The 115,343-nt window shown below is 45.1% G+C and carries 88 protein-coding genes, 1 tRNA gene and 1 pseudogene (2 of these 90 running past the window's edge); 73 read left to right on the top strand and 17 right to left on the bottom strand.

The features are described from left to right. The 5 genes from CWB99_RS04370 to CWB99_RS04350 all read left to right on the top strand — a co-directional run. Positions 1–547: the final stretch of an alkaline phosphatase gene (locus CWB99_RS04370; protein ID WP_138550766.1), read on the top strand. 1,157 nt of this gene lie to the left of the window's left edge; the window shows 547 of its 1,704 coding nt (coding positions 1,158–1,704); its start codon lies beyond the left edge, outside the window; the stop codon is at positions 545–547. Between the two features lie 334 nt (positions 548–881). After that, positions 882–2,369 (top strand): hypothetical protein, encoded by a 1,488-nt coding sequence (locus tag CWB99_RS04365; protein WP_138550765.1) that lies wholly within the window; start codon positions 882–884, stop codon positions 2,367–2,369. 1 nt (position 2,370) lies between these two features. Then, positions 2,371–13,611 (top strand): RHS repeat-associated core domain-containing protein, encoded by an 11,241-nt coding sequence (locus CWB99_RS04360; protein WP_138550764.1) that lies wholly within the window; start codon positions 2,371–2,373, stop codon positions 13,609–13,611. Positions 13,612–13,620: 9 nt separating this feature from the next. Continuing rightward, positions 13,621–14,115 (top strand): hypothetical protein, encoded by a 495-nt coding sequence (locus tag CWB99_RS04355; RefSeq protein WP_138550763.1) that lies wholly within the window; start codon positions 13,621–13,623, stop codon positions 14,113–14,115. 88 nt (positions 14,116–14,203) lie between these two features. Next, positions 14,204–14,905, top strand: a complete 702-nt coding sequence (locus tag CWB99_RS04350) for a hypothetical protein (RefSeq protein ID WP_138550762.1) — start codon at positions 14,204–14,206, stop codon at positions 14,903–14,905. A 267-nt stretch (positions 14,906–15,172) separates the two neighbouring features. Here CWB99_RS04350 and CWB99_RS04345 read toward each other — a convergent pair whose 3' ends face one another. Beyond that, positions 15,173–18,166, bottom strand: a complete 2,994-nt coding sequence (locus CWB99_RS04345) for an EAL domain-containing protein (RefSeq protein WP_138550761.1) — start codon at positions 18,164–18,166, stop codon at positions 15,173–15,175. 444 nt (positions 18,167–18,610) lie between these two features. Between CWB99_RS04345 and mraZ the strand changes: the two genes are divergently transcribed. The 16 genes from mraZ (at position 18,611) to lpxC (ending at position 36,299) form a co-directional block, all read left to right on the top strand. Then, positions 18,611–19,069, top strand: a complete 459-nt coding sequence (gene mraZ, locus CWB99_RS04340; RefSeq protein ID WP_046004813.1) for a division/cell wall cluster transcriptional repressor MraZ — start codon at positions 18,611–18,613, stop codon at positions 19,067–19,069. Between the two features lie 21 nt (positions 19,070–19,090). Continuing rightward, on the top strand, positions 19,091–20,026 hold the full coding sequence (rsmH, locus tag CWB99_RS04335; protein ID WP_138550760.1) for a 16S rRNA (cytosine(1402)-N(4))-methyltransferase RsmH: 936 nt from the start codon (positions 19,091–19,093) through the stop codon (positions 20,024–20,026). Continuing rightward, positions 20,026–20,346, top strand: a complete 321-nt coding sequence (gene ftsL / locus CWB99_RS04330) for a cell division protein FtsL (protein WP_138550759.1) — start codon at positions 20,026–20,028, stop codon at positions 20,344–20,346. Before rsmH ends, ftsL begins: the two co-directional genes overlap by 1 nt. Next, positions 20,343–22,157, top strand: a complete 1,815-nt coding sequence (locus CWB99_RS04325; RefSeq protein ID WP_138550758.1) for a penicillin-binding transpeptidase domain-containing protein — start codon at positions 20,343–20,345, stop codon at positions 22,155–22,157. Before ftsL ends, CWB99_RS04325 begins: the two co-directional genes overlap by 4 nt. After that, positions 22,150–23,625 carry a UDP-N-acetylmuramoyl-L-alanyl-D-glutamate--2,6-diaminopimelate ligase gene (locus tag CWB99_RS04320; RefSeq protein ID WP_432760821.1) on the top strand — a complete coding sequence of 492 codons (1,476 nt, stop codon included), beginning with the start codon at positions 22,150–22,152 and terminating at the stop codon, positions 23,623–23,625. The genes CWB99_RS04325 and CWB99_RS04320 overlap by 8 nt, the downstream gene beginning before the upstream one ends. After that, positions 23,622–25,025 carry a UDP-N-acetylmuramoyl-tripeptide--D-alanyl-D-alanine ligase gene (locus tag CWB99_RS04315; RefSeq protein ID WP_138550756.1) on the top strand — a complete coding sequence of 468 codons (1,404 nt, stop codon included), beginning with the start codon at positions 23,622–23,624 and terminating at the stop codon, positions 25,023–25,025. The genes CWB99_RS04320 and CWB99_RS04315 overlap by 4 nt, the downstream gene beginning before the upstream one ends. Then, positions 25,019–26,101 carry a phospho-N-acetylmuramoyl-pentapeptide-transferase gene (gene mraY / locus CWB99_RS04310; protein WP_138550755.1) on the top strand — a complete coding sequence of 361 codons (1,083 nt, stop codon included), beginning with the start codon at positions 25,019–25,021 and terminating at the stop codon, positions 26,099–26,101. Before CWB99_RS04315 ends, mraY begins: the two co-directional genes overlap by 7 nt. 22 nt (positions 26,102–26,123) lie before the next feature. Next, positions 26,124–27,449 (top strand): UDP-N-acetylmuramoyl-L-alanine--D-glutamate ligase, encoded by a 1,326-nt coding sequence (gene murD / locus CWB99_RS04305; protein WP_138550754.1) that lies wholly within the window; start codon positions 26,124–26,126, stop codon positions 27,447–27,449. Beyond that, positions 27,443–28,618, top strand: coding sequence for a cell division protein FtsW (gene ftsW, locus CWB99_RS04300; protein ID WP_138550753.1), 1,176 nt, complete (start codon positions 27,443–27,445; stop codon positions 28,616–28,618). Before murD ends, ftsW begins: the two co-directional genes overlap by 7 nt. Next, the gene (gene murG / locus CWB99_RS04295; RefSeq protein WP_138550752.1) at positions 28,615–29,679 is read left to right on the top strand and encodes an undecaprenyldiphospho-muramoylpentapeptide beta-N-acetylglucosaminyltransferase; all 1,065 of its coding nucleotides are present in this window, start codon (positions 28,615–28,617) and stop codon (positions 29,677–29,679) included. The genes ftsW and murG overlap by 4 nt, the downstream gene beginning before the upstream one ends. Before the next feature lie 38 nt (positions 29,680–29,717). Beyond that, complete coding sequence (murC, locus tag CWB99_RS04290) at positions 29,718–31,127, top strand: UDP-N-acetylmuramate--L-alanine ligase (protein ID WP_249331707.1); 1,410 nt, start codon at positions 29,718–29,720, stop codon at positions 31,125–31,127. Then, positions 31,124–32,032 carry a D-alanine--D-alanine ligase gene (locus CWB99_RS04285; protein WP_138550750.1) on the top strand — a complete coding sequence of 303 codons (909 nt, stop codon included), beginning with the start codon at positions 31,124–31,126 and terminating at the stop codon, positions 32,030–32,032. The genes murC and CWB99_RS04285 overlap by 4 nt, the downstream gene beginning before the upstream one ends. Position 32,033: 1 nt before the next feature. Further along, a complete protein-coding gene (locus CWB99_RS04280) occupies positions 32,034–32,813 on the top strand; it encodes a cell division protein FtsQ/DivIB (RefSeq protein ID WP_138550749.1) in 780 nt (259 codons plus the stop codon). Then, on the top strand, positions 32,810–34,045 hold the full coding sequence (gene ftsA / locus CWB99_RS04275; protein ID WP_138550748.1) for a cell division protein FtsA: 1,236 nt from the start codon (positions 32,810–32,812) through the stop codon (positions 34,043–34,045). Before CWB99_RS04280 ends, ftsA begins: the two co-directional genes overlap by 4 nt. A gap of 20 nt (positions 34,046–34,065) precedes the next feature. Next, on the top strand, positions 34,066–35,280 hold the full coding sequence (gene ftsZ / locus CWB99_RS04270) for a cell division protein FtsZ (protein WP_138550747.1): 1,215 nt from the start codon (positions 34,066–34,068) through the stop codon (positions 35,278–35,280). A 95-nt stretch (positions 35,281–35,375) separates the two neighbouring features. Next, positions 35,376–36,299: a UDP-3-O-acyl-N-acetylglucosamine deacetylase gene (lpxC, locus tag CWB99_RS04265; RefSeq protein WP_138550746.1), complete on the top strand. Its 924-nt coding sequence runs from the start codon at positions 35,376–35,378 to the stop codon at positions 36,297–36,299. Positions 36,300–36,331: 32 nt separating this feature from the next. Here the strand turns inward: lpxC and CWB99_RS04260 are convergent, their stop codons facing one another. After that, positions 36,332–36,817 carry a DUF721 domain-containing protein gene (locus CWB99_RS04260; protein WP_138550745.1) on the bottom strand — a complete coding sequence of 162 codons (486 nt, stop codon included), beginning with the start codon at positions 36,815–36,817 and terminating at the stop codon, positions 36,332–36,334. A gap of 417 nt (positions 36,818–37,234) precedes the next feature. On the opposite strand from CWB99_RS04260, the gene secA reads away from it, so the two are divergent. The 5 genes from secA to nagP all read left to right on the top strand — a co-directional run bounded on the left by secA (position 37,235) and on the right by nagP (position 46,857). Beyond that, positions 37,235–39,943 carry a preprotein translocase subunit SecA gene (gene secA, locus CWB99_RS04255; RefSeq protein WP_138550744.1) on the top strand — a complete coding sequence of 903 codons (2,709 nt, stop codon included), beginning with the start codon at positions 37,235–37,237 and terminating at the stop codon, positions 39,941–39,943. 74 nt (positions 39,944–40,017) lie between these two features. Further along, positions 40,018–40,425: an 8-oxo-dGTP diphosphatase MutT gene (mutT, locus tag CWB99_RS04250; RefSeq protein WP_138550743.1), complete on the top strand. Its 408-nt coding sequence runs from the start codon at positions 40,018–40,020 to the stop codon at positions 40,423–40,425. A gap of 40 nt (positions 40,426–40,465) precedes the next feature. Continuing rightward, positions 40,466–42,535, top strand: a complete 2,070-nt coding sequence (locus CWB99_RS04245; RefSeq protein WP_138550742.1) for a M13 family metallopeptidase — start codon at positions 40,466–40,468, stop codon at positions 42,533–42,535. Between the two features lie 175 nt (positions 42,536–42,710). Beyond that, positions 42,711–45,296, top strand: coding sequence for a family 20 glycosylhydrolase (locus tag CWB99_RS04240; protein WP_171045256.1), 2,586 nt, complete (start codon positions 42,711–42,713; stop codon positions 45,294–45,296). Between the two features lie 259 nt (positions 45,297–45,555). Continuing rightward, on the top strand, positions 45,556–46,857 hold the full coding sequence (gene nagP / locus CWB99_RS04235) for an N-acetylglucosamine MFS transporter NagP (RefSeq protein WP_125717044.1): 1,302 nt from the start codon (positions 45,556–45,558) through the stop codon (positions 46,855–46,857). Between the two features lie 377 nt (positions 46,858–47,234). On the opposite strand, the gene CWB99_RS04230 is transcribed toward nagP, so the two are convergent. After that, positions 47,235–47,310: transfer RNA gene (locus tag CWB99_RS04230), tRNA-His, on the bottom strand. Between the two features lie 187 nt (positions 47,311–47,497). Between CWB99_RS04230 and CWB99_RS04225 the strand changes: the two genes are divergently transcribed. The 40 genes from CWB99_RS04225 to hpf all read left to right on the top strand — a co-directional run bounded on the left by CWB99_RS04225 (position 47,498) and on the right by hpf (position 94,787). Beyond that, positions 47,498–48,313: a mechanosensitive ion channel family protein gene (locus CWB99_RS04225; RefSeq protein WP_054014800.1), complete on the top strand. Its 816-nt coding sequence runs from the start codon at positions 47,498–47,500 to the stop codon at positions 48,311–48,313. A 21-nt stretch (positions 48,314–48,334) separates the two neighbouring features. Next, positions 48,335–49,135 carry a DUF481 domain-containing protein gene (locus CWB99_RS04220; RefSeq protein WP_138550741.1) on the top strand — a complete coding sequence of 267 codons (801 nt, stop codon included), beginning with the start codon at positions 48,335–48,337 and terminating at the stop codon, positions 49,133–49,135. A gap of 115 nt (positions 49,136–49,250) precedes the next feature. Then, positions 49,251–51,914, top strand: a complete 2,664-nt coding sequence (locus CWB99_RS04215; protein WP_138550740.1) for a polysaccharide biosynthesis/export family protein — start codon at positions 49,251–49,253, stop codon at positions 51,912–51,914. Positions 51,915–52,037: 123 nt separating this feature from the next. Continuing rightward, positions 52,038–52,979 (top strand): Wzz/FepE/Etk N-terminal domain-containing protein, encoded by a 942-nt coding sequence (locus CWB99_RS04210; RefSeq protein WP_138550739.1) that lies wholly within the window; start codon positions 52,038–52,040, stop codon positions 52,977–52,979. A 70-nt stretch (positions 52,980–53,049) separates the two neighbouring features. Further along, positions 53,050–54,093 carry a UDP-N-acetylglucosamine--undecaprenyl-phosphate N-acetylglucosaminephosphotransferase gene (gene wecA, locus CWB99_RS04205; RefSeq protein ID WP_138550738.1) on the top strand — a complete coding sequence of 348 codons (1,044 nt, stop codon included), beginning with the start codon at positions 53,050–53,052 and terminating at the stop codon, positions 54,091–54,093. 30 nt (positions 54,094–54,123) lie between these two features. Then, entirely contained in the window at positions 54,124–55,257 is a 1,134-nt protein-coding gene (wecB, locus tag CWB99_RS04200) for a non-hydrolyzing UDP-N-acetylglucosamine 2-epimerase (protein WP_171045255.1), read from the top strand. Between the two features lie 13 nt (positions 55,258–55,270). After that, entirely contained in the window at positions 55,271–56,539 is a 1,269-nt protein-coding gene (wecC, locus tag CWB99_RS04195; RefSeq protein WP_138550736.1) for a UDP-N-acetyl-D-mannosamine dehydrogenase, read from the top strand. Further along, positions 56,536–57,600 (top strand): dTDP-glucose 4,6-dehydratase, encoded by a 1,065-nt coding sequence (rfbB, locus tag CWB99_RS04190; protein WP_138550735.1) that lies wholly within the window; start codon positions 56,536–56,538, stop codon positions 57,598–57,600. Before wecC ends, rfbB begins: the two co-directional genes overlap by 4 nt. Next, entirely contained in the window at positions 57,597–58,472 is an 876-nt protein-coding gene (gene rfbA / locus CWB99_RS04185) for a glucose-1-phosphate thymidylyltransferase RfbA (protein ID WP_138550734.1), read from the top strand. Before rfbB ends, rfbA begins: the two co-directional genes overlap by 4 nt. After that, positions 58,469–59,509, top strand: coding sequence for a TDP-N-acetylfucosamine:lipid II N-acetylfucosaminyltransferase (locus tag CWB99_RS04180; RefSeq protein ID WP_138550733.1), 1,041 nt, complete (start codon positions 58,469–58,471; stop codon positions 59,507–59,509). Before rfbA ends, CWB99_RS04180 begins: the two co-directional genes overlap by 4 nt. After that, entirely contained in the window at positions 59,502–60,689 is a 1,188-nt protein-coding gene (locus CWB99_RS04175) for an ATP-grasp domain-containing protein (protein WP_138550732.1), read from the top strand. Before CWB99_RS04180 ends, CWB99_RS04175 begins: the two co-directional genes overlap by 8 nt. Positions 60,690–60,694: 5 nt before the next feature. Further along, positions 60,695–61,366, top strand: coding sequence for a formyltransferase family protein (locus CWB99_RS04170; protein WP_138550731.1), 672 nt, complete (start codon positions 60,695–60,697; stop codon positions 61,364–61,366). A 35-nt stretch (positions 61,367–61,401) separates the two neighbouring features. Further along, positions 61,402–62,550, top strand: a complete 1,149-nt coding sequence (rffA, locus tag CWB99_RS04165) for a dTDP-4-amino-4,6-dideoxygalactose transaminase (protein WP_138550730.1) — start codon at positions 61,402–61,404, stop codon at positions 62,548–62,550. 269 nt (positions 62,551–62,819) lie between these two features. Then, positions 62,820–64,223: a lipopolysaccharide biosynthesis protein gene (locus tag CWB99_RS04160; RefSeq protein WP_138550729.1), complete on the top strand. Its 1,404-nt coding sequence runs from the start codon at positions 62,820–62,822 to the stop codon at positions 64,221–64,223. Next, entirely contained in the window at positions 64,220–65,653 is a 1,434-nt protein-coding gene (locus CWB99_RS04155) for a hypothetical protein (protein WP_138550728.1), read from the top strand. The genes CWB99_RS04160 and CWB99_RS04155 overlap by 4 nt, the downstream gene beginning before the upstream one ends. Then, entirely contained in the window at positions 65,643–66,362 is a 720-nt protein-coding gene (locus tag CWB99_RS04150) for a WecB/TagA/CpsF family glycosyltransferase (RefSeq protein WP_138550727.1), read from the top strand. The genes CWB99_RS04155 and CWB99_RS04150 overlap by 11 nt, the downstream gene beginning before the upstream one ends. Positions 66,363–66,939: 577 nt before the next feature. Continuing rightward, complete coding sequence (locus CWB99_RS04145) at positions 66,940–68,109, top strand: nucleotide sugar dehydrogenase (protein WP_138550726.1); 1,170 nt, start codon at positions 66,940–66,942, stop codon at positions 68,107–68,109. Positions 68,110–68,949: 840 nt separating this feature from the next. After that, positions 68,950–70,071: a polysaccharide export protein gene (locus CWB99_RS04140; protein WP_138550878.1), complete on the top strand. Its 1,122-nt coding sequence runs from the start codon at positions 68,950–68,952 to the stop codon at positions 70,069–70,071. Positions 70,072–70,082: 11 nt separating this feature from the next. Continuing rightward, complete coding sequence (locus CWB99_RS04135) at positions 70,083–70,517, top strand: low molecular weight protein-tyrosine-phosphatase (RefSeq protein WP_138550725.1); 435 nt, start codon at positions 70,083–70,085, stop codon at positions 70,515–70,517. A gap of 14 nt (positions 70,518–70,531) precedes the next feature. Then, positions 70,532–72,769 carry a polysaccharide biosynthesis tyrosine autokinase gene (locus tag CWB99_RS04130; protein ID WP_138550724.1) on the top strand — a complete coding sequence of 746 codons (2,238 nt, stop codon included), beginning with the start codon at positions 70,532–70,534 and terminating at the stop codon, positions 72,767–72,769. A gap of 23 nt (positions 72,770–72,792) precedes the next feature. Further along, positions 72,793–74,070 (top strand): Vi polysaccharide biosynthesis UDP-N-acetylglucosamine C-6 dehydrogenase TviB, encoded by a 1,278-nt coding sequence (gene tviB / locus CWB99_RS04125; protein WP_138550723.1) that lies wholly within the window; start codon positions 72,793–72,795, stop codon positions 74,068–74,070. A gap of 14 nt (positions 74,071–74,084) precedes the next feature. Continuing rightward, on the top strand, positions 74,085–75,041 hold the full coding sequence (locus CWB99_RS04120) for a Gfo/Idh/MocA family oxidoreductase (protein ID WP_138550722.1): 957 nt from the start codon (positions 74,085–74,087) through the stop codon (positions 75,039–75,041). A 3-nt stretch (positions 75,042–75,044) separates the two neighbouring features. Beyond that, positions 75,045–75,620: an acyltransferase gene (locus CWB99_RS04115; protein ID WP_138550721.1), complete on the top strand. Its 576-nt coding sequence runs from the start codon at positions 75,045–75,047 to the stop codon at positions 75,618–75,620. A gap of 20 nt (positions 75,621–75,640) precedes the next feature. Next, complete coding sequence (locus CWB99_RS04110) at positions 75,641–76,708, top strand: DegT/DnrJ/EryC1/StrS family aminotransferase (protein WP_138550720.1); 1,068 nt, start codon at positions 75,641–75,643, stop codon at positions 76,706–76,708. A gap of 5 nt (positions 76,709–76,713) precedes the next feature. Further along, positions 76,714–77,967 carry an oligosaccharide flippase family protein gene (locus CWB99_RS04105; protein ID WP_138550719.1) on the top strand — a complete coding sequence of 418 codons (1,254 nt, stop codon included), beginning with the start codon at positions 76,714–76,716 and terminating at the stop codon, positions 77,965–77,967. 45 nt (positions 77,968–78,012) lie between these two features. Further along, positions 78,013–79,122: an N-acetyl sugar amidotransferase gene (locus tag CWB99_RS04100; protein WP_138550718.1), complete on the top strand. Its 1,110-nt coding sequence runs from the start codon at positions 78,013–78,015 to the stop codon at positions 79,120–79,122. A gap of 8 nt (positions 79,123–79,130) precedes the next feature. Further along, positions 79,131–80,447, top strand: a complete 1,317-nt coding sequence (locus tag CWB99_RS04095; RefSeq protein WP_138550717.1) for an O-antigen polymerase — start codon at positions 79,131–79,133, stop codon at positions 80,445–80,447. Positions 80,448–80,458: 11 nt separating this feature from the next. Then, the gene (locus CWB99_RS04090) at positions 80,459–81,607 is read left to right on the top strand and encodes a glycosyltransferase (protein ID WP_138550716.1); all 1,149 of its coding nucleotides are present in this window, start codon (positions 80,459–80,461) and stop codon (positions 81,605–81,607) included. Next, on the top strand, positions 81,604–82,236 hold the full coding sequence (hisH, locus tag CWB99_RS04085) for an imidazole glycerol phosphate synthase subunit HisH (protein ID WP_138550715.1): 633 nt from the start codon (positions 81,604–81,606) through the stop codon (positions 82,234–82,236). Before CWB99_RS04090 ends, hisH begins: the two co-directional genes overlap by 4 nt. Continuing rightward, positions 82,223–82,984 (top strand): AglZ/HisF2 family acetamidino modification protein, encoded by a 762-nt coding sequence (locus tag CWB99_RS04080; RefSeq protein WP_138550714.1) that lies wholly within the window; start codon positions 82,223–82,225, stop codon positions 82,982–82,984. The genes hisH and CWB99_RS04080 overlap by 14 nt, the downstream gene beginning before the upstream one ends. 3 nt (positions 82,985–82,987) lie before the next feature. Continuing rightward, complete coding sequence (locus tag CWB99_RS04075) at positions 82,988–84,124, top strand: N-acetyl sugar amidotransferase (protein WP_138550713.1); 1,137 nt, start codon at positions 82,988–82,990, stop codon at positions 84,122–84,124. Next, positions 84,105–85,223 carry a glycosyltransferase family 4 protein gene (locus CWB99_RS04070; RefSeq protein WP_138550712.1) on the top strand — a complete coding sequence of 373 codons (1,119 nt, stop codon included), beginning with the start codon at positions 84,105–84,107 and terminating at the stop codon, positions 85,221–85,223. The genes CWB99_RS04075 and CWB99_RS04070 overlap by 20 nt, the downstream gene beginning before the upstream one ends. Continuing rightward, positions 85,220–86,296 carry a non-hydrolyzing UDP-N-acetylglucosamine 2-epimerase gene (wecB, locus tag CWB99_RS04065; protein ID WP_138550711.1) on the top strand — a complete coding sequence of 359 codons (1,077 nt, stop codon included), beginning with the start codon at positions 85,220–85,222 and terminating at the stop codon, positions 86,294–86,296. The genes CWB99_RS04070 and wecB (CWB99_RS04065) overlap by 4 nt, the downstream gene beginning before the upstream one ends. Position 86,297: 1 nt before the next feature. Beyond that, positions 86,298–87,518, top strand: a complete 1,221-nt coding sequence (locus CWB99_RS04060) for a glycosyltransferase (RefSeq protein ID WP_138550710.1) — start codon at positions 86,298–86,300, stop codon at positions 87,516–87,518. Further along, positions 87,511–88,113: a sugar transferase gene (locus CWB99_RS04055; RefSeq protein WP_138550709.1), complete on the top strand. Its 603-nt coding sequence runs from the start codon at positions 87,511–87,513 to the stop codon at positions 88,111–88,113. Before CWB99_RS04060 ends, CWB99_RS04055 begins: the two co-directional genes overlap by 8 nt. After that, positions 88,110–89,033: a branched-chain amino acid transaminase gene (locus tag CWB99_RS04050; RefSeq protein WP_138550708.1), complete on the top strand. Its 924-nt coding sequence runs from the start codon at positions 88,110–88,112 to the stop codon at positions 89,031–89,033. Before CWB99_RS04055 ends, CWB99_RS04050 begins: the two co-directional genes overlap by 4 nt. Further along, positions 89,033–89,854, top strand: a complete 822-nt coding sequence (locus tag CWB99_RS04045) for an aldolase/citrate lyase family protein (protein ID WP_138550707.1) — start codon at positions 89,033–89,035, stop codon at positions 89,852–89,854. The genes CWB99_RS04050 and CWB99_RS04045 overlap by 1 nt, the downstream gene beginning before the upstream one ends. A 39-nt stretch (positions 89,855–89,893) precedes the next feature. Further along, positions 89,894–91,843, top strand: a complete 1,950-nt coding sequence (locus CWB99_RS04040) for a polysaccharide biosynthesis protein (protein ID WP_138550706.1) — start codon at positions 89,894–89,896, stop codon at positions 91,841–91,843. Positions 91,844–92,080: 237 nt separating this feature from the next. Then, entirely contained in the window at positions 92,081–94,216 is a 2,136-nt protein-coding gene (locus tag CWB99_RS04035) for a YjbH domain-containing protein (protein ID WP_138550705.1), read from the top strand. 214 nt (positions 94,217–94,430) lie between these two features. Beyond that, a complete protein-coding gene (hpf, locus tag CWB99_RS04030; protein WP_054014760.1) occupies positions 94,431–94,787 on the top strand; it encodes a ribosome hibernation-promoting factor, HPF/YfiA family in 357 nt (118 codons plus the stop codon). Between the two features lie 49 nt (positions 94,788–94,836). On the opposite strand, the gene trmL is transcribed toward hpf, so the two are convergent. After that, positions 94,837–95,301: a tRNA (uridine(34)/cytosine(34)/5-carboxymethylaminomethyluridine(34)-2'-O)-methyltransferase TrmL gene (gene trmL, locus CWB99_RS04025; RefSeq protein ID WP_054014986.1), complete on the bottom strand. Its 465-nt coding sequence runs from the start codon at positions 95,299–95,301 to the stop codon at positions 94,837–94,839. 234 nt (positions 95,302–95,535) lie between these two features. Between trmL and CWB99_RS04020 the strand changes: the two genes are divergently transcribed. Further along, positions 95,536–96,396: a cation diffusion facilitator family transporter gene (locus CWB99_RS04020; protein ID WP_283236582.1), complete on the top strand. Its 861-nt coding sequence runs from the start codon at positions 95,536–95,538 to the stop codon at positions 96,394–96,396. Here CWB99_RS04020 and CWB99_RS04015 read toward each other — a convergent pair. From CWB99_RS04015 to CWB99_RS04005, 3 genes are read right to left on the bottom strand one after another with little or no spacing between them, the layout of a single operon-like run. Continuing rightward, complete coding sequence (locus tag CWB99_RS04015; RefSeq protein ID WP_138550704.1) at positions 96,348–97,364, bottom strand: alpha/beta fold hydrolase; 1,017 nt, start codon at positions 97,362–97,364, stop codon at positions 96,348–96,350. The two genes, CWB99_RS04020 and CWB99_RS04015, sit on opposite strands and share 49 nt — an antisense overlap. After that, complete coding sequence (locus CWB99_RS04010) at positions 97,354–98,733, bottom strand: ATP-binding protein (protein WP_138550703.1); 1,380 nt, start codon at positions 98,731–98,733, stop codon at positions 97,354–97,356. The genes CWB99_RS04015 and CWB99_RS04010 overlap by 11 nt, the downstream gene beginning before the upstream one ends. 1 nt (position 98,734) lies before the next feature. Continuing rightward, a complete protein-coding gene (locus CWB99_RS04005) occupies positions 98,735–99,421 on the bottom strand; it encodes a response regulator transcription factor (protein WP_138550702.1) in 687 nt (228 codons plus the stop codon). Between the two features lie 208 nt (positions 99,422–99,629). On the opposite strand from CWB99_RS04005, the gene CWB99_RS04000 reads away from it, so the two are divergent. Then, complete coding sequence (locus CWB99_RS04000; RefSeq protein WP_138550701.1) at positions 99,630–100,139, top strand: Spy/CpxP family protein refolding chaperone; 510 nt, start codon at positions 99,630–99,632, stop codon at positions 100,137–100,139. 50 nt (positions 100,140–100,189) lie between these two features. Here the strand turns inward: CWB99_RS04000 and yacG are convergent, their stop codons facing one another. The 8 genes and pseudogenes from yacG to nadC form a co-directional block, all read right to left on the bottom strand. Beyond that, complete coding sequence (yacG, locus tag CWB99_RS03995; protein ID WP_054014754.1) at positions 100,190–100,432, bottom strand: DNA gyrase inhibitor YacG; 243 nt, start codon at positions 100,430–100,432, stop codon at positions 100,190–100,192. A 71-nt stretch (positions 100,433–100,503) separates the two neighbouring features. Continuing rightward, complete coding sequence (gene pilB, locus CWB99_RS03990; protein WP_138550700.1) at positions 100,504–102,180, bottom strand: type IV-A pilus assembly ATPase PilB; 1,677 nt, start codon at positions 102,178–102,180, stop codon at positions 100,504–100,506. Positions 102,181–102,287: 107 nt separating this feature from the next. Then, entirely contained in the window at positions 102,288–102,899 is a 612-nt protein-coding gene (gene coaE / locus CWB99_RS03985; RefSeq protein WP_138550699.1) for a dephospho-CoA kinase, read from the bottom strand. A gap of 4 nt (positions 102,900–102,903) precedes the next feature. Continuing rightward, positions 102,904–103,779 (bottom strand): prepilin peptidase, encoded by an 876-nt coding sequence (locus CWB99_RS03980; protein WP_138550698.1) that lies wholly within the window; start codon positions 103,777–103,779, stop codon positions 102,904–102,906. A gap of 23 nt (positions 103,780–103,802) precedes the next feature. Further along, positions 103,803–105,035, bottom strand: a complete 1,233-nt coding sequence (locus CWB99_RS03975) for a type II secretion system F family protein (protein ID WP_138550697.1) — start codon at positions 105,033–105,035, stop codon at positions 103,803–103,805. Positions 105,036–105,089: 54 nt separating this feature from the next. Next, on the bottom strand, positions 105,090–105,398 hold the full coding sequence (locus CWB99_RS24765) for a hypothetical protein (RefSeq protein ID WP_432760820.1): 309 nt from the start codon (positions 105,396–105,398) through the stop codon (positions 105,090–105,092). A 32-nt stretch (positions 105,399–105,430) separates the two neighbouring features. Beyond that, a pseudogene (locus CWB99_RS24865) lies at positions 105,431–105,545 on the bottom strand (pilin); the annotation flags it as partial. A 400-nt stretch (positions 105,546–105,945) separates the two neighbouring features. Then, the gene (nadC, locus tag CWB99_RS03965; RefSeq protein ID WP_138550695.1) at positions 105,946–106,785 is read right to left on the bottom strand and encodes a carboxylating nicotinate-nucleotide diphosphorylase; all 840 of its coding nucleotides are present in this window, start codon (positions 106,783–106,785) and stop codon (positions 105,946–105,948) included. Between the two features lie 179 nt (positions 106,786–106,964). On the opposite strand from nadC, the gene ampD reads away from it, so the two are divergent. Then, positions 106,965–107,501 carry a 1,6-anhydro-N-acetylmuramyl-L-alanine amidase AmpD gene (gene ampD, locus CWB99_RS03960; protein WP_138550694.1) on the top strand — a complete coding sequence of 179 codons (537 nt, stop codon included), beginning with the start codon at positions 106,965–106,967 and terminating at the stop codon, positions 107,499–107,501. A gap of 11 nt (positions 107,502–107,512) precedes the next feature. Further along, on the top strand, positions 107,513–108,397 hold the full coding sequence (gene ampE, locus CWB99_RS03955; RefSeq protein WP_138550693.1) for a beta-lactamase regulator AmpE: 885 nt from the start codon (positions 107,513–107,515) through the stop codon (positions 108,395–108,397). A gap of 34 nt (positions 108,398–108,431) precedes the next feature. Here the strand turns inward: ampE and CWB99_RS03950 are convergent, their stop codons facing one another. Beyond that, positions 108,432–110,936 carry a PilZ domain-containing protein gene (locus CWB99_RS03950; RefSeq protein ID WP_138550692.1) on the bottom strand — a complete coding sequence of 835 codons (2,505 nt, stop codon included), beginning with the start codon at positions 110,934–110,936 and terminating at the stop codon, positions 108,432–108,434. 136 nt (positions 110,937–111,072) lie between these two features. Here CWB99_RS03950 and radA point away from each other — a divergent pair, with 136 nt between their 5' ends. Continuing rightward, positions 111,073–112,443 carry a DNA repair protein RadA gene (gene radA, locus CWB99_RS03945; RefSeq protein WP_054014744.1) on the top strand — a complete coding sequence of 457 codons (1,371 nt, stop codon included), beginning with the start codon at positions 111,073–111,075 and terminating at the stop codon, positions 112,441–112,443. Between the two features lie 15 nt (positions 112,444–112,458). Further along, positions 112,459–113,376, top strand: a complete 918-nt coding sequence (locus CWB99_RS03940; RefSeq protein ID WP_138550691.1) for a hypothetical protein — start codon at positions 112,459–112,461, stop codon at positions 113,374–113,376. A gap of 80 nt (positions 113,377–113,456) precedes the next feature. On the opposite strand, the gene CWB99_RS03935 is transcribed toward CWB99_RS03940, so the two are convergent. Beyond that, positions 113,457–114,794, bottom strand: coding sequence for a peptidoglycan DD-metalloendopeptidase family protein (locus tag CWB99_RS03935; RefSeq protein ID WP_138550690.1), 1,338 nt, complete (start codon positions 114,792–114,794; stop codon positions 113,457–113,459). A 162-nt stretch (positions 114,795–114,956) separates the two neighbouring features. Here CWB99_RS03935 and tyrS point away from each other — a divergent pair, with 162 nt between their 5' ends. Continuing rightward, positions 114,957–115,343: the start of a tyrosine--tRNA ligase gene (gene tyrS / locus CWB99_RS03930; RefSeq protein ID WP_054014985.1), read on the top strand. The gene runs 813 nt beyond the window's last position; only the first 387 of its 1,200 coding nucleotides appear in the window; its start codon is at positions 114,957–114,959; its stop codon lies beyond the right edge, outside the window.

The raw sequence follows: 115,343 nt of genomic DNA, 5'->3' as shown, positions 1-115,343 counted from the left end.
TGGTTTTAGTTACTCAAGCCATAACAAGCCAGAAGGCGTGTTGTTGCCAGGTGATGGCATGAAGGGCGCCGAATATAAGCCGAAGTTTAACTTTGGTGGGCTGGGCATTCTGGATACTTTATATGGACAAGTAGGCACCTTCTACGACGTGCTGGGTGAAGTGAATGGTGATTACAACTACACAGATGCGACAGATCAGCAATGGAAAGAGGCTATTGAGAAATACACGCCATACACAGTGACATTAGAAGAAGCTGCAAAAGTGAATGCCTCAGATGCTCTGAATAGTAGCAACTATCCACTGCCTAAATTTGAAGATTTCTCAGACTTCTATGTATATGACACAGAAGACTTTACTGCAAAAATCGGTCGTGTAGTGGCGAAGCAACAAAACGTAGTTTGGGGTACTGGCACGCATACAGCGGCACCAGTACCTGTCTATGCCTTTGGTCCGGCGGGCGTGACTGAGCAGTTTTCTACGCTGCAACACCATGTCGACATCGGTACTAAGATGATCAAAGCTCTGGGCCTGCAAGACGCAGAGTAAGTACTGACTTTTAAGGATAATCCATAATAACAAACATGTAAGATCTGGAGATCTTGTTAGGCCACTGCATTGCAGTGGCCTTTTTTGTTTTACCCAAATAAACGTTAATAAGCGAAAAAGAGCACTTTAACTGTGTGGTGAAGGTGAGTCTGTGTGCATGAGAAATGCTTACTTACACTTGTAATATTGTTAGATCTTCGAGTATTGAGAGATATAGTTTGCGCTTTGAGAATAATTATTGGTTTATGAATCCAGGGTGGATATTATATGTGAATAAAGTAGTCATTATGGTATTATGCGCGCCGATTTCCCGTTTAAGAAACATAGGTTAACGATGAACTTTAAAGGACTATTTTGTTGTGTAGTGTTCTTTTCGCCACTGCTAAACGCATTTGAGCAGGCTTATGCCCCTATTCGAGCTGGCAAAATCATAACCGTCATTCCCATTGAATTGATGCCTGAGAACATCGTTCGGCTATCTACTAAACGAACGGGTGATGCCTCTCAACTGGCTTGGACACCTGTTTCGGATGCAGACTACTACGTAGTTGAGTACTATCAGGATGGCCAATGGAGAACGGTGAATGACAAGGTCCTGACGCCTTTTACCAGCACAGCTCAATCTGGTCCTTTTCGAATAAAGTCATGTCATCGCTATGGTTGTTCACAGTGGCAGCAAAATGCAGTGACGATCGATGCAGATCTGGAAGTTCAGGCATTTTACGCCAGTAACAGTCAGGTTGAATCCGGAGAGGTGTTTCAGTTGCACTGGTCGCTATCAGGTGCAACTGCGATTTCAGTTACCAAATCTGTTGACCAATACACAACACCTGCACTGACAATGAAGTCACCGTCATTAAGGTCGCTGTCGCAAAGTACCAATCATGTTACTAAATATAAATTAACAGCCTATGGTTTTGGTGGGCAAAGCATTCAGCGCGAGCTTGTCGTTTCTCCGCTCGCTGAGGCCCGCATTATTGAGCAAGCATTGCCATCCAGTTATCCCCAACCATTACGGGAGCTGGGCCTGGATGTGATAGAGCGAACTATTATTGAACACAATGGTAGCCTGTATTTTGCAACCCACGACGAAAGGTTGTTCAAATATAAAAGTCAGGTTATACATCTAGAGCATGGCGAAAGAGATATTACCTGGCAAAAAGAATGGGAGCTCAATACTGCTGGGGTTGTAGCCAATGCGCCTGTGTTTAATGACGGTTTTGCTTACTTCACTGTGAGTATGATGGGAGAGAAAGGTAAGGCCTGCAAGGTTGATATAAATAATTCCGATGTAAGGTGCTCGAGGCAATTTAACAGTAATACCATCGCTGCACCGGTATTAGTCAATAAGACTCTACTCAACAGTGCAGCGTCTTCGTTTGGCAAATCTAGTTTATTCAGCTCAGCACCTGAGCCAAATGCGGTGCTGACCAGTGGTCTGTATATTTTCCAACGCGATGGCACCATCAAAGTGCTGGACACCAAAGATCTCACATCAGAGCTTAAAACCTACACTATGCCATCACAAGTAAAAAACGTTATCACAACACCTTTGCTCGTTGGGTCTGTTGAGCTTGTTCATGCTGCGCAGCAATCCTCTCGGTTTGCTCAGAAGGTGGAAGAAGTGATGAATTCCTCTGTTTCTGAACCTCAGCTTATTTACCGTGAAGGCAATAGATTGCTGGGGATCACTTTCCCAAAAAATGCACCTCAGAGTGCTTCCGCTACAGAGTTGATGTCACGTATGTTAGGCCTGGAAACGCCACAACCGGCGTCTCAGGATAGCGAGTCAATGCAAGTGGTATGGGAAGCGGAGTTATAATATGAGATATAATAAGCAATTACTGATTACTTTCTTTGCTTTGCTGACATCGCTTTTTTCACTGGAAGCGCGTGCTACTCCGGTATTTAACAACTGTTTCTTAAAAAATTCTTATGAATTACCTTACCGCCCTGGTCTTAAGATCACACTAACTGGTAACTATGAGGAATATCACTTCCCTGAAACGGGGAGTCAATATACCAGTTTTCAAGGTATTCACTCTTTGTACATAGGGAATAATAAGCTTCATGGATGGACTACGAGGATCTTGAGAGAAAGTGAATTACCGGCCGGTCTGAAGTATGCTAAAAAAGATTACTATGTACCCTTATTGGTTACTTCTAATATGACTGTTGGGAAGTATGATCTCTTAGTACGTATGACAACAGCAGATCATGAAGAAGTGGACGATCCATATAGCCAGGTACCTTCTTATATACCGTATGATCATGACTGTGTGGTCAAATTTGATATCTTCAATTTAACTAAACCGGAAATCAGAAGCACAAGCCCATCTGGCGATACCACAATAGTACAGGATCAGCCTTTAACTGTGAGTTTTACCGCTTTTGATGCAGGTGCAGACTATGCGTCATTCAATATCTACCGCGGTACAACGCGCCTATCGCCCAGCTGTTCCAGTTCAAATGGCAACAAGTCAAAAACTTGTAAGGTGAGTTATGGAAAAAATGGTTTGGGTCTTGGTGAGCATACTTTTAAAGCCATTGTGATGGATAGCAGGGGCTATGATGTCACCGCAACCCGCAAGGTTACAGTGAAGGAGAAAAATACAGCTCCCATCATCAGTAATTTTTCTGTCTCTCCAGACATTGGTGCAGCCGGGCAAGCGATATCTGTTAGCTTTACCGTAAAAGATAATGATACACAAAGCTATAATAAACTATCACATGTAACGTTGCAGCGGGATAGTCAGGATCCTGTCGCAGTTTCGCAACAAGACTGTGCTCTTTTGGGGGGAGGTTACAAAAGCTGTACGCTGAATTTTGGCACTATCAGCGCAGATAATGCACAAACCAGTATTACCCTGACAGTGTACGATAAGGAGGGAGCCAATGACAGTCGCAGCGACACTGTAGAGTTTGTGCCTGCAGATCTGACGGTCTCTTCTATTTCTGTCTCACCAGTCACTCCGTTTATTGATGATATAGTGAAAGTCACTGCCCATGTGAATAGTGGCTTGGAGTATTTGGATACTCTACAGCTGTGTGCAATGAGAGGGGGGAGTTTTACCCAAGGTGCTCCTTGCCCCTCTAGTACCATCATCAGCAATGCCTGTAATAAAACAAATGGTAGCTGTTCTTTATTCCATAACCTGGCAGGATATTCCACTTCGGCTAACTTCAAAATGTATGCGGCCAATAAGTTTGGTGATACGGAGGAATCTTTACTCACTGTGATGCCCAAGAGGTACTTTGGTGGTGCGTTGAGCATTAATGCTCTCCCTGGCACTAGCCATATTGTGGGTAACTCCGTTCCATTCGTTGCACTCATCGGGGCGATTAACAAGAATTCAGAAACTCTAAAGCGGATAGAGCTTAAGTCTGGTGGGACTTTGCTGCAGTCCTACTCGGTCAACATCCCACTGTCCCGGGATAAAGCCGTAGAACATCACTTTTCCTGGACACCAGAAGTGGTCCGTTCAAACATGCCTGTATCTGCCGTGTTGTACGATGATAAGAATCAATTGGTCCACACGTCTTCAGTTTATTTGGACATAGTATATCCGGATACCCCCAAGCCAGGGCTGCCTAAACTCATTATCAACCCCGCTGGTGCTGGCACCTATCAGGTTGTGGCAAGCGAACTGTCAAATACAAGGCAGCTTAACTTTTCAGCAACCGTCAATGGTGCAGACAAAGCCATTTTACCTAATGCAGAAATTAAGTCACCAGGTGACAGCGCTTCTGTTCAGGTAGATGTCAACTATGCGGACCATAACACGACACTACGGGTGTGTGTACTTGCATCAAATTATTTGGTCTCGGGTAGTGAGGCTATCCCTGATACGTTCAAAGAAGCTGATCAGCAGGTATGTGTAACGCAGCAGATTAAACATCCAAAGCCCATACCGGAGACACCCAAATTCAGCGCACTGAAATCTCAGGTTAGCGGCAAATACACCGTTCAGTGGCAGCAACAAAATGATGGTGCAACTAATGTATTCCGCTTGTACCGTTGGAATGGCTTGCCATCTGATCGTGATTTGTCTGAGCTGATATATGAAGGGGCTGAGAATCAAGTAACGATTAATAGTCCTGAACAAGGTCACGTAACTTACGAAATACACGCATGCTTTGATGACAGTACGTGTACTGCTGGTCAGCAGTTTACCGTTGAGCACCTACCGCCATATATTCAGTCTGCAAGTGTAGTCCAGTGTGGTACTCAGCGTTGCCTTGATGTAAAAGGTATTGGCTTTTCTGCGACACAATCCACTCTTCAGTTACAGCTGCGCCAGACAGCTGAGACCTATTCGTATTCTTTTCTAACACTAGTGCCTGATGGTTTTCAGCAACCCCTTTCCAATTATATTGCTGACAAGCTAATTGAAGGAGGTGCTTACCTGAAGATCGGTAATGGTGTGAAACACAACCAGTTACCAGTTCACTCTAGCATTGTCGTTTCTGGCAGTGGCTCAGATAACGGCCCAGATCTACTTTCTCGAGGCTTTACTTTCAGTGGTAATGGTATTTTGTATGCTGGCTCAGAGTCGGGGCTCAATGCCTATATAGTGACACCAGAACAAAAGTTTGAGTTGAAATGGACTCATGAAACACCGGCTGGTCTGGCGGAAGCCTCGAAATATGACGATGTGGTAGCAATGCCAGTGGTCAAAAGTAATACCTCTTTGGCGCAAGGAGGGATATATGATGACGTTTACTTTGGTTCACGCAACAATCGCTTTTATCGTATTAAACATGACATCACCAATGCAAATGAGTCCAGTAAGCGCGTTGTGTGGTTGTTTGATACTCGAGGACCAATTGTAGCACCAGCTCAACTTACAAAGGTGTATGGAGCAGACTTACCAATTGTTTATGTTGGCTCTTTAGATGAAGCCTTGTACGCATTGAATGCGGACACAGGTGAAGTTTATTGGCATTATTTGCTCCCTGATTCTGGCGGGATTGTTGCACAACCTCAAGTATCTTCTGATGGTTATGTCTATGTTCAAACCAAGAAAGATGTTTACGTTATAAGCCCTGGACTGATCAAGCAAAATGCTATGTATTGGAAAGGGTTAGGTGAACTCGAAAAGTTACTGAACGAGCATTTTCCACAGTGGCGAGATACCATCGAAGGGGATGCGAAACTGCTGCATCCTGAACAAAGAGATGAGGTAATTTGGACACTCACAGATCTCATGTTTGTACTCAGAAATGAGTACCCAACAAAAGATCAAATTAATATATTGAGCTATCTCGTTACCAACAATCTTCTGTCTATTGAAGAGGTAACACGCTTAATTTTGAGTAGCGTGACAGAAGATAATGTTGCGATATACAGCAACATTGCAATGCCAAATGAAGATTTCGCTTTGGCCATGATAGCCAAAGTGAAAAATATATCTCACCACGAAGCTAAAGCGGTATTAGTAGGTGGAAAAAACTACGTTTATTGGCAGGGCTTGCTTGATGAGGGCATGTCCAGAGCAAACCTGGTGCTCGAGTTGCTATTTTATCGAAGTGAGCAATATGACCAGTTAACACTGAAAACACTCAATTACTTCTACGATTTCTGTTCGACCAATGAAGCATGTAGCTACAGTGCCGACGATGATGGCGACGGGCTCAGCTTTGCCGCTGAGTTGGCACTTGGTACCGACCCCTTTGATAAGAGTGATGGTTTGCAAACTCCAACGCTTGCGCTAGAAAGTCAGAATTTTGGCAATTTGAGTTTTGTGTTTTCCTCTTCTGGTGCGGTTGAGCAGTATGTGCTAGAAAAAAGTGAAAACGGACAGTCTTATGAGATAGACACTTGGGTGAAAGCAAGCAAGAGTAGTGAAAATGCGCAAAGCTCAGATTCGACGTCACATTCAGTGTCTGTACCCAACGGTAGTTTTAAGTTCAGGATAAAAGCGTGTGTTTCTGTCGCTTTAGAGCCTGGCGAAGAAAAAATGTTCTGTAGCCAACAGTACTCTGAGGCCCTACATGTGTTGGTTCAGGACAGCGTGGCTATGTCTCATATTAATGTTCACCTACCCGACTTGGCTGTGAGAGAGCCTACACATGATATGTATGCACGTGCGATGCACGCACGTCTTACTCCAACTCAGGGTAATTTCCGAGTAACAGAAAATGGCAGTGCCGGTTACACAGTACCGATTGAATTGCCACCCGGTATAGCAGGGGTCACACCACAAGTAACACTTAACTACGACTCACAGGCGGGTAGCTCTAACGTGGCGCTGGGTTGGTCCATCGGTGCAGGTGGCGCTATTTCTCGTTGTTCACAAACGCTCGCTCAGGATGGCCAGTTTAAGCCGTTAACCTTTACAAATAGCGATCGTTTCTGCTTAGGGGGGCAAAGGTTAATCCCAGCAGATGTGACCGGTGACTTTGATGATTACAACACTTTGGAGACCTACGTACTGGAACTGGACTCTAAGGTGACGGTTGCAAAAATCAGTACTGCAGACAGCGTAGAGTTTCTGGTTAAAGCGAAAGACGGCACCCTGAAGCGCTACGGTGGGGCGGCCGACAGTGAAATTCGACTGGGTAACAGAAGTGACAGAACACTAACCTGGCTACTGCATTCGGTGTATGACAACATGCAAGTCGAAGACACAGCTATAAAGTATGAGTACAGTGCCTCTGTGTCAGGTCAAGTCCTAGGCGAAGCGGAAAAAGTGCTGACGAAGATTACCTATAGTGGTAACAGTGTTGAATTTGATTATAGATCGGGCGACATACGCAGAGCGGGTTATGTTTTTGATGGACTGATGTCATCTGAGCGTGCAGAGCTGCAAAAGATCATCGTCAAGAATCATTACAAGAGAGTTATATCCCGCTTTGAGCTAGGAACAGAAACGACGGTAAATGGTTTGCGTTTGCTGACGTCAGTTAAGCAATGTGATGCTGGCAGTGTCTGCAAATTGCCAATCCAGTTTAGCTATGACAATTTCTCTGATTCTCTAACTTACACGGCAAGTTCTACCGTTTATGGGTTACCCTACGATGAGAATGGGAACCACCGGCTTGCTGCAATGTTGAGTGTAGACAGTGAAGGTGATGGTGTGCCTGAAATTGCGGTACTGGAGCGCTACGAAGATAAAGATTACAAACTGTGTTTACTCAAAGGTGGTAGCCGGCAAAACGAAGCTTCTCGCTTTGCCTGTACAAGCTTTGTGCGTGGTGATGACGAGGAAAGTGTCTCAGTTGAGTCCATAGACTACGATAATGATGGTAAACAAGAACTGTTTGTCAACATGAAAAAAGACTATGACAGCAACTATAAACGTGATTACTTTACTATCTATGAACTGGTTGGCCAGACCCTACAACGTGTGGATATCGATGACATCTTTAAACACTCTACACTGGAAAGCAATTTGTATTTTAAAGAGCCCAAATTTGCTGATTTTAACGGCGATGGGTATAGCGATATTGTCTATAAGCGTGACACTGGTGAAACAGCATATGTGCGCTATTTTGATCCGGTTGAGAATGTATTCTCGGTTCCCTTAGACGTTACTGTTTATGGTACCAACTGGCCAGCCTCTGTAAGTGAAGAAGATGGAGAGTGGTATGTAGCTGATATGAATGCTGATGGACTGGCTGATATTGTTTCGTTGAAATGCAATGAACTGAATAAGTGTGATGAAAAACAATCAAATAGCGTTCTAGTCAACTATAATCGCGGTTCCATTGAAACAAATTACCCTGATGCAGGGACGTTAGCTCTGCAATTTGAGTCGCAGCAAATTGTCTCTACCAAAAAAGTCCGCTCTCTACAGCTGATGGATGCCAATGCAGATGGCCTTATCGACTTGCTCTTTTTAGATGTCTCAGAGTGGGATAAGTATAAAGGTGACCAGGAAGGTAGCTGGCAGTTATGGGTCAATCAGTCTCAGTCTGAGCCCATGTTTGAGCATAACTTTACGTACGATGTTGACCTGGATTTGAGTGATGGTAGGGAATTTCATAAAGATATTTCAACGCCTACTGCCATTGATGTAGACCGAAATGGTAAGCCGGATCTGTTTTTCCGGGGTAAGCTAGATATCAACTGGACACATTATGAATGGTCACCACAAAAAAATACGCTGGAGCAGGTAGACAGGTTCGTGCTTTCAACTGCGACTTTGCAGTCTCTGAGTGGCGACTATCTGACAACCTTCGACTTCGATTATGACGGTAACAACGACCTGCTATTCAAAAATGCTAGCTTTATTGAAATCCGTTACGATCAAAGCATGTTGGCTACCAGTGGGCTCCTCAGAACGGTAACACAAGGGTACGGCAGTAAAACTGAGATAGACTATGCCTCTATGACTGACTCTGATGTCTATAAAGGCAAAGTTATTGCGTTTAAGCAAGACGAAGCAGTGAAGCGCGCTGATCTTAAAGTAAATAAGTATATTGCTCCTATACAGTTGGTCAGTAAGGTAACGACGGACAGTCCGGACAGTACAAATGTTGGCACAGTATCGATAGATTACTTCTATGAAGGTGCGCGCGTACAGTTTGGTGGACGCGGTATGCTGGGTTTTCAGTCTCTGACCACAACTTCTTATAAACAAGAACAGCAGTCAGATGAACAATATGCAATAGTAACAACAACACGTTATCTGCAGCATTTTCCATTCACAGGCATGCCAGTGTCGACCGACAAGTATTTTAAGAAAGTAGGTGAAGCAGACACATTTATGTCACCAACTAAGTATTTGACACGGGCATACAATACATACAAATATGTTGAAATCGAGCACCGCGGTGGTAAGGCCTATCAGGCTCTGCTGCAAAATGCCCGCGAATGTGATGCGAGATTAAATAGCAATTATTCAATCAGCGGCTATGGGTGTAGTGAAACGGACATGACCTATGATAAGGATAACAACGCGAATCTGATTGAGTCTGTCGTTACTAAATTCAATGTAAATACTTCGGATATTTATACTTTTGTACGCTTTGGCAATGCTGGCGCTGCACTGTCTAAAGTTACAACCAGCAATGAGTATAGCGGTACAGCACAAGCCAAGCGCTTTGGTCGGATAACTAAGGCAACTGCAAAACATACAGATGGTAGCGGTAATAACGGCATAAGTAAGACATCAGAGTTTGTGTATTACGGTGCAAGTGACACACATCCGTACATGCTTAAGCAGGAAATTATTGCTCCGGGTGGGAGTTGTGATGCACAACTAACTAAAACGTATATCTATGATGATGTTGGGAATATCAAACTTACTAAGACAAGCAACGACAGTGACCAATGTGAAAGTAAGGACAAGCAAACGCGTGTGACTGAACATGTGTATGATGCTGATGGTCGCTACCTGCGCTACAGCTTGCAAAATGTGGATACCGCTCCAGCTGACTTAAGTGCAGGGTTGAAGGGCTCTGATATTTTGATTGCAAAAAGTGCTGAAGTCTTAGTCCGTAACGAACACGGAGCACCCACAAAAATCCTTTCTCCTAGTGGAATGTACACTTATAAGTTATATGATACCTTTGGCAGTGCCATTGGCCAGTATCAAACCACGGGCGCGCACAGCTATACCTACCTAAGAGAATGTGCTGAGCTTCAGTGTTCCGTGAAATCTGAGCGTTATGTTAACGGTGAGCTGCTCGAGACACAGTATCTGGATAAAGCAGGCAGGCCCTATAAATCTATTGTACCGAGTGTGTTAGGGGCGCCTTTAGAAACCACCAACGTTTATGATACGTATGGTCGACTGCTTCAAACTCAAGCACATCGTGCCAAACCAGTAAAAACCTACCATGATATTTTTGACCGGGTTCAGAAAGTGGTCGATGAAAACTCAGGTATGACGACTGAAACGACGTTCAGCGGACTAGAATCGACAACCACAATCAGTGGTCATATTGGCAATGAATCTAATGCCTCACATTCCACGACGACGACAAAGAATGCACTGGGTCAGGTTGTTCAGGTCACTGACAGTATGGGTAACACTCTAACCTATACATATGATGTTATGGGCAATCAGGATACTGTTTCTTCGTCAGCGGACAATGGCCGTATCCTGATAGACAATGAGTACGATGCGCTTGGTCGCAGAATTGAGTTGAAAGATGCTGACAGAGGCACCTGGACATACACGTATAATGCGTTCGGTGAGCTTACAAGCCAGACTGATGCGCGTAAGGTAACTCAGTACTTTACCTATGACTTACTGGGTCGTAAAACACACCAGACCCAGGAAGTAGGAGCTGCGGCCGATGGTAAAGACAGTGCGGCTTATCTGCAAACGGAAATAGTATCTGAAGGCGACAGTACCTGGGAATACGGTACAAAGGCCAGCAATGTTCATCAGTTGATCTCTGCTACTCAGGGGCAGGACTGGCGTCAGTACTATTTCTACGATAATTTTGGTCGTGCAGTTGCAACCTTGACATCACTTGGTCTTACTCAGTCTTGTGGCAAAGATGATGTTGAACTGGATACAAACCATTATGATTTGCGAATCAAAGTATCAGATCCTGATAACCTACCTGCAATAGCAGACCCTTTAACTTCATTGTGTGTCATTCAGCAGCAAGCCTATGATGCTCACGGCAGACTTGCCTTCCAGTTTGATGACTACCGTCGTATGAATAGCGGCGGGGAAAACAAGTATATTGAAGCCAGAGGCGTGAAAAATACCTATCGATACGGTCAGTTGTTTGAGCGAAGAGAAGCACGTGAAGGAAGCCGGGGGCGTATCTACTATCAGGTTAAGTCGTTAAATACGCGTGGACAGGTGAGCCAGTACATTAAAGGTGGTAAGACAATGTCAATCACCTATGATCCTGTTTCCGGAAGCCTGACTAATATTTCAGGCGAAGGGGTGCTTGAGGCAGTCCAGTCAGACAGTTATGGCTTTGATGGATTGGGTAATCTGATTAATCGTACCCTGACCGGTTTTGAGCTGGAGACCTTTGGTTATGATGATCTCAACCGAGTGACGCATATCAATGGTAAACAGCAGTTTAAATACGACAGCAATGGCAACCTCAAAAAAATAGGTAAATGGCATCAGACATATGGGGAGCATGGTGCAGCGCCTCATGCGCTAACTACCAGAAGCAATTCGATTAACCCAGGTGGTAATGGAAGTGGCACGCCTATCATTCTTCCGCCGCCACCACCCCAGTTCGATACCTGGGGGAGCGAGGAAGCGCAAAGCAGTGCGACACTTCAAAGTCGTTTTGCAGCACCACTGAGTAACGCGAATATAGCGGATGGTGTATACGTAACAGAATCTTATTTTTACGATGCTAATGGCAACCAGACACGTATGGAACGTGATGGAGTAACAATACGGACCCTCAAATACAGCGCACGCAACAAAGTGAAGGAAATCGAAGGTCGTAGTGAAACAGTGACCTTCGACTACGACATTAACAACCGCCGTTACAAGCGAGAAGATGGTAGTCAGACCGTCTATTATGTTGGGGCGCTGGAGTTAACGACCAAGTCGGGCAATGACAAGCAGGCTTACATTAAGCGTTATGTTGGTAATGACGCGACGATAAAGTACACCTCGGGCGATGAACAAGCGCAGGGCAGTACAATACAGTGGCTCTTTACGGATCATCAGGGGTCGATTGTGGCGATTACCGATCAGTACTTTGATGTTGTACAACGTATGAGCTACGACGTGTTTGGCCAGTTACGTACATCAGAATCTGAGACAGAAAAGGCTGCCAATGCACTTGGATTGCACCCTGACCTGGCGTTCCTGTTTGATATAGCTGACAACACTCGCGGTTATACGGGGCATGAGCCTGTCGTATTGGGTGGTGAAAGCCGCATCATACATATGAATGGCCGCATTTACGACGCGCTTACCGGGCGTTTTATGCAACCGGATCCAATTACTCAGGCACCGGGTAACTTGCAAAACTATAATACCTATAGTTATGTGTTTAACAACCCGCTGTCTTATACCGACCCCAGTGGTTATATTATAAAGCCACTGAAAAAGCTGACGCGAAATGTCATTCGTGCTACGGCTAAAGTTTTTGGTAAAGAGCTAACGAATATTGCGGCCAATGTAGCCTCAGTCGTTTTCTGCCAAGCAGGTGCACCTGCGTGCGCTGCCGCATGGTCGTACGAATTTAATCGGGCGATGGGCGTTCCACCAGAGTATGCCAGAAACTCGGCGTATATTGCCTTTATGAGTACCCATGTACTGACCCAAATTGGTGGGAACTTCAACAAGGTAGGTGCGAAAAACTTGGCTAAGTATGGTAGCGTTGAAGCTGCCAAAAGCGCTGGCCTGCATAGCTTTGGTGGCAACATGTTGACTACCGGGCAGGTGGCGGCACAAATTTCTGCGCATGCCGTCATTGGCGGAATCTCTTCTGCAATGAGTGGTGGAAAATTTGGTCACGGCTTCTTTAGTGCTGGTATAACGAAAGGGGCTGGTGGTGCTTATTTGCCTGGAGGAGATGAGTTGACCGCCACACAGATAGCACAGGGAACGGTCATCTCCGCAGCTATTGGCGGTACAGCATCAGAGATTTCTGGAGGAAAATTCTCCAATGGTGCACGCTTTGGTGCTATGCAGTATTTGTATAATCAGGCTAGCAAAGTAGATTACGGAAAAATCTGGGATGATATGCGTAGAACCTGGAGTGATTATTGGGGCAGTTCAAGTCCTGAGTTAGGGGTTCAAGCGATTGGATACGAATATACGCAAGTTTGGGGCGGTGTTGCTGTTAGAGGTGCCTTTGGTATTTTTGTTGACTTCAGGGGGGGGGATGTAGATTTTTTCCAAAAAGTTGGCTATTCAATGGATCCGCTAGATATTGAGAGCGCTTGGGGTCATGAAGTGAGCCGAGGTATTACTTTTGATTATTCACCGGATATAAACTTATTTTTGGGGGATGCTATTGACTATGGAGCGACTCTCGGTCCACTGGGATTAGACATTTCATTTACAGATACGCCTAGACCTCAGCTTGCGACTGTAGGGTTTGATATTGGTACTGGTGGCGGAGTAAGCAGAATGAAGGTAACAACAAAGAGAGCACCAAACTTTTTTAGGTAGGAGAGCAACATGGAAAAATATTACATTTACTTTGAGAGTGATTTTGAATACTCACTTGCTTTCTTTTTTTTAATCCTTTTTTCTTTAGTTGTGACTTTATTTGTTAGAGTTGGTCGAGGAAGGTATGAGCTATATAAAAGCAAGATTAAACCTTTAATTAAATTGAACTTAAACTTTTTGATATTTATTTTGTTTATTTCATTATTTATAGAGCTATCTAATTATGGTGATGTTAAAAGTGCAGAGAGTAAAGTCGAAGGAAAAAGAGTTTATACCGTCACTGGCTTTGTTGATGAATTGAATGTTGAAGTCCTTAGTAGTAGGACGGAAAAATTAAAAGTCGGGGGAGTTCTTTTCGAATATAATAACTACTCTACATATGAATACTGCTTTGCTAATCGGAACTATAATGAAGGTGTTATCTTTGAAGGAGCTGAGTTGTCGCTAGACTATATCGAGGACGGGCGAAGGAAATGCATTGTTAAAGTTCTAGTGAAAAAGTAAAGCTTTATTAGTAAGGAGAAGATAAAATCTGCTTATAGTTTGCGATTCGGAAGGGCTTATTTTCGATGAATCATTGGGAAAATGAGATATGAAACTCATTTATGCTGTTTTGTTTTTATCCCTTGTAGTTACATCGAAAGCTGCAAGTGCAACCAGTTTCGAGGGTGATGTTTTGACACCTACAAAAGAGGTGTGTGATAAGTTCATTGAAGAGGGAGTTAAGCAAAGAGAACCAGATTTATCCAGGCCTTATGCAGATTCGCTTTTTGTAAGCCAGCTAGATACTGTTGCACGTTGTTTGTATAAGAGGGACCGTTCTAAACTTGCGATAGAGTTTTGGCTGCTCGCGTCTTCATATGGCTCGACTTCGGGAGGTGAGCTTGGTGGCGTATTTTTAATTGTACATGCAGAAAATGCGCTTCAGATGCATGCTGGTGTCGCCTTGTTGCGCCAAACCGCTGAGCGTAGTGCTCAGGTGATGAATCGATACCATATTTTTCGAGCGCTGGCATTATTACAGGGAAAATTTGAAAAGAGAAATAGGAAGCTGGCGCTTAAAAATTTGGTGGATGCCTGGAAAGCGGGTTCCGCTCAGGCGCCTTATTTGATTGCCTACTTTATTGAGAAAGGAATTTATAAAAAGAGTGAAAAACTGTCGAGTGCATACTGGAAGAAAGAGGGGGATAAACTGAGTGGAAATATCGGTTATGACCACTTTATTGATAATGCGCTATTGAGTGATGTATATGGGCCCTTTCTTAAGGGAATTAGAAACGGACAAGATGACTAAAAGATCAGTCAGTCACTGACTACTGTCACAGGACGGGTTTCCGATGTCTCGCTCTGCTTCCATATTGTGGACGGTGCTTTGTGACGGTGAACAGTCCACAATGTTTTATGGATGAGATCCCGCGCAGTGGCTTTACTTTGCTGGGCCTGCTGTCAATTAAATCCATGCTTTGTCTGTGTTGCGCTACCTGACACCACTCATATTCCTTCCCCATTAGTGCTCACGGATGCGCTTTAAAATGGGTCACAGTAGCGCAATTTATTGCAGCTACTGTGATTTTTCTAATAACAAAGCCTCCAAATCTGCCTGGCTCATAGGTTTGGCGTAAAAGTACCCCTGGCCAAAGTCGCAGCCTGCCTGTTTGAGCAGTTCATGCTGCGTGGCGGTTTCTATGCCCTCGGCAATCACCTTAAGGCCCAGTTGATGCGCCATCATGATCATGGTTTCGCACAGTACCAGGTCGTCTTCATTATGCTCAATGCCGTCGACAAAGCGTTTATCAATCTTGATAAAGTCGGTGTCCATCTGCTTCAGATACGCCAGGGATGAATAGCCGGTGCCAAAGTCATCCAGTGCGACCGAAAAGCCTTGCTGGATAAGCTGACCAAGCCGTGCCTGACTGCGGCCTTCACCTTGCATCATCATGCCTTCAGTGATTTCAATGACCACGTCCTCGGGTTGCAAATTGGCATCGCTGAGCTGAGCCTGCCAGTTTAACAGGCTGGTGTGTTTGGCATTGAACTGTACCGGTGACACATTCAGGCTGATCTGAAACGTGCCATAATGTTGCTGCAACCGCTTAAGCATGAGCAGGGTTTGTTGAAAGGCAAATTCACCCAGTTGATGGATCAGCTGAGTTTCTTCCGCGAGTGGGATAAAGTGGCCGGGGCTGATCATGCCTTTATCGGGATGCTGCCAGCGGATCAGTGCCTCTGCTTTGTGGATCTGTTGATCTTGCATGGTTACAATGGGCTGGTAATACATCACGAACTGTTCGTCAGATAGCGCCTGGCGCATATCTCTGAGCATCAACAGGCGCTGCTCGCTCTGCTGACGTAAAGTCGAGTCGAAACACGCGTATCCGTTACGGCCCTGAGCTTTGGCTCTATACATGGCCTGATCGGCTGCTTTTAGCAATGACTCACTACTGTCACCATCACGGGGGCTCAGTGCAATGCCGATGCTGGCTCCAACATGACAGGACTCTCCATCCAAAATAAAGTCCTGTTTAAACACCTGCTGAACCTGCTCAGCCAGGGCGATGGCCTTTTCCTCACTATTGCAGTGCTCACAAATGATGACAAATTCATCGCCGCCGATCCGCGAAAGTGTGACGCCAGTCTGCTCTATCGATTGCAGTGCTCTGGCAACCAGGGTGAGTAGTTGATCGCCGTAATAGTGCCCCAGGGTGTCGTTGATATCCTTAAAATGGTCAATGTCCATTAACAGTATGGCCAATTGCTTATCCGGCTCAGTCAACAGTTTGTTGAGGTGCTTTTTAAGACTGGTTCGGTTCGGCAGATCGGTTAATGAGTCATAGTGGCTTTGTCGCCAAAGTTGCTCATCTTTGAGTTTATTGTCGGTTATATCAGTGAAAATCGCGACTCTGCGATACGCTTCCTGTTGCTCGTCATAGACGGTATCTATGGTCAGCCACTCGGTATACAGTTCTCCATTTTTTCTCTGGTTAATAATCTCGCCCTGCCAGCGACCGGTATCGCTCAGTGCATGCCACATTTGGCGGTAAAAAGCACGATCGTGTTTGCCTGAATTGAGTATCGCGGTGGTTTTACCTATTGCCTCATGCGCAGAGAAACCAGTCACCTCGGTAAAGGCAAGGTTCACATCAAGGATATAACCATGGGCATCCGTGATCACCATGCCTTCACTCGAGTTGTTATAAACCAGCGCAGCCAGATTCAGTGCCTCTTCTTGTTGTTTGCGATGACTGATATCACGGATCACAATAACGGCCTCTTCAGCGTGACTCATTCCCTGGATTCTGACTTCGTAGCCTCGCTGGTTTTCACCTAATGTGTACTCCAGTAGCAGATGTGGCTGCTCTTTAAGTAGTGTCAGCGCAACACGGATCCGTTTATGAATATGATGGGGAAATAACTCACTCAGTGTATTGCCTTGCTGTACCAGTACGCCATGCTTGGCAAGCACCTGGCCCTGAGCATCAATGCGTAAGTAACTGTCGGGCAGTGCCGACAGCAAAGTCTGTAGTTCAGTGTGCTTATGCGTTAACTGCTGTTCGGTTTGCAGCCGCACCTTGGCCATATTTTCAAAATGCTCTCCCAGTACTGCAAGCTCCTGAGGCATGGTGTGACTGGTAAGATCCAGCGTGCGCCCCTGCGCGAGCGCGGCAATGGCCTGTCGGAACTGTGTCAGTGGGTGTAACAGAGTTTTGTTCAGGCGGTAGCGAGCCAGCCAGATAAGCAGGCATAACAAGATAAAAAAGCTACCTAAAACCAGTGCAAAGTGGCGCTGTGTTTGTTGCCAGGCATCTTCAAAGGGAAAAGCAAAATAAATGGTCAGCTCACCTCGTGCAGCAAGCAGAGGCAGGCGAATGTACACATGGTGATGGCCATTGGCATCATTGAGCAGCACCGCCTGTTCATTCAGGCCTTCGGGCCAGTCGTCGCTAACGGCTCTGCCTAAAGGCGCATTGCTGTAAGGGTATTCTGCGACAATCGCACGGGTATGATCGGCCACCATCACACGTGTCCCCTGAGGTAGTGTCAGCCTGGAGAGTGAGCGACTCCAGTGCGACAGGCGTTTGACGGCAATGATCACCATGACGAGCTGCCCGTCCTGATAGACGGGGTGAGCAAAATTGAGCGTTGCACTGTTAATGCTTCTGTCATGCTGGTATTCCCCAATACTGAATGTGCCTTCATCTATCGCTTGCTGAAAGTAGGGGCGATCGGCAATAGATATCGGACCTGATATTTGAGATAACGAGCAGGTGACGTTGCCATCCGGTGTGGCCAGACCAAAATTCGCGAAACTGGGCGATAAATGCTGTGCACTCAACAACAGCTGTGGACAGACGCCTGGCTGATGTTGCAATTCTTTTGGCTGATAGGCCAATTGCTGCAGCAGTCTTTGTGTTGCGGCAATCTCTGCATGCTGCAGCGTGGCAACCTGGTTGGCATACATTAACGCTTGCTGTTCCTGCATCTGTAACATATTACTGCGTTGTGCGAATAGCAGAGCCAGGATCAACAAGAACCCAGGCAGACTGAGCACCAGCATCAATCGGTAAAATCGCTGTTTTATTGATATTTCTTTAATAATACAAACTCGCCTGGTTATGAGGTGGCGGCATGATACAAGCGCAACGCGCTTTAACCAACCCGTTTAACCTAAATACTAGTCGAGAGTTATTAAATTTTCGGCTTTTTGGTAACACCATCTGGCGTAAAAATCTCATGAATGAAATATTCTTAAGTGGCTAAAAGAGGGACGTTTTTCAGCCAAAAGATCTCGGATTATTCGTCTGCCCACATTTTCCCACCGATTTCATGGAGTTCCATAAACCCCGCGATTTTTCTGGCCTGTAGGCGAGTCAAGGTGAGTGATCCAACTTGACAAAAAGGCTTGTCAAGCCCTAGACTGTCATCCTGTGGGAAAATGTGGGTTAGAGTGGATCAAATTGGATCAAAGATTGGCTAATCGTATCGGGCCGAGCGGGTAGTTATGTTCCGCGGCGCAAGCTCATTGAGCCTCGACGACAAAGGGCGTTTTTCGATACCAACTCGGTATCGCCAGCCTCTGCTGTCTGAAGAACAGGGCGCTGTGATTTGCACTATTGCGATCAACGAACCATGCCTATGGCTGTATCCACTGTCTGAATGGCGAGAAATAGAATCCAGATTACAGCGACTCTCCAACACTAACCCCAGAGTCAGACGCTGGCAGCGCATGCTTTTAGGGCATGCGGAAGAATACCAGCTGGACAAAAACGGCCGTATTTTACTGGCACCCACGCTACGTGCGCATGCTGGCCTTGGCAAAAAGCTGATGCTAGTCGGACTGCTTAATAAGTTTGAGATTTGGGACGAAGCACGCTGGTATGAACAAATGCAGGCCGATACTGAGATCGAGCGCAGTGGTGACGTGGAAGCGTGCCCTGAGCTGGATGACTTTTCTTTATAATTGGGGTGAAAACCAAATTTTATGGCGACAGAATGGCAACATATTTCAGTGCTGATGGCTGAAACGCTGGATGCATTGAATATCCAACCCGATGGCACATATATCGATGGCACATTCGGCCGCGGTGGTCACTCGGGTGAAATACTTAAGCGGCTGAACGAGCAGGGCAAGTTGCAGGCCATCGATCAGGACCCGCAAGCGATTGCGGCGGCGCAGAAGTTTGCCGACGATCCGCGTTTCAGTATTGCCCACAATCGTTTTTCGCACATTGAGAGCGTTGCCCGTGATGCCGGCTTGCTGGGTCAGGTTGATGGTATTTTGCTGGACATTGGCGTGTCGTCACCTCAGCTTGATGATGCCGAGCGTGGCTTTAGCTTCATGAAAGATGGTCCGCTTGATATGCGAATGAACCCTACGGCAGGTCGCAGTGCCGCACAGTGGTTAGCGGAAGCTGAGCTGGAAGACATGGTGTTTGTGATCAAAAAATATGGCGAGGAAAAGTTTGCCCGCCGGATTGCGACCAAAATCATTGAAACCCGTGAGCACACTGAGATCACCTCAACCAAGCAACTGGCAGATCTCATTGATGAAGCGGTGCCGGTAAAAGACAAGCAGAAGCACCCTGCTACCCGTACCTTTCAGGCGATTCGAATTTATATCAACAGCGAGCTGGAAGAGATCCAGACAGCATTGCAGGCTGCGTTGACGGTATTAAAACCGGGTGGGCGCCTGGTGGTGATCTCGTTTCACTCGCTGGAAGATCGCATTGTTAAGCAATTTATTAAAAAACAGAGTAAAGGCGAGGCTGTGCCACGCGGTTTGCCGCTGACGGATGCACAGCTAAAGCAAAATCTGACACTAAAGGCGGTGGGCAAGGCTATCAAACCGAGCCAGGCAGAAATTGATGCCAATCCGCGGGCGCGCAGCTCAGTGTTGAGAATTGCTGAGAAACTGTAATGAAAAAGCATCAGCGTCAGCCTAAGTTATTTTTAGAAATATGCCAGTTGTTACTGGATAACAAGCTGACGTTTTTGCTGCTGGCATTGACCTTAGGGTCGGCACTTGCTGTGGTGCAGGTGACCCACCTAACCCGTCAGCAGCTGATTGAGCAGGATAAATTATTACAAAAACGCGATGAACTGGATCTGGAATGGCGCTACTTGTTAGTTGAGGAGGAGTTTTACTCGCAACATGCACGCATCGAAGAAGTGGCCAGAACCCAGTTACAGATGAAGCGGCCAACCAGTAAAGAAGAACAGGTGATCGTACTACCATGAGCCCGGCGAAGAAGACCACAGTCAATTTAATCAGCTGGCGTTTTGCGTTGGTCAGCGTGATGCTGGTGCTGGTATTTGCCGCACTGATTGCGCGTGCCGCATATTTGCAGGTGATTGAGCCTGATAAAGCTCGTTCTGAAAATGCCAAGCGCACTGTGCGAGTTGAGACTGTGCGGGTACAACGGGGGATGATCTTCGATCGCAATGGCAAGGAACTGGCGGTCAGTGTGCCTGTGGTCAGTGTGTATGCTGATCCTAAGGCGCTGGACAAGGCATTATCGAAAAAGGTGCTGAGAAAAGCCCGTCGTAATGGTGAAGATACTCAGGCATTAGCCGACAACGCAGCAGAGCTGAGTGCCCGTAAACAAGCCTTTTATCGGGACGAAGTGCGTTGGCGGGAACTGGCAGATGTACTGCAAATCAAGCAAGAAAAGATAGATAAACGCCTGCGCGACAATCCCAAGCGTCGCTTTGTGTATTTGAAGCGCCAGGTCACGCCTGCGGTGGCCAACTATATTCGTCAGATGCGCTTACCCGGGATCCACTTACTCGACGAGTCGAAACGTTATTACCCCAATGGGGAAGTCACGGCCCATGTACTGGGCGTCACCAATATTGATGGCATTGGTATCGAAGGCATTGAAAAGCTCTATGACAAGGCGATGACTGGCACTGAAGGCCGCCGCACCATACGTAAGGATGCACAGGGGCGCGAGGTTCAGGTTTTGGCTGAAGAAGAGCGTGTAGAGCCGGAAGATGTGCACCTGAGTATTGATTTACGGATCCAGGCCATCGCCTATCAGGCACTTAAATCAGCTGTACTGACTTATCAGGCAACATCTGGCTCGGCTATGGTGGTTGATGTGCACACCGGCGAAATTCTGGCGATGGTCAATAGTCCCAGCTTCAACCCCAATGATATGAGTGACGCGGCGCCATATAAACGCCGCAACCGCGCCATAACCGATCTGTTTGAGCCGGGCTCCACGCTCAAGCCGTTGGCTGTGCTGGCCGGGTTAGATCATGGCGTGATCCAGGCGGACGACACCATAGATACCTATCCGGGCTGGATGCGCCTTAATGGTGGCTTGGTCAAAGATGAGCGTAATCACGGTGAAATGACACTGCGCGAAATCCTTAAGATCTCCAGTAACATGGGGGTGGCTAAAATCAGCCAGATGCTGCCCAAAGAATATTTTGTTGGCCTGTATCAGCAGGTTGGGTTTGGTGAAGACACCGGCACTATGATGATTGGTGAAAGCTCGGGTCTGTTTTATCCTAACCGTCGCTGGTCTGACTTTGAAATTGCTACCTTGTCATATGGTTATGCGGTTTCAGTCAGTACGGCACAGGTAGCCAGACTTTACGCCACGTTTGGTGCTGGCGGGATTTCCCGGCCACTGACCATAATAAAGCAGGATGGACCTGTGCCAGGGGAGCGTCTGTTCCGTGAAGAAGATGCACTGGCGGTGGTGGAGATGATGGAATCGGTGTTTGAAAAAGGCGGCACGGCTTCTAATGTCATCGTCGATGGATATCGGGCAGCAGCTAAAACCGGTACTTCGGAAAAGGCCATCGCGGGCGGGTATGGCGACGAATATGTGGGTTATTTCGCCGGCGTTGCGCCGGTCAGTAATCCCCGTCTTGCGGTGGTTGTGATGATCAATGAACCCGGCGGTGACGTGTATTACGGTGGTCATACGGCGGGGCCGGTATTTGCCGAAATTGTTTCCAATGCACTGAGAATTTTAAATGTGGCACCGGACAAAGAGCGTGTCGCCTACCTGTCGAGGTCTGATAATGATACATGATCTGAGCCTTGCACTGGCAAATATTGGGGTGTCATACCCAGCTATACCCGTTAACGATTTGCGCCTGGACAGCCGAGATGTGTGTCCGGGCGATTGCTTTATTGCACTGCGGGGTCATCAGCAAGATGGTGGTCAGTATGTTGGAGCCGCGCTAAAGCGTGGCGCAGTTGTGGTATTGGCCGACACACACTGCACCCTTGATGTAGAGGATGAGCGAGTATTACGGATCAGCGCACTGGCAGACAAAGTGGCTCTGCTGGCGGCGACATTTTATGGCGAGCCCAGCCGCGCCCTGAAACTCATTGGTGTCACTGGAACCAATGGCAAGTCAACCACGACGGCAATGATTGCACACCTGGCTAGCGCGTGTGGTTTGCCCGGTGCAGTGATTGGCACCCTGGGTTATGGTGCACCAGATGCGTTGACGCCATTGCATAATACCACTCCGTCTCATGTAGATTTGCAACGTATTTTAAATGAGCTGCGTCACAGCTACCAATTGGCTGCTATGGAAGTATCGTCTCATGGTCTGGTGCAGGGGCGAGTCGCGCAGTGTCAGTTTGACGTGGCGGTATTTACCAATCTGAGCCGCGACCATCTTGATTATCACGGTACAATGGAAAACTATGCCGAGGCCAAGCTACAGCTATTTAGTAACTGTCAGCCGAATTACGGGGTGCTCAATATTGATGACCCCTGGGCACAGGCTTGGCTGAAAGCGGGTAAAATTGCTCACCCAATTGGCTTTGGTCGCAAGCCTGCTGATGGCCTATTGCATGAGGCGTTGCAGCATTTCGTGTACTTCAGTGAGGCGAAATTTGACAGTCAGGGGATCCACTTCAGAGTGCACACCAGCTGGGGAGACGCTGAGGTCAGCACTCCGTTATTTGGTGAGTTTAATCTGTACAACCTGAGTGCGGCTTTTGCTGTATTGCTGGTTCAGGGGGTTCCACTGGCTCAGTTGGTTGAAGGGGCTGTGCAATTACAGCCGGTCACCGGCCGGATGCAGGCAATTGAAGTTGCCGGGCAGCCAACTTGTGTGGTCGACTACGCCCATACACCAGATGCGCTGGCACTGGCACTTCAGGCGTTGCAGCAGCATGTACCAGGTAAAGTAACCTGTGTGTTTGGCTGCGGTGGTGAGCGCGATAAAGGCAAGCGTGCGTTAATGGCACAAGCGGCGGAACAATATGCAGATACCGTGGTGATCACCAGTGACAACCCGCGTGGTGAGGACCCATTAACAATAATTGAAGACATTAAGGCTGGGCTCAGTAAGCCCGAGTATGCTCTTTGTCAGCCTGATAGAGCGAGTGCCATACGTGACGCAATTCGGGGCGCTGATCAACACAGTGTGATCCTGATCGCCGGTAAAGGGCACGAGGACTATCAGATCATAGGTAACCAACGCCTGGCTTTTAGTGACATTAGCTGGGCTCAGAAAATATTAACAGGGGAAAGTGCATGATCAAGATGGATCTCTCTTGGCTCGCGGATGTACTGAAGGCCCCTTTTGACGGGCAAAACCGCAGTGTTTCAAATGTAAATACAGATACACGCACAATTAGCGAAAACGAAGTGTTTCTGGCATTGAAAGGGCCGAATTTTGACGGCCACAAATTTGTTGCCCAGGCGCAGCAAAAAGGGGCGGTTGCCGCCATTGTTGACCATCCGCTAGAAGTAGATATTCCACAGCTTGTGGTAAAAGATACACGGTTGGCACTGGGGCAACTTGGCCAGGCCGTGATCAGGCAGGTTGCGCCAAAAACACTTGCTATTACGGGCAGTGTCGGCAAGACCACAGTGAAAGAAATGTCTGCGGCCATTTTGTCTCGGTTGGGCAAAGTGTTAGCGACTGCTGGTAACTTCAATAATGACATTGGGGTGCCACTGACTTTGTTACGCCTCAGTGAAGACGATGAATTTGCTGTGATAGAACTGGGCGCAAACCATATCGGTGAAATTGCGTATACCAGTGCACTGGTAAATCCAGATGTTGCTGTTGTCTGCAATGTTGCGCCGGCGCACATTGAGGGTTTTGGCTCGATTGAAGGAGTTGGGCAGGCAAAAGGGGAAATTTTCTCCGGTCTGAAAGATAACGGTGTTGCTGTGTTGAATTGTGATTGTCGCTTTGCGCCGATGTGGGAGCAAAGTCTGACAACTCAACGTACCAGTCGTTTCTCTATGACACAGCAACTTGATCTGTGGGTGGAAGATATCACCCTGGATACACTGGGTCGTGCCACTTTTACACTGTGTCAGGGTACGCAACGTGTCACCATCACGCTCCCGTTACCAGGTGAGCACAACGTCATGAATGCCCTGATCGCAGCCTCTTGTACTGTGCAACTGGGGGCGACGTTGGAAGATGTCAAACTGGCGCTGGAAAACATGGCAGAGGTAAAAGGTCGCGTCAATCTGATCGAAGTATCAGACACGTTGCGGATCATTGATGATAGCTATAACGCGAATGTTCGCTCAGTTAAAGCCGCCATAGATTTGTTAGCCAGTATGCCGGGTTACCGTGTATTCGCGTTAGGCGATATGGGCGAGCTGGGAGAAGAGGCACGTCGATACCACGAAGAAGTGGGTGAATATGCCAAAGAAAAAGGCATTGATGCGCTGTTTTCATTAGGCGTATTGAGCCGTTATGCCAGCGATGTACTTGAAACTGCCAATCGGCATTTTTCTCAGAGAGAGCATATGCTGCAGGCAATTGTACAATTACTGGCACAACGCGATGAGGTTTGCACCGTGGTCGTAAAAGGGTCACGCAGTGCACGTATGGAATTACTGGTTGCCGATCTGGTCGCAGCCGAGCAAGCATCGAATAATGGCTCTGACAGTGAAGAGGAACGCCCATGTTAGCCTGGTTAGCGGAATATCTGACGCAATATTACAGTGGCTTTAACGTTTTCTCCTATCTGACGCTGCGAGCGATCCTGGGGATCCTGACCGCGTTAATGATCTCTTTGTATTTCGGGCCCAAGCTGATCCGAGCATTACAGCGAATGCAGATTGGCCAGACAGTCCGGGATGATGGTCCTGAATCGCATTTATCTAAATCAGGCACGCCAACGATGGGCGGATTGCTGATCTTAGGTGCCATTTTTGCCAGCACCTTACTATGGGGTGACCTTGGCAATAAATATGTCTGGATCACTTTGTTTGTGATTGGATCGCTGGGGATTGTCGGGTTCGTTGATGACTACCGTAAAGTGATACGTAAAGACAGTAAAGGCTTGATAGCCAGGTGGAAATATTTCTGGCAGTCAGTGATTGCTATTTCGGTCGCAGCCTTTATTTACTTTACTTCCTCTGATCCGTCAGAAACTGTGCTCGTTGTGCCATTTTTCAAAGACGTATTGCCACAACTGGGCTTGTTTTACCTGGTGATGAGCTATTTTGTGCTGGTAGGCACGTCGAATGCCGTGAACCTGACCGATGGACTTGATGGCTTGGCCATAGTGCCGACCATTCTAGTGGCGTCGGCACTGGCTATTATCGCATATGTAACCGGAAATGCCGTGTTTGCAAATTACCTCCATATTCCTCATATAGCCTCTGCCAGTGAGCTGGTAGTGGTCTGCACGGCAATTGTTGGTGCCGGGCTTGGCTTTTTGTGGTTTAACACCTATCCGGCTCAAGTCTTTATGGGCGATGTTGGTTCACTTGCACTCGGTGGCGCGCTCGGGATCATCGCTATATTGGTACGTCAGGAACTGGTGTTGCTGATTATGGGCGGCGTATTTGTGATGGAGGCTCTATCTGTGATCTTGCAGGTTGGCTCCTATAAGTTGCGTGGTCAGCGGATTTTCCGCATGGCGCCTATCCATCATCACTATGAATTAAAAGGCTGGCCAGAGCCCAGGGTAATTGTGCGATTTTGGATTATTTCGATCATATTAGTGCTGGCGGGGCTGGCAACTTTGAAGATCCGCTAAAGCAGTACACTAAGGTCATGATATGGGTTATTTAGACACCTTAAAAAATAAACATATTACTGTGCTCGGGCTGGGTGTAACCGGTCTGGGCATAGTACGTTTTTTGGTACGTCATGGGATTACCCCTAAGGTAGTTGACTCACGACCTGTGCCTCCCGGAGCCGACTGGATGAATCATAACCTGCCAGAGTGTGAAGCGGTATTTGGCCCGCTCGCAGAGGCGGCACTGAGTGCCACCGATCTGGTTGTGATAAGCCCGGGTGTGCCTTTGTATGAGACCTGTGTGGCTCAGGCAATCGCAGCCGGGGTTGAAGTCATTGGTGACGTTGAGCTATTTGCCCGCCTGAATGACAAGCCTGTGATCGCCGTGACAGGTTCGAACGGCAAGTCAACCGTGGTTAGCCTGGCTGCAGAGGTGTGTCAGCAAGCGGGGCTCAAAATTGGCTTGGGCGGGAACATTGGTACTTCGGTGCTGGATCTGCTGGAGCAAGACTTTGATGTGTTTGTGCTGGAGCTGTCGAGTTTTCAGCTCGAAACCACCCATAGTTTGCACTGTATGAGCGCGATGATCCTCAACATCACCGAAGATCATATGGACAGGTACCCGGATTTTGCCGCCTACTGCGAAGCCAAATTACGCATCTATCAGCAGGTCGATTGTCTTGTATATAACGCCGAAGACGCCCGCACCTATTTACCCCACGATAACGCGCTGAGCGTGGCGCTTGAAGGGGCTAACTGTTGCTTAACACAAGAAGATGGACAGAGTTATTTTTCGCTCAATGGCAAAAAACTGTGCCCGGTTGATGAGCTTGCCATGCCAGGTAAACATAATCAGTTTAATGCTCTGGCTGTGATGGCGCTCTTGTCGCCGCTGTCTTTGCCACAGAGTGCGTTCATCAGGGCATTTAGAGCATTCAAAGGGTTACCGCATCGCTGTCAGTTGGTTGCCGATGTAAAAGGGGTTCGTTATTTTAATGACTCTAAGGCAACCAATGTTGGTGCGACGGTAGCGGCGTTGGAGAGTCTGGCCGGTGAGCAGGGGCAGATCCTGTTGATCGTTGGTGGCGATGCCAAAGGCGCGGATCTGTCGCCACTCAAGCAGCCTTTACAGCGCTACTGTAAAACCATCTTTTGTTTTGGTAAGGATGGTGCGGATTTCATGCCTTTGCATCCTAAGAGTCAGATGGTTAACAATCTGAGTGAAGCGGTGGCGCTGGCGGCTCAGCAGGCCACGCCCGGGGACCTGGTTTTACTGGCGCCAGCGTGTGCCAGCATTGACATGTATGCCAATTACATGGCCCGTGGTGAGGAGTTCTGTCGGCTGGTTGAGGGTCAAGCATGCTGAGTATGACCGCACTGCGGCGCTCTTTCACCCCGGCTCCATCGGATTCGTTATTCGACGTGCCACTGTTGTATGCCATGTTATGCCTGGTCGGAATTGGCTTTGTGATGGTGACCAGTGCCTCTATGCCTGTGGCAGAACGCTTGTACGATAACCCGTATCATATAGTGACGCGCCACGGCATGTTTCTGGTCATGGCATTGGTGTTGTTCTGGCTCAGTACCACAGTGCCGATGACCTGGTGGAAGCGCTTTAATCCGTACCTGCTGCTGTTAGGACTGGTGTTACTGGCGGTTGTACTGGTTGTCGGGCGTGAAGTAAATGGTTCAAAACGCTGGTTACCTGTTGGGCCGATAGGTTTCCAGGTGGCCGAAGCGGCGAAACTCTTTTTCTTTAGCTACATTGCCGGTTATCTGGTGCGTAAGCGTGACGAAGTGCAGGAAAACCTTAAGGGGTTTGCAAAACCCATTATTGTATTTGCGGTCTACGCATTTTTAATCCTGATGCAGCCGGACTTAGGCACTGTGGTGGTGATGTTTGTTACTACAGTCGGTTTGCTATTTTTAGCCGGTGCAAAACTCTGGCAGTTTTTTGCCCTGATGCTGACCGGAGTGTTACTGGTTGTGATGTTGATTATTTTTGAACCTTACCGGATGGCGCGGGTGGTCGGTTTCCTGGAACCCTGGGAAGATCCCTTCGGGAAAGGGTATCAGCTGGTCCAGTCACTTATGGCGTACGGTCAGGGTGGCTGGCTCGGTCAGGGGCTGGGTAATAGTGTGCAGAAGTTACAGTACTTACCTGAGGCCCACAATGACTTTATTTTTGCAGTCGTGGCCGAAGAACTCGGTTTTATTGGTGTGATTTGTGTGTTGATGACACTCGCAACTTTGGTGTTCAGAGCGTTACTTATCGGGCAAAAGGCGCTGAAAGCGGGTAAAGAATACGAAGGTTATCTGGCTCTGGGGATTGGTATCTGGTTTGCGTTTCAAACTGTGGTGAATGTAGGCGCGAGTGCGGGAATGCTGCCAACTAAGGGCTTGACCTTACCTTTCATATCCTACGGTGGTTCTAGCTTATTGATTATGACGATCGCCGCTGGTTTATTGCAGCGCATTGATTTTGAAACCAAGCTGTCGACGCGGCAGGCCACTTCCCGTGGAGGTAAAAAATGACCAAGCGGTTACTTGTCGTCGCCGGTGGAACGGGCGGGCATATCTTTCCGGGTATTGCAGTGGCTAAAGCATTGGAAGCGCAGGGCTGGAAGATATCCTGGGTAGGTACCGCAGACAGAATGGAGGCACACGTTGTGCCTGCGCATGACATTGACATCGATTTTGTCGATGTCAAAGGGGTGCGTGGCAATGGCTTGAAACGATTGCTGACTGCGCCCTGGATGGTGATAAAAGCCATCTTTGCTGCCAGAGCCATTATTCGGCACCGTCGCCCGGACGTGATCCTCGCAATGGGAGGATATGTTACAGGTCCCGTAGGGTTGGCAGCAAAATTAGCTGGGGTGCCTCTGGTGATCCATGAGCAAAATGCGGTAGCCGGGTTGAGCAATAAACTGCTTGCACGCATAGCCTGCAGAGTATTAGCGGCATTTCCGCAGGCCTTTGCCGAGCGTGCCCATGATGTTGTAGGTAATCCCGTACGTGCAAGTGTGGCGCAGCTTCAGCCAAAACAACCGGGTGCCTCTGTCAATGTGCTGGTTGTCGGTGGTTCGCTGGGAGCGAAAGTACTTAATGACACAGTACCCGAAGCAATGTCATTACTGACCAAGGTGGTGTCCGGTGATATCAAAATCTGGCATCAAAGTGGTAGAGGTAACCATGTTGAGCTTGAGGCAGAATACCAGCGCCGTGCTTTACAGGCCAAAGTGGCAGAGTTTATTGATGATATGGACCAGGCCTACGATTGGGCGGATGTGGTTATTTGCCGTGCGGGGGCGCTGACTGTGAGTGAGATTGCGGCAGCAGGTAAGATGGCCATCTTTGTGCCTTTACCTCATGCGGTAGACGATCATCAGACTGCCAATGCACGATTTTTAGTGGATGAGTCGGCGGCACTTTTAATCCCGCAGTCAGGCTTATCTGCACAGCATTTGTGTGACACTTTACTCCCATATTGTCGTGATCAGGCACTGATCTGGGACAAAGCAAATAAAGCCAAAGCCTGTGCGCAGTTGTCGGCAACCCAGTCAGTGGCAGCCATTTGCGAAGAAGTAACGAATTAAAAGAGAAAACAGTGAAAGAAATTAACAGACGCAGAGCCATGAGACGCATTAACACCATCCACTTCATCGGAATAGGTGGGGCCGGTATGGGTGGTATTGCTGAGGTACTGGCTTTTGAAGGGTACCGAATTACCGGTTCAGACATTGCCCAGAATGCGATGACGGAACGTCTTATCCGCGCAGGGGCTGAAGTTTTTATCGGTCATGATGAAAACAATGTTAAAGATGCCGACGTAGTTGTGGTTTCCAGCGCCATTGATACCAGCAACCCGGAGATTGTGGCGGCGAAACGCGCCCGGGTACCGGTCGTCAGACGGGCCGAAATGTTGGCTGAGTTAATGCGCTTTCGCCATGGTATTGCGGTGGCAGGAACCCATGGTAAAACCACTACTACCAGCTTGATCGCGAGTATTTTCGCCGAAGCGAGATTAGACCCAACCTTCATTATCGGCGGCTTGTTAAACAGTGCGGGCAGTAATGCCAAGGTGGGTAGCAGCGATTATCTGATTGCAGAGGCCGACGAAAGTGACGCGTCATTTTTACATTTGCAGCCAATGGTATCGGTGATCACTAATATCGAAGCCGATCATATGGACACCTATGATGGCGACTTTGAAAAGATGAAAGACACGTATGTCGAGTTCATTCACAACCTGCCTTTCTATGGCTTAGCAGTGGTGTGTACAGACTCTGACGTAGCAAAAGAGTTGTTACCCCGCTTCGCCCGACCTGCGATCACGTACGGGGAAAACCCTGAAGCGGATTACCGTATGGTGGACTTTGAGCAAACGCAGAGCCAGAGTCGCTTTAAAGTGGTGCATAAATCTGGTGAACAGCTTGAAGTAACACTCAGCATGCCCGGTAAGCACAATGCGCTGAATGCTACTGCGGCTATCGCCGTGGCAAAAGATCATGACATAGGTAACGACGCTATTTTAACGGCGCTGGAAAAGTTTGCCGGAATTGGGCGGCGCTTCCAGCATTATGGCTCCTTCCAAAATGAACGTGGCGAAGTCATGTTGGTTGATGATTATGGCCACCATCCCTCGGAAGTCGCTGTAACTATTCGTGCGGCGCGAGCTGGCTGGCCTGATAAACGCCTGGTCATGTTGTATCAACCGCATCGCTATACGCGCACCCGTGACCTCTATGAAGACTTTGTGAAAGTCCTCAGTGAAGTCGACCAATTGTTGTTGTTAGATGTATATAGTGCTGGAGAAGCCCCTATCGTCGGTGCTGACAGCAAGAGTCTGTGCCGCAGTCTGCGCCAGCGTGGCGTTGAGCCAATTCATGTCGCCGATGGTCAGGATTTACAGGCCGTACTGGCGGACGTATTACGTGACAATGACCTGGTGATCACGCAAGGAGCCGGCAATATTGGGCAAATCGTCAAGCAACTGGCAGCCACAGAGTTGTCGGTCGAAAAATTAAAACAAGGTGCATTATGAGTGAGTTTGGCAAAGTTGCTGTACTGCTGGGGGGCCACTCAGCCGAGCGCGAAGTATCGCTAAAGTCTGGTCAGGCAATTATCAATGCGCTTGAAGAGGCTGGTGTCGAGGTCGTGCCATTTGATCCTGCCGAGCGTAACCTGTGGGAGTTGAAAAGCCTGAAGGTGGACAGGGTGTTTATCGCTTTGCATGGCCGAGGTGGTGAAGATGGTACAGTACAAGGGGCACTTGAATTTATGGGGCTACCTTACACGGGGAGCGGTGTGCTTGGTAGTGCATTGGCAATGGATAAGATCCGCTGCAAACAGTTGTTTGAATCTGCCAAGTTGAGTACGGCACGCTACTGCGTGGTCAAAGCATCTCAGGACATTGATACCAGCGCGATGATGGCTGAATTTGGCAAAGTCATGGTTAAGCCAAGTCATGAGGGCTCCAGTATTGGTATGACTCAGGCTACCTCGGCACAGGAGCTGCAAGCTGCGCTCACTGAAGCATTTAAATATGATGATGAAGTCCTCGTTGAGCAGTGGATTGAGGGCAGAGAATTTACCGTTGCTATGCTCGCAGAAGAGGCACTTCCTGTGATTGAAATGCGCACGCCTCGGGGGTTTTATGATTATCAGGCAAAGTATCAGGTCAACAGTACTGAGTACTATTGTCCGGCAGAGATTAGTGCGGCGCACACCGAGCAACTGCAGGTGATGGCCAAACATGCATTTGAGCTGGTTGGCGCAACAGGCTGGGGCCGGGTAGATGCCATGCAAGATAGCAATGGTCAGTTTTATCTGCTGGAAGTGAATACGGTACCGGGAATGACTGAAAAATCTTTGGTGCCTATGGCAGCAAAGCAAAATGGGTTGTCATTTAAGCAATTAGTTATTCGCATTTTGGAACAAACCCTTTAATATGCGTGCTCTTTTGGGAAAAATCGCCGCTCTAAAACACAGTGTTAACTGGTCACTGTTTTTTGGTGTGAGCTTTTTTCTGATAGTGCTAATTGGTCTGATGCAAACAGGGCTGTGGGCGCGTGACTGGTTAACCCAGCACAGAGATACCCAAATCAAGACCCTGACGGTACTTGGCCAGCCATATTACACGGCCGAGAATGACATTGTGGCAGCGATCCGAAAAGCGGATCTGTCGAGTTTCTTTGAACTCGATGTAAAGGCAGTGCACGATCAGGTACAAGCTCTGCCTTGGGTGGCGACTGTTTCGGTCAGGAAGCAGTGGCCAGATGCTTTGCAGGTATATGTGGTTGAACATAAACCGGTTGCTTATTGGAATAGCGACTTGTTGTTAAATAGTGCAGGCGGTGTGTTTCAGGCCAATAGCACTCGGTTGCCAAAGACGCTACCAGAGCTATACGGCCCCGAGGGCAGTGAAGTAGAAGCCTGGCAGACGTTTGTGCAATTAAAAGAAATGTTGGCCGTCAATCAGTTTAATCTGGTGAGTCTGGCACTTTCAGAGCGATTTGCCTGGCAGTTATGGCTGGATAACGGCATTCGACTTAATCTGGGCCGTGAAGACAAAGCACAGCGTGTTCAGAGGTTTATAGATGTTTACCCAAGGCTGGAAAAGCCTGAGGGGGCTCAGGTAGATGCGATTGACCTGAGATATGATACGGGACTGGCGGTTAGCTGGAAGTTCAGCCAGAACGAAGACAATAAAGATAAGAGTAAAGCATGACCAAGTCGGCAGAGAGAAACTTAGTGATTGGACTGGATGTGGGCACCTCTAAGGTGGTTGCAACGGTTGGGGAGATCACCGCAGACAACCAGCTGAGTATCGTGGGGGTCGGAAATCAGGTTGCCCATGGTATGGATAAAGGAGGTGTCAACGACCTCAATCTGGTATCTGATTCTATCAAACGCGCTGTTGACGAAGCTGAGCTGATGGCTGATTGTCGGATCAGTTCAGTGTACCTCGGTATTTCGGGTAAACACATTCAGTGCCAGAACGAGAGCGGTGTTGTTGCAATTAACAATAATGCAGAGATCACTGATGATGATATCGCAAACGTGATCCATATTGCACGATCAGTTCCTATGTCAGCAGAGCGTAAAATGCTGCATTCGCTGCCTCAGGAATATAGCGTGGATATGCAAGAAGGCATTAAGAATCCACTGGGCATGAGTGGTGTCAGAATGGAAGCCAAGGCGCATATTATTACCTGCTCAAACGACATGGCGAAAAACATCGAAAAGTGTGTCGAGCGTTGTGGGTTGCAGGTTGATCAACTGACTTTTACAGCACTGGCATCGTGTTACTCAGTACTGACTGAAGACGAAAAAGAGCTGGGCGTGGCGGTTGTCGATATTGGTGGTGGTACCATGGACATTGCTATCTACGTCAATGGTGCATTGCGCCATACCGCCGTTATCCCGGTGGCTGGTAATCAGGTTACTGGGGATATTGCAAAAATTTTCCGCACCCCTATTTCTCACGCGGAATCGCTGAAGGTACAATATGCCTACGCGAGCAGCCAGATGGCTAGCAACGAAGAAACGATTGAAGTCCCCAGCGTAGGTGGAAGGCCTGCGCGGATTATGTCTCGACACACCTTATCTGAGGTTGTCGAGCCCAGATTTCGAGAGCTGTTTGAGCTCGTACTTGAAGAGGTACGTCGGTCTGGGTTTGAAGATCAAATTGCCGCGGGTATTGTGCTTACCGGCGGCAGTGCGAAAATGAAAGGGGCACTGGAAGTGGCAGAAGACATTTTCCAGATGCCCGTTCGTGTTGGTAAACCTGTAGGGATAACAGGGTTAACCGATTATGTTGATGATCCGGCATACGCAACAGCGGTAGGTTTGTTACAATATGGCCGAACGCTGCAAGTCAAAAATGCACACAGGACGAAAGCGGATGCCGAAGATGGTTGGTGGAACCGAGTTACAAAATGGTTCCAAGGTGAGTTTTAAGCTCAAGTCGGAGAGTGAAGATGTTTGATATTATGGAACAACACGGCGAAGAAGCCGTTATTAAAGTCATCGGCGTCGGTGGCGGCGGCGGTAACGCTGTAGAACACATGGTAAAGCAGGAAATTGAAGGCGTTCGCTTCATCGTGGCGAACACCGATGCGCAGGCTCTGCGTAAGTCCTCTGCCGATGTGACTGTGCAACTGGGCACTCAGATCACCCAAGGCCTGGGTGCTGGGGCGAACCCTGAAGTTGGTCGTAGTGCAGCTGAAGAAGATGTCGATGCCATTAAAGCGAGCCTTGAAGGGGCTGACATGGTGTTTATCGCTGCCGGTATGGGTGGTGGAACAGGCACTGGGGCGGCGCCGGTTGTTGCGCGTGTGGCCAAAGAGCTAGGCATCCTGACTGTGGCAGTGGTGACACGTCCTTTCGATCTGGAAGGCAAAAAGCGCATGGCGGCAGCCGATCAGGGCATTGGTGAGTTGTCAGAAATTGTAGATTCACTCATCACAATTCCTAACAACAAGTTACTTAAAGTTTTAGGCAAAGGTACTACATTATTAGATGCCTTCGCTAAAGCAAACGACGTATTGTACGGCGCGGTGCAGGGTATCGCTGAACTGATCACCCGTTCAGGTTTGATCAATGTGGACTTTGCGGACGTACGTACAGTGATGTCGGCGATGGGCACGGCGATGATGGGCACGGCTGCGGCCAGTGGTCCAGATCGGGCACAGGAAGCGGCAGAAGCTGCAATTTCCAGCCCCTTACTTGAAGATGTTGATTTAACCGGTGCGAAAGGTATTTTGGTTAACATCACGGCTGGGATGGACATCACAATCGAAGAATTTGAGATTGTGGGGAACCATGTGAAGGCGCTGGCGTCTGAAAATGCAACAGTAGTAGTTGGTGCTGTTATCGACCCAGAGATGAGTGAAGAGCTGCGCGTGACTGTGGTTGCAACTGGGCTCGGTGGCGAGCGCAGACCTCAATTTGGCATTGTTGACAACGGCCTCAAGAAAGCGGTTGGTTCTGACAGTGAAGGCGGCAAAGGACAGAATATGTTTGTCCCCAGCTTCACGCAAACCAGCGGTGAAAGTAGCGAGCCTGAGCAAAGCAGTGCCACTGTTTCTGAGCCTAAACCGGCAAGCACACCGGCATCGTCGAATAGCTCAGGTGGTAAAGAAAAAGGGGATTACTTTGATATCCCTGCGTTTTTGCGCAAACAATCTGATTAACGTCAGGTTAAAAAACAAACGATTGGCAGCGACTTCTATCTGTGATAGAATTTGCGGTCTCATTAGTCATTAACCAGTCAGAAGCGGACGAACCTATGATAAAACAACGAACGATTGCTGAAGTCGTTAAAGCCACAGGTGTAGGATTACACAAAGGTGAAAAGGTCACGATCACTCTCCGACCTGCGAGCGTAAATACGGGGATCGTATTTCGTCGCGTAGATCTCGACCCGGTTGTCGATTTTGAAACAACCCCTGAAGCTGTGGGCGACACGCAATTGTGTACTTGTTTGACCAATAAAGACGGTGTTCGTCTGTCAACAACGGAGCATTTAATTGCGGCCGTTGCGGCACTGGGTATTGATAACTTGATCGTTGAGCTGGATAGTGCAGAAGTACCGATTATGGACGGTAGTGCATTACCTTTCATTTACTTACTGCAAAAAGGCGGTATTGCAGAGCAGAATCAAGCAAAGCGCTTTATTCGTATCAAAGAAAAAGTGCGTGTGGAAGACGGTGACAAATGGGCTGAAATTGAGCCTTATGACGGTTTCCATATCGACTTTGAAATTGCTTTCAACCACCCGGCAATTAATGCTAGTCGTCAGCGTATTGGCTTAGACATTACCGCACAGAGCTTTACTGAAGAGATCAGCCGTGCACGTACATTCGGTTTCATGAAAGACATCGAGTATATGCATGCTAATAACCTGGCTCTGGGTGGCAGTATGGATAATGCTGTTGTTCTGGACGAGTTCAAGGTTTTGAACCCGAACGGATTACGTTATAAAGATGAATTCGTAAAGCACAAGATCTTGGATTGTGTGGGCGACATGTTTATGGCTGGACACAATATTCTGGGCAAGATCACTTGCTTCAAGTCAGGTCATGGCCTTAACAATAAGCTACTGCGTCAGATCATGGCGTCAGAGTCTGCTTGGGAATGGGCAACATTTGATGAGCCTGTGACTATGCCAGCACCGGGTATGGACGTAGATACGTCTTTGGTTACTGCCTGAAAAAAATTAGATGAAAAATGACGCCGAGTGCGTCATTTTTTTTGCCTGCCATGTTTTGCCAGGCGCAGTAGTTTTTCTTTTAGCCCGGCTGGAGCATGTTCTGCGAGTGCCATTAAATCGCCTGCCGTTTGCTCACTCATTTGGCGTCCTGAATAGCTCGCGTCGGGTGTCTTAATCTGATTATGAGGCTTGGTAAGTCTTTGTTGTGCCTCTGGGTTGGTGCCAATCTTAACCTGGCAACAGTCATGGTAACCTGCGGCGCGAAAACTACTGAGGATCTCCATTTTCAGGTAGTTTAATCGCGTTGCTAATGTTGCCGAAGCCGCCTCAACATATAAAGTCCCGTCCTGGTAATTGGCAACACGACACTTTTTGCTAAGAACAGGGCCCAAAGCGTTTTGCAGAGGTTGCTGCAGTTCAGTGATCCCCTGTGCTTTTTGCATATAGCCATGCAGTTTATCTGACCAGCCACCGGCTAATTCACCTAGCGGCTTAGGATCAAACCGATTTTTACTCATAATACCCACTCACAACGGCTTACCTTACTGGTTTAGCGCTTTCATGTACAAGTATAACGCGTGTATACCATGACAGGTAGTAGATACATACCCGCGATTGAGATTGTGCTTGAAATACGCGCCTATTACCCCAATATATAGGGTCAGTACCTCAAAAACCTTACCTACTTTCTGCATATGGAAGTCGACATTGCCAGCTACCATTGAGTGGTTCGGGTGTGTTTCCCAACCTTGTATGATTAAATAGGAACAGATTACTTTTTGATGGTTTGCAGACGCGCATAGTCTGGTATGATAGGGCACAAATTTAACTCGGCACACAGCAAGGTCCGACTTTGTCGCCAACAGGACGAGCGAGCGTGACAACCGCGTTACCCAAATAGGTGCTCGCAAATAGATGAGTGAAATGGTTTAAACATGATAACGAAAATTTTTACCAAGATTTTTGGTAGCCGCAACGACCGAATGATTAAAAATCTGAGAAAAACGGTCGCCCTGATCAACGCCCTAGAAGAACAATATAAGGCGCTATCAGACGAAGAACTGCAAGCTAAAACCGCGGAATTCAGACAAAGATTTGAGCAAGGCACCAGCCTGGATGACATGCTGCCGGAAGCTTTTGCTACCGTGCGTGAAGCATCGACTCGGGTGTTTGGCATGCGTCACTTTGACGTACAAATGATCGGTGGTATTGTTTTGCATCAGGGCCGCATTTCTGAAATGCGTACTGGTGAAGGTAAAACACTCACCGCGACGCTTCCGGCCTATTTAAATGGTTTGACAGGCAAGGGCGTACACGTGATTACCGTGAACGACTATCTTGCCAAGCGTGATGCCGAGAATAACCGACCACTGTTCGAATTCTTAGGTCTCACCGTTGGCTGTAACGTGCCGGGTATGATGCCCGCGCAGAAAAAAGAAGCCTATGCAGCCGACATCACTTATGGTACCAACAACGAATTCGGGTTTGACTACCTGCGCGACAACATGGCGTTCAGCATTGAAGAGCGTGTTCAGCGCCCATTGCACTATGCCGTTGTGGATGAAGTTGACTCCATCCTGATCGATGAAGCCCGTACGCCGCTGATTATTTCCGGCCCGGCCGAAGACAGTTCTGAGCTATACACTAAGATCAACACCATAGTACCTGAGCTGATCCTGCAGGAGAAGGAAGACGAAGAAGGGGTTGAAGGCGATGGCGACTTCACACTCGACGAAAAGAGTAAGCAGGTTCACCTAACCGAGCGTGGCCAGGTGAAAGTTGAAGAGTTGCTGGTGAAAAATGGCCTGATTGAAGAAGGCGATTCACTTTACTCCGCGGGTAATATTACCCTGCTGAGCCATGTTTATGCCGCCCTGCGTGCACACAAGCTATATCAAAAAGATGTCGACTATGTTGTGAAAGACAATGAAGTCATCATTGTTGATGAGCACACGGGTCGTACGATGGAAGGACGTCGCTGGTCAGAAGGCCTGCACCAGGCGGTGGAAGCGAAAGAGAATGTTCGTATTCAAAACGAAAACCAGACGCTGGCCTCCATTACCTTCCAGAACTACTTCCGTTTGTATGACAAACTGGCTGGGATGACGGGTACTGCCGATACCGAAGCGTTTGAGTTCCAGTCTATCTACGGACTGGATACCGTGGTTATCCCAACCAACAAGCCAATGATCCGTGACGATCGTGCTGATCTGGTTTACCTGACGCAGGACGAGAAGTTTGAAGCCATTCTGGCCGATATCCGCGACTGTCAGAAACGTGGTCAGCCAGTACTGGTCGGTACCATTTCAATCGAAAGCTCAGAGTATCTGTCACACTTCCTGCGCAAAGAAAAGATTGAGCACAACGTACTGAATGCGAAATTCCACGCTCAGGAAGCAGATATCATTGCAGATGCCGGTTTACCAGGTAAAGTGACGATCGCAACCAACATGGCGGGTCGTGGTACGGACATTATGCTGGGTGGTAACTGGCAGAATGATGTGTCTAAACTGGACAACCCAAGCGATGCCCAAATTGATGACATCAAGGCACAGTGGCAGAAACGTCACGATGATGTACTGGAAGCGGGTGGTCTGCATATTATCGGTACTGAACGTCATGAATCTCGTCGTATCGATAACCAGCTACGTGGTCGTTCTGGTCGTCAGGGCGATGCCGGTTCGAGCCGTTTCTACCTGTCTATGGACGACGCGCTGATGCGTATCTTCGCGGGCGAACGCATGACTAACATGATGCGTAAGCTTGGTATGCAACGCGGTGAAGCGATTGAACACCCGTGGGTGAACCGTGCGATTGAAAATGCGCAGCGTAAAGTAGAAGCACGTAACTTTGATATTCGTAAACAACTACTTGAATACGATGATGTAGCCAACGACCAGCGTCGCGTGGTGTATGAGCAGCGTAACGAGCTGCTGGAAGAGGGTGACATTTCAGAAACTATTTCAGCTATCCGTGGTGATGTGATCAACAGTGCGGTTGATCAATACATTCCGCCACAGAGCCTGGCTGAAATGTGGGATATCCCTGGCCTCGAAGAGCGCCTGAAGAACGACTTTATGGTTGAATTACCGATTGCCAAATGGCTTGAGGAAGACAATAAACTATACGAAGAGCGTTTACGAGAGCGTATCGGTGAGGAGATTGAAGCCGCATACAAGCAAAAAGAAGAGATGGTGGGTGCCCAGGTACTGCGTCAGTTCGAAAAGGCTGTCATGCTGCAAAGTCTGGATCAGCACTGGAAAGATCACCTTGCTGCGATGGATCACTTACGCCAGGGGATTCACCTGCGTGGTTATGCACAGAAAAATCCGAAACAAGAATACAAGCGTGAGTCGTTTGAGTTGTTCTCGGAAATGCTTGAAAACCTTAAAGTGGACGTCGTTGGTGTGCTGAGCAAAGTGCAGGTACGTGCTGAAGAAGATGTTGAAAAAGTCGAAGAGCAACATCGTCGCAGCGAGCAGGCACCGCGTCAGTATCAGCATGAAGAGTCAGCGCCAGTCGGTGGAGAAGCACCCCAGGGGGCAGCGGTGGCAGCACGCACTGAACCTAAGGTAGGGCGCAATGAGCCGTGCCCGTGTAAATCAGGCAAAAAGTATAAACAATGTTGCGGTAAACTATCCTAAGTTGAGCGACATTGAGAAAAAGCGACCTTGTGTCGCTTTTTTTATCTCAGAAAAACAGATTATTCGAGTTAGATATGACGAAAAAAGTGGTGAATGTAGCTGTGGGTGTCATCATTCGGGATGCGCAGTTTTTTGTATGTAAACGGGCCAAAGAGCAACATCAGGGCGGCCTGTGGGAATTTCCTGGCGGCAAAATTGAAGCGCAGGAAAGCGTGACTCAGGCATTGGCCAGAGAGTTAAAAGAAGAGATCGGTATTGACGTCCACGGTTCTGAACATTTACTGACAATTGAACATGACTATGGCGACAAACAGGTTAAACTGGAAGTGCATAAGGTCGAAGATTTTTCGGGGCAAGCGACAGGGCTGGAAGGGCAGCCCAGCCAGTGGGTAAGCTGGGGTGAGTTAAAGCAACTGGCTTTTCCCGCAGCCAATGTGGCTATCCTGGACGCACTGGCGCAACAGTATGATGTGCAGCAGTAGCAATGGCCATTGAGCAAAATTAATAGTAAGGATTATAAAAATGAAAAAAATAGCAGTCACTGCCGCAGCGGTTGCGCTGGCACTGGGTCTGACGGGGTGTAGCGAGCCTGTGAAAACTGACGTGCAAGCCGAAGCAATGCAGGCACAGAGTACTCTGAATTCAGGGATTGCACTGGACAATATCGATAGTGCCGTACGGGCACAGGATGATTTCTATTACCATGTGAATGGTAAATGGTTAGCGCGCACCGAAATACCGGCAGACAAGTCAAATTATGGCTCGTTTACTGAGCTGTATGATGCATCACAAAAAGCATTGCGTAAAACGCTGGAGCAGGCAGCCAGTAACGATCAGGCAAAACCCGGCTCAGACGAGGCCAAACTGGGTGATTTCTATCGCAGCTACACCGATGAATTGGCACGCGAAGAGTTAGGGATTGCACCACTGCAATCTTACCTCGCCCCTTTTCAGGCATTACAAAGTAAATCTGAGCTGCCCGCTTTATTTGCTCGTGCCTTATCTCAGGGCGGCACGACACCTTTAAGCTGGTATGCAAATAATGATGCCAAAAACTCCACCATGAATACGCTCTATTTGTGGCAGTCGGGTTTGGGCTTGCCGGACCGAGACTTTTACCTTCAGGATACGGAAAAGTTCACACAAATTCGTGCGCAATACAGCCAATACATTGAACGCCTGCTGCAGGTGATGGGCTATGATCAGCCTCGTGCCGAGCAGGCGGCGAAGCATATCATGGCACTTGAGACCGCGATGGCAGAAATACAGTGGTCACGGGTTGAAAGTCGGGATGCGGATAAAACCTACAATAAATTTCAGGTGGATACGCTCAATGCACAGTTGCCACATTTCGACATGGCGGCTTATTTGAAAGCGTTTGGTCTGACTACCAATGAGCTAGTCGTGACTCAGCCCAGCTATCTGGAAGGGCTATCAGAGCTAATTGGTAAAACGGATGTGGCTGCCTGGCGTGATTATTTGACCTTTCACTTTGCCAGTGATTATGCACAGCTGCTACACAAAACAGCGGTTGACCTGAAGTTTAACTTCTATGGCAAGACGCTGCGCGGGCTGGAAGAGCAGGCCCCTGTATGGAAGAAAGCGGTGAATGCCAGTAATGATGTATTGGGCGAACTGCTGGGTAAAATTTATGTCAAAGAGTACTTTCCGCCAGAAGCCAAAGCCCGAATGGGTGAGCTGGTCGATAACTTGATTAAAGGCTTTGAACAGTCAATCGATGAACTGGAATGGATGAGTGCACAGACCAAGCAGGCAGCTAAGGTTAAACTCAGCAAGTTTACACCTAAGATTGGTTATCCGGACAAGTGGCGAGACTATTCAGGGTTAGAGATCAGTGCCGACGACCTGGTTGGCAACTATGTGCGCTACAATCAGTGGGCTTATCAGGATATGGTGAGTAAAGTTGACAAGCCAGTTGACCGCAGCGAATGGTTTATGACACCGCAAACCGTTAACGCTTACTACAACCCGGTGAATAACGAAATTGTCTTCCCTGCTGCCATCCTCCAGCCGCCTTTCTTTAATCTGGAAGCCGACGATGCCGTCAACTATGGTGCCATTGGTGCCGTTATTGGTCATGAACTGGGCCATGGGTTTGACGATCAGGGTGCCAAGTATGACGGTGATGGCAACTTGCGTAACTGGTGGAGTGAGCAAGATCTGGCGCAGTTTCAGGCGCGCAGCCAAAAACTGGTTGAACAATATAATCAGTATCAGCCTTTTGAAGATGCCAGTGTAAACGGTGAGCTGACATTAGGCGAAAACATTGGTGACCTTGGTGGTCTGAGTGTGGCGCTAAAAGCGTATCAGTTGTCTCTGCAAGGCAAGCCGGCCCCGGTAATCGACGGCTATACCGGTGAGCAGCGCTTCTTTATGGGATGGGCGCAGATCTGGCGTCGCAACTACCGTGATGAAGAGTTGCGAAATCGATTGATGACCGACTCGCACTCACCCAGCCACTATCGTGTTATTGGCGTGTTGCCCAATATGCCGGCGTTTTATGATGCGTTTGATGTCAAAGAAGGTGACAAAATGTATCTTAAACCGCAAGAGCGGGTCAAAATCTGGTAAGTGTTTACTGCTATTATGGCCGCCAGTTTCTGGCGGCTTTTTTGTGTTAACTCTATGATAAAAAAGACGATAGAGATCTTGTAAGGAAAAATTGATAGCGCTGTCATTTTTTCTTCTATATGATGGTATTTACAACAATTTGAAGTTTGCGCTCAGCGCAGGTTAAGGAGCCGGAATGAAAATACAGAAAAAACTGCTCACCCGGGCCATCGCGGCCACGCTTTTAGTCCCGATGATGGCTAAAGCTGCCTGGGATAGTTCGCAACTGCAAGCCTTTACTGACAACACCACTTTTACATTTGCAGTAGAAAGCAATCACCATAATGGCAGCAGTAGCTTTCTGGCTTCTATCACCTTACAAAACAACTCAAAGTTAGCGTTACCAGCTGGCGAAAGCGACTGGCAGATCTACTTTCATTCCATCAGGAAAGTCGCAACTGAGCAGGCCAGTGGGTTGAAGTTTGAGCATGTGAATGGCGACTTACACCGGTTAGTGCCAACTCAGGATTTTGCCGGGTTAAAGCCGGGCGAAACCTTGACTATTCCTTACGAGGCCGCTGCCTGGATTGCCGCTTATACTGATTTTATGCCAAGGGCATTTATGGTTAGTGGTAATACAAAACCGGCCGTGTTTGCCAATACTGACAGCGAAAACATGCTGGACTTTGTCGCACCGATTGTTCGCGATAACCAACTGGATCGTCACGCCCAGCCTAAAGACTTATCTCCGCGTGCAACCGCGGCTTGGCGTTTTGAACAAAACCAGCAGACCGGCAAGTTGTCTCGCGAAGATGTACTGAAACGCATTATCCCTAAGCCTATGGATGTTGATTTCAACCGTGGTTATGCTGATTTGTCCAGTCAGTGGCAGATCCGCTATGCAGGCAGACTAAAAAGTGAAGTCGCGGTATTTCAGGAAGATTTGGCTGATTATGGTCTGACATTGGAAGCACAGCCAGATCACATCAGCGCCGGCAAAACCAGAACAATCTATTTGCAAGTAGCGGACCTGAGCGACCTGGGCAGCGAAGGTTATCAGCTGGAAGTCGACGACAACAAAATTGTGATCACAGGCCATGACAATGCGGGCGTATTTTACGGTATTCAGAGTTTGCTCGCGTTATTCCCGGCAGATCAACAAAGCCAGATACAGGTGCCTAATGTAGAGATTAAAGATGCCCCGCGTTTTGGCTGGCGTGGCATGCACTACGACAACGGCCGTAACTATCACGGTAAAGAGGCGCTGTTCAAACTGGTTGAGCAGATGGGCCGTTACAAACTGAACAAATTTCACTGGCACTTTTCTGAAGATGAAGGCTGGCGACTTGAGATCCCAGGCTTGCCTGAACTGACGGATATTGGCGGCTATCGCTGCTTTGATTTACAGGAACGTGAGTGTTTACTTACTCAGCTTGGTACCGGCCCGCATAAATCGGGCTCTGGCAATGGGTATCTGACCCGGGACGAGTTTGTTGAACTGCTCAAGTTCGCTAAGGCGCGCCATATTCAGATCATTCCTGAGATCGAAGGCCCGGGCCATGCTCGCGCATCGATCAAGGCGATGGAAGCGCGCTATCATACACTGATGAAAGCGGGGAAACCGGAGCAGGCAAAAGCCTACTTACTCAGCGATCCCCAGGACACCTCACAGTATATTACAGTACAGAATTATACCGATAACTCGATGAATGTGTGTCAGGATTCGACCTACGCATTCATTGAAAAGGTCACCTATGAGTTGCAAGGCATGTATCGAGAAGCGGGTACGCGTCTGACCAACTTGCACTTTGGTGGTGACGAGGTGGGCGCCGGCTCCTGGGTTGATTCGCCTGTGTGCCAGGCATTATTTGCCGATCCTAACAATGGTATAGCTGGCCCAACTGACCTCAAACCCTATTTTACTCAGCGAGTCGCCACTTTGCTGGCAAAACGGGGAATTGCACCAGGCGCCTGGGAAGATGGTCTGATGTACGACAAGGTCAACCCATTTAACCGCGATGCGTTTCCAAATGAGGTTTTTACCGCCAATGTCTGGGACAATATCTGGGAATGGGGTGTGGCTGACAGGGCCCACCGTCTGGCCAATGATGGCTACCAGGTAGTGCTGTCCCATGGCACGCACTTGTATTTTGACCACCCTTATGAGCCACACCCGGCTGAGCGAGGTTACTACTGGGCGGCTCGCTACACGGACAGCAAAAAAACCTTCAGTTATATGCCAGATGATGTGTATGCCAACGCCGATTTTACCCGCAGTGGTGAGGTCATTGATAATTTAGAAGCTCTGGTTGGTCGTCCGCTGCCCGAGCTTGAAAAGCCGGAAAATATTCTTGGTATTCAGGGACAGGTCTGGAGTGAAACCATTCGTACTGAAGACCAGATGCAGGCGATGGTTTTCCCACGCTTACTGGCGATGGCAGAACGCGCCTGGCATAAAGCTGGCTGGGAAGGGGAGCGCCTTGATAAGAAACGCTTTGCTCAGGACTGGCATGGGTTTTCTGCTGCCCTGGCATTAAAAGAGCTGGCTAAACTGAACCAAGCTGGTGTCAATGTGAATCTCCCTGTACCGGGCGGCAAAGTCATTGATGGTCAGTTGCATGCGAACAGTGCATTTCCGTACCTAACCATTGAAGTGAGCCTTGATAATGGCAAGAGTTGGCAAACTTACACAGCTCCGATGAGTGTAAGTCAGCCCGATGGCGTATTATTGCGTACCCGTTTAGGCGATAAAAAGTTCAGCCGTACTACTGGGTTAGGCTAAATCACCCGATAGCATCATCTTGGGGAGGGAATGCCTCTTCCCCAAGGTGAGGACATTTGATCACAAAACTAACTAGAAAAAGGCCAAATTTTAACGTAAAGTTAAATGTCAGCGCTGTCATTTTGGCTCTGCGTTGTTAAACAGCCGTCATAATGATGCGACTACCTGGGCCGATAGCACAGAAAATAATAATCCGGATTACTTTTAATTCGTTTTAATCCGACCTGTATTAATCTTAATTAGCAACAAGAAGAGTTTTATGGAAGCGACAGTGGAAAAAGATGACCTCGAAAAGCAAAGTGTCTGGTTACCGATGACACTTGCTGGCTCAATGTTTTTTATATTGGGCTGTATCACCTGGTTAAATGGTGCTATCACACCATTCCTGCAGCAAATGCTGGAACTGAGTCCGCTACAGGCCTCTTTCATTATTTCCTCATTTTACATTGCGGTAACGGTTGCAGGGATCCCCTCTGCGATGTTGATAAAACGCGTTGGGTACAAAAATGGCATGGCGATTGGCTGTGCTATTATGGCACTTTCCGCTTTGATGTATATTCCGGCTGCCAAAATGCAAATGATAGAGATCTTCTTGTTTGCACAGTTAATGATAGGGGTTGGACAGACAGTCCTTCAGACTGCTGTCAATCCATATGTAGTTAAAATGGGCTCAGAGCGCTCAGCTGCGGTCCGTGTTTGTATTATGGGTTTGCTGAACAAGTCTGCCGGGGTCATAGTGCCCATAGTATTTGCTGCTGTGGTTGTCAGCGGGGTGGTGAATGAAGGAGAGTCACTCAGTCAGGCTCAAAAAGATATGATGGCGAATAGCCTGATTGCGCCTTACATGGCCATCGCGGGGTTGATCTTCTTATTTGCTGCATTCGCTAAATTTTCTCCACTGCCAGACTTAGTATTTGAAGAAGAAGGGCAAACCAGTAAAGGTGAAGTTAAGGAAGCACTTAGTCATCCTCATTTGGCCTTAGGTGTCATTGGTATTGCCTTATACGTTGCGGTGGAAGTTATCGCTGCCGATACAATTGGTTCGTACGCATTGCAATTGGGCATCGCTGATTACTCCGTAATGACCTCATATACGATGGGCTGTATGCTTATTGGCTATGCAATCGGTATCGCTTTAATTCCGCGTTTCATGTCGCAACAAAATGCGCTGGTCATGTCTGCAATTGCTGGTATTGTTACCGTTTTTGCTGTAGTTTTAGGGGACAATGAGTCAACAGCCTTGGCAAATATATTGCTTGTTCCCTTCGGTGGGCCGCAATTACCAGATCCGCTGCTGTGTATCGCTTTGCTGGGCTTTGCTAACGCTATGGTTTGGCCCGCTATTTGGCCATTGGCCCTGGATGGGCTAGGTCGCCTTACTGGTACCGCTTCAGGCTTGTTAATTATGGGTATTGCAGGTGGGGCTTTAGGGCCTCTGTTGATTGGTATTGGTAATGTTGCTGGCCTTGGTGCTCAGGGCGCATACAGTTTAATGCTACCCAGCTATCTGTTTATTCTATTCTATGCCCTGAAGGGCCATAAGATGAGAAGCTGGAAATAGCGAAAAGAATTTCTATCTGTAAAGTAGAAATAATCCCGTGTGTAATGCCACCGTAAGGTGGCATTTTTCTATGCCATTTTTGTCCTGTCCCACTCAATCCTTCAATTGAAAAAGAAAACACTCAAAAAGATGTCTCTTGTGGACTCAGAGCTGGATGCGAAAGAAACATTTAAGATTGCTGACGTTGCGGCGAGCGCCACACATACAGTGTATAGTGTTGGGACAAATTGCGTCTCTAATTAACTAGACAAGAGTTTAAGTCCGTTAAAGTCGTATAAATACCGCTATCTGGATAGTGCATTTCGTTCTGAGTAAAATAACACAGAGTACTGAATGTTTTGTTTAATGGGATTATTAAAAAAGAAAGAAGGGGGAAGTGGGGCGACTGACGAGGCTTGAACTCGCGACAACCGGAATCACAATCCGGGGCTCTACCAACTGAGCTACAGCCGCCATAATAGATAACACCACCTTTGCTGGTGTGGCGCGCATAATACATAAAATCATGGGCTTTGCAAAGGGTTAAATTAAAAAAAATCTCAAAGAAGTTCGTTGAGTATCTCCGGCTTGTACAGCTAATATTCATACTAGCTGGGTAAAATCGCCCCGCTATCTCACTCAAGTGCTTACAGGAGTCACTATGGAAACGATTGTTCATTGGGTCGATGATAACTCATCTCTTATCATACACCACCTTTTTCAGGGGCTACTGGCCCTGGTCATATTCTTCATTGGTATGAAGCTGGCAAAACTGGCGGCAAACCTGACGGAAAAAGCGTTTAGCAAACGCAAAGTGGATAAGGCGGTTGGCGCGTTTGTTGGTAACATTGCTTACAGTATAGTGTTTGCCGCGACGCTGTTGATGGCACTGTCTCAGGTTGGCATAGAAACGACCTCCTTTGTGGCAATCCTGGGTGCTGCTGGTCTGGCAATCGGCCTGGCCTTACAAGGTTCCCTATCAAACTTCGCGTCAGGTGTCCTGATCATTATTCTGCGTCCCTTTAAGTCTGGTGACTATATTGAAGCCGGAGGGAAGGCGGGCAGCGTGCAGCGCATCGAGATTTTCTCAACTGAATTGAGAACGCCGGATAATAAGGTCATCATTATGCCCAACTCGGCGATTATGTCCGGTGCCATCGTTAATTACTCTCGTGAAAAAACACGTCGTATCGATTTAGTGATTGGTGTGAGTTATGAAGCGGATCTCCGAGAGGCAAAAAATGTGTTAAAATCCGTGCTGGACAAAGAACCGCGGATCCTCAAAGAGCCAGCATATACGGTTGCCGTACTGGAAATGGCAGACTCAAGCGTCAACTTTGTTGTTCGCCCCTGGGTTGCGACATCAGACTACTGGCCAACTTACTTTGACCTGGTTGAGAATATAAAATTAGCATTGGACGATGCTAATATCGAAATTCCATTCCCGCAAATGGATGTTCACCTTCACAAAGACTAATTAATGACGGGTTTATAGGCAATGAAATTACAACTTTTATCTCTGTGCGTATTGGCAGCTGTTAGCTCGAATGTAGCTGCTGAAGAAGCTTCTGCAAAGAAGCCAAAAAAGCAAAAAACCTGGGATATCACCAGTGAAGTGGGGGCTATTATCACCAGTGGTAATACTGAAACCACAACACTCAAGGGCGCACTTAAGGCGAAGCATAACCTTAAAAACTGGCGTAATGAATATAAGCTGAGCGGGATATATAAGGAAGATGAAATTGAAAACGACGATGGTGAGCGAGTAAGCGAGCGTACCAACGAGAAGTATTCAGTTTCAATGCAGGGCAACTATAAGCTCAACGAAGATCACAGTCACCTGTTCATTTTTGGCTCTTACGATTCGGATTACTTTGGCGCCTATCGTAGTGAAACAGTCGTCTCTGTGGGTTACGGTTTACGTTTACTTAACCTGGATACGATGTATTTAGACGCGGAAATTGGTCCCGGTGTGAAGCGCTTTGAATATCAGGACGACAGTACAGAACTAGATGAGAATGGCAACCCACTTGCAGGCACAACAGATAATGAGGTTATTGGTGTTGCCAAAGTTGACTTTGAGTGGCAGGTATCGGATAACGCCCGATTCACTCAGGTCGTAGGGATGGAGTATGGTGATACCAATACCAAAACTACCTCCGAATCCGCCTTACTAACTAAAATCAATGGCTCCTTACAAATGAAGGTGGCATATAATATTACCCATAACTCAACAGTTGATGAAGGCAAGGAAAGTACGGACACAGAAACTTCTTTGACCTTAGTTTACAGCTTTTAACATAATTAACCAAAGATATATCAAAAAAAGGGCGATAAGCCCTTTTTTTATAGACGCTATTTTATGTAAAATACGCAATCTTTTTGGCCTATCGTGAAACAGGATACAAAACCGGATGTCTTTTAAACGTATTTTTGCAGCAATTTTGCTGATGTTTAGTGCGGTTTCAGTTGCTTTTACACCGACCGCCCAGCAAATAGAACAGTTTAAGAAGTTGCCACAGAGCCAACAGCAGGCGCTGGCAAAGCAATACGGTATCAATCTATCTGACGTTTCTGGGGGGGGGTTAAATAATCCAACTCAAATGCAAAACCCGAGTACTCCGAGTGTTTTTCCGAGACAGCCTGATGAGGATGATAAAGCACCCCGTGATCCTTTGGAGCCAATAGTTGAGGAGCTGGAGCCTTTCGGTTATGAGTTATTTTCTGGTGAGCCAACCAGCTTTGCACCTACAGAGTTACAACTTGTACCCAATGACTATGTTATAGCCAGTGGTGATACGGTAACGATTAATTTGTATGGAAAAGAGTCGGCGACACATATGGTCATGGTCGATCGTGAAGGCCGCCTGAACATACCTGAATTTAGGCCTGTTAGCGTGGTCGGTTTGACCTACGCAGAGTTAAAACAAGTTATTGCTGAGAAAGTGAAAAATGAGGCCATTGGTCTTAGTGCATTTGTATCTATGGCCGAGCTGAGAAGTATTCAGGTATTGATAGTGGGTGAAGCTTATCGCCCTGGCACTTACACACTCTCACCTTTGTCAAGCGTGACTAATGCTCTATTCTCAACCGGTGGCGTTACCAAAATAGCCTCATTGCGCAACATTGAGGTGAAAAGGCAGGGGAATACTATCGCCGTTATGGACTTGTATGATCTTCTTCTTAAAGGGGATAGTAGCGATGACATAACGTTACAATCTGGAGACGTGGTGTTTATTCCTTCTGTTGGGCCGCAAGTGAAAGTCGGAGGCCAGGTAAAGCGACCTGCTATTTTTGAATTAAAAGAAGGGGACACCGCCGAATCTTTGACTCAAATGTTTGGTGGGTTCAAAGAAGGGGCATTTTTGCAGCGTGTACAGGTCAATCGAGTTCTGAATAATGCTGTAAAATCCGTCATCTCAGTCAATTTTAGCGAGAGCGAGGTTGATTACATCCCTCAGGGTGGAGATGAAATAAAAGTTCAGGCTGTCAATGATGATGTTGTCGATTCGGTCTCTCTGATCGGTGCCGTTGCGAGACCTGGTAACTATCAATGGTTTGAAGGTGCCACGTTAAAGTCCTATATAGAAGACCCGAGATCTGATCTACTTCCACAAGCTGATTTGGGCTACTCAATCATTGTCAGAGAAAGTGAAGAGTTAGGGGAAATTGAAGTGCTGCAATTTTCCCTGTCTGAAGCACTGAACTCTAAAGGCATTCCATTACAAAAAAATGACGAAGTTTTTATCTTTAGCCGGTTTAACTCACAGGAACAAGAAGAAAGTGCGCTGAAAAATTTGGCGATGTCAGCTCAAGAACAAGAGTTACAGAAAAGCGTAAAGCTTTGGCACCTGTATAAACGACGTCAATTTGAAAATAAAGTATCTTTTCAACAGGAAGAAAAAGACACTCAGAACAAGTCGACAGAGAACAACAAAGAGACAGAAAAAGATAAAGAGGTCGAGCTAGAAGAAGACATAGAAAACCAAGAAATCAACGAAAACATCTATGTACCAACGGTTTTCGGTCGAGAGACGTTACTTGCGCCTGTGCTTGCTCAGCTTGAATATCAATCATCTTCCTCATCTGAGAGTCAGATCATCGAAGTTTTGGGGCAAGTTCGTTTTCCAGGTATATATCCAATATCAAAGGATATGAAAGCGAGTGACGCAATTTCCGCAGCTGGAGGTTTGCTGGAGTCTGCATACACTGAGTTCGCTGAAATTACCCGTGAACAAGGGGATGGGCAAGTTGCGCACATCAAAGTTCCTTTGACCTCCGAAGGCATAGAGAGTTCGATTAATAGTCGTGATGTACTGAATGTATTGATGAAGCCAAATTGGCAGGTTAGTTATCGCGTTACGTTAAAGGGGGAAGTTACTTTCCCTGGTGAATATATTGTAAAGCGTGGAGAGACACTGTATAGCCTTCTGAATCGTGCTGGCGGATTGACCGAGTATGCAGAACCCAGAGCGGCAGTATTTACTCGAGAAGCGATAAAGGAGCAAGAGCGCAAGCAGCTTGCAAGACTGTCTGATGAGTTGCGTAAGGATATTGCAGCTAAGAGTTTTCAGAAGTCGATTGGAGCCAACTCTTCACTTAGTTACAGCGATGCTAACCGGTTACTAAAAGACCTTGCGAATGTTAAAGCATTGGGAAGGCTGATAATTGATCTACCAAATATCGTTTCGCAAGCGGACTCTCTTGTTTTGCAAGATGGTGATGCACTCTATGTACCAGGGAAGCGAGAGTCTATTTCAATAATAGGTGAGGTGAACTACAGTTCCTCTCATTTATTTAAATCGGGCACTTCGATTGAAGAGTACATCACCCTAAGTGGGGGACTGAGAGATCGTGCAGATGCCGAAAAAATATATGTTATCAAAGCCAATGGCGCCGTATTTATACCAAACAGAAACTCTTGGTTCGCTATTAACCATGACACAGAGCTTGAGGCTGGCGACACAATCGTTGTTCCTATGGATTCGTCACATTTGGACAATTTGACGCTCTGGAGTACAGCTACGCAAATATTCTATCAGTTAGGTGTTGGTGTTGCTGCGATAGCACGGCTATAGAGGCTTAACCATACTTTTTAAGTCTATTTGTAGATAACATTTTTGTAATTTTAAATTGTAAAAAGTGCGAGTAATTAGAATCTGGTTGGTAACAACTATTGGTATTTAAAGTGAGAACGAACAGTGTCCAGTAAAAGAGCCTTTGAAATATCTGATTTGCCTGGAGAGCTAGACTTAAGAGAAATATGTATCTCAATATGGAAAGGCAAGATAGTCGTCCTGCTGTTTTCATTTGTGTTTTTGTGCATATTTGCTGTGATAGCTTTTAAAATGCATGACGTATATAAGTCAGAAGCTTTGCTTGCTCCTGTTAGCTCTCAGGATGACAGTGGACTAGCCTCTCAATTAGGAGGGTTAGCTTCTGTCGCTGGGATTGAGCTGAACACTGGTGGTGGTATAGACAAGACTAGCCTTGCGATTGAGATTTTACAGTCTCGCAAATTTATTAGTGAGTTTATCGAAAAGCATGATTTATTAGTCGATATTATGGCTGCGAAATCATGGGATCCCGTTCAAAAAAAGCTTTCTTATGATCCCGATATTTATGATGTAGAAAAGAAATTGTGGGTCAGAGAGGTGGACTTACCACGTACTCCTAAACCTTCACAGCAAGAAGCATTTGAAGCATTTCTCGAGATGCTCGATGTTCAACTTATAAAGAAAACTGGTTTGGTTAGTATTGCTATCGAGCATAACTCGCCTGTCTTAGCAAGGGACTGGGTCAATTTAATCATTTCTGAAATAAACATGACAATGAAAGAGCGAGATGTAACTGAAGCTAAGAGAAGCTTACATTTTCTCAATAAGCAACTAAAGACAGATGATATTACTAGTCTCAGAGCTATCCTATATAAATTAATGGAAGATGAAACTAAAACAATCATGCTTGCCGAAGTGCGAGATGAGTATGTTTTTACCACGATCGATCCTGCGATAATGCCAGAGAGAAAAGAAGGTCCTAAAAGAGCAATGCTATGCATTTTGGGAGCCTTTATCGGATTATTGTTAGGGATGTTTACGGTTGTATCTGTTTCTGCTTTTAAAGGAAGAAGTGAGTTTGCCTAGTGACCAGTTTCGGGTTAATGAAATCTGGTTAGTAAGCTGTGTCAATTGTGCTGTCAGCTATGGAGGTTAAATGTTTTATCTGGCTCCTTTAATATCGTCATTTATATTTTGCGTCATGGCGATTTATATTACTAAGCCATTTGCCATTAGAACTGGGCTTGTTGACGTCCCCAACTCAAGAAAACATCATGACGGTCATATCCCGCTGATAGGCGGTGTTGCAATATACTTTGGTGTTTTAATGTCATCGATGCTGTTTTTAGAATATAACGTCTATTTTAGTGTATATATTATTTCAGCATCATTTATCCTTTTGCTAGGGGTATTAGATGATAAATATGACCTTTCTGTAAGGGTTAGAATTATAGTCCAGCTAGCGATTGCTATTTTTATGATTTTTGGAACCGGTAATCATTTAAGTTCATTTGGTTCTATATTAGGTTTTTTCGAATTTAAGCTTGGCTACTTTGGTGTTGTAATTACTGTGTTGGGTGTCATTGGTACGATTAATGCGTTTAATATGGTAGATGGTATTGATGGATTGGCAGGCGCGTTGAGCCTTGTGTCTTTTCTCGCGCTGGGTACATTGCTTTGGATTTCCGGGAGTGAATGGTTTTTATTAGCTATTCTTTTTGTCGCTTCAATAGCTGCGTTCTTAATGTTCAACCTTCGCTGGCCCAGCAAATCAATGAATAAAGTTTTTATGGGCGACGCTGGTAGTATGTTGATTGGATTTACAATAATTTGGTTACTGGTTATTGGTATCGAACAAGAATCTAAATCTTTCAGACCAGTCACGGCTCTTTATATTATCGCTATTCCGTTAATGGATATGGTAGCGATAATGTATCGGAGAATTAAGAAAGGAACTTCGCCTTTTAAAGCAGATAGGGATCACTTGCATCATATCTTTGAAAGAGCTGGATATAGTCGTCGTAGAGCATTAATTATAATCTCTCTAGCGGCAGCATTTATTGCATTTCTAGGTGGTTTTTTAGAGCTTAGAAACACACCTGAGTGGTTAATGTTTTCGATTTTCATAGGTATGTTTTTAGTCTACAATTATGCTTTAGCGCACGTGTGGCGTATATTGAGCTGGCTGAGACGCAAGTGATCTTCTCACCGATTTTTTTAGCAAGGTATTATGGCAATTAAGATTTTAACTATATTTGGCACTCGGCCCGAAGCAATAAAAATGGCTCCTCTTGTAAGTGCTTTGGAGCAGGATCCTCGGTTTGAGTCCAAAGTATGTGTCACTGCACAGCACAGAGAAATGCTCGATCAAGTATTGGGGTTATTCCAAATTACCCCCGACTTTGACTTAGACTTGATGCAGGCAGGACAAACCTTGCCAGAACTGACATCCAGAATTCTTCTTGAGCTTACACCCGTTTTAAAAGAGTTTCGTCCCGATATTGTTGCTGTACACGGTGATACCGCAACTACTTTTTCGGCTAGCTTAGCTGCCTATTATGAACAAATCCCGGTCGCGCATGTTGAGGCTGGTTTACGGACTGGTGATATCTATTCGCCATGGCCTGAAGAAGCGAACCGTCGTCTTACTGGCTGCCTTACTCATTTGCATTTTGCGCCGACGAGCAAAGCGAAAAAGAATCTTTTAGATGAAAGCTATCCTGCAGATAGTGTTTATGTAACGGGCAACACAGTTATCGATACCTTATTAGATGTGAAGCAAAAAATCGATACAGATCTTTCACTTCAAGAAGAGCTTGGCGGTAAGTTCCCATTTTTAGATAAAACCAAAAAGTTGATTCTTGTCACAGGACATAGGCGCGAGAATTTTGGTTTGGGCTTTGAAAGTATTTGCAGAGCTTTAGCGGCTATTGCGACTGAGTATCCAGATGTTCAAATCGTCTATCCGGTGCATTTGAACCCAAGTGTTCAGGAACCAGTCAATAGAACTCTAAATGGTCTGGACAATGTTCACTTGATTGAACCTCAGGAATACTTACCTTTTGTTTACCTAATGAATGAAGCGTATTTGATACTAACGGATTCAGGAGGAATTCAAGAAGAAGCGCCAAGCCTGGGCAAACCCGTGTTAGTTATGAGGGATACGACTGAGAGACCTGAAGCTGTTGAAGCAGGCACTGTTGAGCTGGTAGGTACCGACTTTAATAGAATTACCGACGCAGTTTCCAGGTTACTCAATGATTCTGATGCATACAAAGAAATGAGCTTAGCGCATAACCCCTATGGTGATGGTACAGCTAGTAAGCAAATTTGTGATGTATTAGCAACTTTAAAGAAAATCTAAGTTAGGAGTCAGTATGTCGTTTGAAACTGTTTCTGTCATCGGGTTGGGCTATATTGGTTTGCCCACAGCCGCAATGTTCGCATCAAAAAGAAAAAAAGTAATCGGTGTGGATGTCAATAAGAAGGCAGTAGATATTATTAATCGCGGTGAGATCCACATTGTTGAACCTGAGCTAGATATCTTGGTTCATGCATCGGTGACAGAAGGGTATTTCCGTGCATCAACCACAGCTGAGCCTGCAGACGCTTTCTTGATAGCTGTGCCAACTCCTTTCAAAGCAGGTAGCTCAGTTATACCTGAACCTGATCTTGGATATATTGAAGCGGCAGCCAAGTCTATCGCTCCGGTGCTTGAAAAAGGCAATCTTGTGGTTTTAGAGTCAACTTCTCCAGTTGGCGCAACAGAGCAATTGGCTGCTTGGCTAGCCCAGATGAGGCCTGAGCTTACTTTCCCGCAGAGCGTGGGGAGTGAAGCAGATATTAAAATCGCATATTGCCCAGAGCGTGTTTTGCCGGGACATGTTGTACGCGAACTCGTAGAAAACGACAGAGTAATTGGTGGTATGTCTCCAGAGTGCTCAGCTGCGGCCATCAAACTATACAAAACGTTTGTTGAGGGTGAATGCATCATTACTGATAGTCGCACTGCAGAGATGGCCAAATTGACAGAAAATAGTAGCCGGGATGTGCAAATTGCTTTTGCAAATGAACTGTCTTTAATTTGTGATGAGATAAATGTCGATGTTTGGGAGCTTATCAAGCTTGCCAACCGTCATCCACGCGTAAACATTTTACAGCCAGGTCCAGGTGTAGGTGGACACTGTATTGCCGTTGATCCCTGGTTTATTATTTCGAAATCACCGGACTCTGCGAAACTAATACACACGGCCAGGAAGGTGAATGATTCAAAGCCATTGTGGGTAGTCGACAAAGTAAACCAAGCTGTCGGTGAATTTCTACAATCGCATCCCGAACGCACTGCTAAATCAGTGACAATAGGATGTTACGGATTGGCATTCAAACCAGACATTGATGACTTGAGAGAAAGTCCGGCAATGCAGATTGTACAAGAGGTCAGAGACGTCCACGCAGGAAAAATTCTTGTCGTTGAACCTAATATTGAGTCTGTGCCGACGCAGCTAGGAGAGGTAGAGCTGGTCGATCTGGAGGATGCTTTATCTACATGCGACATTCACTTGTTGTTAGTTGATCACAAAGAGTTTAAGTCTACTGAAATAGACAAGAGTAAGCTTGTAATCGATACAAAAGGAATTTGGCTGTGAAGATTATTGTGACAGGCGGAGCCGGATTCATCGGTTCTGCGGTGATTAGACACATCATCGAAAATACAAATGACTCCGTTGTTAATGTTGACAAGTTGACCTACGCTGGGAACCTTGAGTCATTGAGCTCGGTCGATAAAAATGAACGTTATCAGTTTGAGCGAGTTGATATTTGCGACAGGCAGGCACTTACTCGCGTCATTGAGACGACTAAACCAGATGCCATCATGCACCTGGCTGCTGAGTCCCATGTAGACCGTTCAATCGATGACTCAGCTGAGTTTATACAGACCAATCTGGTTGGTACTTTTACTTTATTGGAAGTTGCCAGGCAATACTGGAATAAGCTGCCAGTAGAAGAGAAATCAAGGTTTAAATTTCATCATGTTTCTACCGATGAGGTTTACGGTGATTTAGAAGGCACAGAAGACTTGTTTACCGAGTCGACCCCTTATGCACCTAGTAGCCCATATTCTGCGAGTAAAGCTGGCTCAGACCACTTAGTCAGAGCTTGGGGAAGGACTTATGGTTTACCTATTCTACTGACTAATTGTAGTAACAATTATGGACCATATCACTTCCCGGAAAAATTGATCCCACATGTTATTTTAAATGCACTGCATGGCAAGGCACTGCCTGTCTATGGCGATGGTACTCAAGTGCGTGATTGGCTCTATGTTGAAGATCATGCCAGAGCATTGTATACGGTTTTACTCAATGGCGTAGACGGTGAAACATACAATATTGGTGGCCACAACGAAAGACAGAACATAGATGTTGTTAAAGTGATCTGTCAGCTGCTCGAGGAGTTAGCCCCTGAAAAGCCGGAAAATGTGGCAAGGTACGAAGATCTTATCACGTTTGTAAAGGATCGCCCCGGTCACGATGTTCGCTATGCAATAGATGCGAGCAAGATTGAGAGAGAACTGGGATGGACCCCCAGGGAGACATTCGAATCTGGCATTCGTAAAACAGTAGAGTGGTATCTAAACAACACACTCTGGTGGCAGCATGTGCTTGATGGCAGTTATCAACAAAGTAAAGGTGTTGAAGATAAATGATTAAGCGTAAAGGTATAATATTGGCTGGCGGAACGGGTTCTCGTCTTTTTCCGATCACTCATGGTATATCAAAGCAGTTGTTGCCTGTGTATGACAAGCCAATGATCTATTATCCACTGTCGGTACTAATGCTTGCAGGAATAAAAGAAGTATTGATCATTACAACACCAGAAGATCTGGATAGCTTTAAGCGTCTTTTAGGTGACGGCAGTTGTTTCGGTATCGCGCTGAGTTATGCAGTTCAACCTAAGCCTGAAGGACTTGCACAAGCTTTTATCATCGGAGAAGAGTTTATTGGGGATGACCCCGTATGTCTGGTACTTGGTGACAATATTTTTTATGGTCAGGGCTTTACGCCAAAGTTGAGTGCCGCGATGTCGCAGAAGACTGGCGCTACAGTATTTGGGTATCAAGTTAAGGATCCAAACCGTTTTGGGGTTGTTGAGTTTGATAAAGATCGAAATGTGATTTCAATCGAAGAGAAACCAAGTGTAGCGAAGTCAAACTTTGCGGTCACTGGATTGTATTTCTATGACTCAAATGTTGTAGAAATGGCTAAAAAAGTTAAGCCTTCTGCCCGAGGTGAGCTGGAGATTACGACGCTCAACCAAATGTATCTGGAGAAAGGTGAACTCAATGTTGAGCTGTTAGGGCGAGGGTTTGCTTGGCTTGATACCGGTACGCATGACAGCTTGCTAGAGGCGGCTCAGTTTGTTGAAACAATCGAAAAGCGTCAGGGGTTTAAGATTGCCTGCCTCGAAGAGATTGCGTTTTACAACAAGTGGCTGAGTAAGGAACAGATACAAAGCATCGCAGAAAAGTACGGTAAGAACTCTTATGGAGATTATTTGAAGGAAATATCAAATAAATGAAACACCTTCATCTAATGAAGTGCGAAAAGTTTGTACCAGCAGTGATTGAAACGATTAATGATGCTTTTCCGGAAGGAGAGCATCATTTCTTGGTTTTTGAGGGGGGGGCGGATAAAACCTACCCAGCAAATGTGACTCAACTCAGCTCAAAAAACCTCAAACAACTCATCGCAACAGTAAAACATGCTAAGAAGGCCGACAGGGTTTATTTTCATGGTCTATTTGTCCATATTCTGGTTGTACTGTTTTCATTCATGACAGGCGTGCTTAGTAAGTCTGTCTGGATCCTTTGGGGAAACGACCTTTATGCTTATAACGAGAGAAAGCGCTCCATTGCAAAAAGGTGTTATGAGTATTTTCGCAGAAGGCTAATTAAAAACATTTCAACCATAGCCACTTCTATGGACGGGGAGTTTGCGCTAGCAAGACAGTGGTATCAAACTCAAGCCAGGCATTATAAAGGGTTTACCTATCCAAGTGTTACTGTTAAGCCTGATTCAATTGCTGTGACAACAAATCCTTCGCCAAATAATGCGAGAGTTAGGATTTTAGTTGGAAACTCAGCTACTGCCGTGAATAACCATGCTGAGGTGTTGCTGCGCATCAAAGAGCAAGTACAGTTTGACTTTGAAGTTGTCTGCCCTCTCAATTACGGAGATTCCGCGTATGGAGATGAGGTTGAATCTTTGGGTTTGACGTTGTTTGGTGACAGGTTTACCGCATTAAGAAAAATGCTGCCTCTGGACGAATACAATGGACTGCTAGCTTCGATAGATGTAGCCATATTTGATATGAACAGACAGCAAGCTATGGGCAATATCATACAGTTACTTGCCATGGGTAAGGTCGTATGCATGCGCGAAGGCACTTCAAGCTACAATCACTTAACTCAGCTTGGTATTAAAATATATTCTAAAGAGCACATTTTTAGCAGTCCATTACTGCCAGATGTTGAAGAAAATGTCGCTATTGTTAGAACTGAATATAGTCAAGCACAGCTACTTAAAAATTTGAACGGTTTATTTTCTGATGAGTGAAAAAATAATGATCTTAGGAGCTGGTGTTTATCAAGTTCCTCTTATCAAAAAGGCTAAAGAGTTAAACTTTACTACCATCGTTGTGTCCCCTAATGGTAATTATCCAGGGTTGCTGATCGCAGACGAGTGTGTTTTTTGTGATATTAAGGATGAGGTAGAGGTATTAAAGCACGCAAAGAAACATGATATATCCGGTATCGTTACGACGGGTAGCGATGTGGGCGTGCCTACCATTGGCTACGTTACCGAGCACTTGGGTCTAAGTGGTATAGGCTATGAAAATGCCAAGGCCTGTACGAACAAAGTACGTATGAAACGAAAGCTACTGGATGCGAACGTCAACACTGCTAAGTTTGCTGTCATACAATCAAAAGCCGAGATGCAACAAGCCTTAGAGTCTTTTACATACCCTGTTATGATCAAAGCGCCTAATCTGTCTGGCAGTCGCGGTATCACCAAAGTATACAACCTTGACGAGGCGTTGAATGCCTTTGAACTTGCCACAGAGATCAGCAAAAGCAATGAAATTATTGTTGAAGAGTTCCTCGAAGGCGAAGAGTTGGGGGCAGAAGTCATCATCGACCGCAACGGCAATGCGAAAGTCATCATTCACGATAGAATAAATTTCAGTGGGAAAACCGACGTGCCAATCGGTCATGCCATTCCATCACAATGCAGTGATATTGTGAAAAAGAACATCGAAACTGAGCTCTTGAAGGCCGTTGAAGCTTTGAATATCACATGCACGGTTTCTAACTCTGATATTATGGTCGTTGGTGAGCAGGCTTTTATCATTGAAATTGGTGGAAGAATGGGGGCGACGTGTATACCAGAGAATATAGCCTCCTTTTACAATGTGGATATGTACGAGCTGATCATTGACTTATGCTTAGGTAGAAATATAGACATGAGCTTTTCAGGTTCGGGAAAAGCCAATGTATCTAGACTATTAATTAGTGATAAGGCTGGCGTTATTAAAGGTATAGAGATGCCTGATGTTAGTTCAATGGAAAACGTGGAAGCATTTCAACTGGACTATGGTGTTTCTGAAAATGTACGCAAGTTCGCAGTCGGTCCCGATCGAATAGGTCATATTGTTGTAAGTGGTTCTTCTGTTGCCGAAGCAGGCTCAGAACTCGATCGCTTACTTTCTGATATCAATATTGTCATTCGGGGCTAGTGTATATGAACAAGGTTATATTTGTCGGTGAAGGTAACTCCCTCAAAGCTCAGTATATTATGGAGCTAGCCCATCAAAGCTTGAATAGTCATTACCAACTGATGTTCTTCTCCTCGTGCTCTGAGGGTTGCGCCGTCACCGCTGCAAAGCGCCTGGATATCGAGCACCATGTTACTGGAAAAGCAATTTGCTCAACGCAAGTTAAATCTTTCACTGCTGACTGTGATGATTATATCCTGGTACTGCTAGGATGGCCCTACATAATAAAAGCAAGAGAAATAAATGCACTAGATGGAAAGTTAATCAATTGTCATGGTTCTTACTTGCCAGATTACAAGGGGTCAAGGGCTTATATGCATTACTGGGCTAATATTGAAGAGTATTATGGCATTACGATTCATTATGTCAGTGAACAAGTGGATGCCGGCAATATCTTGGCACAAAGTAAACTCAAGCTCTTCCCTGAAGAAACACCAAAGATTTTACACTACAGAATGTGTGAGTTAATAGCACATGAGCTGCCGAAATCGCTGAAAATGGTATTTCTCGGAGATAAGGGCAAACCGCAAACTGGCTCCGGGCGATACTTCTTAAAACAAGATCGAGAGTTTTTTCATAGTATACGCGAGCACAACGAAAAGAACCCTTCTGATAAAGTTCTTACGCCATATAAATAGAGTTCAGTATCGCCTCAATAAGTAAAGGTCTAATCATGAATAATATTCCATTTAATAACCCGCCTGTTGTTGGCAATGAAATTGACTATATAAAACAAGCTTTAAAAAATAATAAGTTATGTGGTGATGGCCCATACACGAAAAAGTGTCAACAATGGTTTGAAAATGAATTTTCTGTAAAGAAAACACTGCTTACACCTTCCTGTACACATGCGTTGGAGCTGAGTGCAATACTGCTTGATATAAAAGAGGGCGATGAAGTTATCATGCCCAGCTACACTTTCGTGTCAACAGCAAATGCGTTTGTACTACGGGGAGCCAAAATAGTGTTTGTTGATGTTCGAAAAGACACAATGAACATTGATGAAACTAAGATTGAAGCTGCAATTACAGAAAAGACCAAAGTAATAGTTCCTGTTCACTATGCTGGCGTAGCGTGTGAAATGGATACCATTATGAGTATCGCACACAAGTATAAGCTATTCGTGGTTGAAGATGCCGCACAAGGGGTGATGAGTACTTATAAAGGGAAGCCACTAGGAACCGTTGGCCATTTAGGTGCATTCTCGTTTCATGAAACGAAGAATTATACGAGTGCAGGAGAAGGTGGTTTATTATTGATCAACGATGAAACTTTGATTGAGCGAGCAGAAATCATTCGTGAAAAAGGCACAGATCGAAGCCAATTTTTAAGAGGCCAGGTCGATAAGTACTCTTGGGTTGACATAGGCAGCAGTTTACTGATGAATGACATTAGCGCTGCTTACCTTTTGGCGCAAATGGAAGGCGGCAATGCTCAGTTAATCAACCGGGACCGTTTGAATAGTTGGAAACAGTATTATGACGGTCTGGTCGAGATTGCAAGTCAAGGACATGTGGAGTTGCCATCAATCCCTGAAGGATGTGAGCACAATGCACATATGTTTTACGTAAAGCTGGATTCTCTTGAAACGCGGACGCAGCTAATTCAGTTTTTACGCCAGTCTAATATCCAAACTGCTTTTCACTATGTGCCACTTCACTCTTCGGCTGCTGGTAAAGTGTTTTCAAGGTTTAGCGGGCAGGACGAATTTACAACTTTAGAGAGCAACAGGCTGCTTAGGTTACCTCTTTGGTACGGTTTGAACGAGCAAGACATCGAGCAAGTATGCAATGAAATAAAGCGATTTTTTCAGGGCTCTTAATAGAAAGTCTTTTGCTTAAAATCGTTCGATAAGCTTCATGCTGGTTTATTTGTTCTATGAAGCTTATTAATGGAAGTATATTTTCTTTGGCGTAGAGTATCGCGGACATTTGTAGGAGCATCCAAGCTTATACGTGGGCACAGCAGATGTTCATGTTCAATAAGCCTTTTTGCAAGTTGCTCCACAGGAAAGACTTATAGATAGTTAAAAGCACCTATAACAGCTTTTATTTACCGGGCCTTAATATTGATATGTTAACTTGAGTTATAATGAGCTTTAAGAAAATCTTACATTTCTCACTTGGACCAGTCTTCACTGCTTTAGTGGGGTTAATTACCTTACCTGTTATGTCTTGGCTGTTCTCTAGTGAAGATATCGGTAGATACGCACTTATACAAGTGTTAGTTTCCTTTACTCTGCTGTTTTTTACACTTGGCCTGGATCAGGCCTATGTTCGTGAATACCATGATGCTAAAGATAGGTCTGCATTTTTAGTGTCATTTGCTCTCCCTGGACTGATTCTACTACTGATTACGAGTGGATTCTTTGGATTTTATTCCAGCGAATTTATTGAGTTGTGGTTTAACTTCGAGTGGGGTTTGGCTTATACGCTTGTTTGTATTGTATTAGTCACTAATTACCTAATACGATTTTTGCAAATTGAATCCAGAATGGGTGAGCGTGCACTGTTATATTCTGTTGTTCAGGTCTTACCGAGGTTTTTGTTTTTAGTGAGCATTGTAGCTGCTAGTTTATACGGTTTTAGTAATTTTAAGTATATCTTAGTCGGTTTTACAGTATCATATGTTATTACGTTTTTCTTTGTCGCATGGAAAGTCGTCCCTTCAATCTCTTCTGTCTATTTGAGCAATTTTGATAAGGCACTTGTTGGAGAAGTACTGCCTTACGCATCACCACTTGTGATTTCTAGCCTGGCGTACTGGGGGGTAGTCTCGATTGACAGGTTACTACTCAAAGAGTATGCGGGGTTAGGGGAGTTGGCAAACTACGCTTTGGCGGTAAATCTTGCTGGTGTTGCAGTGATATTTCAGCAAATATTTTCCACTATTTGGACACCTTATGTATATAAAGTAAAATCACATGGAGGAGATACAAGTGTATTCAATACGTTTGTAAAATTGGTAAGAGATTCGGTGGTTGTTATTTTTGCTTTGGTATTGTTATTCAAACCTCTAGTTAGTTACTTTTTGCCAGATTCGTATATCAGTGTTCAATATTTGCTTGCCAGCTGTATCATAGCTCCCCTGATGTACATGCTTTCAGAATGTACAAAGGTTGGAATAGGAATAACAAAGAAGACAAAGTATTCAGTCGCATCAGCGATTTTAAGCCTGATTGTTGCATTTGGTTTGAATATGCTCTTAATACCTCACTTGGGTGCCCCTGGCGCAGCAATTGCCACTATGGGCGCCTTTATGGTGTTTTATGTGCTGAGGAGTGAGTTTTCAAGAAAAGTCTGGAAGCCGGTTTACCAAAGAAGAGACTACCTTGTGATCAGCGCTTTGCTGATATGTGCTTCAATTGACGCCCTATTGCAAGAAAAAGCCAAACTATGGGTCGGCTTATATGCTATCTGCTTGCTGCTCTTTGCTCTGTCTCGTGTTCGAGTGAGAGCCAATCAATATCTCATTGTTTTGAGAAAACCAAAATGAATCAGGATACTTATGTAATGCACCTATTGCGGATACCTTGTCAATACAGCTCTGTTTTACGTGCTTCTTTGATGCTACTCATTGCGTGTATTTCTGTACTTCTTATTGCAAGTGAGCCACTGGCACTGTTGGCGTTTGCGATCTTTATGTCAGGCATTTCTTTTTACTCCAGAGCAGCTGCTATTCTCACTTTGACAGTTACCAGCCTATTGTCAGTTTTCTACTGGTTGTATTTAAGCTATGTTTTGAATTTGGACTTTTACATGTCAAGCAGCTATTGGGCAATAATTAAAGCTGCTTTGGTGTTTCCAATTATTATCTCTATTTTGGCTTGTTCTAATTTTAAACTGGTAAGCGCAGATGCAAGTTATAAGTATTTTTTCTTTTTTGTTATACTTCTTCTTGCTTCCTTAATAAAAGGGCTGAAGACGGATGCATTTGTTTCAGTGGCATACTTTGTTAATGTCTACTTTCCTTTGTTGCTACAATTTTTACTGATTTCATGGTGTTGTAGCTATTTAATCAAAGCAAAGCATCTGTCTCAAGTCAGGTATCAAGGAAGCCCTCTTTTTAAGCTGATAATTACTGTCGTCTTATTTATCTCCTTGTTCTTTATGTCGCTTCAGATTGCGTTTGATTTTAGTTTGAACGAGGTCTTTCTGGACATTGGAAAAACGTTGGGACGAGGAGGGGCTGAAGGGAACAACAGAACGATTCTTTTTGGCATGTTTTTTCTGCGCTTTCCGGGTGTGTTTGCTGATCCTATATTAGCAGCTTACTCGTTTTTCTTGTTCTTTTCGTATATTTACTACTTTGTTTCACATCCAGTTCTGAAGCTCTCTGGGTTGGTTATATGTATCTTGCTTGCCGCAGCAACATTAAGTAAGGCATTTTTCTTTCTGTTAGCATGTTTTTTGGCAATCAACATCTGTTTAAGGCTAAAAGTTTCAGCTACCACAAAATATAGGTTGTCTTTGTTCGCCGTAGGGTGTGCTGTTATAATTATCTCTATTCGAGCATTACAAAGTGGCGTGACAGATAGCTCCGCAATTCATGTTCAAGGGTTGGTTCTTCCGTTTATATCCTTTGACTCTTGGTTAAACTTTTTTATTGGTCATGACCTTGGTACGGGTGGCAATATGGGGGGCTGGGTCACTCAGGGGGCTGAAAGCTTCGTTGGGCTCGCAATGTATAATACCGGGATCCTTGGCCTGTTTTTTCTTGTCATGTTTTGCCTCACTATCTTAAAGAGAGCAGTGTTAAGTAGAACTAGAATTGGTTACTTTTTGTTTGCGACCAGTTTGTCAATTTTGTCCGCTTCTTTTCTACAAGAAAACTCGTTTAACTTGAGTTTCTCTGTTCTTAGAATATGTTGCTATGCTCTCGTGCTGTACTTTTTAATTGGGGTTTCTAAATCAAATGAACATTAAGTTGCTGGAAGTTTTTGGCTTGCAAGTCCACTGCTTTCAAGATATCAAGAAAGCTGTTAGTCATATCATGGATATGGATATTAGAGACAAAGGCGTGATACTGACAGCTCTGAACCCTGAAAAGGTGTTAAAAGGCCAAGAATCAAAAGAGATAGGCAGTATTTTAAAGAAAAGTGATGTGCTATACGCTGATGGAATGGGCATTGTAAAAGCCGTTAAGTTAAAATACGGTGAATCGATTAAGCGTGTGCCAGGGTGTGAACTTTGGGAAGCATTGGTTGCGGAAGCTGGTAAAACTGGCATGCCCGTTTTTTTTGTGGGCGCCTCCAAAGAAGTCAATCAGGCTACTGCTGAGAAAGCTGCTCGGCTTTATGGAGTGAACATCGTAGGGCACGAGGATGGTTTTTTCGAGCATGAAGATGCGCTTATTGAGCAAATAAAAGCATCCAAAGCTGAGTTCGTATCTGTAGCCTTAGGATCACCAAGGCAAGAGCAGTTTATGTTCAAATGCAAGGACAACGGGGTTAAGGCTGTTATGATGGGAGTGGGCGGAACCTACGATGTTTTTACAGGGCATGTCAAAAGAGCCCCACGCATTTTTTGTAAGTTCGGTTTAGAGTGGTTGTACCGTTTACTTGCGCAGCCAAGCAGAATTGGAAGACAAATTAAATTGCTTAGGTTTGTCGCTATGCTGTTTAGACAGAAATAAAACAATTTCTCTTTATCCCCGCAGGAAATTATATGTGGGTTTGAATAACTTATAACTCACTGACAACAATGCTTTTCGAAACGATGTCTTCATTCATGCCAGGTTTTTGCTTTGCAGGAATGCTGACATCCAATCCACATCACACGCTGTTTTTATTTTTAAGTATTGAAATACGGTATTTGCTGGTTGTTGAAACTCATAGATTCAGCTAAGCACCAAAGTGAATAAGCCTACCTGAAGCCCGGCTCGTGTGCTTGATAAACTAAAGTCGGTTATTCTGAATTGCTCTCGTCGTATTAATATCCACACAATATGCTTGCCACTCGTATCAGCTCCCTATCCGGACTTCACTCTCTCCCTTCAATGCTCTGCGTAGTTTTCAGTGTCATTCTTTGGTATTGAAACAGTCATAAAATAGTCTTCTAAGCGACTTATCCTTTCAACAGCTCACGGTCATAGCCTGTGACTAAAAAGCAATGATTTGGCAAACGGGTGCGGATGTATCGCCATCGAACAATTCGATAGGACTATTGCGCATGGTTGGTAAGTAGACTTATCTAGGGGGATAGAGTTATAGATGAATATCACGATAGTCGGAACTGGTTACGTTGGATTATCAATCGCCATGCTGCTTGCACAACATCATGCCGTTATTGCCCTAGACATATCGCCAGAGCGAGTTGAGTTGTTGAACCAGCAGTGTTCTCCAATTGTAGATTCTGAAATCTCAGACTTTCTAACAAATAAGACCCTAAACTTTAAAGCGACATTAGACAGAAGCTTGGCGTACAAAGATGCTGATTTCGTCGTGATTGCAACACCTACCGATTATGATCCTGAAACAAACTACTTTAATACAGAGTCGGTTGAGTTGGTGGTTAGTGATATTTTAGCCTTCAATGACAGTGCGACAATCGTTATCAAATCTACGGTACCTGTTGGTTACACTGAGCGGATAAAGGAGCAGTTTGGTACTGAAAACATAATATTTTCCCCGGAGTTTTTGCGTGAAGGAAGGGCATTGCAAGATAATTTACACCCTTCTCGTATCATAGTGGGGGAGCACTCTGAACGTGCCCGTACATTTGCTGAGTTGTTATCAGAGGGAGCATACAAAGCTCAAATTGATGTTCTGTTCACTAACTCGACCGAGGCAGAAGCCATTAAGCTTTTTTCAAATACCTACCTGGCGATGCGGGTTGCGTATTTCAATGAACTTGACACTTATGCAGAAAAGCACCGATTAGATACAAAACAAATCATTGAAGGCGTGGGGTTAGACCCCAGGATCGGATTGCATTATAACAACCCATCATTCGGTTACGGCGGTTACTGTTTGCCTAAAGATACCAAGCAGTTGCTGGCCAATTATAGAGATGTACCTAATAACTTGATTCGCGCCATAGTCGAGGCTAATGATACTCGTAAAGAGTTTATTTCAGAGTCTATTCTTAAACGTTGCCCAAAAGTTGTTGGAATATATCGACTAATTATGAAAGTTGGCTCAGACAACTTTAGATCTTCCGCTATTCTGGGAGTGATACAGAGAATTAAAAGTGAAGGTGTTGAAGTCGTCATCTACGAACCTGCGTTACAAGAGCGGGAGCTTTTTCAATCAGGAGTGATTAGCTGTTTGGCAGAGTTTAAACGCGTTTCAGATGTGATTGTTACGAATCGGATGGTCGCAGAATTGAATGATGTTGTTGATAAGGTTTATACGCGAGATTTGTTTGGTAGTGACCAATGAACAAATTTGGCCTCTAAATTCGATTGCATATTGCGGTTGTAGTTACTTTTGATAGTGATTAGGGGAAAGGAGGGGATCTACACTAGAACCCGGATAGTGGAGAGCAACATTGACCCGATAAGATTGATAGTCTGTTACTGCTTGTTGTCTGATTTATACAAAGCTAGATTCGTGTTGCAAAATCGGTATAATGAGGCACAGGTATTTTGGGTTCCTCCCTTGAGGAGTCAATGCATGGAACGCTACTTTTGCTCTGCTATATTTTAATTAACGAAGTAAAAAAACAGAGTGTGTGATCTAGCTTCCTATCTAACGCATTTTTTTGTGAAAAGAACTGACAAGGCTTCGACTCGTTCAGTGTGACTTTCATAGAACCCTACATTTGTCTAGTTGTCGCATTAACAAAAAATGTACACATTCGGTAAGGTTGTGCGATAGTCATTCGCCTGATGTGTCATAGCAATAAAACTAAGCGATTTAACTGTTGTTGTTTTTTAATTAATGTATAAATTTGAACTATGAATAACTCTTTACGACTACTCATTTTGAGTTCAAAGGGTGTAGGTTACAAGCTGTGTTGGAAATTGTCTTTGTGGTAAGAAAATGGGGAGACGTCACACAAATGAAGCCTAAGTGCTAACCTGATCTAAGACATGTTCGCAAAGCTCCGTTTAAGAGGTAAGGTGCAAGCGGATACCTTCACCAGGTGCCGCTTGTTGGTACTTTGGTTTAGGCTGATTTGTCACTTGCGATTAACATTAGTGCGTGCTTTAATTGCTGCTGCGAAATACTACACCATTAAAACTGAAAGAAAAAAACGATATATTTTGGGAAAAAATAATGGCGCTAAGCTGTAAAACTATCATTGCTTCTACTGTATTTCTTGCAATGACTGGCTGCTCGATCATTCCCGGCGGTCATTTCGAAGGAATAACTTCAAGTGAACAAGCTTCAAGCTTGCAGAGCGATCTTGAGAAAATCAACATTCATTTGATTGATGCTCAACTCATCAAGGAATCTAAGTTAAATCAGCCTCAGAAGAAACTAGGGCCAAGTGGCTCAGCTGTTGGTGTTGATGTATCAGATTTCGAATATCGATTGGGTGTTGGTGATGTACTCACAATTGGTGTGTGGGACCACCCCGAGTTAACTATCCCCGCTGCGGTACAAAGAACTGCAGAATTTGACGGTTTCCGTGTTCAGGCAGACGGTACAGTCACCTTTGCATATGCCCCAAAAATACCAGCTGCTGGAAGAACTGTGACTGAGCTTCGAGAAGAGCTGGTCAGCCGGTTAAGCCGTGTTATTGAAGACCCTCAGATAGATGTGAAAGTTGTCGGGTTTAAAAGCCAGAAAGTTTATATCACTGGTGAAGTCAACAGACCCAACGTCCAGCCAATCACCGAGACTCCTCTTACACTTGTCGATGCGATAAATCATGCCGGAGGTTTAACTGAACTAGCTGACTGGAAAACAGTGACCTTCATCAGGGGAGAAAAAGCGGAGCGTATTCGCCTAGATGAGTTTTATGACAAAGGTGATATTTCTCAGAACCGCTTGTTAAGGCATGGCGATATCATTCATGTTAGCCGGAATGATAAGCAAAACGTCTATGTGCTGGGTGATGTCATTAAAGCTGGAAAGGTTGATATAAACCGATATGGTCTGAGCCTTGCTGAAGCCCTCAGCGAAGTGGGCGGGATAAATGAACGTAGTGCGGACGCAAATGGCGTTTTTGTGCTGCGTAAACGCGACTTGCATGAAGATGGGGTGATTGCAGATGTATATCAATTGCACGCAAAGAATATTACGTCATTAGTACTCGCAGAGCAGTTCGAGCTGGAGCCACAAGACATCGTTTACGTAACAAGTGCACCTCTTGCTCGCTGGAATAAAGTTATCAGTCTCTTGCTGCCCTCACTTGCTACGGTGGATGCGCTTCAAGATATAGACAATCAATAGTGTGAAAGTTCATGTTTGATAGTGTTTTAATGGTATGTGCAGGCAATATATGCCGTAGCCCCACTGCCGAGTATGTTTTAAAAAGTAAACTTGAAGGACGCGCAATTCGGGTATCATCTGCTGGTTTGACTGCGTTGGTGGATAAGCCGGCTGATCAGCTGGCGCAGGAACTGGCTGCGCAAAATGGTATTGACATGTCTGCGCACCAGGGGCAGCAAGTTAGCACATCGCTGGTCGCTCAAAACAGTGTCATATTAGTGATGGAGCAGCGCCACTTAGAAGACCTCTGCTCCAGATACCCGCAAGCACGAGGAAAAACATTCTTACTGGGAAAATGGCTAGGAGATAGAGAAATACCAGATCCATATCGCCAAAGTCGAGAAGCTTTTGAGCATGTATACGATTTAATCGATAGCGCGTGTGGCGCTTGGCAGAAGTATTTATAAGGATGAAAGAGTCAATGAACGCTCAATCAAACCTATTGAGTGGGGTGCAATCAAAGCAGGCCACACAGCAAGCGCAAGAAATCGATCTAATGGCATTACTTGGTGCTTTACTAGACCGCAAATTATTTATAATCAGCGTAACTATATTATGTATGATTATAGGTGTCGCGGTAGCAGTCTTTAGTACGCCTGTGTATCAAGCTACTGCAATGATCCAGGTTGAAGAAAAAGGAGGCTCAGTTCCGGGGTTTGATGAACTTGGGGGGATGTTCGAAAGTACCTCTGCGGCTGTCACCGAAATCGAGTTACTTAAATCACGCAGCATAATTGGTGAGGCGGTTGATAGCCTTAAATTAGACATTGTCGCAGAGCCAAAGTTATACCCAATTATAGGTGGTCGTGCATTCCGTAAGTTTACACCTATGCAAGCAGGTGATTTAGCAGAGCCAAGTTTTGGTGCTTCAAGTTATGCTTGGGGCGGCGAAAAAATTGATGTCTTCAAATTCGAAGTTCCGAGTAATGTAATTGGCTCAGGGTTTACTTTAGTAACGCTGACAAATAGCCAGTTTGAATTGCTAGACGGGGACGGTGAGCGCATTCTTAAAGGTAAAGTCGGAGAGGAGGTATCGAATGGTAAGTTTAGCCTAACGCTTAGAGCTTTAATTGCCCGACCTGGTACCGAATTTGTCTTAGTTAAGCGTGACCGTTTGAATACAATACTGGATTTGCAGGCAACTATTGGCGCAAGTGAAAAAGGTAAAGACTCGGGTATCATTAATTTAAATTTGCAAGATACCAGCCCTGAATATGCAGAAACAGTGCTCAACAAAGTCGCCAGTATCTATGTTCGCAGAAATGTAGAGCGCAGTAGTGCGGAAGCACAAAAGTCTTTAGATTTTTTGGAGTATCAGTTACCGCTGGTTAAGAAACAATTAGAGGCAGCTGAGCAGCGCTTTAATGACTACCAGGTAAAACAGCAGTCGGTGGATATTTCGCTGGAGACTGAAGGAGTGCTAAAGCAGTTAGTGAAGTTAGAGACCCAGCTACAAGAGCTTGAGCTGAAAAAGCTAGAGCTAGGACGAAAATTTAAACAAAGCCACCCAAGCTATCAAGCAGCAGTTGAACAAATTGAAGCGGTAGAAAACCAAAAGCGACGTTTGGCTGCAGAAGTTCAAGTGCTACCAGAGACACAACAAGAGTTGTTGCGTCTAACTCGAGATGTAGAAGTGAACAACGAAATCTACACCTTATTACTTGCTAAAACCCAGGAACTGGATATTGTACGTGCTGGTACGGTAGGTAATGTGAGAGTGATTGACCTTGCCGAAGTAAACACCTCTAAACCGGTGAAACCCAAGAAGGCGTTAATTGTAGTAATGGCTACTATGCTTGGCGGTATGTTAGCGGTAGTAATTGTGCTTATTCAAAAGGCAATTCACAAAGGCATTGAAGACCCAAGTGAAATTGAAGCATTAGGCTTGCCTGTCTATGCAAGCGTCCCTTATTCAGAATACCAGGTTAAACTAACTGGTTTTGCTAAAGCCCGAAAAGGAAAAACAGCCAAGGCCAAATCGATACTAGCAGTTGATAACCCGGCAGACCTATCGATTGAGGCACTAAGAAGCTTACGCACCAGTTTGCATTTTGCCATGATGGAAGCAAAAAATAATGTAATCGCTATATCAGGTCCAAGCCCTGGTGTCGGTAAGTCATTTATCTCTGTAAACCTAGCTACCGTATTAGCCCAGAGTGATAAAAAGGTACTCATCATTGATGCTGATATGCGTAAAGGCTACCTGCAAACACAATTCGGTATGCAGTGGGATAACGGTTTAAGTGACTATCTTTCAGGGCGAATTAATCTAGAACAAGCAACCAAGACAAGTCAGGTTCAAGGCTTAGATGTAATGACGCGAGGTCAAATACCTCCAAACCCATCAGAGTTGTTGATGCATGAAAACTTCTCAAAACTTGTTGAAGAGGTCAGTGCGAAGTACGACTTAGTCATAATAGATACACCACCTATTCTAGCAGTAACCGACCCTGCTATTGTGAGTGCACACGCGGGAAGCACGCTTCTTGTCACACGTTTTGGTCAAAACCATGTAAAAGAGCTAGAGCTTACACGCAATCGCTTTGAGCAAAACGGCATAGATGTGAAAGGTGTGGTGTTTAACGGCGTTGTGAAAAGATCAAGTAATGCCTATGGCTACTATGGTTATTACAACTACGAATACAAGTCAGATAAGTGAATTCATTTAGGAAGAATGTAACGATGTTTCCAAACTCAGATACAAAGATAGCGATTATAGGCTTAGGTTATGTGGGATTGCCGCTAGCGGTCGAGCTATCAAAGAAATTTAATGTCATTGGCTTTGATATCAACTCATCCAGAGTTAATGAGCTAAGTAAAGGCCATGATTCTACACTGGAAGTATCGGATGAAGATCTTCAGGCTGCATCATCTTTACGCTTTTCAAGTGCAAAATCTGAGATTGCAGATAGCACTGTCTATATAGTAACTGTTCCAACACCTATAGATGATAGTAATGCACCAGATCTGACTCCATTGCAGAAAGCTTCAGAGATGTTGGGCGAGTTTGTTAAAAAGGGTGACGTTGTCATTTATGAGTCAACCGTCTATCCAGGTGCAACAGAAGAAGTTTGTTTGCCTATTATTGAAAAAGTGTCGGGCTTAAAGTTCAATGAAGACTTTTTTGCGGGTTACTCGCCGGAGCGTATTAATCCGGGCGATAAAGTTAACACTCTCACTAAAATTATGAAGATTACTTCAGGGTCAACACCAGAAGTTGCTGATTTTGTCGATGCAATGTATGGGGCGATCGTTGAAGCAGGTACACATAAAGCGAGTTCAATAAAAGTGGCCGAGGCTGCCAAAGTAATTGAAAACACACAGCGTGATTTAAATATTGCGATAATTAATGAGTTTGCAAAAATTTTCAACCGTTTAGATATTGATACAGAAGAAGTGTTGAATGCAGCTGGTACAAAGTGGAATTTCTTAAAGTTCAAGCCGGGACTAGTAGGTGGCCACTGCATTAGTGTTGATCCGTACTATCTAACACATAAAGCGCAGGAAGTAGGCTATCGCCCAGAAGTTATATTAGCCGGTCGTCGAATTAATGATGGAATGGGTGAATATGTCGCCACTCAACTGGTTAAGAAGTTATCCAGCAAGAAAATTCACATCGATGAAGCAAAAATACTTATTCTCGGATTCACATTTAAGGGTGACTGTCCTGATGTTCGTAACACTAAAATCATCGATATTGTAAATGAGTTAAAAGACTTCAATATGTCTGTAGATGTGTATGACAACTGGGCCGACCCTGCCGAAGTGAAGCACGAGTATGGTATTGATTTAATCTCTGAGCTTAAAGAAGATAAATACGATGGTATCGTATTAGCAGTAGATCATTCAGAGTTAAAAGATATGGGTGAGAAGAAGCTCCGTTCATTCGGTAAAGAGAATCATGTGCTATATGATGTAAAGCACGTATTAAAGCCATCTGAAGCTGACATTAGACTTTAAGGAACTTGAATATCATGAAAAATTTTGCATTAATTGGTGCGGCGGGCTATATCGCACCACGTCACCTTCGAGCTATTAAAGATACTGGTAATAATCTAGTAGCAGCAATGGATATTAACGATTCAGTTGGTATTATGGATAGTCACTTTCCAGAAGCTGAGTTTTTTACTGAGTTTGAAGACTTCACAGCATTTATTGAAGATCAAGAGATGCAAGGTAAGAAGTTGGATTATATTGCAATCTGTAGCCCGAACTATCTGCATGCGCCACATATGAAGTATGCACTTAAAAATGGCATTGATGTTATCTGTGAGAAACCTTTGGTTTTGAATTCAGAAGATATGGATGTGCTGAAAGAATACGAAAGTAAATATGACGCAAAAGTAAACTCTATTTTGCAGCTGAGATTACATCCATCGATTATTGCTCTAAAGGAGAAAGTAGCTGCAGCACCTGCAGATAAGGTATTCGATGTAGACCTTACTTATATGACATCTCGTGGCAAGTGGTACATGAAGTCTTGGAAAGGCTTTGATCATAAGTCAGGTGGAGTTGCAACTAACATAGGCGTGCACTTCTATGACATGCTGCATTTTATCTTTGGTGAGCTACAAAGTAATGAAGTGCACTACCGTGATGAAAAAACGGCAAGTGGCTATCTTCAGTATGCGAGAGCGAGGGTAAAATGGTTCTTGTCAATCGATTCTAACAACCTTCCAGAAAATGCTGTTAAAGGCGAAAAACTGACTTATCGTAGTATCACGATCAATGATGGTAATGCTACCGAGGAGCTGGAGTTTTCAGGGGGCTTTACTGATCTACACACTCTTAGCTATCAAAATGTCTTAGCAGGTAACGGTTTCGGGGTTGATGAAAACCGTGTAGCAATTGAAACAGTCGAGAACATTCGAGTTAAGAATATTGTTGAAGCAGGTGATAAAGCGCATCCATTGCTGACAAAGGTACTTTAGTTTATGAGTCATAGTGTGCATGAAAGCGCCATCGTTGATGAAGGTGCTAAGATTGGTGCAAACACTCGCGTATGGCACTTTGTGCACGTATGTGGGGGAGCCGAAATAGGTGAAGGTTGTTCTTTAGGACAAAATGTTTTTGTTGGAAACAAAGTCACGATAGGTAACAACGTTAAAGTACAAAACAACGTCTCGGTATATGACAATGTGCACCTGGAAGATGATGTATTTTGCGGGCCGAGCATGGTTTTCACCAATGTTTACAATCCACGCTCGTTTATCGAGCGCAAAACAGAGTATCGTGACACTTTAGTAAAGCGTGGTGCGACGTTAGGCGCAAACTGCACCATTGTTTGTGGTGTCACAATCGGTGAATACTCGCTTGTTGGTGCAGGCGCTGTCATTAATAAAGATGTGAAACCGTTTGCATTAATGGTTGGCGTACCGGCAAAACAAATAGGCTGGATCAGCAAATATGGTGAGCAGCTAGACTTGCCATTGGAAGGAAGTGGTATTGCAACTTGTGAGCATACTGGTGAGCACTATCATTTAGAAAATGGCTTTGTTTCAATTAAATAATTCGTAGAAGTAATTATTAAATGCAATTTATAGATTTAGCTGCGCAATATCAGCACTTAAAAGAGAAAATCGATGCTCGCATCCAAGCTGTGTTAGATCATGGTCACTATATAATGGGCCCTGAAGTGCAGGAGCTAGAGCAGAAGTTATCTGAATACGTGGGTGTTAAGTACACTGTTAGCTGCGCTAATGGTACAGACGCATTAACCTTAGCTTTAATGGTTTTAGATGTAAAAGAAGGTGATGCGGTCTTTTGCCCAACATTTACTTTCTTCGCAACGGCAGAAACAATTGCGTTCGAAGGGGCGACCCCTGTTTTTGTTGACTCGGATGAAGACACCTTCAACATCTGTCCTGCAGATTTAGAGAAGCGTATTGAGGCGACACTTGCTGAAGGCAAATTAAAGCCAAAAGCAATTATTGCGGTTGATCTGTTTGGTCTGCCTGCAAACTATCCTGCACTCAGAGAAATTGCAGATAAATATGATTTAAAAATTATCGAAGATGCTGCGCAAGGCTTTGGTGGTGAAATTAATGGTAGACGAGCAGGCTCATTTGGTGATATTGCCACTACCAGTTTCTTCCCGGCAAAGCCTTTAGGCTGCTATGGTGATGGCGGTGCCTTATTCACAGATAACGATGAATATGCTGCGTTGTTAAGGTCGTATCGTGTACACGGTAAAGGGAAAGATAAGTACGATAACGTACGTATTGGTATGAACTCACGCTTGGATACCATTCAAGCGGCAGTCTTGCTTGAAAAGCTAGCTGCCTTTCCGCAAGAGTTGATTAATCGCAACAAAGCAGCGCAGAAGTACACGGCAGAATTAAAAGACACGTACAAAACGCCGGTTGTTCCTGAGGGGTATGTCAGCTCCTGGGCACAATACACGTTGACTTCAGCAGAGCGCGATGCAGACATGGCGAAGTATAAGGCACAAGGTATTCCGACCATGGTTTACTATGGTACGTGTATGCATCAGCAAACCGCATTTAAAGCATTAGGCTATCAGGAAGGAGACTTTCCAACAGCTGAAAGACTGGCACGGTCTGTCTTTAGTCTACCTATGCATGGCTATTTGCTCTAACTTTTATGAACAATATATTTGTCAGAAATATACTCAAGTTAGCTGGGGGGACTGGTACCGCCCAGCTAATTAATATTATATCTATTCCCATACTCGCTCGACTGTATGTTCCGGAGCATTTTGCTGCATTGGCGATTTTTACATCGATAGTGGCAATTGCTTCTGTGTTGACTACTCTAAAGTTTGAAAATGCCATTATCGCAGTAAAGCAAGATCTAGATGCTGCCAAGTTAGTTCTTTTTATTCTATTTTGGAGTGTTTTTTCAAGTATATTTGCTTTTTTTACTTTTATTTTTCTGAGAAAGTTTATACACTTTACTGATGACCAACTTACGATAGTAGTAGCATTTTCTGCTGTCATGAGTATCGTAAGCTCACTGAATGCTGTACTATATTTCTATAATAATAGACATCAGAATTATTCGGTAATGACTAAGGGAAGAGTCTATGCTGCCTTTACTGTTTTTGCTATCTCAATCTCTGGGTTTTATCTAGGTTTGGGAGCTATAGGGCTACTTACAGGTGCGCTATCTGGTGCGGTAGTAAATTTGCTATATCAATTTCACTTTGGAATTAAACCCGACGTAAAATTAACGTGGCAAGGAATTGTTAGCAGCATTAATAGTGCCAAGAAATATAGAAGATTTCCTTTATTTTTAGTGCCCTCTAGCTTTATAGATCGACTGGCTAGCCAGACACACACGTTTTTCTTCGCTAAGTTTTTCTCACCTGAAATTTTAGGCGCGCTAAATCTGCACAATAGAGTGACTAGCCTACCTGCGTCAGTAGTTGGCGCTTCAGTCAGTGACGTGTTTAAAAAGTCGGCGAACGACCTGTTGCAAACAACGGGTAATTGCAGTCGTTTATTTTTCAAGACAACTTTGTATTTGGCCTTATTGGCCATAGTACCAACTTTGGTTTTAGGCTTGTACGGTGTTGAAATCTATACGCTCGTTTTTGGTGAAAAATGGAAATTTGCTGGAGAGATCGCTGAGGTGTTGGCACCTATGTTCTTTTTTTCGTTTGTAGTTAGCCCTGTATCAGCAATTATTTACTTGGAGAAAAATCAGAAATTTGATCTTTTTCTACAATTATTTCTATTATCTCTGCTGCTACTCTTTTTCTACTTTTCGCTTTCGGAACTAACACCCATCGTGGCAGTAAAAGCATATATGTCAGCTTATATTATAAAGTATGTCCTTGAATTCTTTCTGTGTGCCAGGCTCTCAAGCGGCCATGGAAAAGTGCTGCCACTCTAATACTTTGTATAGTTTAATTAATATTAAAATTGTTATGGGAAAGAAATGAAACATCAAACTTGTAATTATTGCGTTATGGATACAACCGATCCAGATATAACCTTCAACGTGGAAGGACGTTGTAATCACTGTTTAGATGCTGAGCAGAAATTAAAGAATGGATGGTTTCCAAACGAAAAAGGAAAAAGACTGTTAGAGTCCACTGCTAAGGAAATAAAGTCCGAATGTGCAAACGACCCTTACGATTGTATTATAGGTGTAAGTGGTGGAGTTGATAGTTCTTACTTAGTTTATGTCGCTGTAGAGCTGATGGGCTTGAGACCTTTAATTGTGCATGTCGACGCCGGATGGAACTCAGAAATAGCAGTTTCCAATATCGAGAAGTTAGTAAAAAAGTATGATTTAGAGTTGTTCACCTATGTTGTGTCTTGGAGCGAAATTCGTGATTTACAAGTAGCTTACCTTCGCTCATCTCTAGCAAATCAAGATGTTCCTCAAGACCATGCTTTCTTTGCGAAACTATATGAGTTTGCTGACAGGAATAAAATTAAATATGTAATAACTGGCAGTAACTTAACGAGTGAGTCCATCTTGCCTTTATCATGGGGTTATTCAGCTAGCGACAGTACTCAGATAAAAGCCATATTTAATAAGTTTGGAAGCGGAAAGCTGAAAACCTACCCAATGATGAGTTTTTTTAAGAGCAAAATATATTGGCCATATATGAAGAAGCTCAAAGTAGTTAAACCGCTTGATTGGATTAACTATGATAAAAATAAAGCTATAAACTTTTTAGAGGAGCATTTTGGCTGGGTTTATTATGGTGGTAAACATCATGAGTCCAAGTGGACGAAGTTTTTCCAAGCATATTATCTAGTTGAAAAGTTTGGTTTTGACAAGCGCAAAGCGCATCTTTCTAGTTTGATTGTAGCTGGGCAAATTTCCCGAGATGAGGCTTTAAAGGAACTTGAGAAACCTCTATATGACCAGCAAGAACTAAATGACGATAAGGTTTATATTGCGAATAAACTCAACCTTTCACTTGAAGAATTTGATAGCCTCTTAGCTTTAGAAAATAAAGATTATAAAGATTATCCTAATGAAGAGAAACTGCATAACTTTTTTAGGAAAGTAAAAAGAAAGGTTCAAGGTTAGTGAATGTCATGAGTGATAGTATAAATACTTTGTCATTTCTGTTAATTTTTTTTGGTTTTCCTCTCACTTTGTATATGAGTGCGAGGTTTACAGGAAAGAATATACAGATGCTATCACCTTCCTATCTGGTAATACTGACTCTTTTTGCTTTTTCGTACGTGGGAATACTCCCACTTTATTTCGAATGGGATCAATACTATTTTGATATAGGTGTCCGAGATAAATCTACTATTACTCAAATGCTACTTTGTAGCTCAATTGTAATATTGTCATTTATCCTAGGGTCATTGACTTTAGCACATAGGTTTCCAAAGCCAATTCTTATGAAGTCTAGAATAGAAGATATAAATGAGTTCAGTCTTATGGATAAGCTACTCATTGCCGTTGTCATGATCTTCATTCTCGCTGTTCTTATGTTGTATGTTTCAAAGGTAGATAACCTCGCTATCTTGCTTATTTTTGCGAATGATTCAGAGGCCGCAAAGTTAGCACGTAGTGCAATGGGCAATAATTTCTCAGGTGGCTACCATTGGTATTCCCTGGTAATGCATGAATTTATGTACATAGTGACATTGAGCTTATTTGTGAATTGCCTCAAATCAAAGTCACTGTCAAATTTGGTTTTTTTCGGTGTGGCGTTCTTAATTAATTCATTTTCTTTACTGATGTCAACAGAGAAAGCACCATTTATGTGGCTAATAATTTCAATGGTTGTGACACATCTTTTTGTGCGAAAATCTGGTTATGTACAAATTAGAATGTTTGCGAAGTTTACTGCTTTTGCTTTGATACTTGCTACTATACTGATGTCATTATTTATGGGAGTAGAAGATCTACTCTTATCTTTCTACTCTATTTTCAGTAGACTTTTTTCAGGTAGTATTGCCCCTTCGTATTTTTATTTGGGATATATTCCTGAACATCAGGATTTCTTATTTGGTAGAAGTTTTCCTAATCCAGCAGGCATATTACCATTCGAGCATTTTAGACTGACGGTTGAAGTTATGAACTGGAGATTCCCAGAGCTAGCAGGGTTAGGAATCGTAGGCTCGTCTCCAACAGCCTTCTGGGCAGAGGCATACTCAAACTTTAGTTATATAGGAATAATATTTTTCGGTTTCATCATGGGAGTCTATACATCTATTGCTTTTTCGCTAACTTCAAAGTTGCCTAATAGTGCCGTATCAATAGCGTTTTCAGTTTGGTTAATTATGCACTTCAAGGATCTTTCTCAATCCGGGTTTAGTGGTTATTTTTTCGATATGAAGTTAGCTTTTGTATTAATGTTTTGCGTGTTCATTAATAAAGTTATTAAGCGTACGTAGGGGATAATTTAATGATCAACCTTCACATTACATCAACTCCATTTTTGCATGAAAGCAGGATTGTTAAACAAGTTCGCTCCATTAATAAGCTAAAAGAAGTAAAGGGAATTTATATTGCGGCAAAACATGAGGATGGCTTAAAGCGCGAAGAGGGTCTATTCGAAGGCTGTACTATAAATCGTTTTGCTCTTAAATCTTTTAAATCTAGAAGAAGCTTTTTAGGCTTGGTAGTACGTTATTTTGAATTTGTGTTTAGAGTCTTTTTTTTCTACAGAGGAAAAAAGATAGATGTCGTCAACGCACATTCACTGGCCTTATTACCTCTAGCATTACTTTTTAAGGTTTTCTGTAATTCTAAGGTAATCTATGATGCACATGAGTTAGAAACTGAAACCCATGCTTTGAAAGGGGTTAAGAAAAAAGCCGCCAAGTTCCTAGAAAAACACTTAGTTAAATATGTTGATAAGGTCATAGTTGTAAGTGAATCTATATCGATGTGGTATGCTAATTCTTATAATATAGAAGCTCCAGCAGTAGTATTGAATTCACCGCCGTATTATCAACTAAGTAAAGTAAAAAAAATTTCCCTCAGAGATAAACTGAACATTCCGAAAGAGAATATCTTATGTATTTATCAAGGAGGCTTAATGAAAGTTAGAGGAGTAAAAAAGCTTCTTGATGTTCTGAAAGACTTTCCTGAAGGGCGTGTTTCGGTAGTTTTCATGGGGTATGGTGATTTAGTTGATGATATAAAAGAGTTATCAAAGAATAATACTAGCATCTATTATCACCCTGCAGTCGAGCAAGATGTATTACTTGATTATACATCTAGTTGTGATTTTGGACTCGCGTTGGTCGAAAATAGCTGTTTAAGCTATGACTTTTGTATGCCGAATAAGTTATTTGAATATATACAAGCTGGGTTGCCTGTTGTTGTTTCAGACCTCACAGAGATGGAAAGATTTGTAAAGAATAACGATTTGGGCTTTGTATTGAATTTAAATTCACCTGTGAGCATAGCTAATACTTTAAATGAACTAAGTGTTTCTAAATTATCTAAATTTAACGAGAACAATGAGCGAGCAAAACAGCTTACGTCTTGGGAAGAGCAAGAGCGAGTTTTATTAAAAGAGTATAGTGAATTGGTGGAATTGATATGATTGGGGTTATAGATTGTGGCTGTGGTAATCCAGGCTCGATTCAAAATATGCTCAGAAAGCTGGGGCATAGGTCTGTTTTGGTAAAATCAGAGTCTGATTTTGATGGGTGCTCGGCAATTGTCCTACCTGGTGTTGGTGCATATGACAATGTATGCCAGAAGGTACAGTCTTCAGGTTTAGTGAATAGGCTAGAGCACTTGGTGCTAGAAGAGAAAATTCCTTTTTTAGGTATTTGTGTGGGAATGCAAATGCTGTTTAACGAGAGTGAAGAAGGTACCTTATCTGGATTTGGTTGGATCCCTGGGCGTGTTAAAAGATTTGAACACGCTTTGATGAAGGAGCAGAACCTAAAAGTTCCTCATATGGGATGGAATATAGTCACTCCTAAAAATGCAAATGTGATACTGAACTTCAATGAGTACGAAGAGCTACGTTTTTATTTTGTTCACAGCTATCATGCAGATTGCCCTGATGAGTATGTCATTGGAGAATGCTTATATGGATATAAATTTCCGTGCGCTGTGCAAAAAGAAAACATTTTTGGCGCTCAGTTCCATCCCGAAAAAAGCCATAAATTTGGTATGATGTTGTTTAAAAATTTCTTGGAATATGCAAATGCTTCAAACTAGAGTAATTCCTATCTTGCTGCTGAAAGACGGTGGTTTGTATAAAGGTGAGCAGTTTAAAAAGCACAAGTATGTTGGAGACCCAATCAATGCAGTAAAGATATTCAATGACAAAGAAGTGGATGAAATCTGCATTTTAGATATTGATGCTTCTCGTAGCGGTACTTCTCCAGATTTTGCTCTTATCGAGAATATTGCATCTCAAGCTTTTATGCCTCTAGGTTACGGTGGTGGCGTAAAGAGTGTTGACGATATAGAAAGGCTATTTCGAATTGGTATTGAGAAAGTTGTTCTAAATACCGCGGCATATGAGAATCAAGGGTTGATAAAAGCAGCTTCTGACCTAGTTGGTTCACAAAGTATAGTTTGTTCTATTGATGTTAAAAAAGGACTATTTGGCAAAGAGAAAGCTTATATTAAATCCGGCACTAAAAGCATTAAAATGTCGCCTGTTGATCTAGCTAAACACTATGAACAGCAAGGAGCCGGAGAGCTGATTGTTAATTCTATTGAGCGAGATGGTAAAGCTACAGGGTACGACCTGGATTTAATCCAGCGTATATCTAAAGTGGTTGATATTCCAATTGTTGCCGCTTGCGGAGCCGGTAAAAACCAACATTTCGTTGAAGCTGTTAAGGCTGGAGCGTCAGCTGTTGCTGCTGGCGATATATTCACTTTCCAAGGAAAGAGAAAAGCCGTGTTAATTACATATCCGCAATATGATAAATTGCAGGATTTATTCAAAGAGTAATATATGAAAGTACAAGTATGCACAAGATGTGTGATGGACACAACCGACAAAGAAATCACATTTGATGAGCAAGGCGTATGTAATCACTGCCATAACTTTGACAATGTCACTACTAAGAAGTGGTTTCCAAATGAAGAAGGGAAGAAAAAACTTGATGACATAATTGAAAAAATAAAGCGTGATGGAAAAGGAAAAGACTACGACTGTATTATTGGCTTAAGTGGTGGTGTTGATAGTTCCTATTTAGCATTGAAAATAAAAGATTATGGTTTGAGACCGTTAGTTGTTCATATCGATGCAGGATGGAACAGTGAACTCGCGGTATACAATATCGAGCAAATAATTAAGTACTGTGGCTATGAGCTCCATACTCATGTAATGAACTGGGAAGAAATTAAGGACCTGCAAGCTGCATACCTAAGAGCTGGTATTGCGAATCAGGATGTTGTCCAAGATCACGCTTTCTTCGCGTCTTTGTACCACTTCGCAGTTCAGAATGGTATTAACTATGTGATTAGTGGCGGAAATATCGCGACAGAGTCTGTGTTTCCAAGATCATGGCACCATGCTGCTATGGATGCTATCAATCTAAAAGACATTCATAAGAAGCATGGTAAAATTAAGCTGAAGCAATATAAAACAATTGGCTTCTGGTCTTACTACTTCTACTACCCTTTTATTAAGAAAATGACCGCTGTTCGTCCACTTAATTACATGCATTACTCAAAGGACGAGGCACTACAATACTTGAAAGATACCATTGGCTATAAAGAGTATGGTCGAAAGCATGGTGAGTCTCGCTTTACTAAGTACTTCCAAAACCATTATTTGCCGACCAAGTTCAATATGGACAAGCGAAAAGCACACCTGTCCAGCCAAATTCTATCTGGTGATATTACCAGAGAGGAAGCGCTAAATGAGCTTGCGACGCCGCTATATGATGAAAATGAGCTGAGAGAAGACGAAGCTTATATAGCGCAAAAGCTTGGAATGGAACTTTCTGAATTGCAAAGATTAGTAAGTGAACCAGGCCGTTGTTATTCCAACTACAAAAACTGGGATAAACTTTATGGCTTTATGGTACGGGTTAAAGGGTTTGTAACTAAAGTGCTTGGAAAAAATGTCAAATCGTACTCTTAAAATAGCACACCTGACATCAGCGCATCCGCGTTTTGATGTCAGAATTTTTCATAAAATGGCTCGCTCTGCCGCTGCAAGGGGTTTTGATGTTTCTATTGTCGTGGCAGATGGAAAGCCAGATGAGAAAAGTCATGGCGTAAATATTATCAATGTAAACGCTAAGAAAGAAGCTCGATTTGCCAGGATAATTAAATCGGCTTGGCGCGTGTATAGAATCGCAAAAGACTTGAGCGCGGATATCTATCATCTTCATGATCCTGAGTTGTTGCCATATGCTTGGAAACTGAAGAAAATGGGTAAGACCGTAATTTTCGATGCACACGAAGATTTTCCAAAGCAACTATTGTCTAAGCCTTACTTACATCCTGTTGCGGCAAGGTTTCTTTCCAGTAGTTCTGCGATTTTCGAGAAATTTGTATGCAAGCAACTTGATCAGGTGATCGGTGCCACTCCAATGATAACGGCAAAGTTCGCAGAATATACGAAAGCAACTAATGTTAACAATTATCCCATCATTGGTGAATTAGCAGTGGGCAAAGATGACTTTGCATCTAAGCCGAGAGAAATTATATTTCTTGGCGGAATATCTCATATTCGAGGTGTTGGAGAGCTCGTAGATGCAATGAGTCAGGTTGAAAATGTTACCTTAAACTTGGTCGGAAATATCTCATCATCCACTTTTAAACAGTCACTTGAAAGCAAGCGCGGGTGGTCTGCTGTTAATGAGTGGGGATTGGTGGAAAGGGAAACAGCTGCCGAAGCTTTAGCTCGGTCAAAAATTGGCCTTGTTACTTTCTTACCGGTTCCTAACCATATCGAGTCACAGCCGAATAAAATGTTCGAGTATATGTCCGCAGGTCTGCCGATCATTACCTCTAACTTTCCTATGTGGCGAGACGTCGTTGAAAAATACGAATGCGGCCTATGTGTTGATCCTGAGGATCCTCAAGCGATCGCTAGCGCAATAATGCAATTACTCGATAACCCAGCGGAAGCGCAGGCGATGGGAGATAATGGCTCTAATGCGGTAAATACGGTATTTAACTGGGAAGCCGAAAGTAAAAAGTTAATTGACTTATATACGGAATTATCATTATGAAAAAGATAGCGACCATTCTAGGCGCTCGCCCACAGTTCATAAAAGCTGGTACAGTGAGTCGTGCGATTAGTGAAAATTCTCGATTTCAAGAAGAGATCATTCATACTGGACAGCACTTTGATGCTAATATGAGCGATATTTTCTTCGTTGAGATGGATATTCCTAGACCCCATCGACACTTGGGTATTAATGGCTCTTCACATGGAAAAATGACGGGGGAAATGATTTCAAGTATTGAATCTGTTTTAATGGAATCTAAGCCAGACTGTGTTTTGCTGTATGGTGATACGAATTCAACGCTTGCAGGTGCGATAGCTGCGTCTAAAATGCATATTCCTATCGCCCATGTTGAAGCCGGATTACGCTCATTCAACATGAGCATGCCTGAGGAAATCAATAGAATCATAACCGACCGTGTCAGTGAACTTCTATTCTGTCCTACTGAAACGGCTGTTACAAATCTTAAAAATGAAGGTATTTTAAACTCGTGTGGTGTTCTGGAAAACGTCGGTGATGTGATGTTTGATGGAGCGTTATACTACAGAGAAAAGGCCACAGCGCCAGTAGGGTTAGATAATGTGTCTGACTTTGTTTTGGCAACTATTCATAGAGCAGAGAATACAGATTCCCCTGAGTTACTTGAGCAAATAGTGTCTCAGCTAAATGAGCTGTCCGAGCAAGTTGAAATTATTTTACCACTGCACCCAAGAACAAAGAGTAAGTTGGAAAGTTATAACTTTCCGCTGTCAGAACGGATCAAAGTAATAGCACCAGTCGGGTATTTGAATATGGTGTGGTTAATTGATAATTGTAAGCTTGTTGTGACAGACAGTGGTGGTTTGCAGAAAGAGGCTTACTTCTTCAAAAAGCCTTGTATTACGATGCGACCAGAGACTGAATGGGTTGAGCTCGTAGAGTGCGGTGCTAACAAACTGTTCAACCCACTGGTAGATAATCTTAATGCGACGTATCATCAGATGTTAAAGTTTGACGATTTTTCTCACTTATTTTACGGCAATGGTGATGCAGCACAGCGCATCGTAAGTAAACTTGAAGCTTTTTTGAACAAGTAATATGAATATTTGGATTGTAGTAATCAGTGAGCCGATATGGACAGATTCAAGCGACGAAAGATTACACCGTTGTGGCTTACTTGCGGAGGTGTGTAGAGCGAGAGGCCATGATGTGAACTTCTTTACATCTTCTTTTGCACATCATAAGAAGGAAAACAGAGTTACTTCTTCAACCAGCAAAGCGTTACAAAATGGAATAGATTTACATTTACTTTTCTCAGGTAGCTACGGTTCAAATTTGTCACTAGGTCGAATAAAACACCATTTTGAGTGTGGTCGAGAGTTTAAAAAGTATAGTCAGTCAATGAAAAGGCCAGACGTTATTTTTTGCGCTTATCCAGACATATTTTTGGCGAATGAAGTTCTAAAGTATGGCCTTAAAAATGATATTCCTGTTGTAGTAGACATTCGCGATCTTTGGCCTGATATATTCCTACATCAAAATGTAGGCTTTGTAAAGAGGCTTGCGCTTGCCCCCTTTGTTTCGAGCTTAAATATTTTAGCAAGAAATATTTATAAGAATGCAACGGCATTAACCAGTATCACACCATCAATTTTGAATTGGGCGCAAAGAAAAGGACAGAGAAAAATCGTTAAACATGACGCATTTTTCTCATTGGCGTATCCAATGAAAGAAAAGGAAGTCAATACAGCTTTCTGGGAGGAGGTTTTAGGAGAGCGCATAACTTCAAAGGTTGTGTGTTTTTTTGGGAACTTAGGTCAACAGTTTGAATTTGATGATGTTTTTGAATTGTCGAAACAAGGGGATGAGTATACATTTGTCATCTGTGGAAGTGGAGATCGACTCGATGAATATCAAAAACGGTATGCCAGCGACAGCGTTATTTTCCCCGGATGGGTCGACCATGATCAAATTCTTGGTTTGATGCACCTGAGCATAGCTGCGTTAGCACCTTATAAGAATAGCTTTGATTTTCAAATGAGTATTCCTAATAAGATAGTCGAATACATATATGGAGGCGTGCCTATAGTGACCCATCTCGACGGTGATGTAAAACAGCTAATTGAAAAGGAGAGCTTGGGTTTTCACTACAGGCAAGGGCATATTGCTGAGCTGGCAAATGCGTTGGCTGCATGCACTGAGGACATTGAAGGCGTAAAGTTAAGAGCAAAGAAAGTTTATAATACACTCTTTGATTTCGATAAAACCTATAGTGAGCTTGCTGTTAAACTTGAATTATTAGGGAACGGGAATGTATAAAAAATTTGGTAAGAGGCTATTTGACATAGTTTGTTCGATTGTGCTTTTGGTTCTGATTTCTCCGTTATTATTGTTAATATCCTTTATTGTATTGATCACGATGGGAAAACCTATTTTCTTCGTACAGCAAAGAGTAGGGAGAAATGGTATCCACTTTGGTATAATTAAGTTTAGAACTATGATAAATGGTGCTGAAAAGCAAGGGACAGGTTTAGATAGTTATGCAGACGATCCGCGAGTTACTAAATTTGGCAAGTTTTTGAGAGATTCAAGTTTAGATGAGCTTCCACAGGCGTTTAATATTTTAAAAGGCGATATGAGTTTTGTTGGTCCCAGGCCTCCAGTTACATACTCTCCCTATAAATATAATGATTACCCTGAACACGCAAAGAGGCGGTTTATTGTTAAACCCGGCGTAACAGGGCTTGCACAAATAAATGGAAGGAACGGCCTCAACTGGGAACAGAAATTTCGTTATGATAATGAGTACGTTAAAGATTACTCTTTTTTAAAGGATTTAAATATCATTATAAAGACAGCTTATAAAGTGCTAATTAATGAAGGTGGTTATGATAATAAAAAGGAAGATAAATGAGTAAGACTAAATATATTTGGCACAAAGGAAAAATAGTAGACTTTGAAAACGCTACTATCCATGTTCTTTCCCCCACCTCTCAATTTGGGGCAAATGTCTTTGAAGGTTTACGAGGGTATTGGTCTAGTGAAGAGCAAAATTTGTATATTTTTAAGATGGAAGAGCATATCCAGAGACTCAAAAAGTCTATTAAGCTTATAGGATTTGACTCAACTTTAACAGACAGTGACTTTCGACAGTCAGTCATCGATGTGTTGACCGCTAATGACTTCAAAGAGGACATTGCAGTTAGGCAAACTGTTTATTTAGATGGTTTTGGCAGTTGGATGTCTGACGGTGATGTTGAAATGTTTGTTGCTCCTGTTGCGAAAGGACGAAATGTTTCAGGTGAGAAATTTAATCAGGGCATAAAATGCATGGTGAGCTCTTGGGAAAGAATCTCCGACAGAAACTTATCTCCTCGAATTAAGCTGGGTGCAAACTATATGAACAGCAGGTTGGGACAGATTGAGGCTGTAGACAATGGATACAACTCAGCAATATTCCTGAACTCAAGCGGTACAGTGTCGGAGGCACCAGGTGCATGTCTGTTTATTGTTAGAGATGGAAAGTTGGTTACACCTCCTCTTACCTCTTCGGTACTAGAGAGTATCACCCGGGAAACTGTAATACACCTTGCTAAATCGGAGCTTGGATTAGAAGTTGAAGAAAGAGAGGTAGACCGTACTGAGCTATATATTGCTCAAGAGGCTTTTATTTGTGGTACTGCTGCAGAGATTACGCCTGTGACACAGATCGATAGGTACGAAATTGGGGAGGGGACTGCTGGTCCTATTACTCGCTCGATTTCTGAACTTTACTTTGCTTGTGTTAGAGGTCGTATCGAGCAATATAAGCACTGGCTAACGGCGGTTTATTAATGATTAAGACTTTCATTCTAGAAAATGATCCCGCAAAAATTGAGCTTTATGATTTGGCCGGCGTTAGCAGAATTTTTGTTGATTTGGAAATCAATGGCAAAGTGGCGCGTCAGGGGGGGATGGATACTGTTATTAGTAGGCATACGGTTGAGGACGTTGTCAAAGCGAGAGCTGTTATCAAAAAAGGGGAGCTCTTAGTTCGAGTGAATCCTATATTTGATGGGAGCAAGCAAGAAGTTGATTCTGTGATTGATGCCGGTGCCGATGTTGTTATGCTGCCGATGTTTACACATGCTGATGAGGTAAGAACCTTTGTAGAATTAGTTGGTGGGCGGGCTAAAGTTTCATTGCTTTTGGAGACTAGCCAAGCTTTTTGCAGAGCGGACGAAATTCTTGAGGTTGAAGGCATTGATGAAGTACATATAGGTCTTAATGATCTACACTTGTCAATGGGGTTGGATTTTATGTTTGAGCTAATGGCACTCGGACAGGTTGAGCTTTTGGCACAAAAATTAAACAGAAAATCTATTCCGTTTGGTGTCGGTGGTGTCGCCAAAATGAAGGAGGGGGAGCTTGATGGCGCAATTATACTAAAAGAGCATGTAAGAATAGGTTCTACAGCTGTTATTTTATCAAGGACCTTCAAGGCGGACGGACAGGTGAGAATGGACGAAGTTAAACACAACCTAGATGAATTACAGCATGTTTACAGCCAGGCCCAGGAGCTAACCACAGAGGCCCTTGTCCATAATAAGGCTTTGTTAGACAAAAAAGTTCAACAAATATCCGCTAAAATTAGGTCTAAAAAGAGAAAAGCGTAAAGAGTGCGATCATCAAGAAATCACTCTCGAGGTATGACAATGGAAGATATGTTTAGCACCCTATTAAATATTTCCCGCTCGAAAAAGCGGTTAGTGACTCTTTTTTTGGACTCAATTTTCATTTTTAGTGCTTTTTGGTTGGCGTTAATTGTCCGGTTGGATAGTTTGTCTCCTTTTTTTGAAGCGAGTAATTGGCTGTTGCTGTTGCTTACTTTACCTGTCAGCTTGTTTGTGTTTGTCAACTTAGGGTTGTATAGGGCCGTATTGCGATATGTAGGTGCTCACGCAATTGGGGCTATTTTGATCGGCGCAATAATTAGTACTGTCGCACTAGTTATGACGTCATTTTTTACACATGTCTCTATACCACGCACCATGCCGCTTATTTATGCATGGTTGTTGATTCTGTCTGTTGGTGGTTCCCGCATCATGGTACGTGCCATGGTTGGTCGTCTTGCTACAGTTAATAAAACACCGGTTGTGATTTATGGAGCTGGTTCTGCGGGTCGGCAACTTGCGCCTGCTATAGGGGCCGGTGACGAATACTACGTATCTGCATTTATTGACGACGACAAAACAAAGCAGGATTCCATACTCCAAGGTATCCCTGTCATTGCTTTCGACGGTTTGTATGCGTTAATTGAGCGAAAAAGGGTAAAGAAAGTATTACTTGCGATGCCTAGCGAAAGTAGAGCGCGGAGGAAAGAAATACTTGCTCAGTTAGAGAGTTTACCTGTAGAGGTTATGACTATCCCAGGTATGGCTGATGTTGTAGAAGGGCGAGCAACATTAGACGAGATTAAAGATGTTGAAATTGAGGACCTGCTTGGTCGAGACCCCGTGGCCCCTAAGCAGGCTTTGCTAAATGCAACGATTCTGGGTAAGTCCGTAATGGTTACTGGGGCAGGTGGCTCTATCGGCTCCGAGCTGTGTCGGCAAATTATCAAACAATCCCCATCTAAGCTGGTGCTTTTCGAGCTAACTGAGTTTGCGCTTTATTCAATTGAAAAAGAGTTGAGTGAAATCATCAAAACCAAAGGGTTGAACATAGAGCTGATACCAATTATGGGTTCTGTGCAGCACATTAATCGTCTAGAGACATGTATGATAGCCTTTGGTGTGCAAACGGTTTACCATGCTGCAGCATATAAGCATGTCCCACTTGTCGAGCATAATGTGGTCGAAGGGGTGAGAAATAATGTTTTTGGTACCTATTATTCAGCTAAGGCTGCTATCAATGCAAAAGTAGAAACGTTTGTTTTAGTAAGCACGGATAAGGCTGTTCGCCCTACGAATGTTATGGGAACTACTAAACGTATGGCCGAACTTTGTTTACAGGGCCTTGCTCAGAATAAGGAAAGGGGACAGCACAACACGCGTTTCTGTATGGTTCGATTTGGTAATGTATTGGGATCTTCAGGATCAGTTGTCCCTTTATTTCGAAGACAAATTAAAGAAGGTGGCCCAATCACGCTTACTCATCCAGAGATCACCCGCTTCTTTATGACGATACCTGAAGCGGCGCAGCTGGTTATTCAGGCTGGAGCATTGGGCAGAGGAGGGGATGTGTTTGTCCTTGATATGGGGGAATCTGTAAAAATTAAAGACCTTGCTACCAAAATGGTACACTTATCTGGCCTGGAGGTGAAAAGTGAGGCTAATCCACATGGAGATATTGAGATTAAATGCACAGGATTAAGACCTGGTGAAAAGCTTTATGAAGAGCTATTAATTGGTGACAATGTTGAGCAGACCTCACATGAAAGGATTATGACAGCCAAAGAGGTAATGCTGCCATTACGTGAGCTAGAAGAGATCTTAAAAACGCTTGATAAGGCGTGCCATGACTTTGATCATCAAGTTATACGACAACTGTTATTAGAGGCTCCAACAGGGTTTGACCCCACTGATGGCATATGTGACTTAGTTTGGAATGCCAGACAAAAGCTTGACACTGTGCCAGAGAAAAATATCGTTAATCTAAAGTAAAGCAATTTGCCCACTAGGAAGGTTACTTAGTGGGCTTTTTACTAAATAAGTGGACTGCGCAATCTAGGGTAATTATAACCTGAAAATCTATAAGCCTGAGGTCTCTGTTTTGCAAGAGTGAAAGCTTGTGGAAAGTTATCGATTCTAGTGAACATCTCTTGCATAACCGTAATCACCTTAACGATATAATACGGTGCAAATTTTAATTATATAAATATCTTAACTGGGCAGAGGACTATGTCTAAACTAACTCCTATTTTAGCAAGTGGCTTGTTGACTTGCTCCTTTATAACCGTTGCACAAGTGTCTCCCAAGCAGTATCAGAATTTCGCTGGTTTTACTGGTTTAGTGAATACTCCCTCTGCAGACGTTTTAAACGCGGGTGAGATTGATATTGGCTACAATAACCAGCTTGATTATAGGGGCACTACTTTTGCAGACGGCTATAACTACATTTTTTCTGCAGGCTTGTGGCAGGGATTAGAAGTAAGCGGGCAAATTGCAGCTAATACTATGCATGATAACATGTTTAGGGCTAGAGCATTAGGCGAGAGTCAAGTAAGGGACCTGTCTTTCAATGCTAAGTATCAAATTCCTTTTATTCCTGAGGACTGGTTTGATTTGGCTATCGGGGGGAAAGATATTGGTGGAGCGGCGAATCAGTATGAGTCATATTTTGCCGTTGTCTCAAAAGACTGGCTAGACTTTCGTTTTTCCACTGGAGTAAGCACCAGCAAAAGCGAAATCGGTATGATGGATGGTGTATTTGCAGGTATCGAGTGGCAACCACTGGATTGGTTTGCTTTGCAAGTTGAGCATGATGCAGAAGCTGTAAATGCGGCTGCTCGCGTGACCGTGCCTAAAGCTTGGTTGTTTGATCTTGGCACTCTAACCCTGACGAGCCGCTTTTATAGCAGCACCGATCACAGTGACAAAGACACTTATTATGGCATTAATTTCTCCATGCCTTTATCTGAGCAGTCCCGAGAGGACTATCAGAAAATAGAACCAGCGCCCGATAATGCTGAAATGTTAGCGCGATTATCAGGGCAAGGCGTACAATCCGCAAAGTCTGATAATGCTCATATAACAAGATCGGATAACCTTACTCTTAGCACTCAAAATAATGAATCAAAACCAATTCAGGAAGTCAATATCAGTGAATTGAACACTGAGATACGTGCACTTAAAAACGCGCTTGTTGCAGATGGGTTTGAAAACGTGCAAGTTGGCGTAAATCGTGAACCTGTTGTTGTGGTGAAATTCGAAAACTCAGTATTCAACCGAAATGATATTGATGCAATTGGGGTTGTACTAGGCAGAGTTGCGCAATATATCAGTGACGAAAAAGCGAGCTTTACTGTTCAGTTAGGTAAACATGATATTCCACTGTTAGCTTTGTCTGGACAAGTAAGTAGTTATCGGAGCTTTATCACAGAAGGAACAGCCCCAGGATTGATTATTCGACAAGGTGAGATGGATGTCCCAGGGGGGATTGCATGGATAGGCGATGGGGCGGCTAATAGCCCGTACTTTAAGCCTCGACTGACACTCGGGCCTTCATTAAGCTCAACTTATGCAACTGAGCTGGGAGTCTATGATTTCTCGTTAGCGCTCAGAGCTGATTTAGAGATCCCGGTATGGCGAGGTGCGGGTATTAACATCACTGCACAAACTGTGGTTGCTGATACTGAAGATTTTGAAGCTGGAGATATTTTTGAAGCGCGTCGTGAACGAAATGGCCTGGAAAGAGCGGTCTTTTATCAGACATTTGATTTGCCGTTTGGTTTTTATAACCAGACTCAAATCGGACTCTTCCGAGAGTATTATGAATACACCGGGTTGATTAATGAAACTGCCTGGGTCAGCCCCTCAGGGCGCCATAAGCTCTACAACACCTACGGTTTCTTCGACTACAGAGACTATGATGAAGACCGTGACTATCATGTTATGGGTTATCAATATCACTGGGTTGAGCAAGACATCTCATTTCATATCTCAGGTGGAGAGTTCTGGCGAAGAGACAAAGGAATGAAGGTTGAAACCAAGTTTTGGTTTGGTGATAGCTATGTGTCGCTATTTGCCTACGATACAGATGTTCAGGTAGCGGGTATTTCATTTAGTATCCCACTCACTCCAAGAAAGGACATGAGCGTATCTAAGTATGGTCAGGTGAAAGGGAATCAGGCATGGCGTCACGGGGTGAGCACTCGTATTGGCGATGACCAAAATACATTAGTGTATAAAAAGGGCTATGTGCCGGAAACTTCAATTAGCTTGGACCGTACTTATCTGAATCAGGGGCGTTTGTCTGGCAGTTATGTCTATGCAAACCTTGCAAGGCTGCGCGAGGCGTACCTGACTTTCAAGTAAGCGATCAACACAGCGCCAGGTTGCTGGTATCAGCAACCTGGCGCTGTTCAGTGAAAAATAAGCCTGCCTTTGAACACTTTCTCACCAACATCCGCGCTACCGTGATCCACCGCAAATAAATTCAGTTTGATGACAAAAATCTTAAATTTATGCTTGAGAATTGTGTCTTTCGCTCCAATACTTAGTAATAGGTAAACAACAAAAGGGAGCGCTTATGAAAATTAACCTTTCAGGCCACCATGTAGATATGACAGAAGCCGTAAAGCAACACGTTGATGAAAAGTTTGCCAAAGTAGCTAACCACTTCCCGTCGCTGTTGTCGATAGATGTCATAGTCAGTAAGGAACACAAGAAATTTTATACTGAGATCAACACCAATTATTCAGGCGCCCGGATATCTGTAAGAGGAGAAGACGATGTCATGTATCCGGCCATTGCTAATGCTGCTAAAAAGTTAGATGCGGCACTAAAACACAGAAAAGGTCAGCTCAAGGCCAACAAACATGAAAAACCTGTGAGTACGACTCCGCCAATTGCCCACGAGATCATTCAGGAAATGAACCTGAATTAGAGATAAAGTAAAAGAAGCCACCTATCGGTGGCTTCATTCATATTGGATATTAAACCGCGCCATCAAAGCCCATTTGACGCCACGATTCATAGACAAAAACCGACACTGCATTTGACAGGTTCATGCTCCTGCTATCCGGTCGCATCGGGATCCGCAGACGTTGTTCCGGCGGTAGGGAGAAAATGAGCTCTTCTGGCAAGCCTCGGGTTTCAGGCCCAAACAGCAGACAATCACCGCTCTGGTAGTCTGGCTCGTGGTGGTATCGAGTGCCTTTGGTGGTGCAGGCAAAGACTCTATTTGGTTTGCGCGCTTGCAGATATGCATCCAAAGAGGGGTAACGCTTAACTTCGCTGAATTCATGGTAATCCAGACCGGCACGTCTGACGCGTTTGTCGTCCCAGTCAAAACCCAGAGGTTCAATCAGGTGTAACGAAAACCCTGTGTTTGCACACAGGCGAATAATGTTGCCTGTATTAGGGGGAATTTCAGGCTGATACAATACGATGTCTAACATGGATAACCTCAAAATAATGTTGCCTGCAGTATAGCGCATCCGGTTGGGAGGCTAAAAGCCAGGGTGTAACCTTTGTACAGCACAAGGGCACATACCTGGCCAATATTTAAAGTCGCGTCACTAATTTTTCATTTTCATGACTTACACTATAAGATAAGCCTAAACAGGAGTTTTACGAGGTTGTTGAGGTAATAAGTGTCCCACAATTATGACTTTTTAGTCCGATTTTCCAGTATTTTTACACTCGCAATGGCGGCATTGATGATCACAGCTAAGGCCTGGGCCTGGCTGGCGTCTGGCAGTGCAGCTATGTTGGGGTCGCTGACGGATTCCTTACTGGATGTCAGCGCATCTATGATGAGTTTTCTGGTGCTCAGTTATGCGCTCCGCCCTGCAGACGACGATCATCGTTTTGGTCATGGTAAAGCGGAAGCCTTGGCAGGTCTTGGCCAGGCTGCATTTATTGCAGGCTCAGCGTGTTTACTCACTTTCCATGGTATTGAGCGTCTGTTTAACCCGGTCGCAATTCAGCATAGCCTGCTGGGGGTGTGGGTTAGCCTGTTTGCTGTAGGCTGCACATTGGCTGTTGTCATTGTGCAGCATCATGTGGTTAAGCGAACCCAATCAATTGCGATAAAAGCAGACTCTTTGCATTATAAAGGAGACATTCTGCTTAACCTGGCCGTGTTGACGGCGTTATTATTGAGTCATTGGCAGGTAGAGCATGCCGATGCCCTGTTTGCGATAGGTGTTGCTGCTTATCTGCTCTACAATTGTTGGGAAATAGCCCGAGAAAGCGCAGATCACTTGATGGACAAAGAGCTGCCTGATGAAGAAAAAACCGAAATTATTCTGTTAGCGTCCAGTCATGAAGAGGTATATGGGGTGCATGATCTGCGCACCCGACAAAGTGGTAAAGTGAAGTTTGTGCAGTTGCATCTGGAGCTGGATGACCATATTCCATTGGCTCGTGCGCATGAGATCAGCGATGAAGTTGTGGCGCATATTAAAGCTGCTTTTGAGTCGGAAATGGATATCCTGATCCATCAGGATCCAGTGTCACTATCGGTGTCACCAAACTCATCTGCAGTGTAATTTGTGACGTTTTTGAGAGAGGGCTGATAGCCAAGGAGTTGTTCGGCAAACGTATAAAACTGGTCCAGCACAGCACGTCGTATGGTGTCTGTTTCGCAAAGTAATTCGTGTTTACCTGGATAGGACTGTATCTGACAATGCGTTTGACGTTGTGCAAACTGTTCTTGCGCTGTTGAGCTGACAATACTGTCATACTCAGCACTGGCGATGCTCAGCGGCAGTGTTATCTGTAACTGCTCGATGTTTCGAGTAAATTGCAGTGCCTGCTGAAGCCAGCGGAAACTGACACCGCCCAGCTGTAATCCCGGGTTATCTCTGTAGAGTTGCCTGAATAATGCGTAACGGTGCTTACACTGAGTTAATTCATTGTCTTCGAAGGCTTTTGGCAAGTAGTCAGCCTGACCAATCGCATAGCACTTCCCCAATCCCAGCAGGCAGGCTGTAGACGCAACGCCATGCGCAAACCAGGCAGGGTAAGGGGCTGTGTTGATCGCAAGCATGGGGGCGCTGAGAAATGCACCTTTAACAGAAGTTGTGAAGCGGGACAAATAATCACATGCAATCGCTCCCCCCATTGAATGTGCCAATATCATAGTGTCACCTTGCCACTGTGAGGTGACCACTTCTTGCATAAAGGCATCGAGGCAATCGCCATATTGTGTAAAGGTGTCAATATAGCCAATATGCAAATTGGCAAGGAAGCGCCCGGACAGGCCCTGACCTGGGTGATCAAAGGTAAAGACGGCGATTTGGTTGCGTGCGAGCTCCCACATCAATTCCTGATATTTATGCGCCGATTCAATGCGGCCATTGACCAGAACAACGGCAAATTTTGCCCGTTGCGGAATATGACAGGCGTAAAAGAGTGGTCCTACCCCACTGGAAAATGTACCTTTTTGGCAGCGTTCCCAGTGCGCCCGGATATGAACCAGATTGTCCGTTAAATGTGTGCTTTCGCTATAATACATGGTTGCTTATTGGCAGCGTTACGGTAACACGCAGGCCACTGTGGTTACTAAACTGAATGTGGCCATGATGCACTTTTACAGCGTGCTGCGCAATTGCCAGCCCCAGTCCGAATCCACCGGGTTCTGCTGCACCATCAGGGGTGCGTGCTTGTGAAGCTCTGAAAAAGGGGATACACAGTTTTTCCAGCATAGTGTCACTGACACCAGGGCCATCGTCGCTGATCGTGACAGTGAGTTGATCATCACAGCGTTGTATCGTCAAGCTTACTTGTTTATTGGCGTACTTGATGGCGTTACGCAGGATGTTTTCAAATGCGCGATTGAGTAGCGCAGCATCGACCGTCAAGGTGATGTCCGGCAGTGGTTGCCATTCGACCTGCTTACCCAGTTGCTGGCCCTCGAATTTGGCATCATCAAGAATAGGTTCTAATAACTCTGTCAGTGAAATTGGATGAGGGGTGAGCACCAGTTGCTGAGATTCGAGTCGGGACAATTGCAAAATATCACTCAACATGTGCTCAAGTAAGTGTGCCTCTTTTTCAACGCGTTGCAAGTAGGGTAGCAAAGGAGCGGGGGCTTTATCACTGGCAATGCCGTTTGCCATCTGTAATCTGGTCAGGGGGGAGCGCAACTCATGAGAAATATCAGCCAGTAACCTTTTTTGTTGTGTCACGTTAGCCTGCAGGCGGCTCGCCATTTGGTCAAAATCTTTACCCAGCTGGCCTAATTCGTCCTGGCGCGAAATGCTTATCCCAGCTCGTGCATCGAGCTTACCCTGAGCGAGGGAAGCGGCAGCCTGTTGAAGCTGACGCACAGGTTTCAGCAGTCCGCGTGCAAACCAAAGGCTAAATGCAAAGCTTGCAAAGACTAACACCATGAGTTTTGCCCAGTTAGGTAGCATCCGTATCTTTGTCAAAATATGGGGATCACGGTGGTCCATAAGCTGAAACAGCTGATAGGTTTCTCCGCGTAGCTGAATATCCAGTGGGCCATAGGCACGATAGCGATCGGTATCGACAACCTGTGGTTGCGCACTGGTAGTAAAGTTCAGTAAAGATAAGTCCCATTCCTGAACGGTAGCATGGCTCAAAACACTGAGTTGTTCATCGCTGTGACGTAAGTAAACTTTCGGACCGTGATTGCGATGACGTCCAGGCAACATTGTGTTCAGTGCCTGCTCTGGTCGGCTCTGGGCACGTCGTTCTATGCTACGCTTCAGGTGGTTCAGGTTTTTCATCATGGCAGGGCTGATTTGGCGTGTTTCCAGTATGTCTGGTTGTAACAGGCTAATACTCATCAGCATAAATAGCGTGGCAGCAATAGTGCCCCAGAACCACAGGAAAATCTTTATTAGTAAGTACTTCCTCATCTTACGCCTTAAGGAAAATGTAGCCAGAACCTCGCAAGGTTTTGATATAGGTATGCACACTATGTACTGCTATTTTTTTTCGCACATTGCTGACATGCATATCCACAGATCTGTCATAAGGTGCCAGAGGGCGCCCCAGTACAGTTTGAGACAAGCTCTGTTTAGTCACGGTCTGACCCGCTGACTTCATAAGCTGGTGGAGCATCTCATACTCTGTGCCTGTCAGTGGTAGTGGTGTGCCTTTTATGCTCGCGGTACGTGAGGATAAATCCAGCGCGAGTTCGTGATATTCGAAGCACGGACCTGTTGTGCTATGAAGTAAATGGGCGACACGGCGGGTAATGGCTTTGATCCGAGCCAGCAATTCTCTGTGATTGAATGGTTTTGGAATGTAATCATCGGCACCAAGTTCAAGTCCGAAGATGCGGTCAAAGTCATCGCCTTTGGCAGTCAACATGATCACCGGGGTCATTTTTTTTGCACGCAATGCTTTGAGTACCTCAAAGCCGTCGAGCTGGGGTAGCATCACATCCAGTAAGATCACATCAAATTCCCTGTTTAACGCCATATCTAGTCCCACAGGGCCAGTATGGGCAGTGTCAACATCAAACCCTTCGTCTTGCAGATAGTCTTGCAGAAGCTCACACAGGCCTCTATCGTCGTCTATTACCAGTACTCTCGCGTTCATACTGCAACTCAATTACTCTTCTCACGCTTATCTTACCTTACTATATAAGTAAGATGACTGACTTTACACTTCTTTACGCTCTGGGGATGATGTCGACACTCCGGATGTGTGAGGGCTGCAACAGCTCTTGACAAAACTTTACACAGCCTTGACGTTGCTTTGCTCTGGCGTTGCTAAAGTTGAACCTAACTTAACAGGAGACGCTATTATGAACACACACACCAAGATGAAAATTCGTCACACATTAAAAGCATTATTGCTGGCTTCGGTTGTGGCTGGCAGCGGCACCGTTTTGGCTGATACAGACAAGACTGAGGTGTCTGCTCAGGCCAAGCACATGAAGCCAATGAAAGCGATGGGTCATATGTTGTTATCGAAACGTGCGGTAAAGCATCTGGCACTGACTGAAAGCCAGCAAACCGAGCTAAGAAGTATTTTCGACGCGCAGAAGGAACAAGTTAAGTCACTTCGCGGTGATAACGACAGAGGTGAGTATCACAATGCATTTAAGTCACTGATCGAGGCCGAGCAGTTTGATAAAGCACAGGCGCAGGTTTTATTGGAGCAATTTCAGCCTCAAAAGCGTGACATGATGCTGATCAGACTGGAAACCCAGCATAAGGTCTATCATATTCTGACCGAAGAACAGCGTGATAAGCTCAAGGAGTTGCGCCATAAACGGATGGGGAAAAAGCGCCATCAACATCAGTCATCCTGAACCACTGAACAAAGCCCGAACTATTTATTCGGGCTTTGTCGTTGTATAAGTTAGTCTTTAAAAAAACTATCGTCGTTTTTGGCCAGTAAGGCTTCCAGGTCTTCCACCATATCCCTTGCTGCTTCAGGCGATAAATCCGCACTGTTAAGTGGCGTTGAGATTTTATTGTTCTCTTCTGACCACTCACCTAAATCAATGAGTTGGCAACGTTTCGAACAAAAAGGGCGATGTGGGCTTTGCGCCGACCAGACGACGGCGGCCTGGCAGGTAGGACATTTTACAGATACAGGCATAAGCACCTCAGCATAACTATTTTACTCTATTGTACTGTGCAGCTCTCACACAGTCACGGGGGAGCCGGGATTTAGTAGTTGGTTACCCGGTTCACTTCCGCCAGTGAGGTGATCCCATCTGCTGCTTTTTTAAGTCCGGATTGTCTTAGATTCGCAAAGCCCTGTTTGGCAGCCAGTTCTGCGATTTCCAGAGAGTTCCCGCCATCCATGATAGCGTGAGATATCTCTGGTGTGATTTTCATCACTTCGTAAATGCCCACCCGGCCTTTATAGCCATCAGTACAGTGATCGCACCCTTTGGGTGAATAGACCGTCATATTTTTTATCTGCTCCTCGCTAAAGCCCTGGCGTTGCAATTCTTCTGCTGGCAGGTTTTCTGGCTCCTTACATTTAGGGCACAGACGACGGGCCAGACGCTGTGCAATGATAAGGCTCACTGAGCTTGCCACGTTATAGGCGGGGACACCCATGTTGAGCAGTCGGGTCAGGGTTTCTGAAGCCGAATTGGTGTGTAGGGTACTCATCACCAGGTGACCGGTTTGTGCAGCTTTGATGGCAATCTCGGCCGTTTCCAGATCCCGGATCTCACCAACCATAACGACATCGGGGTCCTGACGCAGGAATGCCCGCAGTGCATTGGCAAAGGTCATATCGGCTTTAGTATTAATTTGAACCTGGTTGATCCCTTCGAGGTTGATTTCCACCGGATCTTCCGCAGTGCTGATATTACGCTCTGGTTTATTGAGTATATTCAGACCAGTATACAAAGAAACCGTTTTACCCGAACCGGTTGGGCCTGTGACCAGTATCATCCCTTGCGGTTGTTCCAGGGCATTGAGATACATGTCTTTTTGGTCTGCCTCATACCCCAGTGCATCGATCCCCAGTTTTGCCGCGGATGAATCCAGGATCCGCATTACAATCTTTTCGCCCCACATGGTTGGCAGTGTACTGACACGAAAATCAATACTCTTGCGCTCCGAAATTTTCAGTTTAATACGGCCATCCTGTGGCTTGCGCTTCTCTGCAATATCCAGATGCGACATAACCTTGATACGAGCTGATAAGCGGCTGGACAATGCGTGTGGGGGACTGGCCATTTCATGTAACAAGCCATCGATACGAAAACGTACCCGGTATTTTTTTTCATAGGGTTCGAAGTGGAGATCCGAGGCCCCTTTTTTTATCGCATCCATCAAAATCTTATTGATGTAGACAATGATCGGGGCATCATCTTTTTCTTCGTCCGTGTTCTGTGTCTTGGGCTCGTCTTCAACATCCAGACTGGCGAATTCTTTAAACTCGTCTTCACTGAGGCTCAGGCTACTATTGTCGTCAAAGAGCTGATCAATTTTCTGATCGAGCAGTTTGTAATCTACGACGACAACCTCGCACTGCAAACCTGTGCTGAACTCAAAGTTTTCAAATGCCCCGTAGTCTGTTGGATCTGACGTGGCTATGAAGAGCTTTCTGTCCTTTTTAACCAGTGGCAGCAGGTGGTGCTGGCGGATCAGCTTTTCCTTGACCAGCTCTTTTGGTACCTGAGTAATATCAAAACCGCTCAGGTCAAAGTAGGGGACTCTGAAAAGATCCAGGCATTGCTCGGCCATTTCCTGACTACTCATGCCGCTGCACAGACAAATAAGTTCAGCGGTGGAATGGGCATCGGCTTGTTTGGCTTTAACCTGCTCAGCAGTGAGTTTGCCAAGGGTAATAAACTTTCTCAGTAATGGCGAGTGATGTTCCATAATGCTCTTAAGACTTCAACGAGTTACACTAAATGTAGCAAAAATGCTTAGATGCGGGTAGAGAATTGATGACGATCTGGGCTATGCCAGAGTCTGCTCAACGCATATCAAGCATGATTTGCCGCAGCCTGCTGTAAAAAGGTTTGATGCAATGTACTTAGTTGTTTATGCATTGCTTCGATAGGTTGGTGGTTGTCGAGAATAAAATCGGCCTTGTCGCGTTTATCGGCCCTGCTCATTTGTGCCTCTATGATGCGCTCAACCAGCTGCTGCGGACTATTGTCTCTTTTACAGGTTCGCGCAATCTGGACTTCGACAGGCACATCGACAAGCAGCGTTTTGTCACAGTATTGTTCAAGCCCGTTTTCAAACAATAAAGGCGCAGACAAAATGACATAGTCGCTCTGGGCGCGGGTTAACTGGGCTAATAGTTGCGTCCTGATCATCGGGTGCAATAGGCTATTTAGCCAGAGCTTTTCCTTTTCATCGCTAAAAATGGTCTTGCGTAAGGCCTGGCGGTCAAGCGTGCCTTCCGCTGTCAGTATCTGCTCTCCAAAATGCTCAACAATAGCAGTCAACCCGTCGCTACCAGGCTCAACAACTTCTCTGGCGACAATATCTGCATCCACAACGACAATCCCTAATCGGTTCAGAAAATCGGATACTGTTGTTTTACCGGCGCCAATTCCGCCCGTTAAGCCTAAGATCCATTTAGCCATCGTATCAAGCTCCTAATAGCGAAAAGTACCAGTGACTGATCTGTTCACCATATAACAAGGTCAGCCAGCCGGCAATGGCGAGGTAAGGGCCAAATGGGATAGGTGTAGCTTTGTCTTTTCCTTGCACGGTAAGCTGAGTAGCACCGATCACGGCACCGACGACACTGGACAACAACACTATCAGCAATAGGGACTGCCATCCCATGAGCGCGCCAAATACCGCCAGCAGTTTAAAATCACCAAACCCCATCCCTTCTTTTCCTGTTAGTAACTTAAAAGCCCAGTAAATACTCCACAGGCTCAAATAGCCGACAGCCGCGCCAATGATAGCTTGGGAAGGCGTGATGGTGATACCAAATACGGCGGCCAACAGCGCAAACCAGAGTAAGGGTAAGGTCAGCTGATCGGGGAGTAACATATGGTCAATGTCGATAAAAATCAGGGCGATGAGGACCCAGGTCACAAGTAAGTAGACAAGTGCCTGTGGTGTTGCGGAAAAATGCCAGGCCAGCCAGACTGATGCAACCCCTGTGAGTAATTCGATAAGTGGATAACGTTTGGCGATAGGGGTGTCGCAGTAAGCGCATTTCCCTTTCAAGAACAACCAGCTGAGCAGGGGGATATTGTGATGAACTTTAATTTTATTCTCACACTTAGGACAGGTTGAGCCCGGCGTCATCAGGTTAAAGGGGGCGGGCTCAGGCTCCTCAGGCTCCTGGGATAAAATCACTCTGCATTCTGCCTGCCAGCCGCGTTGCATCATGATGGGCAAACGATAAATTACGACGTTCAGAAAGCTGCCTATACACAGGCTGGTCAGAGCGACGGTCAGCAACCAAAACCAGGTTTGCTGCTCCATAAGGTGCCAAACTTCTTGCATAATAAATAGAGTCTTTTTTATTGTTAAATGACGGTGCCGAGCTGGAATATAGGCAAATACATAGCAACAATCAAGCCGCCAACCAGTACGCCCAGGATCACCATGATCATAGGTTCAAGCAGTGATGATAACCCATCGACGGCGTCATCTACTTCCTGCTCATAAATACTGGCGACTTTTGCCAGCATGCTGTCGAGTGCGCCGGACTCTTCACCAATGGCCACCATTTGCACCACCATATCGGGAAAGATCTTTGCGTTGCGCATTGCCCAGTTCATCTGATTACCCGAGCTGACTTCGCCTTTGATATCTAAAATAGCGTTCTTATAGATAATGTTGCCGGATGCACCTGCGGCAGATTCCAACGCATTTACCAGGGGAACACCCGCGGCAAAGGTGGTAGACAAAGTTCTGGCATAGCGAGCAACCGCCGCCTTTTTCAGGATCTCACCAATGGCCGGGATCTGTAGCACCATGCGGTCGTTAAAGTGGCGCACCGCGGCACTGCGTTGTAGTGCTTCTTTATAGGCGTAACCACTTCCGCCCAGCCCGATGAGAAATAGCCACCAGTATTCCTGCATAAACTCAGAAATACCTAACACCATCAGGGTAAAGCCGGGTAACTCAGCCCCAAAGCCGGTAAAAATCTCTTCAAACTGAGGCACAACGAAAATCAATAAAATGGAGGTCACGATCAGGGCAACTGACAACACCGCTATGGGGTAAAACATGGCTTTCTTGATCTTTGATTTCAGTGCTTCGGCTTTTTCTTTGTATAACGCCACCCGGTCGAAAATACGGTCCAATGCACCGGACTGTTCGCCCGATTCAACCAGGTCACAATATAATTCATCAAAATACTTTGGGTGGCTGCGCAGCGATTTTGCCAGCGGCTGACCTGCTTTGACTTCGTCTGCGATGTGGGTGATCAGCTTACTGACACTTTTATTTTTCGCCCCGGACGCAATCATATCTAGTGCCTGTACCAAAGCCACACCTGCGGTCAGCATAGTTGCAATTTGCCGGGTGACAACAGCAATGTCTTTTGGGGTGATTTTTTGGGTACTGCTCAAACCAAACAAAGGTTTTGGTTTGCGTTTAACTTTAGAGGGGGTGATACCCTGTTTGCGAAGTTGCGCTTTTACTAGCGCCACACTGGTTCCGGTGAGTTCGCCCTGCAGGCGTTTGCCACGGGCACTGACGCCGACCCAGATAAAGGTATCGACCTTGGCAGAATTTTTGTCGGGTTGATTCATATGCGATGAGTCTGCAAGAGGGAGAACCCCTCTTGCATAATTGAGCGCTAACTATTAGTTAGTCGTACAGCTTGCAGGCAACCAGCTCGCTTGTGCGGTACCACTTACAGAGCCGTTACATTGCCAGCTGGAAATCTGGAAACCAGCAGTGAAGTCACCGGCTTCTGCCGCTTCACCATCAGCGCCATTAATTGGCGTTAGTGTCACAACCAGACCTGCCATGTCAGCCTGACCTGTGATAGTAATCAAGCCCGCGGCGCTTACAGTCAGGGTAGTGACATACTGAGTGCCGTCGAAATCGTCGTCACAGACAGCCGGGTTGCCGCCGATTTGAGCAGTTTCTGTCGCACAGGCTTTAGGCATAGTCGATGCGGCTAACAGCTCAGATGCTTTAGAGCGGTTGATGTAATCCTGGTATGCCGGCAGTGCAACGGCAGCAAGAATACCAATGATTGCGATTACAATCATTAATTCGATAAGGGTAAAACCACCCTGTTGTCTTTGCGTCATGATGTGTCTCCTAAGGGATATTAGACCCGATGCCAGCAACCACTCACACCAGGGGTTTATTAAATCTGTGCTCTCAGAGTTTAGACCCAGTATAGGTCGTTCTTCTTATCGCCAATTTGTTGTAAATCAAAGTAGATTGTCATTACTTTGGCCTAGTCAATGATAATGAATAGTCCTTTATAGTCTACTACATTACTATGACAGTTTAGGTCTTTTTTCTGTTCGCCTGCGATCATCCGTGGTGTCTACACCTTTATATAACAGCTGTTAATACGGTGCGCTGGCATTAAATCAAGAACACGAATAATTTATATGCTAATTATTTGTTCGTATTAAAAAGAGTTTTCTTGACCTTGTCAACGAACCGGCTCTGTATTTTCTTACAAAGCCGTTACACCTGTTACTCAAAGCGCATAGATAAGTCTATACTCTGGAGGTGTTTCGTCAATGCGCCGCTGGAAATGTAGTCAACTCCTGCTTGCGCATACGTCGCCAGTTTATCTAAGGTCATATTACCCGACACCTCCAGCTTAGCTCTACCTGCAGTATGTTTAACGGCAATTTGAATGTCCTCAACGGTAAAGTTATCAAGCATGATGATATCGGCACCGGCTGCCAGCGCTTGCTGCAGCTCATCCAGATTCTCTACCTCGACCTCTACCGGTTTGTCCGGATGGTTATGCCTGGCTTGCGCAACGGCTTTGTCAATTCCGCCACAGGCGGCAATGTGGTTTTCTTTGATCAGGAAAGCATCAAACAGCCCGATACGATGGTTTTTACCTCCACCACAGGTAACGGCATATTTTTGCAAAGCGCGCAGGCCAGGGATGGTTTTACGAGTGTCCAGCAGCTGAGTGTTAGTATTCGCTAATGCCGCGACATAATGTGCTGTGGAAGTGGCCGTGCCAGAGAGGGTCTGAACAAAATTCAGTGCGGTACGTTCTGCTGTTAGGATAGCGCGCGCGCTGCCTGTTGCTTCAAAAATACGTTGATTTGGCTGCAACCTGTCTCCGTCAGCGACAAGTACATTTACCTGAACACTGGGATCAACTTGCCTGAACACCTCAAGGATCAGGTCTTTGCCGCAAAAAATGCACTCTTCACGTGTGATCACGTATGCTTGTGCCTGTTGTGAGGCTGGGATCAGAGCGGCGGTAATATCGCCCTCTGCGGCGTTTTGGTTATTCAGGTCTTCATCAAGTGCCAGCTTAACAAGCTGGGTGAGCTGTTCATTTAACATGGGCTATCTTGGCTTTGTTATTCAATAACCTAATTCTACTGCGTTAAGTCCGTTAATGACAACGTCGTTTATCGGGGTCAGCTTCCAGCTAGTCAGGTTTGGCTGTCAAAATAACATAGTGAAAGCATGGCAAACTTGCTAAGGTAATAACAATATTGATTAGCTAAGTGGTTCTATTCATGCAGTTAAATTGGTTTTGTGGTGCACTGCAACGGCATTCACCACATTACAATGAGCGGCCGGCAGCGTGTCAGCCTTCGCTATTGGTGATCCATTGCATTTCATTGCCTGAAGGTGAATATGGTGGTGATCATATAGACGCTCTATTTATGGGGACGCTCGACTGTCAGGCACACCCTAGTTTCGAGTCTCTGCGTGGGGTGAGGGTGTCTGCACATTGTGTGATCCATCGTGATGGCACGGTTGTCCAGTATGTTCCCTTTGATAAACGGGCCTGGCATGCTGGCGTATCTGAATTTGCCGGGCAAGAGAACTGCAATGATTTTAGCATCGGCGTTGAGTTGGAAGGCACAGACACATCAGCTTATACCGAGGCACAATATCAGGCGTTGGCTAAACTCACCGTGTGGTTGCAGCAGAAGCTCCCAGAGCTGACCAAAGAGCGTATTGTAGGCCACAGTGATATAGCGCCTGGCAGAAAGAGCGATCCCGGAGTGGCGTTCGATTGGGATAAATATTTTGCGTTGATAACATAAGAGTAGCGGACATGATGTTAATTTCTATCATAATTGCTTTAGTGATCGAGCGTTTAGGCGCCCGCTCAGAACATTGGCAGATTGACTTCTATATAGCGAAGTATCTGTCCTGGAGTAAAAAGCAGCTAAGCAACAAGGGCTTTTTGGGCTCTGATCTTGGTGTAATGATCTGGTTTGTTATACCAACTGTGCTGACTGCTTTGGTATTCCATCTTTCTGATTTTGTTTTACTTCAGTTAGTATTGAACGTTCTGATATTGTTAGTGTGCTTTGGGTGCGGACGCTATCGCAGGCTGTACAAAGGCTACCTCAACGCATTGACTCGGGGTGATTCCGAGGCAGTTACCCTCTATGCATTACAAATGGGACAAGAGCGTACGGAAACAGAACGCAATGGCGAAACGTTTGGACAAACCTTAGTGTGGATTAACTTTCAGCACTACTGCGCGGTAATGTTCTGGTTTGTTGTATTAGGCGCACCGGGTGCTGTGTTATACGCGACAGCACGCTCTTTGGTCAGCACACTGACTGAGCGTCAGGAAGAAGACATGCCCGCTCAGGTGGCACTGGTACGCAGTACACTGGACACCCATACACAACGCTTCTCCCAGTTACTATTTTGGCTTGACTGGTTGCCTGCCCGAATCACCAGTTTTGGTTATCTGATCATAGGCAACTTTACCCAGGGCACCGGGTGTTGGCTCAAATATTTGCTCGACTTTGAGACGTCTAACCGACGAGTAGTGAGTGACATTGCACTGGCTGCTGAACAGATAGAGCAGCAGTTTTTTGGCTGTACTTACGAAGCAACTTGCATGATGCGCCTGGTTAAACGCAACATTCTTTTCTTTTTAGTGCTGACAGCCTTACTGACCTTGTTTGGCGGCCTGAGCTAGACTTATGAATTTCAGCACCTGACAGAGCCGTCTGTCAGGTGCCAGGCTGCGTGGATAACCAGGTTTTTTTACGCTCTGACATTACATCCAGCTGGTTTTGATCCACATCCAGGGTCGGTAAGATCTGTTCTGTGATGTCTATCAGATCACAGACTCCCGCAACATTCCACAATGCTTCTTCGAGCCCCTTTGCTTTGTGTATCGCATAATGGCTGACGTATCTTAGCTCGTTGGCCAGATAGTCCATGTCAGGGCGCCCTGTTTTGGATATATACAAATGAAACACAAACAGTAACTCTTTTTTCAATGCACGCTTGATGAATAAGAACAAAGGCTCCAGCGACTCTCCCGCTGCCACACATTGGCTTTTCAGCGCGTCTTTTAGTTCTTTGGCGTGTGGATCAAAACGCAAAAACACCGTATATTGCAGAGGTTTGTCTTGACGTGACTGCTTGCGCAGCCGTTCACTCAGATATTCACCAATGAAGTCAGCGGGTAACAGGCCATGTGCCTGGACATATTCCTGATGGTTATGATGGATCACCTCAGAGAGTAAAATTGCATGGAGTGCCGTCGGGTAGAGCCCCTGGCCTATTGCGCCAATTCTAAAATGGGCCGCCGCTTTGTGCAGGTACAAAGGGAACTGACAAATACTCTTGGTTACCATATTACGCAGTGCATGGGACAGACCGGGGATCCTTGGCGCTTCTTCACAGGGCTGAAGCTTATTTTTATTGCTTTCAATCAGAACCTTGAAAAATGTGATGGCTGTGTGCTGCACATTGCTGAGAATATTTACCTTGAGGTTAATGATGGTTTTTGCCTTATTGACAGCCATCACCTCATATCTGAGTTTCGTCAGATTGTGTTGCTTGGTGATTTTCTGCAACTCAGGTAAGTCGAGGTGCACAATATCCCCTTTCTGTAACGTTGTGGCTTCTTCCAGCGCGACCTGTAAACCCATTACGGAAAAATCTCGGGTGTAGCCGTGTAAAGCTTGTCCGTCGTCTGGCACAACCGTGGCTGCGGTTTTATATAAATAGCGTTTGTGCGAACGCAGATTAACATACTCAAGGGCCACCACTTCGAGCGGGGGCGGCACTTTAGCCTTGCCGTGACCAAACTGCTTGATTTGGTTGACCTGCTCTTTGGGGTATTGCAATGCCTGATAGTAAGCGGTTTGCTGCTCAGTGGTAATATCACTGAGAGTCATCAGATACTTAACGTTCTCAATTAGTCCCTGCACACGGGGGGTGGGGCGCTTATTGAGCTTTTCTACATTCTTGCCCGCACTGGATGGCAGGGACAGAGGAATAAAAGCATCCTCATGATGACTGGGCATGAGCTGCACTTTAAAGATCCGCCAGCTGTCTTTTTGGCTGCCAAAGCCCATAAACAAATCACGCAACTCCGCAGACTTTTTCAGCTCCCAGTCAAAGGCAGAGTAAAAGTAGATTTTACCGTTCTTTCCATGAGTGAAGGTGTAGCAAAAAGCTTCTTTTACGGGTTCTGGGCGCTGTAGTAACATATCCAGACGTTGCTGATTAAATACGCTATAAAGGGAAGACGTCTTGCGCTCATCCTCAAAATAGTAGTTGATGTGTGCGTTATTTTCATTGGTCAGGACCAGGCTCGGGTAGAGCATGGTATTAGCCTGGCTGAAAAATACAAACAGGGAATTGACGCGCGGCAGGTAGTATTGTTCATACCCCTTACACACCACGGCATCCATTGTATTATCCAGATTGATTTTATAGCGTCGTTTGTTGCCATGAATAAAGCTTTGCAGGAAGTCATCAAAGCCGCTGTTGTTCTCCACAAATGTACGCTTAAGGCGAACATGATTATACTCATTGGATACTGGTTCAACGGCGACGACCTCGTATTGGATCCCGCTTTTCAGGCCCAACTCAAAATCTTGTTCTAGCCCCACCAGTCTTAGTGACACCAGGTCGCCTTTATGCAGATGATAGTTTGGTGCCAATTTGATTTTGGCACCGCTGAGAGAGATATCTGAGGTACTGGCATTGGCAAGCCGTTGGTTACCAAATTCAACGGTGATTTTGATAGAGTAGTTCATCCGCTCTTCGATACGGCTTTCATAAGAAGCAAAGCGGATATATTGGGTCGCCTGAGAGACGTCCAGCCCGGAGACATTTTCATCCTGCTGCTGGGCTGCCTGTTTTTGCATCACCTTAAAATTATTGTCGGTGTTCATGACCGCTTCGTATACGGCTAAGGTGTAGCCGCCATAACGGGCGACTTCCTGTTCGAACACCCGAATAGCAACATCGTCCATAAAATGTTGCTTACCTTCGTATTCATAGGGTTTAACTTGACCAGAAACCTGACCGCGCAGGTCAATAAAACGGGCGACCGGTTGCGATAGCCGGGTCATTTCCATTTTCAGCAAGAACTGATCCGGCTTACTGAGTTGCGCCGTTTTTTGCTTGAAGATAAAGTCAAAATTAGGATCGCCGAGATCAATCTTTAATTCATCTATTAAGTCTTGGTATTGTTGTAATTTATCTTCAGCCATAGGTACACATTTTAAATCAGCAGATCTTACCCGGTTATTGTTTTAGCCTTTGCCAAATTTATGTCAGTATTAACGCTTACTGTTGAACTAAGCTTAATTGAGTTTTAATTTAAGCAATAACTATGCCTTGATTTTTATGGGAAAAAAGAAAACCGCATTTGTCTGTAGTGATTGTGGAGCGGAATTTGCTCGATGGCAAGGGCAATGTTCTGAATGTAAAGCCTGGAATACAATTACCGAGTTCAGAGTCCCTTCGGTGAAAGCTGCACCACGGGCTGGCACTATGGCCGGCTATGCCGGTGTCGTCGAAGCTAAGGTTCAGACGCTGGACGAAGTTAACCTCGAATCTTTGCCTAGATTTACCACTGGATTCAAAGAGTTCGACCGCGTACTGGGTGGCGGGGTCGTGCCTGGCAGCGCCATTTTGATTGGTGGTGAACCCGGGGCCGGTAAGAGTACTTTGTTGTTGCAGACCATGTGTTTGCTTGCCGAGACGATGTCGACCTTATATGTAACGGGTGAAGAATCTTTGCAACAAGTTGCCATGCGTGCAAAGCGACTGGGTCTGCCAACCAATAAATTACGTACACTCGCTGAAACAAATGTAGAGAGTATCTGCCAGCTGGCTTTGCGTGAAAAGCCGGCCATTATGGTCATTGACTCGATTCAGGTGATGCACATGAGCGACGTACAGTCAGCGCCTGGTAGCGTTTCTCAGGTACGAGAAAGTGCCGCCTATCTGACTCGCTTTGCCAAGCAAAACCAGGTTGCGATTATTATGGTAGGCCATGTGACCAAAGACGGATCGCTGGCTGGGCCTAAAGTACTGGAACACTGTATCGACTGCTCCATTTTGCTTGAAGGGAGCAGTGACAGTCGCTTCAGAACTTTGCGTGGTAACAAGAACCGGTTCGGTGCTGTGAATGAGCTTGGGGTCTTTGCAATGACAGGGCAGGGACTAAAAGAAGTCAGTAACCCTTCTGCTATTTTCCTCAATCGCGGAGAAGAGCAGACACCTGGCTCTTTGGTGATGGTGATCTGGGAGGGGACTCGGCCGTTGCTGGTGGAAGTGCAGGCGCTGGTGGATTATTCCCAACTGGCCAATCCGCGACGGGTGACGGTCGGTCTGGAGCAAAACCGATTGGCGATGCTATTGGCAGTGCTACATCGTCATGGTGGCCTGCAGGTAGCGGATCAGGATGTGTTTGTGAACGTGGTAGGCGGCGTTAAGGTGTCTGAAACCAGTGCCGACCTTGCGTTAATAGCCGCGCTGGTATCCAGCTTTAAAAATCATGCGCTGGAGCGCCAGATGGTGGTATTTGGTGAAGTCGGTCTGGGGGGAGAGATCCGCCCAGTACCCAGTGGCCAGGAAAGACTGCGCGAGGCCGCGAAACATGGTTTCAAACGTGCTATTGTACCCATCGCAAATAAACCAAAGGACGCCATTGAGGGCATGGAGGTCGTTGCCGTTGCCAGCCTCAGTGATGCACTTGAAGCCCTGTTTTAAAGGAAACTCACAAAAATGAAAAAATCTACGATCATGCTGGCACTCGGTGGTGTAATGTCAGCCGCTGTTGTTGGTGCACATATCTACGCTAATCAGCAGGCTGAACTCGTTATTGAGCAGCAGATCACACAATTTTCAGAGCAGTCTGACATGCTGATCGAATATCAGGGGTCTTCGTACAACCTGTTTACCAATACTGTTGAAGTGCAGTCTCTGGTGGTTAAAGATGCCTTAGAGCAGCAAACGCTGCTGAACATTGGTGAATTCAGCTTGCAGGGCTATGAAGCAGACAAAGTCAGTGATTTTACCGAGGTAAAACTGATTAATGTGACTTTAAGCCCGGCTATTGCGGCTGAACTTGAACAGCAGTCCAAGGCTTTGGCTGGGGCTCATTACTCGCTCACGTCATCTATGCGTTACGATGAGCAGACTGGTAACAGTCAGTTTAAATCGGCAGTTGAGGCTGCGGGTGTGGTTGGTGTTGAATTTAACTTTGACCTTGGTAACAGTGCTGAGTTGATGAGTACGTCGCTTGAGATGCAGCAGCAGGGGGCGGAGATTACACTGGAGCAGGAGTTGCAAATGCAGAGCAAGTTGCTTTCTGCATTGCAGTCCCTTGAGCCGCAAAAGCTGACCTTTGCAATTGACGGGCAGCCAAAGTTAGATCTATTGGTCACAGAGTTACTAACCAGCAAAGGGCTGACTAAGGAACAGTTTCAGCAAATGCTGACAATGCAACTTGCTCAGGTCCCCGTTTCTGACGCCGTCAAACAAGGGATTACTGGCTTTGTGAGCGGGCTAAATGCCTTAAAGGTCGATGTGTCGGTGGATGAAGCAATGAACTTTAACGCGTTTTCTCAGCAAGTTCAGATGCTGGCTGCGGATCCTGAGGGTCTCGAAAAATTCTTAAACCTGAAAGTGAGTGGTTCTTAATCTGACTTTCAAAGATTAAAAAAGCCACCTGACGGTGGCTTTTTTAATCAGCTGTTTGCTACTTAAGGATGCAAACTGGTTTAGTCATTCAGAGCCAGCATCAGTTCGCGATTACGTTCCAGCTTAGCCAACATTTGTTGCGCCAGAGGCTTAAACGTTGCCAGTTCGGCTGCCGGTAACGGCTGTGATTTTGGCAGTTTAACCGTACGTGGATTGCGATGTACGCCATTCACCAAAAACTCATAGTGAAGGTGAGCACCTGTCACCCGGCCGGTGGCACCGACGGTACCTATCTTCTGGCCCTGTTTGACCTTCTGACCTTGTTTAACGTGGCGCTTATGCAAGTGCAAATACTTAGTCACATACTGGCTGCCATGCTGAATAAACACATAATTACCATTGAGGCGGTTGTAGCCCGATTTAATGACTTTACCATTACCAGCCGACACTACTGGGGTGCCTGTTCTGGCTGCATAATCAATTCCGCGGTGTGCCGACACGCGACCGGTTACCGGATGCAAGCGGCGAGGGTTGAAATTAGAACTAATATACTTGAAATCAACCGGGGCACGCAGGAAGGCTTTCTTCATGCTGCGCCCTTCAGGGGTATAAAAGTCACCGTCAGAGTGACGAACTGCTGTATATCGCTCTCCCTGATTGATGAATTCAGCAGCGATGATCTTGCCTGTACCTATTTCTTCACCATCCACAAAATGTGATTCATAGATCAGAGCAAACTGATCGCCTTTACGAATATCATTGGCAAAGTCGACATCCCAGCCAAAGATATGGGCAAAGTTCATGATCTGGCGTTCAGTCAAGCCTGCGGTAATACCGGCCGTCCAGAAGCTGGACTTGATCTCGCCACCGGCAGATTTTTCGACCGTTTCTATTTCTTTGCTTTCGATCCGTGTGGCGTAGTTGCCTTCCTCATTACGGCTGACAAGTAGCGTATCTGTTTTCGAGAGCACGTATTTCAGCTGTAATAATTCACCCTGTTCATTACTGGCAAAGCTCAGCACTTCACCTGGGTGGATCTTGGTGAGTTTTCGGGTTTCAGCGTTGGTATTGACGAGCTTGTGTAGCGTTTGTGCTGAAAAGCCGGCGCGTTTGAAAATCACCGCCAGACTATCGCCATTGCGGACCTGGTGGTCTTTGAAGTCGTACTGGATAGCTTCCGGGACAACCGGCTCTGCTGTGTCTACAGGCGCTTCGCTGAGTTCAGTGAGCTCAGGTTGTTGCTCACCGACGTTGAGTGGCAGTTCATACCTTTTGCCAACTTCGAGCGCGCTTTTGTCGTGATCTCGGGAGGCTGTTGCCTTCTCAGATGGGATGAGTGCAATAGCGACCATTGCTGACAGCAAGCCCAGGATCAGCAACTTGTGTTTTTTTGGGAGTTTGTGCACTGCATGTACCATAACGTGCCTTTTCCGCTGTCAAGAATTATTGCAAATAATAGTGCAGCATATACGTAATAATGCGCAAATACCAGTCTTTTATACATTTAAACTGCCCCGAATATAAGCTAAAATCGGGCGATTAACTGATTAAATTGTTGGAGTGAGGTTGGCGTGACAACTGTGGACATAGAAACGGCACTGGCAGAGATAAAGCGTGGTGCTGAAGAGATTCTGATTGAAGAAGATTTAAAAGAAAGACTGAAGTCTGGTAAAAAGTTGCGGATCAAAGCCGGATTCGATCCAACAGCGCCAGATCTACACCTGGGCCATACTGTCCTTATCAACAAGCTAAAAACTTTCCAAGACTTAGGCCACGAGGTCATTTTCCTGATCGGTGATTTCACAGGCATGATTGGCGATCCGACTGGCAAAAATGTCACGCGTAAGCCACTGACACGTGACGATGTCCTGGCCAATGCTGAAACCTATAAAGAGCAAGTGTTTAAGATCCTGGATCCAGCTAAAACCACAGTGGCGTTCAATTCCGAATGGATGGAAAAATTAGGC

It is taken from the genome of Pseudoalteromonas rubra (assembly GCF_005887095.1).
In the GTDB taxonomy this organism is placed as follows: domain Bacteria; phylum Pseudomonadota; class Gammaproteobacteria; order Enterobacterales; family Alteromonadaceae; genus Pseudoalteromonas; species Pseudoalteromonas rubra_E.
Note: the sequence above shows the minus strand (reverse complement) of the source record. Positions and strands in the feature narration are given on the sequence as shown.

Coding starts and splice junctions, on each gene's coding strand:
- CWB99_RS04365 (WP_138550765.1), top strand. CDS start 882: ATGAACTTTAAAGGACTATTTTGTTGTGTAGTGTTCTTTTCGCCACTG.
- CWB99_RS04360 (WP_138550764.1), top strand. CDS start 2,371: ATGAGATATAATAAGCAATTACTGATTACTTTCTTTGCTTTGCTGACA.
- CWB99_RS04355 (WP_138550763.1), top strand. CDS start 13,621: ATGGAAAAATATTACATTTACTTTGAGAGTGATTTTGAATACTCACTT.
- CWB99_RS04350 (WP_138550762.1), top strand. CDS start 14,204: ATGAAACTCATTTATGCTGTTTTGTTTTTATCCCTTGTAGTTACATCG.
- CWB99_RS04345 (WP_138550761.1), bottom strand. CDS start 18,166: ATGCTGGTGCTCAGTCTGCCTGGGTTCTTGTTGATCCTGGCTCTGCTA.
- mraZ (WP_046004813.1), top strand. CDS start 18,611: ATGTTCCGCGGCGCAAGCTCATTGAGCCTCGACGACAAAGGGCGTTTT.
- rsmH (WP_138550760.1), top strand. CDS start 19,091: ATGGCGACAGAATGGCAACATATTTCAGTGCTGATGGCTGAAACGCTG.
- ftsL (WP_138550759.1), top strand. CDS start 20,026: ATGAAAAAGCATCAGCGTCAGCCTAAGTTATTTTTAGAAATATGCCAG.
- CWB99_RS04325 (WP_138550758.1), top strand. CDS start 20,343: ATGAGCCCGGCGAAGAAGACCACAGTCAATTTAATCAGCTGGCGTTTT.
- CWB99_RS04315 (WP_138550756.1), top strand. CDS start 23,622: ATGATCAAGATGGATCTCTCTTGGCTCGCGGATGTACTGAAGGCCCCT.
- mraY (WP_138550755.1), top strand. CDS start 25,019: ATGTTAGCCTGGTTAGCGGAATATCTGACGCAATATTACAGTGGCTTT.
- murD (WP_138550754.1), top strand. CDS start 26,124: ATGGGTTATTTAGACACCTTAAAAAATAAACATATTACTGTGCTCGGG.
- ftsW (WP_138550753.1), top strand. CDS start 27,443: ATGCTGAGTATGACCGCACTGCGGCGCTCTTTCACCCCGGCTCCATCG.
- murG (WP_138550752.1), top strand. CDS start 28,615: ATGACCAAGCGGTTACTTGTCGTCGCCGGTGGAACGGGCGGGCATATC.
- murC (WP_249331707.1), top strand. CDS start 29,718: ATGAGACGCATTAACACCATCCACTTCATCGGAATAGGTGGGGCCGGT.
- CWB99_RS04285 (WP_138550750.1), top strand. CDS start 31,124: ATGAGTGAGTTTGGCAAAGTTGCTGTACTGCTGGGGGGCCACTCAGCC.
- CWB99_RS04280 (WP_138550749.1), top strand. CDS start 32,034: ATGCGTGCTCTTTTGGGAAAAATCGCCGCTCTAAAACACAGTGTTAAC.
- ftsA (WP_138550748.1), top strand. CDS start 32,810: ATGACCAAGTCGGCAGAGAGAAACTTAGTGATTGGACTGGATGTGGGC.
- ftsZ (WP_138550747.1), top strand. CDS start 34,066: ATGTTTGATATTATGGAACAACACGGCGAAGAAGCCGTTATTAAAGTC.
- lpxC (WP_138550746.1), top strand. CDS start 35,376: ATGATAAAACAACGAACGATTGCTGAAGTCGTTAAAGCCACAGGTGTA.
- CWB99_RS04260 (WP_138550745.1), bottom strand. CDS start 36,817: ATGAGTAAAAATCGGTTTGATCCTAAGCCGCTAGGTGAATTAGCCGGT.
- secA (WP_138550744.1), top strand. CDS start 37,235: ATGATAACGAAAATTTTTACCAAGATTTTTGGTAGCCGCAACGACCGA.
- mutT (WP_138550743.1), top strand. CDS start 40,018: ATGACGAAAAAAGTGGTGAATGTAGCTGTGGGTGTCATCATTCGGGAT.
- CWB99_RS04245 (WP_138550742.1), top strand. CDS start 40,466: ATGAAAAAAATAGCAGTCACTGCCGCAGCGGTTGCGCTGGCACTGGGT.
- CWB99_RS04240 (WP_171045256.1), top strand. CDS start 42,711: ATGAAAATACAGAAAAAACTGCTCACCCGGGCCATCGCGGCCACGCTT.
- nagP (WP_125717044.1), top strand. CDS start 45,556: ATGGAAGCGACAGTGGAAAAAGATGACCTCGAAAAGCAAAGTGTCTGG.
- CWB99_RS04225 (WP_054014800.1), top strand. CDS start 47,498: ATGGAAACGATTGTTCATTGGGTCGATGATAACTCATCTCTTATCATA.
- CWB99_RS04220 (WP_138550741.1), top strand. CDS start 48,335: ATGAAATTACAACTTTTATCTCTGTGCGTATTGGCAGCTGTTAGCTCG.
- CWB99_RS04215 (WP_138550740.1), top strand. CDS start 49,251: ATGTCTTTTAAACGTATTTTTGCAGCAATTTTGCTGATGTTTAGTGCG.
- wecA (WP_138550738.1), top strand. CDS start 53,050: ATGTTTTATCTGGCTCCTTTAATATCGTCATTTATATTTTGCGTCATG.
- wecB (WP_171045255.1), top strand. CDS start 54,124: ATGGCAATTAAGATTTTAACTATATTTGGCACTCGGCCCGAAGCAATA.
- wecC (WP_138550736.1), top strand. CDS start 55,271: ATGTCGTTTGAAACTGTTTCTGTCATCGGGTTGGGCTATATTGGTTTG.
- rfbA (WP_138550734.1), top strand. CDS start 57,597: ATGATTAAGCGTAAAGGTATAATATTGGCTGGCGGAACGGGTTCTCGT.
- CWB99_RS04180 (WP_138550733.1), top strand. CDS start 58,469: ATGAAACACCTTCATCTAATGAAGTGCGAAAAGTTTGTACCAGCAGTG.
- CWB99_RS04175 (WP_138550732.1), top strand. CDS start 59,502: ATGAGTGAAAAAATAATGATCTTAGGAGCTGGTGTTTATCAAGTTCCT.
- CWB99_RS04170 (WP_138550731.1), top strand. CDS start 60,695: ATGAACAAGGTTATATTTGTCGGTGAAGGTAACTCCCTCAAAGCTCAG.
- rffA (WP_138550730.1), top strand. CDS start 61,402: ATGAATAATATTCCATTTAATAACCCGCCTGTTGTTGGCAATGAAATT.
- CWB99_RS04160 (WP_138550729.1), top strand. CDS start 62,820: ATGAGCTTTAAGAAAATCTTACATTTCTCACTTGGACCAGTCTTCACT.
- CWB99_RS04155 (WP_138550728.1), top strand. CDS start 64,220: ATGAATCAGGATACTTATGTAATGCACCTATTGCGGATACCTTGTCAA.
- CWB99_RS04150 (WP_138550727.1), top strand. CDS start 65,643: ATGAACATTAAGTTGCTGGAAGTTTTTGGCTTGCAAGTCCACTGCTTT.
- CWB99_RS04145 (WP_138550726.1), top strand. CDS start 66,940: ATGAATATCACGATAGTCGGAACTGGTTACGTTGGATTATCAATCGCC.
- CWB99_RS04140 (WP_138550878.1), top strand. CDS start 68,950: ATGGCGCTAAGCTGTAAAACTATCATTGCTTCTACTGTATTTCTTGCA.
- CWB99_RS04135 (WP_138550725.1), top strand. CDS start 70,083: ATGTTTGATAGTGTTTTAATGGTATGTGCAGGCAATATATGCCGTAGC.
- CWB99_RS04130 (WP_138550724.1), top strand. CDS start 70,532: ATGAACGCTCAATCAAACCTATTGAGTGGGGTGCAATCAAAGCAGGCC.
- tviB (WP_138550723.1), top strand. CDS start 72,793: ATGTTTCCAAACTCAGATACAAAGATAGCGATTATAGGCTTAGGTTAT.
- CWB99_RS04120 (WP_138550722.1), top strand. CDS start 74,085: ATGAAAAATTTTGCATTAATTGGTGCGGCGGGCTATATCGCACCACGT.
- CWB99_RS04115 (WP_138550721.1), top strand. CDS start 75,045: ATGAGTCATAGTGTGCATGAAAGCGCCATCGTTGATGAAGGTGCTAAG.
- CWB99_RS04110 (WP_138550720.1), top strand. CDS start 75,641: ATGCAATTTATAGATTTAGCTGCGCAATATCAGCACTTAAAAGAGAAA.
- CWB99_RS04105 (WP_138550719.1), top strand. CDS start 76,714: ATGAACAATATATTTGTCAGAAATATACTCAAGTTAGCTGGGGGGACT.
- CWB99_RS04100 (WP_138550718.1), top strand. CDS start 78,013: ATGAAACATCAAACTTGTAATTATTGCGTTATGGATACAACCGATCCA.
- CWB99_RS04095 (WP_138550717.1), top strand. CDS start 79,131: ATGAGTGATAGTATAAATACTTTGTCATTTCTGTTAATTTTTTTTGGT.
- CWB99_RS04090 (WP_138550716.1), top strand. CDS start 80,459: ATGATCAACCTTCACATTACATCAACTCCATTTTTGCATGAAAGCAGG.
- hisH (WP_138550715.1), top strand. CDS start 81,604: ATGATTGGGGTTATAGATTGTGGCTGTGGTAATCCAGGCTCGATTCAA.
- CWB99_RS04080 (WP_138550714.1), top strand. CDS start 82,223: ATGCTTCAAACTAGAGTAATTCCTATCTTGCTGCTGAAAGACGGTGGT.
- CWB99_RS04075 (WP_138550713.1), top strand. CDS start 82,988: ATGAAAGTACAAGTATGCACAAGATGTGTGATGGACACAACCGACAAA.
- CWB99_RS04070 (WP_138550712.1), top strand. CDS start 84,105: ATGTCAAATCGTACTCTTAAAATAGCACACCTGACATCAGCGCATCCG.
- wecB (WP_138550711.1), top strand. CDS start 85,220: ATGAAAAAGATAGCGACCATTCTAGGCGCTCGCCCACAGTTCATAAAA.
- CWB99_RS04060 (WP_138550710.1), top strand. CDS start 86,298: ATGAATATTTGGATTGTAGTAATCAGTGAGCCGATATGGACAGATTCA.
- CWB99_RS04055 (WP_138550709.1), top strand. CDS start 87,511: ATGTATAAAAAATTTGGTAAGAGGCTATTTGACATAGTTTGTTCGATT.
- CWB99_RS04050 (WP_138550708.1), top strand. CDS start 88,110: ATGAGTAAGACTAAATATATTTGGCACAAAGGAAAAATAGTAGACTTT.
- CWB99_RS04045 (WP_138550707.1), top strand. CDS start 89,033: ATGATTAAGACTTTCATTCTAGAAAATGATCCCGCAAAAATTGAGCTT.
- CWB99_RS04040 (WP_138550706.1), top strand. CDS start 89,894: ATGGAAGATATGTTTAGCACCCTATTAAATATTTCCCGCTCGAAAAAG.
- CWB99_RS04035 (WP_138550705.1), top strand. CDS start 92,081: ATGTCTAAACTAACTCCTATTTTAGCAAGTGGCTTGTTGACTTGCTCC.
- hpf (WP_054014760.1), top strand. CDS start 94,431: ATGAAAATTAACCTTTCAGGCCACCATGTAGATATGACAGAAGCCGTA.
- trmL (WP_054014986.1), bottom strand. CDS start 95,301: ATGTTAGACATCGTATTGTATCAGCCTGAAATTCCCCCTAATACAGGC.
- CWB99_RS04015 (WP_138550704.1), bottom strand. CDS start 97,364: ATGTATTATAGCGAAAGCACACATTTAACGGACAATCTGGTTCATATC.
- CWB99_RS04010 (WP_138550703.1), bottom strand. CDS start 98,733: ATGAGGAAGTACTTACTAATAAAGATTTTCCTGTGGTTCTGGGGCACT.
- CWB99_RS04005 (WP_138550702.1), bottom strand. CDS start 99,421: ATGAACGCGAGAGTACTGGTAATAGACGACGATAGAGGCCTGTGTGAG.
- CWB99_RS04000 (WP_138550701.1), top strand. CDS start 99,630: ATGAACACACACACCAAGATGAAAATTCGTCACACATTAAAAGCATTA.
- yacG (WP_054014754.1), bottom strand. CDS start 100,432: ATGCCTGTATCTGTAAAATGTCCTACCTGCCAGGCCGCCGTCGTCTGG.
- pilB (WP_138550700.1), bottom strand. CDS start 102,180: ATGGAACATCACTCGCCATTACTGAGAAAGTTTATTACCCTTGGCAAA.
- coaE (WP_138550699.1), bottom strand. CDS start 102,899: ATGGCTAAATGGATCTTAGGCTTAACGGGCGGAATTGGCGCCGGTAAA.
- CWB99_RS03980 (WP_138550698.1), bottom strand. CDS start 103,779: ATGCAAGAAGTTTGGCACCTTATGGAGCAGCAAACCTGGTTTTGGTTG.
- CWB99_RS03975 (WP_138550697.1), bottom strand. CDS start 105,035: ATGAATCAACCCGACAAAAATTCTGCCAAGGTCGATACCTTTATCTGG.
- CWB99_RS24765 (WP_432760820.1), bottom strand. CDS start 105,398: ATGCCTAAAGCCTGTGCGACAGAAACTGCTCAAATCGGCGGCAACCCG.
- nadC (WP_138550695.1), bottom strand. CDS start 106,785: ATGTTAAATGAACAGCTCACCCAGCTTGTTAAGCTGGCACTTGATGAA.
- ampD (WP_138550694.1), top strand. CDS start 106,965: ATGCAGTTAAATTGGTTTTGTGGTGCACTGCAACGGCATTCACCACAT.
- ampE (WP_138550693.1), top strand. CDS start 107,513: ATGATGTTAATTTCTATCATAATTGCTTTAGTGATCGAGCGTTTAGGC.
- CWB99_RS03950 (WP_138550692.1), bottom strand. CDS start 110,936: ATGGCTGAAGATAAATTACAACAATACCAAGACTTAATAGATGAATTA.
- radA (WP_054014744.1), top strand. CDS start 111,073: ATGGGAAAAAAGAAAACCGCATTTGTCTGTAGTGATTGTGGAGCGGAA.
- CWB99_RS03940 (WP_138550691.1), top strand. CDS start 112,459: ATGAAAAAATCTACGATCATGCTGGCACTCGGTGGTGTAATGTCAGCC.
- CWB99_RS03935 (WP_138550690.1), bottom strand. CDS start 114,794: ATGGTACATGCAGTGCACAAACTCCCAAAAAAACACAAGTTGCTGATC.